86 protein-coding genes (1 of these 86 cut by a window edge) are annotated in these 92,328 nt (G+C 63.4%); 31 read left to right on the top strand and 55 right to left on the bottom strand.

What is annotated here, in order from left to right:
* Positions 1-221: 221 nt before the first annotated feature.
* The 6 genes from prpD to LY622_RS04595 all read right to left on the bottom strand — a co-directional run bounded on the left by prpD (position 222) and on the right by LY622_RS04595 (position 8,764).
* Positions 222-1,706 carry a 2-methylcitrate dehydratase gene (gene prpD, locus LY622_RS04620; protein WP_234289800.1) on the bottom strand — a complete coding sequence of 495 codons (1,485 nt, stop codon included), beginning with the start codon at positions 1,704-1,706 and terminating at the stop codon, positions 222-224.
* Positions 1,707-1,847: 141 nt separating this feature from the next.
* Positions 1,848-3,053, bottom strand: coding sequence for a 2-methylaconitate cis-trans isomerase PrpF (prpF, locus tag LY622_RS04615; RefSeq protein WP_234289799.1), 1,206 nt, complete (start codon positions 3,051-3,053; stop codon positions 1,848-1,850).
* A gap of 92 nt (positions 3,054-3,145) precedes the next feature.
* Entirely contained in the window at positions 3,146-5,761 is a 2,616-nt protein-coding gene (gene acnD / locus LY622_RS04610) for a Fe/S-dependent 2-methylisocitrate dehydratase AcnD (RefSeq protein WP_234289798.1), read from the bottom strand.
* Between the two features lie 99 nt (positions 5,762-5,860).
* Positions 5,861-6,988 (bottom strand): bifunctional 2-methylcitrate synthase/citrate synthase, encoded by a 1,128-nt coding sequence (prpC, locus tag LY622_RS04605; RefSeq protein ID WP_234279369.1) that lies wholly within the window; start codon positions 6,986-6,988, stop codon positions 5,861-5,863.
* Between the two features lie 124 nt (positions 6,989-7,112).
* Positions 7,113-7,997 carry a methylisocitrate lyase gene (gene prpB / locus LY622_RS04600; protein WP_114477429.1) on the bottom strand — a complete coding sequence of 295 codons (885 nt, stop codon included), beginning with the start codon at positions 7,995-7,997 and terminating at the stop codon, positions 7,113-7,115.
* Between the two features lie 56 nt (positions 7,998-8,053).
* Positions 8,054-8,764, bottom strand: a complete 711-nt coding sequence (locus tag LY622_RS04595; protein ID WP_234289797.1) for a GntR family transcriptional regulator — start codon at positions 8,762-8,764, stop codon at positions 8,054-8,056.
* A gap of 237 nt (positions 8,765-9,001) precedes the next feature.
* Between LY622_RS04595 and pabB the strand changes: the two genes are divergently transcribed.
* Complete coding sequence (pabB, locus tag LY622_RS04590; protein WP_234289796.1) at positions 9,002-10,375, top strand: aminodeoxychorismate synthase component I; 1,374 nt, start codon at positions 9,002-9,004, stop codon at positions 10,373-10,375.
* A gap of 115 nt (positions 10,376-10,490) precedes the next feature.
* Positions 10,491-11,111, top strand: a complete 621-nt coding sequence (locus LY622_RS04585) for a phosphoadenosine phosphosulfate reductase domain-containing protein (protein ID WP_234279372.1) — start codon at positions 10,491-10,493, stop codon at positions 11,109-11,111.
* Between the two features lie 22 nt (positions 11,112-11,133).
* On the opposite strand, the gene cysB is transcribed toward LY622_RS04585, so the two are convergent.
* Complete coding sequence (gene cysB / locus LY622_RS04580) at positions 11,134-12,105, bottom strand: HTH-type transcriptional regulator CysB (protein ID WP_234279373.1); 972 nt, start codon at positions 12,103-12,105, stop codon at positions 11,134-11,136.
* A 206-nt stretch (positions 12,106-12,311) separates the two neighbouring features.
* Between cysB and trxA the strand changes: the two genes are divergently transcribed.
* A complete protein-coding gene (gene trxA, locus LY622_RS04575; protein WP_043515801.1) occupies positions 12,312-12,635 on the top strand; it encodes a thioredoxin in 324 nt (107 codons plus the stop codon).
* Positions 12,636-12,765: 130 nt separating this feature from the next.
* On the opposite strand, the gene LY622_RS04570 is transcribed toward trxA, so the two are convergent.
* Positions 12,766-13,878, bottom strand: a complete 1,113-nt coding sequence (locus LY622_RS04570) for an AI-2E family transporter (RefSeq protein ID WP_234289795.1) — start codon at positions 13,876-13,878, stop codon at positions 12,766-12,768.
* A 261-nt stretch (positions 13,879-14,139) separates the two neighbouring features.
* Here LY622_RS04570 and LY622_RS04565 point away from each other — a divergent pair, with 261 nt between their 5' ends.
* On the top strand, positions 14,140-14,916 hold the full coding sequence (locus LY622_RS04565) for an SIMPL domain-containing protein (protein WP_234289794.1): 777 nt from the start codon (positions 14,140-14,142) through the stop codon (positions 14,914-14,916).
* 188 nt (positions 14,917-15,104) lie between these two features.
* Here LY622_RS04565 and serS read toward each other — a convergent pair whose 3' ends face one another.
* Positions 15,105-16,382, bottom strand: coding sequence for a serine--tRNA ligase (gene serS, locus LY622_RS04560; protein ID WP_234289809.1), 1,278 nt, complete (start codon positions 16,380-16,382; stop codon positions 15,105-15,107).
* Between the two features lie 180 nt (positions 16,383-16,562).
* Here serS and LY622_RS04555 point away from each other — a divergent pair, with 180 nt between their 5' ends.
* On the top strand, positions 16,563-19,844 hold the full coding sequence (locus tag LY622_RS04555; protein WP_234289793.1) for an FAD-binding and (Fe-S)-binding domain-containing protein: 3,282 nt from the start codon (positions 16,563-16,565) through the stop codon (positions 19,842-19,844).
* A gap of 210 nt (positions 19,845-20,054) precedes the next feature.
* Here LY622_RS04555 and LY622_RS04550 read toward each other — a convergent pair whose 3' ends face one another.
* The 4 genes from LY622_RS04550 to LY622_RS04535 all read right to left on the bottom strand — a co-directional run bounded on the left by LY622_RS04550 (position 20,055) and on the right by LY622_RS04535 (position 22,503).
* Positions 20,055-20,438, bottom strand: coding sequence for a VOC family protein (locus LY622_RS04550; RefSeq protein WP_234289792.1), 384 nt, complete (start codon positions 20,436-20,438; stop codon positions 20,055-20,057).
* A gap of 107 nt (positions 20,439-20,545) precedes the next feature.
* Complete coding sequence (locus LY622_RS04545; protein ID WP_234289791.1) at positions 20,546-20,923, bottom strand: GNAT family N-acetyltransferase; 378 nt, start codon at positions 20,921-20,923, stop codon at positions 20,546-20,548.
* A gap of 94 nt (positions 20,924-21,017) precedes the next feature.
* Positions 21,018-21,449 (bottom strand): GNAT family N-acetyltransferase, encoded by a 432-nt coding sequence (locus tag LY622_RS04540; protein WP_234289790.1) that lies wholly within the window; start codon positions 21,447-21,449, stop codon positions 21,018-21,020.
* Between the two features lie 484 nt (positions 21,450-21,933).
* Positions 21,934-22,503, bottom strand: coding sequence for a bactofilin family protein (locus LY622_RS04535; protein ID WP_234289789.1), 570 nt, complete (start codon positions 22,501-22,503; stop codon positions 21,934-21,936).
* A 201-nt stretch (positions 22,504-22,704) separates the two neighbouring features.
* Between LY622_RS04535 and LY622_RS04530 the strand changes: the two genes are divergently transcribed.
* On the top strand, positions 22,705-23,235 hold the full coding sequence (locus tag LY622_RS04530; RefSeq protein WP_234289808.1) for a bactofilin family protein: 531 nt from the start codon (positions 22,705-22,707) through the stop codon (positions 23,233-23,235).
* A 119-nt stretch (positions 23,236-23,354) separates the two neighbouring features.
* Here LY622_RS04530 and LY622_RS04525 read toward each other — a convergent pair whose 3' ends face one another.
* The 7 genes from LY622_RS04525 to trpC form a co-directional block, all read right to left on the bottom strand.
* Positions 23,355-23,729, bottom strand: a complete 375-nt coding sequence (locus LY622_RS04525) for a VOC family protein (RefSeq protein ID WP_234289788.1) — start codon at positions 23,727-23,729, stop codon at positions 23,355-23,357.
* A 481-nt stretch (positions 23,730-24,210) separates the two neighbouring features.
* The gene (gene nosP / locus LY622_RS04520; protein WP_234289787.1) at positions 24,211-26,568 is read right to left on the bottom strand and encodes a nitric oxide-sensing protein NosP; all 2,358 of its coding nucleotides are present in this window, start codon (positions 26,566-26,568) and stop codon (positions 24,211-24,213) included.
* A 207-nt stretch (positions 26,569-26,775) separates the two neighbouring features.
* Complete coding sequence (locus tag LY622_RS04515; RefSeq protein WP_234289786.1) at positions 26,776-27,282, bottom strand: GFA family protein; 507 nt, start codon at positions 27,280-27,282, stop codon at positions 26,776-26,778.
* Positions 27,283-27,373: 91 nt separating this feature from the next.
* On the bottom strand, positions 27,374-27,790 hold the full coding sequence (locus tag LY622_RS04510; protein ID WP_234289785.1) for a hypothetical protein: 417 nt from the start codon (positions 27,788-27,790) through the stop codon (positions 27,374-27,376).
* A gap of 82 nt (positions 27,791-27,872) precedes the next feature.
* The gene (locus LY622_RS22630; RefSeq protein WP_369413771.1) at positions 27,873-28,262 is read right to left on the bottom strand and encodes a GNAT family N-acetyltransferase; all 390 of its coding nucleotides are present in this window, start codon (positions 28,260-28,262) and stop codon (positions 27,873-27,875) included.
* A gap of 124 nt (positions 28,263-28,386) precedes the next feature.
* Entirely contained in the window at positions 28,387-28,752 is a 366-nt protein-coding gene (locus tag LY622_RS04505; protein WP_234289784.1) for a cupin domain-containing protein, read from the bottom strand.
* Positions 28,753-29,233: 481 nt separating this feature from the next.
* A complete protein-coding gene (gene trpC / locus LY622_RS04500; protein ID WP_234289783.1) occupies positions 29,234-30,043 on the bottom strand; it encodes an indole-3-glycerol phosphate synthase TrpC in 810 nt (269 codons plus the stop codon).
* Positions 30,044-30,251: 208 nt separating this feature from the next.
* Here trpC and LY622_RS04495 point away from each other — a divergent pair, with 208 nt between their 5' ends.
* A complete protein-coding gene (locus LY622_RS04495) occupies positions 30,252-30,989 on the top strand; it encodes a 4'-phosphopantetheinyl transferase family protein (RefSeq protein ID WP_234289782.1) in 738 nt (245 codons plus the stop codon).
* A gap of 52 nt (positions 30,990-31,041) precedes the next feature.
* Here LY622_RS04495 and trpD read toward each other — a convergent pair whose 3' ends face one another.
* Together trpD and LY622_RS04485 are read right to left on the bottom strand one after the other, a co-directional pair.
* Positions 31,042-32,061 carry an anthranilate phosphoribosyltransferase gene (trpD, locus tag LY622_RS04490; RefSeq protein WP_234279382.1) on the bottom strand — a complete coding sequence of 340 codons (1,020 nt, stop codon included), beginning with the start codon at positions 32,059-32,061 and terminating at the stop codon, positions 31,042-31,044.
* 33 nt (positions 32,062-32,094) lie between these two features.
* Positions 32,095-32,679, bottom strand: coding sequence for an anthranilate synthase component II (locus LY622_RS04485; protein ID WP_234289781.1), 585 nt, complete (start codon positions 32,677-32,679; stop codon positions 32,095-32,097).
* Between the two features lie 368 nt (positions 32,680-33,047).
* Here LY622_RS04485 and LY622_RS04480 point away from each other — a divergent pair, with 368 nt between their 5' ends.
* A complete protein-coding gene (locus LY622_RS04480) occupies positions 33,048-34,037 on the top strand; it encodes a metal ABC transporter solute-binding protein, Zn/Mn family (protein ID WP_234289780.1) in 990 nt (329 codons plus the stop codon).
* 245 nt (positions 34,038-34,282) lie between these two features.
* On the opposite strand, the gene trpE is transcribed toward LY622_RS04480, so the two are convergent.
* From trpE to rpe, 4 genes are read right to left on the bottom strand one after another with little or no spacing between them, the layout of a single operon-like run.
* A complete protein-coding gene (gene trpE / locus LY622_RS04475; protein WP_234289807.1) occupies positions 34,283-35,776 on the bottom strand; it encodes an anthranilate synthase component I in 1,494 nt (497 codons plus the stop codon).
* A gap of 30 nt (positions 35,777-35,806) precedes the next feature.
* Positions 35,807-36,472 (bottom strand): phosphoglycolate phosphatase, encoded by a 666-nt coding sequence (locus LY622_RS04470; RefSeq protein WP_234289779.1) that lies wholly within the window; start codon positions 36,470-36,472, stop codon positions 35,807-35,809.
* Positions 36,457-36,756, bottom strand: coding sequence for a GIY-YIG nuclease family protein (locus LY622_RS04465; RefSeq protein ID WP_369413760.1), 300 nt, complete (start codon positions 36,754-36,756; stop codon positions 36,457-36,459). The genes LY622_RS04470 and LY622_RS04465 overlap by 16 nt, the downstream gene beginning before the upstream one ends.
* Positions 36,753-37,460 (bottom strand): ribulose-phosphate 3-epimerase, encoded by a 708-nt coding sequence (gene rpe, locus LY622_RS04460; protein ID WP_234289778.1) that lies wholly within the window; start codon positions 37,458-37,460, stop codon positions 36,753-36,755. Before rpe ends, LY622_RS04465 begins: the two co-directional genes overlap by 4 nt.
* Before the next feature lie 192 nt (positions 37,461-37,652).
* Here rpe and cysP point away from each other — a divergent pair, with 192 nt between their 5' ends.
* From cysP to LY622_RS04440, 4 genes are read left to right on the top strand one after another with little or no spacing between them, the layout of a single operon-like run.
* Positions 37,653-38,663, top strand: a complete 1,011-nt coding sequence (gene cysP, locus LY622_RS04455; protein ID WP_234289777.1) for a thiosulfate ABC transporter substrate-binding protein CysP — start codon at positions 37,653-37,655, stop codon at positions 38,661-38,663.
* Positions 38,663-39,520 carry a sulfate ABC transporter permease subunit CysT gene (cysT, locus tag LY622_RS04450; protein ID WP_234289776.1) on the top strand — a complete coding sequence of 286 codons (858 nt, stop codon included), beginning with the start codon at positions 38,663-38,665 and terminating at the stop codon, positions 39,518-39,520. Before cysP ends, cysT begins: the two co-directional genes overlap by 1 nt.
* Positions 39,520-40,347 (top strand): sulfate ABC transporter permease subunit CysW, encoded by an 828-nt coding sequence (gene cysW / locus LY622_RS04445; protein ID WP_234279389.1) that lies wholly within the window; start codon positions 39,520-39,522, stop codon positions 40,345-40,347. The genes cysT and cysW overlap by 1 nt, the downstream gene beginning before the upstream one ends.
* Positions 40,344-41,438 (top strand): sulfate/molybdate ABC transporter ATP-binding protein, encoded by a 1,095-nt coding sequence (locus tag LY622_RS04440; protein WP_234289775.1) that lies wholly within the window; start codon positions 40,344-40,346, stop codon positions 41,436-41,438. Before cysW ends, LY622_RS04440 begins: the two co-directional genes overlap by 4 nt.
* Positions 41,439-41,460: 22 nt before the next feature.
* Here LY622_RS04440 and LY622_RS04435 read toward each other — a convergent pair whose 3' ends face one another.
* Positions 41,461-41,901: a GNAT family N-acetyltransferase gene (locus tag LY622_RS04435; RefSeq protein WP_234279391.1), complete on the bottom strand. Its 441-nt coding sequence runs from the start codon at positions 41,899-41,901 to the stop codon at positions 41,461-41,463.
* Positions 41,902-42,073: 172 nt separating this feature from the next.
* On the opposite strand from LY622_RS04435, the gene LY622_RS04430 reads away from it, so the two are divergent.
* A complete protein-coding gene (locus LY622_RS04430) occupies positions 42,074-42,676 on the top strand; it encodes a YajG family lipoprotein (protein ID WP_234279392.1) in 603 nt (200 codons plus the stop codon).
* A gap of 104 nt (positions 42,677-42,780) precedes the next feature.
* On the opposite strand, the gene LY622_RS04425 is transcribed toward LY622_RS04430, so the two are convergent.
* From LY622_RS04425 to LY622_RS04415, 3 genes are all read right to left on the bottom strand, one after another.
* On the bottom strand, positions 42,781-43,422 hold the full coding sequence (locus tag LY622_RS04425; RefSeq protein ID WP_234289774.1) for a thiopurine S-methyltransferase: 642 nt from the start codon (positions 43,420-43,422) through the stop codon (positions 42,781-42,783).
* A 25-nt stretch (positions 43,423-43,447) separates the two neighbouring features.
* Positions 43,448-44,026: a TIGR04211 family SH3 domain-containing protein gene (locus LY622_RS04420; RefSeq protein WP_234289805.1), complete on the bottom strand. Its 579-nt coding sequence runs from the start codon at positions 44,024-44,026 to the stop codon at positions 43,448-43,450.
* A 289-nt stretch (positions 44,027-44,315) separates the two neighbouring features.
* Complete coding sequence (locus LY622_RS04415) at positions 44,316-44,645, bottom strand: DUF1820 family protein (RefSeq protein ID WP_066445539.1); 330 nt, start codon at positions 44,643-44,645, stop codon at positions 44,316-44,318.
* A 245-nt stretch (positions 44,646-44,890) separates the two neighbouring features.
* Between LY622_RS04415 and miaB the strand changes: the two genes are divergently transcribed.
* The 5 genes from miaB (at position 44,891) to lnt (ending at position 50,301) form a co-directional block, all read left to right on the top strand.
* On the top strand, positions 44,891-46,234 hold the full coding sequence (miaB, locus tag LY622_RS04410) for a tRNA (N6-isopentenyl adenosine(37)-C2)-methylthiotransferase MiaB (protein WP_234289773.1): 1,344 nt from the start codon (positions 44,891-44,893) through the stop codon (positions 46,232-46,234).
* A gap of 75 nt (positions 46,235-46,309) precedes the next feature.
* Positions 46,310-47,395 carry a PhoH family protein gene (locus LY622_RS04405; RefSeq protein WP_234289772.1) on the top strand — a complete coding sequence of 362 codons (1,086 nt, stop codon included), beginning with the start codon at positions 46,310-46,312 and terminating at the stop codon, positions 47,393-47,395.
* The gene (ybeY, locus tag LY622_RS04400) at positions 47,392-47,922 is read left to right on the top strand and encodes an rRNA maturation RNase YbeY (protein ID WP_234289771.1); all 531 of its coding nucleotides are present in this window, start codon (positions 47,392-47,394) and stop codon (positions 47,920-47,922) included. The genes LY622_RS04405 and ybeY overlap by 4 nt, the downstream gene beginning before the upstream one ends.
* Positions 47,919-48,791 carry a CorC family transporter gene (locus LY622_RS04395; RefSeq protein WP_234289770.1) on the top strand — a complete coding sequence of 291 codons (873 nt, stop codon included), beginning with the start codon at positions 47,919-47,921 and terminating at the stop codon, positions 48,789-48,791. Before ybeY ends, LY622_RS04395 begins: the two co-directional genes overlap by 4 nt.
* 25 nt (positions 48,792-48,816) lie before the next feature.
* Entirely contained in the window at positions 48,817-50,301 is a 1,485-nt protein-coding gene (lnt, locus tag LY622_RS04390; protein WP_234289769.1) for an apolipoprotein N-acyltransferase, read from the top strand.
* 1,091 nt (positions 50,302-51,392) lie between these two features.
* On the opposite strand, the gene phaC is transcribed toward lnt, so the two are convergent.
* The 5 genes from phaC to prmB form a co-directional block, all read right to left on the bottom strand.
* On the bottom strand, positions 51,393-53,228 hold the full coding sequence (gene phaC, locus LY622_RS04385) for a class I poly(R)-hydroxyalkanoic acid synthase (protein WP_234289768.1): 1,836 nt from the start codon (positions 53,226-53,228) through the stop codon (positions 51,393-51,395).
* A gap of 124 nt (positions 53,229-53,352) precedes the next feature.
* The gene (locus tag LY622_RS04380; RefSeq protein WP_234279401.1) at positions 53,353-53,790 is read right to left on the bottom strand and encodes a phasin family protein; all 438 of its coding nucleotides are present in this window, start codon (positions 53,788-53,790) and stop codon (positions 53,353-53,355) included.
* A gap of 190 nt (positions 53,791-53,980) precedes the next feature.
* Positions 53,981-54,427, bottom strand: coding sequence for a DUF6489 family protein (locus tag LY622_RS04375; protein WP_234289767.1), 447 nt, complete (start codon positions 54,425-54,427; stop codon positions 53,981-53,983).
* Positions 54,428-54,501: 74 nt separating this feature from the next.
* Positions 54,502-55,587 (bottom strand): chorismate synthase, encoded by a 1,086-nt coding sequence (aroC, locus tag LY622_RS04370; RefSeq protein ID WP_234289766.1) that lies wholly within the window; start codon positions 55,585-55,587, stop codon positions 54,502-54,504.
* 44 nt (positions 55,588-55,631) lie between these two features.
* Positions 55,632-56,585, bottom strand: coding sequence for a 50S ribosomal protein L3 N(5)-glutamine methyltransferase (gene prmB / locus LY622_RS04365; RefSeq protein WP_234289765.1), 954 nt, complete (start codon positions 56,583-56,585; stop codon positions 55,632-55,634).
* A gap of 118 nt (positions 56,586-56,703) precedes the next feature.
* Between prmB and LY622_RS04360 the strand changes: the two genes are divergently transcribed.
* On the top strand, positions 56,704-57,279 hold the full coding sequence (locus LY622_RS04360) for a Smr/MutS family protein (RefSeq protein WP_234289764.1): 576 nt from the start codon (positions 56,704-56,706) through the stop codon (positions 57,277-57,279).
* A 5-nt stretch (positions 57,280-57,284) separates the two neighbouring features.
* Here LY622_RS04360 and LY622_RS04355 read toward each other — a convergent pair whose 3' ends face one another.
* Genes LY622_RS04355 through LY622_RS04345 form a run of 3 tightly spaced genes read right to left on the bottom strand, consistent with a single transcriptional unit; the run spans position 57,285 to position 60,036 of the window.
* Complete coding sequence (locus tag LY622_RS04355; RefSeq protein WP_234289763.1) at positions 57,285-58,340, bottom strand: patatin-like phospholipase family protein; 1,056 nt, start codon at positions 58,338-58,340, stop codon at positions 57,285-57,287.
* Positions 58,341-58,351: 11 nt separating this feature from the next.
* Positions 58,352-59,224, bottom strand: a complete 873-nt coding sequence (locus LY622_RS04350; RefSeq protein ID WP_234289762.1) for an alpha/beta fold hydrolase — start codon at positions 59,222-59,224, stop codon at positions 58,352-58,354.
* Positions 59,221-60,036, bottom strand: coding sequence for an alpha/beta fold hydrolase (locus tag LY622_RS04345; RefSeq protein WP_234289761.1), 816 nt, complete (start codon positions 60,034-60,036; stop codon positions 59,221-59,223). The genes LY622_RS04350 and LY622_RS04345 overlap by 4 nt, the downstream gene beginning before the upstream one ends.
* 224 nt (positions 60,037-60,260) lie before the next feature.
* Here LY622_RS04345 and LY622_RS04340 point away from each other — a divergent pair, with 224 nt between their 5' ends.
* On the top strand, positions 60,261-61,208 hold the full coding sequence (locus LY622_RS04340) for an AEC family transporter (protein ID WP_234289760.1): 948 nt from the start codon (positions 60,261-60,263) through the stop codon (positions 61,206-61,208).
* A gap of 16 nt (positions 61,209-61,224) precedes the next feature.
* Here LY622_RS04340 and LY622_RS04335 read toward each other — a convergent pair whose 3' ends face one another.
* The 8 genes from LY622_RS04335 to LY622_RS04300 form a co-directional block, all read right to left on the bottom strand.
* Entirely contained in the window at positions 61,225-61,533 is a 309-nt protein-coding gene (locus LY622_RS04335) for an antibiotic biosynthesis monooxygenase family protein (protein ID WP_234289759.1), read from the bottom strand.
* Positions 61,534-61,550: 17 nt separating this feature from the next.
* Positions 61,551-62,042: a phosphohistidine phosphatase SixA gene (sixA, locus tag LY622_RS04330; protein WP_234289758.1), complete on the bottom strand. Its 492-nt coding sequence runs from the start codon at positions 62,040-62,042 to the stop codon at positions 61,551-61,553.
* Positions 62,039-63,154, bottom strand: a complete 1,116-nt coding sequence (locus LY622_RS04325; RefSeq protein ID WP_234289757.1) for an NAD(P)H-dependent glycerol-3-phosphate dehydrogenase — start codon at positions 63,152-63,154, stop codon at positions 62,039-62,041. The genes sixA and LY622_RS04325 overlap by 4 nt, the downstream gene beginning before the upstream one ends.
* 116 nt (positions 63,155-63,270) lie before the next feature.
* Complete coding sequence (locus LY622_RS04320) at positions 63,271-64,716, bottom strand: NAD(P)(+) transhydrogenase (Re/Si-specific) subunit beta (RefSeq protein WP_234289756.1); 1,446 nt, start codon at positions 64,714-64,716, stop codon at positions 63,271-63,273.
* A gap of 16 nt (positions 64,717-64,732) precedes the next feature.
* A complete protein-coding gene (locus LY622_RS04315; RefSeq protein WP_234289755.1) occupies positions 64,733-66,304 on the bottom strand; it encodes a Re/Si-specific NAD(P)(+) transhydrogenase subunit alpha in 1,572 nt (523 codons plus the stop codon).
* 275 nt (positions 66,305-66,579) lie between these two features.
* Positions 66,580-68,484: a molecular chaperone HtpG gene (htpG, locus tag LY622_RS04310; RefSeq protein WP_234289754.1), complete on the bottom strand. Its 1,905-nt coding sequence runs from the start codon at positions 68,482-68,484 to the stop codon at positions 66,580-66,582.
* 120 nt (positions 68,485-68,604) lie between these two features.
* Positions 68,605-69,063 carry a PaaI family thioesterase gene (locus LY622_RS04305; RefSeq protein WP_234289753.1) on the bottom strand — a complete coding sequence of 153 codons (459 nt, stop codon included), beginning with the start codon at positions 69,061-69,063 and terminating at the stop codon, positions 68,605-68,607.
* Positions 69,056-69,583: a PaaI family thioesterase gene (locus LY622_RS04300; RefSeq protein WP_234289752.1), complete on the bottom strand. Its 528-nt coding sequence runs from the start codon at positions 69,581-69,583 to the stop codon at positions 69,056-69,058. The genes LY622_RS04305 and LY622_RS04300 overlap by 8 nt, the downstream gene beginning before the upstream one ends.
* A 203-nt stretch (positions 69,584-69,786) precedes the next feature.
* Here LY622_RS04300 and LY622_RS04295 point away from each other — a divergent pair, with 203 nt between their 5' ends.
* Positions 69,787-71,739: a transglycosylase SLT domain-containing protein gene (locus LY622_RS04295; protein WP_234289751.1), complete on the top strand. Its 1,953-nt coding sequence runs from the start codon at positions 69,787-69,789 to the stop codon at positions 71,737-71,739.
* Between the two features lie 80 nt (positions 71,740-71,819).
* On the opposite strand, the gene LY622_RS04290 is transcribed toward LY622_RS04295, so the two are convergent.
* Positions 71,820-72,464 carry a LysE family translocator gene (locus LY622_RS04290; RefSeq protein ID WP_234289750.1) on the bottom strand — a complete coding sequence of 215 codons (645 nt, stop codon included), beginning with the start codon at positions 72,462-72,464 and terminating at the stop codon, positions 71,820-71,822.
* A 434-nt stretch (positions 72,465-72,898) separates the two neighbouring features.
* Here LY622_RS04290 and LY622_RS04285 point away from each other — a divergent pair, with 434 nt between their 5' ends.
* Complete coding sequence (locus LY622_RS04285) at positions 72,899-73,105, top strand: cold-shock protein (RefSeq protein ID WP_043515357.1); 207 nt, start codon at positions 72,899-72,901, stop codon at positions 73,103-73,105.
* Between the two features lie 110 nt (positions 73,106-73,215).
* Here the strand turns inward: LY622_RS04285 and LY622_RS04280 are convergent, their stop codons facing one another.
* The 3 genes from LY622_RS04280 to LY622_RS04270 all read right to left on the bottom strand — a co-directional run bounded on the left by LY622_RS04280 (position 73,216) and on the right by LY622_RS04270 (position 76,651).
* Positions 73,216-73,923 carry a hypothetical protein gene (locus LY622_RS04280; RefSeq protein ID WP_234289749.1) on the bottom strand — a complete coding sequence of 236 codons (708 nt, stop codon included), beginning with the start codon at positions 73,921-73,923 and terminating at the stop codon, positions 73,216-73,218.
* Positions 73,924-74,075: 152 nt separating this feature from the next.
* Positions 74,076-76,043, bottom strand: a complete 1,968-nt coding sequence (locus tag LY622_RS04275; RefSeq protein ID WP_234289748.1) for a M48 family metallopeptidase — start codon at positions 76,041-76,043, stop codon at positions 74,076-74,078.
* A gap of 11 nt (positions 76,044-76,054) precedes the next feature.
* Entirely contained in the window at positions 76,055-76,651 is a 597-nt protein-coding gene (locus tag LY622_RS04270; RefSeq protein WP_234289747.1) for a LemA family protein, read from the bottom strand.
* Positions 76,652-76,949: 298 nt separating this feature from the next.
* Here LY622_RS04270 and LY622_RS22625 point away from each other — a divergent pair, with 298 nt between their 5' ends.
* The 4 genes from LY622_RS22625 to LY622_RS04245 are packed head-to-tail and all read left to right on the top strand — an operon-like array spanning position 76,950 to position 79,510.
* The gene (locus tag LY622_RS22625) at positions 76,950-78,446 is read left to right on the top strand and encodes a DUF1538 domain-containing protein (RefSeq protein WP_369413751.1); all 1,497 of its coding nucleotides are present in this window, start codon (positions 76,950-76,952) and stop codon (positions 78,444-78,446) included.
* Positions 78,443-78,793, top strand: a complete 351-nt coding sequence (locus LY622_RS04255; protein ID WP_234289746.1) for a P-II family nitrogen regulator — start codon at positions 78,443-78,445, stop codon at positions 78,791-78,793. Before LY622_RS22625 ends, LY622_RS04255 begins: the two co-directional genes overlap by 4 nt.
* Before the next feature lie 25 nt (positions 78,794-78,818).
* Positions 78,819-79,205: a CBS domain-containing protein gene (locus LY622_RS04250; protein ID WP_043516451.1), complete on the top strand. Its 387-nt coding sequence runs from the start codon at positions 78,819-78,821 to the stop codon at positions 79,203-79,205.
* 17 nt (positions 79,206-79,222) lie between these two features.
* Positions 79,223-79,510 carry a hypothetical protein gene (locus LY622_RS04245; protein WP_234279340.1) on the top strand — a complete coding sequence of 96 codons (288 nt, stop codon included), beginning with the start codon at positions 79,223-79,225 and terminating at the stop codon, positions 79,508-79,510.
* A gap of 154 nt (positions 79,511-79,664) precedes the next feature.
* On the opposite strand, the gene pepN is transcribed toward LY622_RS04245, so the two are convergent.
* The 5 genes from pepN to LY622_RS04220 all read right to left on the bottom strand — a co-directional run bounded on the left by pepN (position 79,665) and on the right by LY622_RS04220 (position 84,725).
* Positions 79,665-82,298: an aminopeptidase N gene (gene pepN, locus LY622_RS04240; protein ID WP_234289745.1), complete on the bottom strand. Its 2,634-nt coding sequence runs from the start codon at positions 82,296-82,298 to the stop codon at positions 79,665-79,667.
* 76 nt (positions 82,299-82,374) lie between these two features.
* Complete coding sequence (locus tag LY622_RS04235; protein WP_234289744.1) at positions 82,375-82,779, bottom strand: YbaN family protein; 405 nt, start codon at positions 82,777-82,779, stop codon at positions 82,375-82,377.
* A gap of 178 nt (positions 82,780-82,957) precedes the next feature.
* The gene (locus tag LY622_RS04230; RefSeq protein ID WP_234289743.1) at positions 82,958-83,491 is read right to left on the bottom strand and encodes an Hsp20/alpha crystallin family protein; all 534 of its coding nucleotides are present in this window, start codon (positions 83,489-83,491) and stop codon (positions 82,958-82,960) included.
* A gap of 218 nt (positions 83,492-83,709) precedes the next feature.
* Positions 83,710-84,195, bottom strand: a complete 486-nt coding sequence (locus LY622_RS04225; protein WP_043512550.1) for a YajQ family cyclic di-GMP-binding protein — start codon at positions 84,193-84,195, stop codon at positions 83,710-83,712.
* Positions 84,196-84,266: 71 nt separating this feature from the next.
* Positions 84,267-84,725, bottom strand: a complete 459-nt coding sequence (locus LY622_RS04220) for a GNAT family N-acetyltransferase (RefSeq protein ID WP_234279336.1) — start codon at positions 84,723-84,725, stop codon at positions 84,267-84,269.
* Between the two features lie 166 nt (positions 84,726-84,891).
* On the opposite strand from LY622_RS04220, the gene LY622_RS04215 reads away from it, so the two are divergent.
* The 5 genes from LY622_RS04215 to LY622_RS04195 form a co-directional block, all read left to right on the top strand.
* Positions 84,892-86,394 carry a RimK family ATP-grasp domain-containing protein gene (locus LY622_RS04215; protein ID WP_234289803.1) on the top strand — a complete coding sequence of 501 codons (1,503 nt, stop codon included), beginning with the start codon at positions 84,892-84,894 and terminating at the stop codon, positions 86,392-86,394.
* A gap of 367 nt (positions 86,395-86,761) precedes the next feature.
* On the top strand, positions 86,762-88,108 hold the full coding sequence (locus LY622_RS04210) for a UDP-glucose dehydrogenase family protein (protein WP_234289742.1): 1,347 nt from the start codon (positions 86,762-86,764) through the stop codon (positions 88,106-88,108).
* A gap of 9 nt (positions 88,109-88,117) precedes the next feature.
* Positions 88,118-90,076: a glycosyltransferase gene (locus LY622_RS04205; protein WP_234289741.1), complete on the top strand. Its 1,959-nt coding sequence runs from the start codon at positions 88,118-88,120 to the stop codon at positions 90,074-90,076.
* Positions 90,069-91,616, top strand: a complete 1,548-nt coding sequence (locus tag LY622_RS04200) for a PilZ domain-containing protein (RefSeq protein ID WP_234289740.1) — start codon at positions 90,069-90,071, stop codon at positions 91,614-91,616. The genes LY622_RS04205 and LY622_RS04200 overlap by 8 nt, the downstream gene beginning before the upstream one ends.
* A gap of 63 nt (positions 91,617-91,679) precedes the next feature.
* On the top strand, positions 91,680-92,328 hold the 5' portion of the coding sequence (locus LY622_RS04195; protein WP_234289739.1) for a polysaccharide lyase. The gene runs 230 nt beyond the window's last position; only the first 649 of its 879 coding nucleotides appear in the window; it begins with the start codon at positions 91,680-91,682; the stop codon falls past the right edge of the window.

Below are 92,328 nucleotides of genomic sequence, written 5' to 3'. Positions count from 1 at the left end.
AGCCGATTCGAAAAAAACCAAACAGAAACAAGCACTTTCTCCACTTCCACCGCCGGTAACGTTTGCCCGTTGCCGGCAGCGGATGCGTACTTTACTCATTACCGGAGCCGCACACAACCCCTGGCCGTCAAAAAACTATAGTCCACTCTGCCGGAGCCTTCCATGACCATCATCAAGTCTTTCGACGGCCCGGCGGAAATATAGCGCAGCAGCATTGTCGGTCAGATCACCCACAGGTCGACGAACTGATTCACCGCGGTCTTTTCGAGCCGAGGCTGGTCGCGACACAGCTCGAATATCCGAGCGGTACGCCCCGGGGGGAACCGCGTGGCCAGATTGCGCTTGAACTTCTCCTCCAGCACGGTGATGCCTTCGGAGCGACGCCGACGGTGCCCGATCGGGTACTCGACCTCGACCTTGTCGGTGGCGCTGCCATCCTTGAAGAAGACCTGGATGGCGTTGGCAATCGAGCGCTTGTCGGGATCGTGGTAGTCGCGTGAATAGCGCGGGTCCTCGATCACCTCCATCTTGTTGCGCAACTCGTCGATGATGGGATGCGCCGCGTGGAAGTCGTCCTCGTAGTGCTCGGCCACCAGACTGCCTAAGGCGAGCGGCACCGCGGTCATGTATTGCAGGCAGTGGTCGCGATCAGCCGGGTTCGCCAGGGCGCCGGACTTGGAGATGATGCGGATCGCCGAATCGTGGGTGGTCAGTACGATCCTGTCGATCTCGCCCAGGCGATCCTTCACCTGAGGATGCAGGGTCACGGCGGCTTCGCAGGCGGTCTGGGCATGGAATTCCGCCGGGAAGGAAATCTTGAACAGCACGTTTTCCATGACATAGCTGCCGAAGTCACGCTGGAAGGAAAACGTACGCTCCCCTTCCGGCTTGGTCGCCAGATCCTTGTTGGTATGGCTGAACAGCACGTCATAGAAACCCCACTGCGGGGCGGACAGCGCTCCCGGCACGCCCATCTCGCCGCGCAGGGCGATATCGGCCAGCCGCACCCCGCGAGACGTGGCGTCGCCGGCAGCCCAGCTTTTTCGCGACCCGGCGTTGGGGGCATGACGATAGGTACGCAGGCTCTGGCCATCGACCCAGGCGTGGGACAGTGCGGAGAGTATCTGCTCCCGATCGGCACCCATCATCCTGGCCGTCACGGCAGTAGAGGCCACCTTCACCAGCACCACATGATCGAGGCCGACGCGATTGAAGGAGTTGTCCAGCGCCAGGACACCCTGGATCTCATGCGCCATGATCATGGCTTCGAGTACGTCGCGCATGGTGAGCGGCGCCTCTCCCATGGAAACGCGTTTCTGGGAGAGATGATCCGCCACCGCCAGGATGCCTCCCAGGTTGTCGGAGGGGTGCCCCCACTCGGCGGCCAGCCAGGTATCGTTATAATCGAGCCAGCGCACGATGCAGCCGATATCCCAGGCCGCCTTGACCGGGTCGAGGCGAAAGGATGTGCCGGGCACCCGAGCGCCGTGGGGCACCATGGTGCCTTCGACGAGCGGACCCAGGTGTTTGGTGCACTCCGGGAAGCGAAGGGCCAACAGGCCGCAGCCCAGCGTATCCATCAGGCAGTTGCGGGCCGTATCCCAGGCTTCGGCGCTATCGACCCGGTAGTCGAGAACATAGTCGGCAATTTTCTGCAGCTCGATGTCGTAGTCCGGGCGCACATTGGCTTCCACGGTGCTGCTCATGATGGTCTCCTGTTTCGACGTTGAACCCATGCCTTCACCAATTCTTGCCTTCACTCTTGTCTTCACTATAGAAAACGCCCCGGGTCCTGCGACCCGGGGGCGTACTTCAATGAAGTCTTTCAGCAATAGGTCCATGCTTTTCTAGAAGCTGTCGCCGGGCACTCGTATATGGCCTTCCATCAGCACCCGTGCACTGCGGCTCATGATCGCCTTGGTCACCGCCCAGTCGCTGCCCACGCGCGTGGCTTCGGCGCCAACCCGAAGGGTGCCCGAGGGGTGGCCGAAGTGCACCGAGCTGCGATCCCCGCCGCCCGCCGCAAGGTTGACCAGCGTTCCCGGTATCGCCGCGGCGGCACCGATGGCAACGGCGGCCGTGCCCATCATGGCGTGGTGCAGCTTGCCCATGGAGAGCGCACGCACCAGCAGATCCACATCGCTGGCCTTGACCGCCTTGCCGCTGGAGGCGATGTAGTCCACCGGCTTGGCGACGAAGGCCACCTTGGGCGTGTGCTGACGACTGACTGCCTCGTCGATATGCTGGATGAGCCCCATGCGCACCGCGCCATGGGCGCGAATCGTCTCGAACATCGCCAGCGCATCGGGATCACCGTTAATGGCGTCCTGTAGCTCATTGCCGGTGTAGCCGATGGCTTCCGCGTTGATGAAGATGGTCGGGATGCCGGCGTTGATCAGGGTCGCCTTCAGTACGCCCCCTTTCACCACATCAGCCGGCACCTCGAGATCGTCCACCAGGTTGCCGGTAGGGAACATCGCGCCTTCACCGTCGGCCGGGTCCATGAACGCCACCGGCACCTCCGCCGCCGGAAAGGTGACGCCGTCGAGCTCGAAGTCACCGGTCTCCTGCACGGCGCCGTCGGTCATCGGTACCTCGGCGATGATGGTCTTGCGAATATTGGCCTGCCAGATGCGCACCGTGGCGATGCCGTTGTGCGGTACGCGTGCCGGGTCCACCAGGCCGTTGCTGATGGCGAAGGGCCCCACCGCCGCCGACAGGTTGCCGCAGTTGCCGCTCCAGTCGACGAAAGCCTTGTCGATGGAGACCTGGCCGAAAAGGTAGTCGACATCGTGGTCCGGCTGGGTGCTCTTCGACAGGATCACCGTCTTGCTGGTACTGGAAGTCGCCGCCCCCATGCCGTCGATCTGCTTCTGGTAGGGGTCGGGGCTGCCGATCACCCGCATCAAGAGCCTGTCCCGCGCCGCGCCGGGGACCTGGGCCGCTTCGGGGAGATCCTGCAGGCGAAAGAACACCCCCTTGCTGGTACCTCCACGCATATAGGTGGCGGGGATTCGGATCTGTGAAACATGAGCCTGGGGAGCATGTGCCATGAACAGCGCTTCCTTGAGAAAGTGAGGGTAGAGACAGATCGACCCGGACCTTGTTTGGGGCCGGGTCGATAGGGTCCGTCAACTGTCAACGCTCAGCCGACCGCTTCGACCTCGGACTCGAGGAAGTCCTTGGCGAAGCGCTGCAGCACGCCGCCGGCCTCGAAGATCGAGAGCTCCTCGGCGGTATCGAGACGGCAGGTCACCGGCACTTCCACGCGCTCGCCGTTCCTGCGGTTGATCACCAGCGCCAGGGTGGCACGGGGCCTCGGTTCGCCCACCACATCGAAGGTCTCGGTGCCGTCGATAGCCAGCGTCTTGCGCGTGGTGCCCGCCTCGAACTGCAGCGGCAGCACCCCCATGCCGATCAGGTTGGTGCGGTGAATACGCTCGAAGCCTTCCGCGGCAATGGCCTCCACCCCGGCCAGACGCACGCCCTTGGCCGCCCAGTCACGGGAAGAGCCCTGGCCGTAGTCGGCACCGGCGATGATGATCAGTGGCTGCTTGCGCTCCATGTAGGTCTCGATCGCCTCCCACATGCGGGTGACCTTGCCTTCCGGCTCGACCCGCGCCAGCGACCCCTGCTTCACCGCACCGTTCTCCTGCACCATCTCGTTGAGCAGCTTGGGATTGGCGAAGGTGGCACGCTGAGCCGTGAGGTGGTCGCCCCGATGGGTGGCGTAGGAGTTGAAGTCCTCCTCCGGCACGCCCATCTTGTGCAGGTACTCACCCGCCGCGCTGTCCATCATGATGGCATTCGATGGTGACAGGTGATCGGTGGTGATGTTGTCGCCGAGTACCGCCAGGGGACGCATGCCCTTGAGCGAAAGCTCGCCGGCCAGGGCACCCTCCCAGTAGGGCGGACGACGGATATAGGTGCTCTGGGGTCGCCAGTCGTAGAGCGGGCTCACCTGGGCCCGCGCGCCCTTGTCCACATCGAACATCGGGATATAGGTTTCGCGGAACTGCTCGGGCTTCACGCTGGCCTTGACGATGGCATCGATCTCTTCGTCGCTGGGCCAGATATCCTTCAGCGTGATGGGCTTGCCATCCTGGTCGAAGCCCAGAGCGTCCTTCTCGATGTCGAAGCGAATGGTGCCTGCAATGGCATAGGCCACCACCAGCGGCGGCGAAGCCAGGAAGGCCTGCTTGGCATAGGGGTGGATCCGGCCGTCGAAGTTTCGGTTACCCGACAGCACCGCCGTGGCATAGAGGTCGCGATCGACGATCTCCTGCTGGATCACCGGATCCAGGGCGCCGCTCATGCCGTTGCAGGTGGTGCAGGCAAAGGCCACCACGCCGAAGCCGAGGTCTTCCAGCTCGGGCAACAGCCGGGCCTCTTCCAGGTACATCTTGACCGTCTTGGAGCCCGGCGCCAGGGAGGACTTCACCCAGGGCTTGCGGGTCAGCCCCAGCTTGTTGGCGTTACGGGCGATCAGGCCCGCGGCCACCATGTTGCGCGGGTTGCTGGTGTTGGTGCAGCTAGTGATGGCAGCGATGATCACCGCCCCATCGGGCATCTTGCCCGCCTCGTTTTCCACCGTGCCGCTGATGCCACGGGACGCCAGTTCCGAGGTGGGCAGCAGGGCATGGGGGTTGGAGGGGCCGGCCAGGGTACGGGGTACCGAGGAGAGGTCGAAGGTCAATACCCGCTCATATTCGGCCTTTTCCAGGTTGTCCGCCCACAGGCCGGTCTCCTTGGCGAAGCGCTCCACCAGGGCGACCTGGTCGTCCTCGCGACCGGTCAGCCTGAGGTAGTCGATGGTCTGCTCATCGATATAGAACATGGCGGCGGTGGCGCCGTATTCCGGTGTCATGTTGGAGATGGTGGCCCGGTCGCCCACGGTCAGGCTCGAGGCCCCTTCACCGTAGAACTCCAGGTAGGCACCCACCACCCGCTCGCGACGCAGGAACTCGGTCAGCGCCAGCACCATGTCGGTACTGGTGATGCCCGGCTGCAGCTTGCCGGTTAGCTCGACACCGATGATATCCGGTAGACGCATGTAGGAGGCACGCCCCAGCATCACGCTCTCGGCTTCCAGGCCACCCACACCGACGGAGATCACGCCCAGGGCATCGACCATTGGCGTGTGGCTGTCGGTACCGACACAGGTATCGACGAAGGCGACACGTCTTCCCTTCTCGTCGGAGCGAACCTGAACCACCGGCGACATCTTCTCCAGGTTGATCTGGTGCATGATGCCGTTGCCGGGGGGGATCACATCCACATTCTCGAATGCGGTCTTGGTCCAGTTGATGAAGTGGAAGCGGTCGTCGTTGCGCCGATCCTCGATGGCGCGGTTCTTCTCGAAGGCATCCTTCTCGAAACCGGCATGCTCCACGGCCAGCGAGTGGTCGACGATCAACTGGGTCGGCACCACCGGGTTGACCTTGGCCGGGTCACCACCCTTGGCGGCAATGGCATCGCGCAGGCCGGCCAGGTCGACGAGCGCCGTCTGGCCGAGGATGTCATGGCACACCACCCGGGCCGGATACCAGGGAAAATCCAGATCGCGCTTGCGCTCGATCAGCTGCTTCAGCGAATCCGTCAGCATCGCGGGGTCGCAGCGGCGCACCAGGTTTTCGGCCAGCACCCGCGAGGTGTAGGGCAGCGTGTCATAGGCACCAGGCTGGATCGCATCGACGGCGGCGCGCACGTCAAAATAATCCAGGTCAGTGCCGGGCAGGGGTTTGCGATAGTCGGTATTCATGGCGTCGGCATCCGTCGAGGGGCACGGGAGGGCGCAGCCACCCTCCCCGGCTTAAGAGGAGAAGGCGGCTGCCAGGCAGCCGCCGCAGGCGATAATGGATCAGTCGCGCTGTTCGATCGGCACCCACTCGCTTTTCTCGGGGCCGACATAGTCCGCGCTGGGACGGATGATCCGGTTGTTGGCCCGCTGTTCGAAGACATGCGCGCACCAGCCGGTCACGCGCGAGCAGACGAAGATCGGCGTGAACAGCTTGGTGGGGATGTCCATGAAGTGGTAGGCGCTGGCATGGAAGAAGTCGGCGTTGCAGAACAGCTTCTTCTCACGCCACATGACTTCCTCGACGCGCACCGATACCGGATAGAGCACGCTGTCACCCACGTCCTGGGCCAGCTTCTCCGACCACTCCTTGATGATGGCATTGCGCGGATCGGACTCGCGGTAGATCGCGTGCCCGAAGCCCATGATCTTCTCCTTGCGCTCGAGCATGCCCATGATCTCGCGCTCGGCCTCTTCCGGCGATTTCCAGTCCTCGATCATGGCCATGGCCGCCTCGTTGGCACCGCCATGCAGCGGACCGCGCAGCGAACCGATGGCGCCGGTCACACAGGAGTGCATGTCGGAGAGGGTCGAGGCGCAGACGCGGGCGGTGAAGGTCGAGGCGTTGAACTCATGCTCGGCATAGAGGATCAGCGAGACGTTCATCACCCGGGCGTGCAGTTCGGAAGGCGCTTCGCCACGCAGCAGGTGGAGGAAGTGGGCGCCCACCGACTCGTCGTCGGTCTCGGTCTCGATGCGCACCCCATCGTGGGAGTAGCGATACCAGTAGCAGATGATCGAGGGCAGCACCGCCAGCAGGCGATCGGAGACATCCTGCTGCTCGTCGAAGCTCTCTTCGGTCTCGAGGTTGCCCAGCATGGAGGCACCGGTACGCATCACATCCATGGGATGCGCATTGGCCGGAATCTGCTCGAGCACGGCCTTGAGCGCCTGAGGCAGGCCACGTAGGCCCTTGAGCTTGGTGATATAGGCATCGAGTTCGGCTTGGTTCGGCAGCTTGCCCTTGAGCAGCAGGTAGGCCACTTCCTCGAAGCGCGCCTTCTCGGCCAGTTCCTTGACGTCAAAGCCACGGTAGGTCAGGCCCGAGCCGGTCTTGCCGACGGTGCACAGTGCCGTGGTGCCGGCGCTCTGGCCGCGCAGGCCGGTACTGCTGACGGGTTTATCTGACATGTCGCGTCTCCTGTATTAGTCGGTCTTGCTCTTTTATATGTGATGGGCGCCACGCCACCAGGCCGGGAACCGAGCCTCCGTGCGACGCCACCGGGATGCTTCGCCTTGCGTTATGGCGCTCCCTTCACTCGCCGCCCTTCTCGAACAGCGCGTCCAGCTTCTGCTCGAAGCTGTGATAATTGAGGAAGTCGTAGAGTTCGTCACGGGTCTGCATCAGCTCGACCACATCGCGCTGATGACCGTTGTCGTGGATGCTCTGGTAGACCTTCAGCGCAGCGGCGTTCATGGCGCGGAACGCCGACAGCGGATAGAGCACCATGCGACAGCCCACCTCGCCGAGCTCCTGCTGGCTGAACAGCGGCGTGGCGCCGAATTCGGTGATGTTGGCCAGGATCGGCGCATCGACCCGCTCGCAGAAGGCACGGTAGTCATCCAGGGTGTGCACCGCTTCGGCGAAGATGGCATCGGCACCGGCTTCGATACAGGCGCTGGCCCGCTCGATGGCCGCATCCAGGCCATCCTTCTGGAAGGCGTCGGTGCGGGCGATCAGGTAGAAATCCGGATCGACCTTCGCGTCGGCGGCCGCCTTGACGCGGTCCACCATCTCCTCCTGAGAGACGATCGCCTTGTTGGGACGGTGGCCGCAGCGTTTCTGGGCTACCTGGTCCTCGATATGCACGGCGGCGACACCGGCACGCTGCATCTCCTTGACGGTACGGGCGATGTTGAAGGCGCCCCCCCAGCCGGTATCGATATCCACCAGCAGCGGCAGGTCCGTGGCCCCGCAGATGCGGTGGGCATCCGCCACCACATCGTTCATGGTGGTCATGCCCAGGTCGGGCAGACCGAAGGAGGCATTCGCCACGCCACCGCCGGAGAGGTAGATGGCCTGATGACCCACCCGCTCGGCCATCATGGCGGTATAGGCATTGATGGTGCCGACGATCGGCAACGGCCGGCTGGCTTCCAGGGCGGCACGGAAACGCGCACCGGGAGTGGATCGGGTCATGGCATGGCTCCTCTATGTTTCTTGATCGGTCGATGTCGGAATATGTCCAGCAAACCTCAGGTGGCCTCCTCGGTCTGCTGCGTGAGAACCTCGGCGTAACGGTCGACCACGTTGGCCCGCGAGGCGCTGACATGGCGGCGCATCAGCAGTTCGGCCAGCTCGGCGTCCCCGGCCTCGATGGCATCGACGATTCTGTGGTGTTCGACGAAGGCGCGATGAGGGCGCGTCCCACTGGCGCTGAACTGGGTGCGGTAGAGCCTCACCAGGTAATAGAGGTCATCGCACAGCATCGTCATCAACATGCGATTGTGGCTGCCAAGGACGATACGGTAATGAAAGTCCAGGTCGCCTTCGCGCTGATAGTAGGCCTCCCCGCTCTTGAGGTCGGCCTGACGCTCATGCAGCGCCAGCACCTCGCGCAGGCCCGCAATCTCCTCGGCGCTCATGTGTTCCGCGGCCAGGCGCGCCGCCATGCTCTCGAGCGCCTCGCGCACGTCGAACAGCTCAAGCAGCTCCTTCATCGACAGCTTGACCACCCGGGCGCCGACATGGGGCACACGCTCGATGAGACGGTGCGCCTCCAGCCGTCGCATGGCCTCGCGCAGCGGCCCGCGGGAGATACCGTAGGTCTTGGACAGGCCCGGCTCGGTGATCTTGCTGCCCGGGGCCAGCTCGCCACGCACGATGGCATCCTGCAGCTCATGAAAGACCCGTTCGGCCAGGGTGCGAACCTCGGGTGCAGTCTGTTCCGGTACGATTGAGTTCATGGCAATTGTCGACAATTAAATGATGAAGAGACTTTAGACATTGCCTGCGCCCCGGTCAACCACGCGATAAGCCCAACATGCTACGTCTTTGGTTGTAGACAAACTGGGCCAACCCCGCCGAACTGTCGACAATCCATGCCAGCGTTGATGGCAATACCCAAGGGCATTGCATCACGCCATGGGACAAAACGCCGCCTGAACCCTAGAATGGGTCGCCTGTTCCGAAAGGCGCCGGCAATGACCATACGACTCGAGATCACTCCGCTCCCCTACCGCGACGATCCGCTGGCTTACTTCTCCGCCCTGCGCCAGCGTCCGGGAGCCGTACTGCTGGACAGTGGGCGCCCCATCGCCCCCGGCGGGCGCTATGACATCATGAGCAGCGACCCGCTGACAGTGCTGTCGGTCGACGACCGGGGGCGCCTGAGCGGCGGCGTCGAAGGCATGGAAGAGGAAGACCCGTTCTTCGCCCAGCAGGCCCTGCTGGACAGCCTCGCGCTCGAGCTTCCCGACAGCGACCTGCCCTTTCTCGGGGGATTGATAGGCTACTGGGGCTATGACCTGGGCCGCTGCCTGGAGCCCGTCGGGGGCCGTTCACAGCAGGTAGTGGAACTGCCGGCCAGCCGCGTCGGCCTCTATGACTGGGCGCTCATCCAGGATCATGACGCCGGCGAAACCTGGCTGGTCGCCAGTGCGCAGCGCCGGGCCCTGGTCATGGAGTGGCTCGATGCGCTGCCGGTACCGGGAGGCCAGTTCCGGCTACTGGCACCCTTCGAAGGCGAACTCGACCGCGAAGGCTATGCACGGCGATTTGCCGCCGTTCAGGACTATATTCGCGCCGGTGACTGTTATCAGATCAACCTGGCCCAGCGCTTCAGCGCCCCCTTCGCCGGCGACCTGTGGGAGGCCTACCAGCGCCTTCGACGTGCCACACCGACCCCCTTTTCCGGCTATCTGGCCTGGGATGAGCAGGCCATCCTGTCGCTCTCGCCCGAGCGCTTCCTGCTGTGCGATGAAGAGGGCCTCGTCGAGACCCGCCCGATCAAGGGCACCCGCCCACGCGGAGCGACGCCGGAGGAGGACCGCCGCCTGGCCGAGGCACTCTCCATCAGCCTCAAGGACCGCGCCGAGAACGTGATGATCGTCGACCTGCTGCGCAACGACCTGGGCCGGGTATGCCGCCCGGGCAGCGTCAGGGTCCCCCAGCTCTGCGGGCTGGAGAGCTACGCCAACGTTCACCACCTGGTCAGCATCGTGTGTGGCGAGCTGGCCGCCGGAAAGCGCCCGCTCGACCTGCTGGCAGCGGCTTTTCCCGGCGGCTCGATTACCGGGGCACCCAAGGTCCGCGCCATGCAGATCATCGATGAACTGGAACCCAGCAGGCGCAGTGTCTACTGCGGCAGCCTGGGCTATGTGGATGTTCGCGGGCGCATGGACACGTCCATCGCCATTCGCACCGCGGTGGCCGATGCCGGCAGGCTGCATCTATGGGGCGGTGGCGGGCTGGTGGCGGACTCCGACGTGAATGATGAGTACACCGAGACGCTGGACAAGATTCGGCACCTGATGACAGCGCTGACTGCCACCGAGCCTCAGCACGACTTGGAATAACAGGCGCGTCTTTTTGATCTTTTGGATATATCCATCCAATGAAATGGTATTGGGGACGAATCTGCAGGCTTTGGTAGGGTGTGGCCAACGACACTCAAAGACATTGGAGTCTCCCATGGCCTCACCTCTCGACGTGATCAATGCCGAACTCGGCAATGAGCCCGATGCTCTCATTCGCTGGGCTCTGGAACAGGGCAAGCGGCCCATCTGCACCACCAACTTTCGCCCCTTCGAAGCCGTCATCCTGCATATGGTGACGCGCCACATGCCATCGATTCCCATCGTCTGGATGGATAACGGCTACAACACAGAGGCGACCTATCGCTTTGCCGACGAACTGGTCAAGCGCCTCGACCTCAATCTGGTCAGCTACCTGCCGCGACGCTCCCGGGCACACCGCGAAGCCGTGGAAGGCCCGATGCCGGGCATCGAAGACCCGCGCCACGAAGCCTTCACCCGGGAGGTGAAGCTGGAGCCCTTCGAGCGCGCATTGAGTGAAATGGCCCCGGATGTCTGGTTCACGGCACTGCGTGCCGAGGACACCCCCGAACGGGCTCTCATGGCCCCGGTCAGTCGCAACGCAGATGGCCTGCTGAAGGTATCCCCGTTGCTGCACTGGAGCGCCAAGGATATGTACAACTATCTACTGGACCATGACCTGCCCGACAACTTCGACTATTTCGACCCCACCAAGGTGGATGAGAAACGCGAATGCGGCCTGCACCTGCAGCATTGAGTGGTGCGCTGACGCATCGGGGCTAGCGTACTGGTAGCTCGATATCCTTGAACAGGCCATCCTCGTGGCGGGGCCCCGCGGCCAGCGCGGCATCGACCAGGTCCCGCTCGAGATGATCGGCAAAGCCCTTCACGAAGTCATACATGTAGCCGCGCATGAAGGTGCCGCGACGAATACCGATCTTGGTGACGGAACTCTCGAACAGGTGCCTCGCCTCGAGTGCGATCAGGTCGTCGTCCAGCTCGGGGTCGACCGCCATGTGCGCCACGATGCCGACACCCAGGCCCAGGCGGACATAGGTCTTGATCACGTCGGCATCGGCCGCCGTCAGTACCACATTGGGGGAGAGCCCCTTGGCCCGGAAGGCATCGTCCAGCTGGGAACGTCCGGTGAAGCCGAAGACGTAGGTCACCAACGGCTGCTCGGCCAGGCGCTCCAGGGTCAGCTCACCGGACTCTGCCAGCGGATGGCCACGCGGAACCAGCACACAGCGGTTCCAGCGATAGCAAGGCAGCAGCACCAGGTCATTGAACAGTTCCAGCGCCTCGGTACAGATGGCGAAGTCCGCCTGACCATCGCTGACCATCTGGGCAATCTGCTTGGGCGTGCCCTGCTGCATATGCAGCGCCACGTCGGGATACTTGCGAGTGAACTCGCCGATGACCGGTGGCAGCGCATAGCGGGCCTGGGTGTGAGTCGTGGCGATGGAGAGGCTCCCGCGCCGCTCATCGCTGTGCTCCTGGGCCACCTGCTTGATGTTCTCGGCCAGCCGCAACACCTGGCCCGCCAGCTCGACAATGGCCTCTCCCGCCGGGGTGACTCGGGTCAGGTGCTTGCCGCTGCGGGCGAATATCTCGACACCCAGCTCATCCTCCAGCAGACGGATCTGCTTGGAGATGCCCGGCTGTGAGGTATAGAGGCTCTGGGCCGTAGCCGAGACATTGAGATTGTGGCGGGTCACTTCCCATACATAGCGCAGCTGCTGAAGTTTCATCTTGTGCCTCCCCCTCTACCGCCCAGCGGGCCATTTCACAGCCGAGAATAAAACAGCACCATGTAAGCACTAAATGGCATAAAAGAAAACCGCCACTGATCCCATTTGCCAGCGACCCGGTCGACCGCTAACATCAGCCGACCGGACACGCCCCTGGCGTGTCATTTCGACCCGCTCGATGCAGCGCAACGTAACTGGAGAATCACATGGCCAACAACGTCGATGTCACCAATGCCAACTTCGAGCAGGAAGTCCTGAAGGCAGACCAACCCGTGCTGCTGAAGTTCTGGGCCCCCTGGTGCGGCCCCTGCAAGGTCATGGCACCGGTGATCGACGAGGTTGCCGAGGAGCGTTCCGGCAATCTCAAGGTAGTCAGCATCAATGTCGATGACGCTCCGGAAATCGCCGCCGAACAGGGCGTTCGTGGCGTTCCCACCGTGATGCTGTTCAAGTCGGGCTCCAAGGTCGCCTCGCTGGTCGGTGCCCAGTCCAAGTCACAGCTGGCACAGTTCATCGATCAGAACGCCTGACTCCAGGCGGAGACCCGTTCCCCTTCGCCCCGGCCCTGGCCGGGGCGAATCGTGTCCGGCGCAGATAACGTCGATCAGATAGCTTCGAGCAAATAGCTTCAAACAAATAACTTCAAACAAATAACTTCGGTCAGGTGATCTCATCGCGCTCGGAAACGCTCTGATCCACGCCCTTGAGGCCCCTCGTGCCGACAACTGGCTCCTTGCCCGGCCCCAGCAGGTAAGCGATCCAGCGCGTCTGGGGGTGGCTGTCCAGGGCTATCTTCAACGTCATGGTCAGCACCACCGACAGCAGCATGCCCACCACCCCCAGCATCCAGCCCCACACCACCAGCGACAGGAAGGCCACCAGGGTTGACAACCCCAATGCCCGCCCCATCATTCGCGGCTCCACCAGGTTGCCGAGTGTGAAGTTGATCACCAGATAGGCCAGGGCCAGCATGAAGGCATCCGCCACCCCACCGTGCTGTGACACCAGCAGCAGCAGAACGGGCGGGAAGGCGGCTAGAGCCGAGCCGATGTTGGGGATGTAGTTGAGGGCAAATGCCAAGACCCCCCATAGCAACGGGAAGTCCACTCCCATTATCACGCAGGCCAGCCACGCCAGCACACCGGTTACCAGGCTGATGACCGTCTTGACGGCCAGGTAGCGCTTGAGCGTCTGGCTGAACTCCTCGAAACGCTGCAGGCTAGGCGCCGGATCATCCAGCGCCAGGGAAACCTTGGCACGAAAATTGAGCGTCTCGTACAACATGAAGATCACCAGCAGCGCTATCAGGACACTCTGCACGAACAGGTTCCCCAGCCCACCCAGCAGGGTCGGCAGCCACGCGCTGCCGTCCTCGACTTCCACCAGCCCCGCCAACAGGTCGGGGTCGATGGCCAGACCCATCGAAGCCATGCTGTCGAGAAGATCCAGATAGCGCTCGTAGAGTCGCGACTCGATGCCGGGCAGCGCCTGAATGAAAGTGCCGAATGAATTGACCACCAGCAGCCCGACCAGGGAGAGGAAGCCACCGATCACCAGCAGCGTGATCAGGACCGCCAGGCGCAGACTCACTCCCCACCGATGCAGCCAGTTCACCGGAGAGGTGCAGATCACCGCGATGAACAGGGCCAAGAGCAACGGCACAATCAGGCTGGCCCCGGCCCGGATACCGGCAATGATGACCACCAGTGCGGCCAATGCCAGCGTCAGCTTGAGAGGATAGCTGTAATGCGCGTCACTGTTGTGGCGAAACATGCCCTGTCCCTGTCTGGCGTGTGATACTCATCATGGCGCCTGTCGGGCGGCGACACAAATTCCCCTTCACCTTCCACTTCCCCCCCTAGCCCTTCACCCCTAGCCCTTCACCCCTCGCCAATGCCGGGTATCCGATGCAAACCGGCATTGGATAAAAACCGGGCGGTAACGGAACCTTACTCAGCATTGCGTCTCGAATCGAACAGCGTCACCCAACACCCTGGCACACATCCCTGACACGCACCGCAGCAAGGAGGCTTCATGCCCCGTTCACTTCTCTCCACCTGCCTGTTGGCAGGTGCACTGGTCGCCACTATTCCGTTCACCGCCATGGCTGCACAAGCCGATGACATTCGCTCGCGGCTCGATGTCCAGGCCGAGGCGCAATTGGACGTGGTGCCCGACCGCGCCACGCTCAATGCCAGGCTATGGGAGCGAACCCCAGCTGTTGCCCGGGATGAGGAATCCACCTCTGATCCCGCCGCATTGCGAGAGGCACGCGACCGACTCGAAGAGCGCGCCGCCGTGCTGATTCGTACCCTGGAGGAGGCCGGCGTCGAGCGTGATGCGATCAGTGCCGGTTCGCTGAACGTCCAGCCCGAATACCTCCCCGGCGCCCGAACCAGTGAGGGCGAGCGTGAAACCCTGGTGCGGACGCGCCTCGAACGCCCCTTCCAGGTGAAGGTGGCCGACCTGGAGCGCCTGCCCCTGCTCCTCGATGCGCTGACCGAAGCCGGGGTCAATGCCCTGGACGGCGTGATGTACGACCTCGCCGACCGCGACGCCGCCACGGATGAGGCGCTGGTAATGGCGCTGGAGAAGGCACGCCACAAGGCCGAGCTGATGGCCTCCACCCTGGGCGTGACGCTGGGGCCGGTGATCACGGTGAGCGAGACCCAGTCGCCGATCTACGCCCCGCGCATGATGGCCATGAGTGCCGATATGCGTGAAAGTGCGCCCCAGGCGGAGTATCGCCCCGGTACCGTCACCATCGACGCCGGGGTCAGCGTCAGCTGGACGATCGAACCGGAGTCATAAGCCCTGGTCATAACGCTAGTCATAAACCCTGTGTCGTAAGCCCAAACGAAAACACCCCACCGACGCCAATCGGTGGGGTGTTTCGCTTTCCAGCTGAGGCGTACCGCCAATCGCTCGCACCTAACGGTCTTAGGAGCCTGTCGGATTTGACCGATCGTCAGTAGATCAGCGTTAAGTCCGACAGGCTCCTAGATGTTGATGGTCTCGACGCCGCCCATGAAGGGCCGCAACGCCTCGGGCACAGTGATCGAGCCGTCAGCGTTCTGGTGGTTCTCCATCACCGCGATCAGGCAGCGCCCCACCGCCAGGCCGGAACCGTTGAGGGTATGCAGCAGCTGCGGCTTCTTCTGTTCGGGGTGGCGGAAGCGCGCCTGCATGCGACGCGCCTGGAAGTCCTCGCAGTTGGAGACCGAGGAGATCTCGCGATAGGTCTCCTGGCTGGGCAGCCACACTTCCAGGTCATAGGTCTTGGCCGCACCGAAGCCCATGTCCCCGGTGCACAGGGTCACCACCCGGTAGGGCAGCTCGAGTGCCTGCAGGATCGCTTCGGCATGGCCGCGCATCTCCTCCAGCGCCGCATAGCTCTGCTCGGGCTCGACCATCTGCACCATCTCGACCTTGTCGAACTGGTGCTGGCGAATCATGCCCCGGGTGTCGCGGCCATGGGAGCCCGCCTCGCTGCGGAAGCATGGCGTATGGGCGGTGAGCTTCACCGGCAGCGCCTTGTGAGGCAGGATCTCGTCGCGGGCAAAGTTGGTCAGCGGTACTTCCGCGGTGGGGATCAGGTGATAGCCCCGCTCGTCGTCCAGCCGGAAGAGATCCTCGCCGAACTTGGGCAGCTGGCCGGTGCCGTACAGCGACGCCTCGTTGACCATGAAGGGGACGTAGCACTCCTCGTAGCCGTGCTCCAGGGTCTGCTTGTCGAGCATGAACTGGGTCAGGGCGCGATGCAGGCGGGCGATGGGGCCGCGCATCACCGCGAAGCGGGCGCCGGTCAGCTTGGTCGCCAGCTCGAAGTCGAGGTTGCCCAGGAGGCCGCCAAGGTCCACGTGATCCCGCACCGTGAAGTCGAAGGTCTTGGGCGTGCCCCAGCGATGCAGTTCGACGTTTTCCTCTTCGCTCTCACCTTCCGGCACGCTCTCGTGGGGCAGATTGGGCAGGCCGCTGATCAGCTCGTCCCATTCCGCCTGCACCTCGGCAAGCCGAACCTTGGCCGCATCGAGCCGGTCGCCCAGGTCGCTGACCTCGGCCAGCAGCGGCTGGATGTCCTCGCCCTGGGCCTTGGCCTGGCCGATCGACTTGGAGCGAGTATTGCGCTCGTTCTGCAGGGTCTCGGTCTCGGTCTGGATCTCACGGCGCCGGGACTCCAGCGCCTCGAGTCGCGCGGTGTCGAGCGTGAAGCCACGCTTGGCCAGTCGTTGTGCGACCATCTCGAGGTCGCTGCGCAGCAGTTTGGGATCGAGCATGGAATCCAGTCCGTCGCATTGGGTGAAATCGGGGCGCCCATTGTAGGCAAAAGGGTGGCCAAGTGCCATGTGACAGCCGTGGGCCGGGATGCGCTCCACCGCCCTCTCGGGGTAAAGTAGCGGCATCCCTTCTGCCTGTCCGGCCATGCCACGACAGCGACAACGACTGAATACGACACCATGATCGCACGACTGGACACCGCTCAATCGAGCACCCTTGCCGGCCTCGCCGCGCCCTATCTTCGCTTTCTCGACATCCTGAAGGCCAATGGCTTCGCGGGAGAGATTGCGCCGGACTACGCCAACCGCACGGTGCTGGCCACCGACAACTCGATCTACCAGCGCCTGCCCCAGGCGGTGCTGTACCCGCGCCACGCCGAGGATCTCGAGCGCATCGCCCGCCTGGCCGCGCGCAGCGAGCACCGCCAGGTCGTGCTGACGCCCCGGGGCGGCGGCACCGGCACCAACGGCCAGTCGCTCACCGACGGCCTGGTGGTGGATGTCTCGCGGCACATGAACCGCATCCTGGATATCGACGTCGCCAATCGCCGCGTGCGGGTCCAGGCCGGGGTGGTCAAGGACCAGCTCAACGCCGCGCTCAAGCCCCATGGGCTGTTCTTCGCCCCGGACCTCTCCACCTCCAACCGCGCCACCATCGGCGGCATGATCTCCACCGACGCCAGCGGCCAGGGCAGCTGCGAATACGGCAAGACCCGCGACCACGTGCTCGAGCTCGACACCGTACTGCTCGGCGGCAAGCGCCTGGTCAGTCGCCCGGCCGAGGAAGCCGAACTGGAGACGCTGTGCGCCCGGGACGACATCATCGGTACGGCCTACCGTACCGCCCGGGAGATCATCGACGACCAGGGCGAGCTGATCGCCGCCAAGTTCCCGCCGCTCAACCGCTGCCTGACGGGCTATGACCTCGCACACTTGAGAGATGCGGAAGGTCGCCTCGACATGAACAGCCTGCTGTGCGGCTCGGAAGGCTCGCTGGGTTTCCTCAACGAGGCGGTGCTCAACGTACTGCCGATTCCGAAGCACTCGACCTTGGTCAACGTGCGCTACGCCGGTTTCATGGACGCCCTGCGCGACGCCAAGGCCCTCATGGGCTCTTCACAGAATCAGCCACAGGAGAGCGACGCCCGCCCGACTTCCATCGAGACGGTGGACGACAAGGTGCTGATGCTGGCCATGGAGGACTTCGTCTGGGACAGCGTGGCCGAGTTCTTTCCCAGCGCGGATAGCGCCGAGGACGGCGACACCGCCACCGCAACGCAGCAGGCCGCAGCCATCCGCGGCATCAACCTGGTGGAGTTCAACGACGACGACCCCGGCCGCCTGGCCCAGCGAGTCACCGCCTTCTGCCGCCACCTGGAGACGGACGCAAGCGTGCCCCGCCTGGGCTACACCCTGGCCGATGGGCGTGGCGCCATCCAGCGCGTCTACGGCATGCGCAAGCGCGCCGTGGGCCTGCTGGGCAATGCCAGGGTCGATGAAAAGGGCGAGAAGCGCCCGATCCCCTTCGTCGAGGATACCGCGGTACCGCCGGAGCAGCTGGCGGACTATATCGCCGAGTTTCGCGCCCTGCTCGATGCCCGCGGCCTGGACTATGGCATGTTCGGTCACGTGGATGCCGGCGTGCTGCACGTGCGCCCGGCCATCGACATGAAGGACCCCACCCAGGAACGGCTGATTCGTGACATTTCCGACGAGGTTGCCGAGCTGACCCACAAGTATGGCGGGCTACTGTGGGGCGAGCACGGCAAGGGCGTGCGCTCGGAGTACGCACCGAAGTTCTTCGGCGAGCTCTACCCCAGCCTGCAGCGGGTCAAGGCCGCCTTCGACCCGCACAATCAGCTCAATCCCGGCAAGATCGCCACGCCTATGTTTATCCCGCCCGAACCCGCGGGAAAGGCGCTTGATACCCCGGCCGAGCCCGCTGGGGAGGCGCTTGATCCCTCGCCCGAAGCGGTCGAGGCGCAGCCGGTCAATCTGGTCGACCCGGGCCTGTTGACCATCGATGGCGTGCCCACCCGCGGCCAGCTCGACCGCCAGATCGACGAGAGGGTGTGGCAGTCCCATGCCGCCACGGTGTACTGCAACGGCAACGGCGCCTGCTACAACTACGACCCCGACGACGCCATGTGCCCGTCGTGGAAGGCCACCCGCGACCGGGTGCACTCACCCAAGGGACGCGCCAGCCTGATCCGCGAGTGGCTGCGCCTGCAGGGCAACGCCGGCATCGACCTGGTGGAACAGACACGACAGCAGCGTGCCGAAGGCGCCCTCGGGTTCCTCAAGCGCCTGCCGGTCCGGATCCGCAACACCGTCAAGCGCCGTGACGAGGCCGACTTTTCCCATGAGGTCTACGACGCCATGGCCGGGTGCCTGGCGTGCAAGTCCTGCGCCGGCCAGTGCCCGGTGAAGGTCAACGTGCCCGAATCGCGCTCGCTCTTCCTCGAGGCCTACCACGGCCGCTACCTGCGCCCCCTGCGTGACTATCTGATCGGCGGCCTGGAGTTCTTCGTGCCGGCGCTGGCCACGGCGGCACCGCTCTATAACGCCGCACTGAACAACCGCCTGGTCGACCGGCTGCTGGCCGGCCCCATCGGCATGGTCGACAGCCCGCAGCTCTCCCGCGCGCGACTGGCCAAGCTGCTCAGGGCCTGGGGGGTGGCCGAGGCCACGCCCACGTCGCTGGGGCTGCTGACCGAAGCGCAGAAGGCCCGCAGCGTGGTCATCGTGCAGGACGCCTTTACCAGCTTCTTCGAGGCCGAGGTGGTAATGGATATCGTCGAGCTGCTCTCACGCCTCGACATCCGGGTGTTCGTGGCGCCCTACTCGCCCAACGGCAAGCCGCTACAGGTGCAGGGCTTCCTCGGCGCCTTCGAGCGCACCGCCGAGAAACAGGCACGGCGCCTGCGCACCCTGGCCGAATTCGGCGTGCCGCTGGTGGGCATCGACCCGGCCATGACCCTGACCTACCGCCAGGAGTACGTGAAGGCGCTCACGCCCGACAGCGTGCCCGAGGTGCTGATGCTGCAGGAGTGGCTGGTGACCCTGGGCCAGCGCCTGGTCCCGCCGGGGCTGAGCCAGCAGTTGGAGGGCCTAGCCGATCCCGGCTACCGCCTGCTCTCCCACTGCACCGAGAAGACCAACGCCCCGGGCAGCCCCAAGGCGTGGCAGCAGGTGTTCGCCGCCTTCGGCTTCGAGCTGGAACTCGTCGCCACCGGTTGCTGCGGCATGTCCGGCACCTACGGCCACGAGGCGCGCAACCGCGAGACCTCGGCGACCATCTACGCCCAGTCGTGGCAGCCAGTGGTGGAAGGCGAGGCCAACCCCGGCAGGCTGCTGGCTACCGGCTATTCCTGTCGCAGCCAGGCGAAGCGCCTCTCGGACACCGGCTTACTCCACCCGCTACAGGGGCTGCTGGCCCATCTGCGCCAGCTGAGTTGGTAAATGAGTTGATAAATGGGTTGGTAAAACAGAGATGAAATAGAAAGGCCGGCAGGGATGCAGTTCACACCCCACCGGCCTTCGAGTCGAGCTGACCTTCCCCCTGCAACGCCTTGAGCGGCCGTGGCAGGCAACTTCTGGATGAATCTAAGATCAATTAGCAAATTCTGCTTGGTAATTCACATTCAGCAGCGACTTGTTAGGCGATCGATATCACAGCGCCTGATTCCGAGAATCTGGAGCCGGACTACACATCTGCAGTCGATTTCCGAAAGGGTCGTAGAAGCTGCAGAAGGTCACGTATCCTGGAAATGTCTCGGGGTCATCACACCTAATTCCGCGGCTCTTCAGTTCGGCCCACGAGGCGTGACAGTCGGCTACGTCCAGAACAACTGTCGTTCCTGTGCTTGGCTGCCAGTCATCCTCTGCTTTTATCACGGCAATATTTCCGGACGACGCCCCAGTGCCGAACTCGATCCAACCCGCATCGGGCAGATCATAGATCGGATCACCAAGCCCGAGCAGATCGCGGTAGAACCGCCGCGCCTCATCAAGGTCGGACACTGATATGGAGACAACATTAATGCCTCTGAACATGGTCACCTCTATTCATTTTCTGCCGCCCAACGCCTCACATAAATCGCAAGCGGAACGCCGTCGGGCGAGCGAAGTTCAAGTCCGAAAACATACGGTTGTTAACCAATTCATAGCTGAAAAACTGAGCCAATTCGCTTATATCCGAGTTTTTCATAATAGAGGTCTTCATCTGACAACACATAAACATCCTGATTCGGATGTTCCTGCTTAATTTTACCTAGAAGCTCTGCTCCAAAACCGTTTCCTCGGTACTGTGGGGCGACATACAATTCACTAATATAGATTCCAAAGCCATCGACCAAGGCTCGGAGATATCCGCAGATATTACCCCGACTCTCGCATAGAAAAGTTTCACCTTCAAGCAATGCTTCCTTGAACGTACCAATTGAATCGTCGCTCAAAAACGCGCTCCAATCGGGTTCCTCTCCCAAGAGGGCTAACAACTCAAGCTCATGCTTTTTTTGGTATTTCAGAATATTGCTCATAGAGTGATCTTCGTTTGGCTAACGCCGCCAACACGCGCAGCTTTGTAGTGGAGGCGAAGCCGCAACGGAAAAACTGTCGCAGTGCTTGGCCTTGTTATCTGTCATTCGCGATTCGCTTGAAATAGAACAGCTCCGGGTCTCCCTCATCCAAGTTGTAGACTGTTCCACTTGGCGAATACCCAACAGCATCCATAAGTTTTTGCATTGGCTCGTTGGAATTATTGGTGGAGGTGAACAACTTGTCAGTTCGGCACGCGCTTTCCAAGTACGTCAGCAGCTGCCTTGCGACACCTTGGCGGCGATGCGCTTCAGCGACCTGCAACATCGTGATAAATCCCTGGCCAAAGAATGTGTATTCAATAACTGCGTAACCCACTACGGCTCCATTGGCTTCGGCTACTACCGCATTCCCAGCGGCCACCCACGACCGGATATGTTCCTGTCGTTCACCATCGTTGAGCCCAATCGTGTCCAGCCGGATCATTGCTTCGACGTCGGAGCTTGTCGCGTCACGGGTTGAAATCATGTATTCACAGTTAACAGGTATTAGACCGCGAGCTCGTTTAATAACTTGAACGCTCTCGCACATTCCCCCTTATTATGACGCACACGCACTCCATCCTAACCTTTTGATTTTAGTGTAAATGAAGTGCGGCTCGGCCATATATGCAGAATTCGCGTGCTTGCTGCTTTTGCCGGGTTCAGTCACCCTTTTGGCGTCGCCACAAAGGACAAGACATCTCAGGCACGCTACCGCCAAGGCCACTGCATCTGATGTTATGCGGTAGTCCCTTGCATACAGGATTATTTTGGCGAAACGTCTCAGCGGCCTTAAGACCTAATGCTAGGCGGGCTTAGCCCTATCCGCAAAGGGAATAAGGTGCAGCTTATCAACACTGCTCAGGCGTTATAGCGGGGACGCCTTGAGGCGTAAGTGACGGCTCACTTACCAAAACGGGCAGCCTTGGCTGCCCGTTGTCGATGGTGCTAGCTGTAATGATCCCAAACGCTCAGGGGCTTTCTTCGAAGTGTACGCCTCCATCCGCGCGCTGGGCGGCATCGGCGTCATTGGAATCAGCCGGCTCGCTACCCTGGGTCTTGGTGTGAGGTGCGGTTTTTTGATCGCTGCCTTCAAATGCGGAGAGCAGGACGTCGTTCTCGGCGTCCATATCGATGTTGCCCCGGAAGACCGCCCCATCCTCCAGTACCAGACAGGGCGTGATGATGGTACCGACGATGTGCGCGGTATGATGGACGGTGATCTTGTGTGAGGCGATCAGGCGGCCTTCAACGCTCCCTGCCACGTGCAGCGTCTGTGCGTAGATATCCCCTTCCACACGGCCGGCGCTACCGATGCTGACCGTGTTGCGCTTGAACGCCACGGTGCCGACCACCTGACCATCGATAATCAGCTCCTCCTCACCGATGACGTTTCCTTCAATGCGGGTATGCGCACCGATGGTGGCGGATCGTCCAACACGGCCGAGTGGCTCGTCCGCGCTGGTGGCACTTTGTGGCAAAGCGGGAGGCGGCTCCGTATGGTCGGCAGGAACACTGGCGGACTTGTGCTTGCTGAACATAGGGGAAAGGCTCCGGGCAGCGTAAGAAAAAATACGATACCAGGAATATTGCCCCGTCGGCTGGAGATCAAAGGCAAGAGTAGCCAGTGAAAAGGCCTCCTAGTCGTGTTATCTCCGTCTCTAGAGACACACCTATACTGGCGACGGGCATCCCACATCGATCAAGGGGCTACTATGGGGGGCGGGGACGTATTGTTCATCATGAGCGTTGTGGCGCTCATCCTCATCATGCTGGACGGCAAGCGGCGCATCAAGCGTGCCGTCGCAGCCCAGGTGCCCGCCAGGAGCAAGACGCAGCATCTCTTGGCCTCGCCCTCAAGAGCCGCCCAACTGCAGATCCAGATCACAGAGCCGACCCAGGCAAGTCAACCAGCACTCCCGGCTGAGGCGTTCATCCAAAGCTTGCCCGCGCCTGGCGGAAGCCTGATCGGCTCGACCCTGCGCATCGAAGGCAATGTAGACGCTCAGGAAGCCCTGGTCATCCGTGGCACCATCCAAGGCGACGTCACGGCCATGGAGCATCCTGTCACCATCACCGAGTCGGGCGGCGTATCTCGACATATCCAGGCTCGTGCCATTTGTGTCGCTGGCAGTGTCGCAGGTCGGCTGGTGGCCACGGATCAAGCGATCTTGCTTGCGAGTGCGCGCGTGAGCGGCAGCATTGAGGCAAAGCGCCTGAAATGTGAGGCCGGCGCCTGGCTACAAGCGGCCGTTAGCATTACCTCGCGTTGAGCCATCACCCCGGCAAAGACTAAGCCGTTTAAAGTTACATCGCCTTCCTCTCCCCCCTCTCGCTCCAGCCATGGCCCAACCCGTAGCGTGGATGAATCGCGCATCATCAATGCTGCGGGCTAGGCCTCAGGTTCGTGACAAACCACCTCGATGTTATGCCCGTCCGGACAGAGAACGAAAGCGGCGTAATAGCTGGCGTGATAGCGGGGACGCAGACCCAGTGCACCATTGTCTTTTCCACCTGCGCTCAGAGCCGCGCGATAGAAGTCGTCGACCTGCTGACGACTTCTGGCGGCAAACGCCAATTGAAGATGCGCTGGCTTCTCCTCGGTTTGGTATAGACACAATGACGCCTTACTGTCATCGCAAATCTCGATACCATACGTCGGCGGGCCTTCATCAACGACAGCCACACCGATCGGGTCGAGCGCCGCAAGGAAGAACGCCTTGCTGGCAGCATAGTCGCTGACTCCGAACTTGACGTGATCAAACATGAGCTTTCCTCGATGCGTGGACCGGCGCATGGTTTAACGTGGAACTGAGCTGTGCGCCTTAGCGCGTCTGCTCCGGTATCTGATTGGAGAAGCTTGGGAAGATAAAATCCAATATCGCTGATTTATTGCTAAATAACGGCCATGTTACATCGCACGCATTGATGGACCAACCACAAAAACCATGACAGCCAACCATGCAACAAATAAAACCACAACCCCAGCCAAGGTCGAAAAAATTATTCTTTGCCGTATGCCCAACCCCTTTTGCCTGGAGCCTCGCAAAAGAATCACCCCGCTGGCAACTAAAAGGGTAACTATCACGATTAACCCCATGCTTGTTGTCATCAAAAGCTCCAGGATGCTACCCAATGCGGAAGGGCGGCCAGCGTCCAGTTACAAGCGAGAACAGCATTCGCCGCAAGTACGACTCGTCGACTTCCCGATTACCACCATGGTCCGGCTGAGCCTGCTCATCGGCGGATTATTGTGGCTGTGCAACCGCTGAGGCGCTTTCGGCTGAGGTACGCCTAGCTGGCAGCCGGATGGTAAAGGTCGTACCCGCTCCGGGTCGGCTATCGACCTCGATGCGACCGCCGTGCTTTTGCACGATGCCATAGGACAGCGACAGGCCGAGACCGGTCCCCTCTCCTACCGGCTTGGTGGTAAAGAAGGGATCGAAGATCCGCGACTGCAGCTCGGCCGGGATTCCCCTGCCATCGTCAACAAAGGCGAGCCAGACCTGATCGTCCTCGCAGCCGGTTCGAACGGTAATCGTACCGCGCTCCTGAATCGCCTGTGCCGCGTTGACCAGCAGGTTGAGGAAAACCTGATTGAGCTGTGCCGGCACGCACTCGACCGCGGGCAGTTGACCATACTCGCGCACTACCGTGGCCTTGTACTTGATCTCGTTGGCCGCCACGTTGAGAGTGCTCTCGAGCCCCTGATGCAGGTCGGCGAACTGCCAGTCGGTGGCGCCGGTGCGCGAAAAGTCCCGCAGATCCTGAACGATGCGGCGCACCCGGGCGGTACCATCGATGGACTCGGCGAGCAATGAACCGACGTCCTCGCGCAGGTAGTCCAGATCGAGTTCCGTCTTGAGGGCTGCGAGTTGCCCTGCGACCTCGTCCGTCAACGTCGGCTCCAGCGTCTCGTAGGCATCGATCAAGCGCAGCAGATCATCGATGTACTGGCGCAGCGTGTTGAGGTTGGAATTGACGAAGCCGATGGGGTTGTTGATTTCATGAGCGATACCTGCGGCGAGCTGGCCGATGGAAGCGAGTTTCTCCGATTGCAGCAACTGGTTATGCGCCTCCTCGAGCTTGCGGATGAGAACCTGTTGCTCCTCCTTCTCCCGTTCAAGGGCCTCGAGGGCCTCCCGCCGCTCGTGTATCTCTCTCGCCATGCCCTCCTGAGCCAGCTGAAGGGCCCGATTGATCTGCTCGTTCTCACTCAGTGCCACCTCCAATTCCCTGGTTCTCGCTCTGACCTGATCCTCCAGCATCACCGCGGTCTGGAACAGGCTGAAGTCCGAGCCCCGCACGCTGGTGTTGCGCTCGGCACGGTCCATCAGCGCCTGCACCATTATGTGCAGCCGTTCGACCTCGATCTGCCGCAGCGGCACCGACTGGGGCCCGGCGGCTCGCGAGACCTGCTGCCGGAGAGTGTGGGACGAACTCAGGCAGTTCGACGGTGCGCTCGTTGCGCTGCGAAGAGAACTGCCGATGGCGATACCGGTCAGCGTCTGGTTCATGTGAACTCCGCCATACTGTTCACCATAGGTGCTGAAGCCAACCGCACGGTGGCGCTTGAAAACCGCCTCCACTGCCGTCTTGCTCTCCTTCTGAGTGACCTCCAGATTGCGCAGGATGCAGTCGCAGGCGAGCACCAGCTGCGGTGGACCGAGCTCCTCGCACAGCTGCGCCATCGTCGCCTCCAGGTCCGAGACCAGGTCCATTCCCTGGGCCACCCGCAGGACCAGCCCCTCGTCGATGGCGCTGTAGAAGGTAAGGCTGCCGTCCGGCTCGGCCTTCTGAATCGAGCGCACGTAATCGGTGCCGTCGATCAGCACCACCACCGGTGCGGCGGCAAAATGCCCGGGTTCGAGCGTCTCCATCGTGACGCCGATCAGCTCGGCATAGGCCTGGGCGGCAGGCATGCCGTTGATCTCATGGACGATCCGTTGTTCCGCATCGGCCCGGGTGACGACAAGGCGCTCTTCCAACGAAAGGAAGTGCTGGGTCTTGAACAGGCGGAACGCAAAGTCCGTCTTCAGCAGAAGCAGTATGGCACTGTCGCGGTGGAAGGCACCGTCATGGTAGACCCAGGTTCGGCCGAAGCGCAGGTCATCCCCCGCCGAACCACCCACCAGCACGATATCGCCCAGCGCCGTCTGAAGCGTTCGTGCCACCTGCTCTTCGCGCACGGACAGGCCGTCGATGAGGAGGAAACCGAAGCTGTTGCCCCCGCTCGGCCTTGTCGTTCGCGCCTCAAGACGCTGCAGGAGCGACTGGCTGAATGCCTGTCCGCGGCCGATACTGAACTGCTGCAGGGAATCCAGCCGCCCCGTCACCGCCGTACAGCTGCCGGCCGGGAAGCTGACGCCACTGAGCGTGTGGTCCCGATAACCCAGGGGGCCGATTTCACCCGCCGTAGTGCAGCCCACTACCGGTATGTCACCGAACAGGCCTCTCATCTCGTCGGCCAGCGCCGCCAAGTCGTAGTGGCTGGAACAGAAGAACATCACCAGCTCGGTATCGGGCCGAATGACACCCTGGTAGAACTCGCGAACGGCGCTGCGGGCATCGCCTGCGCATGTTTGCATGCTCAAGATCTGGCTCATGGCGCCTCCGTTGTGACCGTTATCGAACCGGCAAGGTCAGGTTATCACCTAACTTCGGTCACACGACTGCGCGCGCCGGCGATTCACTCAACGCTAGCAGCCTGAATGCTCGCCAGGCCGGCTCGCCCCGCAGCGCGGAGTCGATTCTCCTCGTTCGGTACGATACATGGCGGGGAAGGACAAATGCGCTTCCTAGATTCCTACGTTTCATCGGCCGACCAGCATTGCAACTCTGGAAGCCATGAGCTTCGCTACGAACTTGAATGGATATGTCGCATAGCTGGGCATGTCGTTCGGAATGTCGCAGTTCTCGGGCTTGAACTTGGTTTGGATACGCATCTGCAACGGTGGGGCATTGCCACCGAATCTTGCTCGGTACACCGAGAACCAGTGCCCCTTCTGAAAATCGAGAAACATGGCTGAATTACAGCATGTCGCGACGACCCTTCTCGTAGGAGAATCAGTCGTTATCTTGTTGTCACGCATGAGATCGCCTCCTTTTGAGCATCTCATGCGGTCCTTCCGGTAGAGCAGATACTCCGTCCCGCCATCCGGCCCCATAACCGGGCATGCATGCGGCAGAGCTTCAATCTGACGTGCGCCTTCCTGGCAATCGTCGCAATAACAAGCCGCGCCCAAAATCGGTGAGCCGAGCACTTCGAGTTCAACGCCTCCACAAGCGCATCGGGCAATCGATTGATTCGTGGTCCTCATCCGCTACTCCTCTGTGGTGACGTATAATTTCCGCCATAAACGGCGAGGAACGAGCGTCCGGCAACCGTAGGGAGCGAATGTGGTGGGCTGATTATGCATTCTTGACCTCGATGAACCACTTGGGCTGCATTTCATTGAAGTCCGTTCGAATATTGGATGGAAGATAACTTGCTGAATCCAGGACAAAAGCCTGACCACCTACACGCTTGAAAACAACCCAGTGCCAGAAGTTTCTGCCCTCTTCCTGATGATGCTTGATAGACAGTAATGCCGAGTCGGGCAGCGTACTCCATGATTCAAAAGGAATCTCATCGGCAGACGTCTCGGCCCCGGCATGAGACAACATCCTCCTCACATACTGGGTATCAGACCAAAGCGATTTATCTTCAGCATGGATACCCATAGCGTTTGCTGTGTCCTTCATTTCCGAATAGGTCTTTCCCAGAATGTTGGCAACAGACGCAATACCGCACCCTGTAGGCTCTTCCTGTATTACAGGCTTCAACATCGTTCATTCCTTACTTCGTAACGCCTTGCACAGCGGCCGAGCGCAGCTAGGACCGTGCCATAGAAAGAACTGTTTGCGATTGCTAGAGCTGCTTCTCATAAAGCAACAACAGCTTGCCTTCAAGATCACGCTCACTGTACCGTCTATAACCGAGCTTCTCATAGATATGGCGCCCCCGTGCATTATGCGCGAAGACGTCTAGCCATATTCGAGTTCGTCGGAGCTGGCTAGCGCAGTAATCCTCCATCGCCGGAATGGCACTCTGACCGACCCCGCGCCCCTTTGATTTGACTACGACTCTCCTAAATTCGACACTATGGCCATCTGGGTCAATGGCCAATATGAAGAAGCCAGCCAGTTCTCGATCATTCACTATTCGAAGATATACAATGTCGGGATCGACAAATCGCTCCTGATGGAGCTCTGGTTCATAGGGCACAATGAATTCGCGCGTACCAGCCTCTCGCTCCATACTAGCGAACCGCGACATGTCCCCTTTCTCAGCTCTTTCCACTCGCACCGTCATGGGATCACCCCGGCGCTAACGTGCCAGCTCAGCCGCGGCGGAGCCGTCGGCTGCAGCGACTGGTTATGCATCAAATCCACTCTTGCTCATCGACGGCAACAGTGACTTCCGCTTGGTGTGATCCCGTATGTTGTGTACTGGCGGGTTCAATCATCATGAAATGCGTATCTGGTTCCGCAAAGGGACAATGTTCTACGCCTTTCGGAACGACGAACATTTCTCCAGGACCAAGTACGATATCTCGGTCTTGCAGCTTGATCGTAAGCTGGCCTTTGAATACTAGAAACAACTCATCCTCGTTCTCGTGAGAGTGCCAAACGAGTTCGCCACGGCCTTTCGCCAGCTTCACCAATTGGCCATTGGATTCCGCGATGACTTTCGGAGTCCATTCATCGTCAAATAGCGCGAATTTGTCAGCAACCGTAATCTTATTCAAAACGATCTCCTTGGTGCATAACAGGTATTAGACTGAACGCTCTATTATTAAATACCCGAGCTTGCTCATTCATTCCTTGTTATACCGCACGCACGACACAGGATAACCCCTTGGAAAAATCGACACTAAGTATAACTCGGCAGCCTATATAGAATTCGCGTGTGTGCAGCCTTTGCCATTTCAATCATCCTTTCGGCCTTGCCGTCGTCGCGGGTGTCATACGTGGGGGCACGCTACCGCCAGGGAAATCGGCACACGACTTTCCAGTGGGCGTCCCTTTCGTCCTTTGCGCTATCTCAGCAGCCTGGCTTTCATATTATCCGCAGGGAGAGATGCCCGCAAAATTGTCGAGCATTGGCTCATCAACGCTATTGGGGGCATGGCGGAAGTGGCGTTATTGGGGGATCGGGGAGTGAGTGATAGCTCACCAACCAAAAGGGCAGCCGCGGTGGCTGCCCTCTTTCGTGGGAATAAAAGTGGCTTAGAAGAAGAGTCGCCGCAGCGCTTCGCCGGGGTCTTCCTCGCGCATGAAGGCCTCGCCGACGAGGAAGCCATTCACGTCGTGTTCGCGCATGCGAAGCATGTCACTGCGAGTATTGATGCCGGACTCGGTCACTACGGTGATGCCCGCCGGGATATGCGCCAGCATGTCCAGCGTGGTTTCCAGGCGAGTCTCGAAGGTGTGCAGGTTGCGATTATTGATGCCCACCAGGTCGATTCCCAGCTTCAGCGCGCGCTCGAGCTCATGGACGTCGTGCACTTCCACCAGCACATCCATGCCCAGCAGCACCGCCTGCTGGTATAGATCGGCCATGCGGGCGTCATCCAGGGCGGCGGCGATCAGCAGGATGCAGTCGGCACCGATGGCACGCGCCTCGCTGACCTGGTAGCCGTGGGTGATGAAGTCCTTGCGAATCACTGGCAGGTCGCAGGCCTCACGGGCTTCGATCAGGAAGTCTTCATGGCCCTGGAAGAAGTCGGCATCGGTCAGTACCGAGAGGCAGGAGGCGCCACCGGCGGCATAGCTCCTGGCGATCTCGCCGGGCTGGAAATCTTCGCGCATGACACCCCGTGAGGGCGAGGCCTTCTTGATCTCGGCGATCACCGCCGGGTCGCCCTCATCGATGCTCCGCTTCAGCGCTGCAATGAAGCCGCGAGGCGACTCCTGTCGCTCGGCCAGCGCCAATAGCTCTGTCTCCGGTACGGCGCGCTGCCGCTCGGCGACTTCCTCATCCTTGCGGGCCAGGATGCGGGTCAGAATGGTAGGAGGTGCGTCCTGCGTCGGGCTCATGATGATGTCTCGGTACGGGCGGCACTGGCCGCGGATAAAGCCGGTAAGCGAACCATCTTACCTATCACCCGCGCGACATTGAAAGAGCGACTGCCCAAGTTGGCTGCCTGCGCGCACTCCCGGCACCCTCTCCACCCCCACTCCCGGCGCCCAGGCACCGTCATGGGAAGGCTGGCAGCAGCAGGCGGGCACGTGCCAGAATTCACCAATGGAAACCACGCCGACATTTCATGAGCCATTCACCAGCGTCTGGCCCTGGGCCTTGCCGCTGACGGGCGCCCGCCTGGTCGCGACGCGCTTCGACGCTACGCTGTTCGGCGAGCTGACAGACGACCACGATGCCTCCCTCTCCGGCTATCAGGGCATTGCCCTGCCCCAACGCCTGCACAGCGCCGTCGCCAAGCGACGTGCCGAGTTCATCGCCGGACGCCTGTGTGCAAGGCGCGGCCTATGGCTGCTGGACGGCAGGGACGCGACGCCAGGCATGAACGATGACCGCTCCCCCTGCTGGCCCGGTGACTGCGTGGGCGCCATTACCCATAACGATGGCTGGGCCGCCGCGCTGGTTGCCCCCAGGCAGGCCTACCTGGGGCTCGGCCTGGACGCCGAGCGGCTGCTGGATGCCGCCCAGGCGCTTCGCCTGGCCAGAAGAGTGCTCACGCCCTTGGAAACCGCTCGCCTCGAGCGGTTGCCTGAGCCAGAGATCGGCCTGATGGTAACCGCGGCCTTTTCCCTCAAGGAGAGCCTGTTCAAGGCGCTCTATCCGGTGGTAGGCCAGATGTTCCATTTTCAGGCTGCCGAGCTGGTGGCCTGGCACGGCATCGGCACGGTGCGTCTGCGCCTGCTCAGTGACCTGGGGCTCGGCTGGCCGGCCGGCCGCGAAGTCGCGGGCGAAGTCTGTCTGCACGAGGGCCGCCTTCTCAGCCTGGTGGCGCTGCCCGCCTGAAAAGCTACCTGGGGCGGCCAGGAATTTTCGGTCAGGAAGTTTAGCCAGGTAATCAGGGAATCAGCACCCGGGTGAAATCGGCCAGTTCCTTCATTTTTTCCAGGGGCAACTTGGAGGCCTGGGCATCCTGGGCCATCATCACGCCCTCTTTCAGCGTGTCGGCAATATCCGCGCAGTAGAGCGCAGCGCCGGCATTGAGTGCGACGATGTCCGCCGCCAGCCCCTCACCCACCAGGGCCTCGCGCACCAGGCGCAGGCTGTCTTCGGCGCTGACCACCTTGAGCGACGCCATGTCGTGACGCTCGATACCCAGTTCCTCGGGAGTGATCGTGTAGCGGCGAATCGCGCCGTCCTTCAGCTCGGCCACCTGGGTCGGTGCGGCCAGCGAGATTTCGTCCAGCCCATCCTCGGCGTGCACCACCATGACATGGCGACTGCCGAGATACTGCAGCACTTCGGCCATCAGCGGAACCAGCTCCGGCGAGTAGACGCCCAGCAGCTGATTGGGGGCGCCGGCAGGGTTGGTGAGGGGCCCGAGGATGTTGAACAGGGTGCGCACGCCCATTTCCCGACGCGGCCCGACGGCAAAGCGCATGGCCGGGTGATGGTTGGGGGCAAACATGAAACCGACACCCACCTGCTCGATACAGCGCCCTACCTGGTCCGGCTTCAGGTCCAGGTGGATACCCGCCACGTCGAAGAGGTCGGCGCTGCCGGAGGAGGAGGAGACGCTGCGGTTGCCATGCTTGGCCACATGGGCGCCACCGGCGGCGGCCACGAAGCTGGCGGCGGTCGAGACGTTGAACAGGTTGGCACCGTCCCCGCCGGTACCGACGATATCGACCACGTTCTCGGCCGAGACGCTGACCCGCTTCATGAGCTCGCGCATGACCTGGGCCGCCGCGCTGATCTCCTCGGCGGTCTCGCCCTTCATGGCCAGGCCAACCAGCAGGCCGCCTATCTGGGCATCGGTGGCCTCGCCGGTCATGATCTGCTGCATCACCGCGTGGGTCTCATCGAAGCTCAGGTTATCGCGACGCATCACTGCGGCAATGGCCTCTCGCATCTGCATGGCAGGAACTCCTTTGTCTCTGTCGGGCGCGAATCAGCGACGCTTCAGGAAATTGGCCAGCAACTCATGCCCCTGGCGTGTCAGGATCGACTCCGGGTGGAACTGGACCCCTTCGATATCCAGTTCACGATGACGCAGCCCCATGATCAAACCCGGCGTCACGTCGTCCTCGTCGGTCCAGGCGGTTACCTCGATACACTCGGGCAGGCTGTCGGCCGCCACCACGAGGGAGTGATAGCGGGTCACCTCCAGCGGATCCTCCAGCCCTTCGAAGACACCCTGGCCATGGTGACGGATCCGGGAGGTCTTGCCGTGCATCACCTGGGGTGCCCGCACGACCTCGCCGCCATAGACCTGGCCGATCGCCTGATGGCCCAGGCAGATACCGAGAATCGGCAGGCGACCGGCGAAGTGGCGAATCGCCGCCATGGAGATGCCTGCCTCGTTGGGCGTACAGGGTCCGGGGGAAATGACCAGATGGCTCGGTGCCAGCGCCTCGATCTCTTCCAGGGTGATGGTATCGTTGCGATGGGTGACCACGTTGGCCCCCAGTTCACCCAGATATTGCACCACATTGAAGGTGAAGCTGTCATAGTTGTCGATCATCAGCACGGACATGGCTGTATAAAGTCCTGTTCTGTTGCAGCTGGCCAGCGGCCAGGCAGGGGTTACCCAGATCGAGCGCGTCGGTCATGCCAGCCGTGCAGGGTCACCAGGCACAAAAATGCCGCCCCGACGGCGGCATGGTCATTCAAGACACAGGAATGCCGCCCCGCTTCAGGAGCGCCACCACGTCCGGCTCGAATGCATGTGATCTGGTGATGTCATACCACAATAGTGCCGTTGTGCCGGGCTGGCTGTCAATCCGCCGGTTGGTCTTGCCTTCATCGACGTGAACCTACTTCCCGTAACGTGGCACGGCTAGCCAGGCCAGACGACAGCCTCTATCATCGTGCCGACGCGCTACCGCAAAAAGGAGATTGACGATGCGCCCATCCCGCCATGCTCTGCTCTGGCTGGCTCTGCCCCTGGCTGCCATGGCCGGCACCACTCAGGCAGCAGCATCACCCAAGGTGGTAGCCACCTTTTCGATTCTCGGCGATCTCGTGGCCCAGGTCGGTGGCGATGACATTCGCCTGGAGACGCTCACCCCGCCAGGGGCCGAAGTCCACGAATGGGAACTGACCCCCAATAATTTCATCGCCCTGGAAGACGCCGACATCGTGTTCTACAACGGCTATGAGCTGGAGCAGTGGATGCGCCAGGTGCATGCCACCATGGGCAACGAGGCCCCGCTGATACCGCTGGCGGAAGCGTCGGAGTATCCCACCCTGCCCATCGTCACCGGCGAATACAGTGGCGAACCGGACCCTCACCTGTGGATGGACCCCCGTGCGGCCGCGGCCTATGTTCAGGTCATTGCAGAAACACTGGCCGACCTGCATCCGGAGGCCGCCGACAACTTCCATTCCCGCGCAGACAAGGCGCGCGAAACCCTCGCGTCGCTGCACAAGGAGATCAGGGCAACCCTCGCCGACATTCCCGAAGGGGAGCGTCTGCTGATCACCAGCGAGGCCGCCTTCGTGTATTTTGCCGATGCCTATGAGTTCCGTCATGACGGCATCTGGGGTACCAATGCCGAGACCGAAGGCTCACCCCAGCAGGTGATGCGAATCATCGACCTGATCAACGAAGTGCAGCCGGCCGCCCTGTTCTGGGAAAGCACCATTTCCGACCGCTATGTCAGCAGTATCGCCTCCGACACCGGCCTTGCCGTGGCCGGCCCGCTCTACGTCGACTCACTGAGTGAGCCGGACGGAGACGCCGCCAACTACGTCTCGCTGATGCGTCACAACGCCTCGCTGATCCGCGCAGCTCTGCTCGGAGAGGAGGAGCCAGCGGACGAAGACGACGAAGACACGTCAGAAGAGAGAAGCGAAGAGAAGACCGAGGAGAAGCAGGCCGAGGACGCATGAGCCCGGGTCGCTGAGAGCGGCGGCCCCAGGGGCCGCCGTCGGCTCAGGTGCGCGTGGTCGGCACCTGCGTCCCGTCAGGTTCTAGGAGCCTGTCGGGTTTGACCGATCGTCACGAGAGATTTGGATTTCGAGACAAGTTTATCGATCTGATGAGGCGAATAGCCCGCTATTTAACGAATCAGATCGAATGAAATTGGCCGAAAGACCGGATCTCGCAGTAGATCAGCGTTAAGTCCGACAGGCTCCTAGAGATTATCCAGCCCCTTCTCGGCCATGGCCACGGCGCGGAAGATCGCCCGCCCCTTGTTGAGGGTTTCCTGCCACTCCATCTCGGGCACCGAGTCGGCGACGATGCCGGCCCCGGCCTGCACGTGCAGCATCCCGTCCTTGATCACCGCCGTGCGGATGGCGATGGCAGTGTCCATGTTGCCGTGCCAGGAGAGATAGCCCACCGCCCCGGAGTAGATGCCGCGCTTCACCGGTTCCAGCTCGTCGATGATCTCCATGGCGCGAATCTTGGGCGCACCGGAAAGCGTGCCCGCCGGGAAGGTGGCACGCAGCACATCCATGGCGGAGAGCCCCGGCCGCAGCTTTCCGGTGACATTGGAGACGATGTGCATTACGTGGGAGTAGCGCTCCACGGCCATCTGGTCGGTCACCACCACCGAGCCGGTCTCGCTGATGCGCCCCACGTCGTTGCGCCCCAGGTCGATCAACATCAGATGCTCGGCGATCTCCTTGGGATCGCCCAGCAGGTCGGCCTCCAGCGCCCTGTCCTCCTCCTCGGTCTTGCCCCGAACCCGGGTGCCGGCAATCGGACGTACCGTCACTTCGCCATCCTCCAGGCGGGTGAGGATCTCCGGCGAGGAGCCCACCACGTGGTGGTCGTCGAGGTTGAAAAAGAACATGTAGGGCGAGGGGTTGAGGCTTCGCAGGGCGCGATAGAGGTCCAGCGGCGAGGCCTGGTAGGGAATCGACATGCGCTGGGAAGGCACGCACTGCATGACGTCGCCGGCCAGCACGTACTCCTTGATCGTCTCCACGGCGGCCTTGAAGCCCGCCTCGGTGAAGCCGGAGGTGAAGTGCCCCTCCTCCACCGCGCTGCGGCCGGTGCCGGGGCTGATGGTGTTGAGCGTGGCACTGCGCAGCCGCACCTCGAGCCGCTGCAGCCGGTCCACCGCCGCCTCATAGGCGTCCGGGTGGGCAGGGTCGGCATGGGTCCAGAGTGTCAGCCGGCCCGAGAGATTGTCGAACACCACCAGGTCATCGCAGACCATCAGCAGGATGTCAGGGACGCCCAGCGGATCGGCCTTGGCAGCCACATGGGGCCCACGCAGCCGCGGTTCGATATAGCGGATGGTGTCGTAGCCGAAGTAGCCCACCAGGCCACCATCGAAGCGGGGCTGATCATCCAGCCGAGGCACCTTGAAGCCGGCATGAAACTGCTCGATCCAGTCGAGCGGATCCTCCACCTCGGTCATGCCCTGCTGCTCACCGTTGATGATATGGCTGACGGTAAATCCGTGAACCTCGATTCGCTCCTGACAAGGCAGCCCGATAATGGAGTAGCGGCCCCACTTCTCACCGCCCTGCACCGACTCCAGCAGGAAGGTCCAGGGCTCGTCGGCGAGCTTCAAATAGGTGGAGAGCGGCGTGTCGAGATCCGCCAGCACCTCGCGGGTGACCGGAATGCGGTTGTAGCCGGCCTCGGCCAGGTCACGGAAACGTTCGGGAGTCATCATGCCCGGGTCCTTGATGGTGATAATTGGCTAAACGAGTTCTGCCAGTGAAACAACCAGGCCGTCGGGACGGCTGTCCTGCACCGGTTCGCCATGATTGTAGCCATAGGGAACCGCCAGGGTGCGAAAACCGGCCGCGCGACCGGCAGCGATGTCATGGCGAGAGTCACCTACCATCAGGCAGGTCGATGGCGACAGGTCGAAGTGAGCGGCCACGTGAAGCAGCGGGGCCGGATCGGGCTTCTTCTGCGGCAGGCTGTCGCCGCCAAGGCAGAGCGCAAAATGCCGCTCGAGGCCGAACTGCGCCAGGATCGGCTCGATAAAGGCGTAGGGCTTGTTGGTGACCAGCGTCAGGATCCAGTCGCCTGCCTGCAGGGCGTCCAGCGTTTCGCGCACCCCGGGGTAGAGCCGAGTACGCGAGCCGGGATCGCGGCCGTAGCATCTGAGGAAGGCCTCATGGGAACGGGCCAGGGCCTCCTCGCCGGGCAAGTGCCCCTGAGCAAAGGTCAGCGCCCGCTCGACAAGCGTCCACGAGCCGTTGCCGACCCAGTCGCGCACCCGCGCCTCGCCTGCCACTGGCAAGCCGAGCTCGCCCAGGCTGGCATCCACTGCCGCCGCCAGGTCAGGCACCGAATCGATCAGGGTGCCATCCAGATCGAAGCTGATCAGCCGGATATCTTTCAGAATGGGGTGCATGGCGCTTCCTCGCTGACCTGCCGGTTCTTGATCCAGCTGCGCTTGCCCACCGCCGAGAGCCGCTTGACCTCCGCCTCGAGCCGCAGCGCATCTCCGTGGCTGCCCACCGGCTCCTGATGCACCAGCGTAAGCGGCCCACGCCCGCGCAGGGCCTTGGCACCCCGCCCCGCCTCATGTTGAGCCATGCGCCGGGCGACGTCGGTGGTGATCCCGGTATAGAGCGCGCCTTGAGGTGTCTCGAGCATGTAGAGGTACCACAGCGGGGCCTGGGCACCTCCGTTCACCGGGGAGCGACTCCGGCCAGCTGCTCGCGGAAGTCGCGGAGCACGCTGTCGTAGCGATGCGGGTCGGCAGCGTTGGCGGCCTTGAAGATCGCGGAGCCGGCCACGAAGGTGTCGGCACCGGCCGCAGCGATCTCGGCAATGTTGTCGACCTTGACCCCACCGTCGATCTCGAGGCGAATCGCCCGCCCCGAGGCGTCGATGCGTTGGCGCGCCGCGCGCAGCTTGTCCAGGGTGCCCGGCAGGAAGGCCTGGCCGCCGAAGCCGGGATTGACGCTCATCAGCAGGATCATGTCGACCTTGTCCATCACGTGGTCGAGGAAGGAGAGCGGCGTCGCCGGGTTGAACACCAGCCCCGCCTTGCAGCCGCCATCGCGAATCAGCTGCAGCGAGCGGTCGATATGGTCCGAGGCCTCCGGGTGGAAGGTGATGTAGGTGGCGCCGGCATCGATGAAGTCGCCGATCAGCCGATCCACCGGCTTGACCATCAGGTGAGCGTCGATGGGGGCCGTCACGCCATGCTTGCGCAGCGCCTCGCAGACCATGGGCCCGATGGTCAGGTTGGGTACGTAGTGGTTGTCCATGACGTCGAAATGGACGATGTCGGCCCCGGAGGCCAGCACGTTGTCCACTTCTTCGCCCAGGCGGGCGAAGTCGGCGGAGAGTATGGAGGGGGCAATGAGAAAATCGCGGGTCGCGTCGGTCATGTCATGTCCAGGCTATCGCTCGGAAAGAGTGGCCCGCATTCTAGCAGGAACCGCCAGGGACGGGGGAATGGGGCGCAGCGGGCGAAGAAAACCGCCACAGTCATATTTCAAAAACGAATAAAAAACACGATTGTAATTCCTCATTGTCAGATTTAACCTTGTCATCACTGTTTCCTTATTGGAGTGTCTCGCATGCCACTGCTGTCGACCGTTCGCCGCACCGCGCTTGCCGTTGCCCTGGGGGTCAGCCTGGCCACCCCGGCCCTGGCCGCCGAGCGCGAGATTCTCAACTCCTCCTATGACATCGCCCGCGAGCTCTTCTCCGCCATCAATCCGGAATTCCGCGACTGGTGGCAGGCCGAGCAGGGAGAGGAGATCGCCATTCAGCAGTCCCACGGTGGCTCCTCCGCCCAGGCCCGCGCCATCCTTCAGGGGCTGCGCGCCGACGTGGTGACCTACAATCAGGTGACCGACGTCCAGGTGCTCGCCGATGCCGGGCTGGTGGCCGAGGACTGGCAGGAACTGCTGCCCAACAATGCCTCGCCCTACTACTCCACCACGGCCTTCCTGGTACGCAAGGACAACCCCAAGGGCATCGAGAGCTGGGACGATCTGGTGCGTGAAGACGTCAAGGTGGTCTTCCCCAACCCCAAGACCTCCGGTAACGGCCGCTACACCTACCTGGCCGCCTGGGGCTTTGCCCAGCAGCACTTCGATGGCGACGAGGAGCAGATCCACGACTTCATGCGCACCTTCCTGCGCAACGTGGCAGTGTTCGACACCGGCGGCCGCGGCGCCACCACCAGCTTCATCGAGCGCGGCATCGGCGACGTGCTGATCAGCTTCGAATCCGAGGTGAACAACATCCGCGGCGAGTACGGTCGTGACGACTACGAGGTGATCGTGCCGCCGGTCAGCATCCTGGCCGAATTCCCGGTGGCGGTAGTCGAGCCCAATGCCGAGCGCAACGGCACCCAGGACCTGGCCCAGGCCTATGTCGAGTACCTCTACAGCGAAGAGGCCCAGCGCATGCTGGCCGGCTTCAACTATCGCGTCCATCACGAAGCGGTCGTGGAGGAGTTCGCCGATCAGTTCCCCGAGACCGATCTGCTGCGGGTCGAGGATATCGTCGGTAGCTGGGAGCAGGCCATGGACGAGCACTTCGCCGGCGGCGCCCTGCTGGATCAGCTACAGCGCCGCTGATGATCACACTCGCGACTCGCGCCGGCAGTACCCCCAAGCGGGTGCTGCCGGGCTTCGGCCTTTCGCTCGGTATCAGCCTGATGTTCATCTCGCTGGTGCTGCTGCTGCCGCTGACCGGGCTGTTCGGTCAGCTGGCGGGGCTCAGCCTGGCCGAGTACTGGGCGATCGTCACCGAAGGCCGGGTGGTGGCCAGTTACATGGTCACCATCGGTGCGGCCGCGGTGGCCGCCCTGGTCAACGGCGCCTTCGGGCTGCTGCTCGCCTGGGTGCTGGTGCGCTACGAATTCCCCGGCAAGCGCCTGCTCGACGCGCTGATGGACCTGCCCTTCGCCCTGCCCACCGCCGTCGCCGGCATCACCCTGGCAACGCTCTACTCCAGCAACGGCTGGATGGGGCGGCTGCTGGAGCCGCTGGGCTTCCAGGTCGCCTACACCTGGGTGGGTATCGCCCTGGCCATGGCCTTCACCAGCATTCCCTTCGTGGTGCGCACGGTACAGCCGGTGCTGGAGGACCTGCCCCACGAGGTGGATGAGGCCGCCCTGACCCTCGGCGCCTCGGACGGCACGGCCTTTCGCCGCGTGATCCTGCCGCACCTGTGGCCGGCCCTGGTTACCGGCACCGGGCTCGCCTTCGTGCGCTCGCTGGGTGAATTCGGCGCCATCATCTTCATCGCCGGCAACATGCCCTACGAGACCGAGATCACCGCGCTGATGATCTTCGTCAAGCTGCAGGAGTACGACTATGTCGGCGCCTCGGCCATCGCCTCGGTGGTGCTGTTCGTCTCGCTGGCCCTGCTGCTGGTGATCAATATCTGGCAGGGCCGCTTCATCAAGCGACTGCATGGGGGGGCGGGCTGATGCAACGGATCGGTGATGCGCCCCGGGTTCGGCGCCTGCTCGTCTTCCTGGCCGTGGCCCTTTCGGGGCTCTTCCTGCTGCTGCCGCTGGTGGCGATCTTCGCCCAGGCCTTCGCCCAGGGGGTAGGGGTATTCTGGAGCAACGTCAGCAACGAATACACCGTGGCGGCCATCGGGCTGACCCTGTTCATCGCCCTGCTGACGATCCCCGTCTGCCTGGTGTTCGGCGTGGCGCTGGCATGGCTGGTTACCCGCTTTCGCTTTCCCGGCCGGCGGATCCTGCAGACCCTCATCGATATCCCCTTTGCGGTCTCGCCGGTGGTCGCCGGCCTGATCTACCTGCTGCTCTATGGCCGTACCGGCTGGCTCGGCAGCTGGCTCGACGGCTACGACATCCAGCTGATGTTTGCCTGGCCCGGCATATTGATGGTGACCATCTTCGTCACCTGCCCCTTCGTGGCTCGTGAGCTGATACCGCTGATGCAGGCCCAGGGCTCCCGGGAAGAGGAAGCCGCCGTGACCCTCGGGGCACCGGGCTGGACCGTCTTTCGCCGGGTGACGCTGCCCAATATCCGCTGGGCACTGCTCTACGGCGTGATACTGACCAATGCACGTGCGGTGGGGGAATTCGGCGCCGTCTCGGTGGTCTCCGGCGCCATCCGCGGCCAGACCAACACCCTGCCGCTGCACCTGGAGCAGCTGTACCAGGATTACAATACCGTGGGCGCCTTCGCCAGCGCATCGCTGCTGGCCTTCATCGCCCTGCTCACGCTGGTTGCCAAGGCCAGCCTGGAATGGCGCGCCGCGCGCCGGGAGGTTCACGCATGAGCATCCGCCTTCAGAATATCGCCAAGCACTTCGGCACGAGCCGCGCCCTGGAGCCAGTGAACCTGGACATACGCGACGGTGAGCTGATCGGCCTGCTGGGGCCCTCCGGCTCCGGCAAGACCACCCTGCTGCGTATCATTGCCGGCCTGGAGACCGCCGATCGCGAACCCGCCGGCCGCATCCTGTTCGGCAATCGCGATGTCACCAACCTGCACGTGCGGGACCGCCGCATCGGCTTCGTCTTTCAGCACTATGCGCTGTTTCGCCACATGACCGTGTTCGACAACGTGGCGTTCGGTCTTACCGTGATGCCGCGCAAGAGCCGGCCCACCAGCGGCGAGATCCGCGCCCGGGTGCATCGACTGCTGGAAATGGTCAAGCTCGAGGAGCTGGCGAGCCGTTACCCTGCACAGCTCTCCGGCGGCCAGCAGCAGCGCGTCTCGCTGGCCAGGGCGCTGGCCTTGCGCCCCGAGGTGCTGCTGCTCGACGAGCCCTTCGGTGCGCTGGATGCCAAGGTGCGTCAGGAGCTGCGCCGGTGGCTGCGCCACCTGCACGATGAACTCAACTTCACCAGCGTCTTCGTTACCCACGATCAGGAAGAGGCGCTGGAACTATCCGACCGTGTGGTGGTGATGAGCAATGGCCGTATCGAGCAGATCGATACCCCGGATACCCTCTACCGGACGCCGACCAACCGCTTCGTATTCGAGTTCCTGGGTGATGTGAACCACCTGGAAGGCTCGGTACGGGATGGCGTCCTGACCTGTGGCGATGCCCGACTTGCAGTGGACCTGCCCGACGGCGCGGAAGAGTTGCTGCTGCGTCCCCACGAGGTGGAGCTGGTGGAAACCGCAACGGCCAACGCGCACCTGCCGGTCACCGTGACGGCGATCTCGCCGGTGGGTGCCGAGGTCAGGGTGGAGCTGGAGGCCGATTGGCTGGGAGAGCCCTGGCTGGCGACCGTGCGCCATGCCGATTACGAGCGCCTGCGGCTGACCCGCGGCATGCGACTGTTCGCGGTGCCGCGGCGCTGGCACCGATTTCCCGACGAGCGCAGCACGCCTGAACGCAAGCGACTAGAGGCCGCCTGAACCGGCCGATGGCCCGACAGGATCACTCGACGTTGGGCTGGCGGGACCAGGCCATCAGGGTTTCGCTCTCGCCGCTCAGCGGTTCGAGACGATCCTCCACCGATTGAAAGCCGAGCCTGCGGTAGAACGAGACGGCACGCACGTTGCGCGAATAGACGCACAGGGTGATTCGCTCACGGCACGTCATGGCATGGGCCATCAAGTGCGTGCCGTGGCCGAAGCGCTGGAAGTCCGGGTCGATGAACAGCGCCTCGAGGTGGTCGCCGTTGAGGGCCGCGAAGCCGATGATGCTGCCACCCAGCTCCAGTACGTGCGTTTCGGCGCCAGGCAGATAGCGCGTGGCCATGTCGTGGGCGCGACGCTGCCAGAACTCGGCGGGAATGAAATCGTGGGCCAGCTGCGAGGCGCGCAACCAGATATCGACGAGGTGCGGCATGTCCTCCTTGGCTGCGAGTCGAATCATGAGCGTTCTCCTGAGTGGAACCCCATTGTAACCGCTCTGCCGCCGACGTACTCAACGCTGTTACGCTTGGCCTCGTCGCGGCTATACTCGCCATCTGTGCCAGCTCAAGGCCTTGCACCGTGATCGCCCACCTCCCGTCGCCACCCTCCATTCTCACTCAGGAGAGTCCCAGATGATTCGACGCCCCTTTCGCCTTACGACGTTGCGTGCAGCCGCCTTGCTGCTGGCTAGCGCCCTGCTGGCAGGCTGTGCCAGCCCACACTATCTGCAGTTGAATCCACAGCGTACCGCCGACGTCCCGACAACCGGGGGTGGCCAGGCCATCACGGTCATGGCGGTGGATGACCGCGACGGCGAGGTGATCGGCACGCGTAGCGGCAGCGCCATGGCGACATCCACCATCACCGTCAGCGCCCACGAGCTGGTGCCACGGCTGCAGCGCGAAGCCGAGCGCGCCGTGCGGGAGATGGGCTTCTCCCCCACCACGGAGCCGGCTGAGGGGCGGCCAAGCCTGACCCTCACCCTGCTCCACCTGGGGTATGAGCGCGGCGAGAGTCGGCCGGTCATCGACGAGGCCCGCCTGGAGGCAGTCTTCGAAGCCAGGGCGGTCAACGGTGGCAACACCTATACCGGCACCTACACCTCGCGCCGCACTCAGAGCTATGCGCTTCGTCCGGATCGCGACACCAACGCGCGCATGCTCAACGACCTGCTGAGCGACGGCCTCGATCGCGCCTTCCGCGACCCGGAACTGGGCCAGCTGCTGGCACGCTGAGCGAGCCACTGTATCTCCCTCGCATCTCTTCCTGCCAAACCAGAAGCGGGCGCCCAAATGGGCGCCCGCCTGGTTTGTCCTGCTCTCTAGGGTCCCCGCTCCCGCTAGACGGCGGGCCCGCGGCGCACCATGGCCCAGACACTTTCACGAAAACCGCTGCCCTCTTCGGGCTCCCCATCCTCCAGGTGAGTGACCAGGAAGTTGGGCTCGAAGAGTTCGCGCACCTCGTCGGCAGTGACGCTGAACGGTGGACCGCCGCCCTCGTCGCTCGGGGCGCGCATCAGGCTGATCAACAACCCACGCGCGCCGGGCGGGATCAGCTGGGCGAGGTGAAAGGCATAGCGCTGGCGGGTCGCCGGCGGCAATGCGATCAGCGCCGCCCGGTCATAGAAGGCGTCGATCTCGGCCGCCTGCTCGATATGGAAATGAAAGAAATCGCCACACCACAGCTCGACGCTGCCCTGGCGGCAAATCGCGAAGGGCTCCTGCCGATAGCGGGATATCTCCCCGGCCCCCTCGGCGACGAACTGCTCGATTGCCTCCTCGGCCAGTTCAATGCCCAGCACCGGATGATCGTGCTGGGCGAGCCAGCGCATGTCGAGACTCTTGCCACAGAGCGGCACCAGCACCTTGGTGCCTGGTCTCGCCCCGAGCAGTGGCCAGTGCTGAATCAGCGCAGGATGCACCTGTGGACGGTGAAACCCGATGCGTCCTTCCCGCCAGCGATTTAGCCATTCCCCGGGCATAGCCTCTCCTTCAGAACCAGCGGTATCAGAACCAGCGGTCGCGCTTGCGTTTCTTGCGCGGAAGATGGGGGATGATCAGCCCCACCAGGAGGCCGGCACCGGCGACCCCGCCGCCATACATGAAATAGCGAATCAGCAGGTCTTCTTCCTGGGTGTCCAGTCGAGCCTGCAGCTGACGTATGGTCTGGCGTGACCGGTCGGCTTCACTGTCGAGCTGGCGATTGCTCGCCTCCAGCTCGGCAATGCGCTGCTCGCGGACCTCCAGGGTCTCGGTCATCGCCGAGACCCGCTCCTCCCAGGTCTCGTTGATGCCGCCAAGCTCCTCTTCCAGCTCGGCCACCTGTCTTTCAAGCACCGGCAACTGCTGGCGCGCACTCGGCTCCTCCTGCAATTCCCCACTGAGTACCCAGACGGTATTGCCCTCGGTGTTGCGCACCCGGCTGTAGTCGCCGCTGGTTTCAAGCACGCTTACCGGTTCACCGGAGGTCAGGGTGCCGACAATGCGGTAGCCATCGGTCGGTCCGCTGCGAACATAGGTGGTGAGTTCGTCGGATACCCAATGGGTAGCGTTCGTATTCTGCTGGGCGTGCAGCGGCAGGGCCATCAGCCCCAGTGTGACGCCCGCCATGAGGGTCTTGAATCTATGCATTGTCATGCCGTTGTCCTGCTATCGAAGGCTCCTGCGGCAGCTGCTGCGCCGCGACCTGTATGCCGCCGTCGAACCTCCCGTTCGCACTGCGGCCGATGAGACCATTGTCGAAGAGGGCTATCCACAGCTTCTGTGGATAAGTCCCGGGAAAACCGCTGGAAAGACCCTGCCACCTGTTGCCCCATATGGCCCCGGGTCGAACTGGTCACTTCATGACCAGCGCCCCGAAGCCGCTAGCCCCCTTCTAACTCTCCCCCCTGGGCGGCGGCATCGGCGCCCGGGGAAACTCGGCGATCCGTCCTTCGCTCTTGACTGCCCGAGCCGGCCCCTCACGCTCCACTTCGTCGATACGGACGATGGAGTTGATCGGCAGATAGCTGCGGGTCACACCGTCGAAGGTGTGGCGCAGCTTGTCGGCCGAGGGATCCACCACCAGCTTCGAGCGGTCCTGGAAGACGAATTCCTCGATCTCGATGAATCCCCAGAGGTCGCTTTGGAATATCTCGCGGGCGTAGAGTTCCCACACTTCACCTTGTTGGTGAAAAACCACCCGATAGATCGGCTTGGCCGCCATAAGGCCGTCATTCCTTCCCGTTCGATTGACCGTTGTGTGCCCGAGTATCGAGGCACACGCCTGCAGACTCGCAAGCGTAACACAGTCGATGGACGACGAGACCACCACGCTGGCCCCGCTGCCCCTGGTTCCGTATAATGTTTCCATCTTCGAGAACGGCCCGGCAGGCTGGCCGAGCCGCATTCCCGCGACACTCCACTCACCGGTGACGCAAGCGTCGGGCAACCGATCGCGACCCTATTCTTATGGCGAAGAAACTCTTCATCAAGACCCACGGCTGCCAGATGAACGAGTACGACTCCGCTCGCATGGCGGATCTGCTCGGCGAATCCCATCAGTTGGAACTGACCGACGACGAAGGCGACGCCGACGTCATCCTTCTCAATACCTGCTCGATTCGCGAGAAGGCCCAGGAGAAGGTCTTCCACCAGCTCGGTCGCTGGAAGAAACTCAAGGAGGCCAATCCCGACCTGGTGATCGGCGTGGGAGGCTGCGTGGCCAGTCAGGAAGGGGAGGCTCTGCGCAAGCGCGCCCCCCATGTCGACATGGTCTTCGGCCCCCAGACCCTGCACCGTGTCCCGGCTATGCTCGACTCCCGGCGCAACGATCAGATTTCCGTGGTCGACGTCACCTTCCCGGAGATCGAGAAGTTCGATCACCTGCCCAGCCCCAGCTCGGACGGGGCCACCGCCTTCGTCTCGGTCATGGAAGGCTGCTCCAAGTACTGCACCTTCTGTGTCGTGCCCTATACCCGCGGCGAGGAAGTCTCACGCCCCTTCGAGTCGGTCATGGACGAAGTCATCCACCTGGCCGATCAGGGGGTACGCGAGATCAACCTGCTGGGACAGAACGTCAATGCCTACCGCGGGGAGAACCAGCTCGGTGACGAGATCGACCTGGCCGAGCTGATCGCCTGCGTGGCGGCGGTGGAAGGCATCGATCGCGTCCGCTTCACCACGTCTCACCCGGTGGAGTTCACCGACAGCCTGATCGAGGCCTATGGCGAGGTACCGGAACTGGTCAGCCACCTGCACCTGCCGGTACAGGCCGGCTCCGACCGTATTCTGGCAGCGATGAAGCGCGGCCACACCGTCGAGGAGTACGTGGAGAAGCTGGAGCGCATCCGCAAGCTGCGCCCCGACATCAGCTTCTCGTCGGACTTCATCATCGGCTTCCCCGGCGAGACCGAAGCGGATTTCGAAGCGACCATGGACCTGATCCATCGCATCGGCTTCGACCACTCCTTCAGCTTCGTCTATTCGGCCCGCCCCGGCACGCCGGCGGCAAGCCTCGCCGACGATACTCCCGAGAGCGTCAAGAAGCAGCGCCTGGCGATTCTTCAGGAGCGTATCATCCAGCAGGCCATGCAGATCAGCCGCCGGATGGTAGGGTCGACCCAGCGCATTCTGGTCACCGGCTTCTCGCCGAGGGATCCAGGCCAGCTCTCGGGGCGTACCGAGAACAACCGGGTGGTCAATTTCCGTGCCGCCAACCCCACCGAGCTGATCGGCCACTTCGTCGACGTGACCATCACCGAAGCGCTACCCAACTCGTTACGTGGCGAGCTGCACTCACCGGCACTACACTGAGCATTCTGTCATTGCCCCGGCCTTCGCCGGGGCAGTAAGCTGAGCCCACATTCGCAACGCATGGATCCCCTTGTCTTGAGCCAGCCAACTTCTCAGGCGAACCGCATCATCACATTGAGCCTCGAACCCAATGACCCCCAGCGTCTGGCCAATCTCTGCGGTCAGCGCGATGAGCACCTCAAACTGGTCGAGGAACGACTCGGCGTCACCCTTCGCAATCGCGGCAACGTGTTCCAGCTGGCAGGCCCCGGGCATCGGGTGAAGGCGGCCGCCAATGTGCTGGAGCACCTCTATCGCGAAGCCGAAACCGGTGATCTATCGCCGGATACGGTGCACCTGTTCCTGCAGGAATCCGGTCTCGAGGCGCTGGAAGAGGAAGAGGGGCACGAAGACGGCGACGTCCTGCTGCGCACGCCCAAGGTATTGATCAAGCCCCGCGGCCAGAACCAGCAGAGCTATGTCACCAGCATTCGCGCCCATGACATCAACTTCGGCATCGGCCCGGCCGGTACCGGCAAGACCTACCTGGCCGTAGCCGCAGCGGTGGAGGCGCTCAACCACCAGGAAGTTCGTCGCATCCTGCTGGTGCGTCCGGCCGTGGAGGCAGGTGAAAAACTTGGTTTCCTGCCCGGCGACCTGGCCCAGAAGATCGACCCCTACCTGCGCCCGCTCTATGACGCCCTCTACGAGATGCTGGGCTTCGAGCAGGTCGGCAAGCTGATCGAACGGCAGGTGATCGAGATCGCCCCGCTGGCCTACATGCGTGGGCGCACCCTGAACAATGCCTTCATCATTCTCGACGAGAGCCAGAACACCACTCGCGAGCAGATGAAGATGTTCCTGACTCGTATCGGCTTCGGCTCAACCGCCGTGATCACCGGCGACGTCACCCAGGTCGACCTGCCCCGTGGGGCGAGTTCCGGCCTGATCCAGGTGCTGGAGGTGCTGCGAGGCACCCCCGGCATCGGCGTCACGCACTTCGCCGCCAAGGATGTGGTACGCCACCCTCTGGTACAGCGCATCATCGAGGCCTACGAGAGCTTCGAGGCCGAGCAGGAGGTCCAGGACCGCGCCAGGGTCGAGGCCCGCACCCGCGAGCGCGAGTCGCTGCGCCAGGAGCGCGAGCGCCAAAGGGGCAGCAAGGACTACGGCGAGACATGAGCCCGCCAGCGATAGTCGACCGTCAGATCGCCTCCACGGGCAGCCCCCTGCCGAAGCAGCCGGTGCTCGCATCCTGGGTCGACGCCGTACTGGCTCACTTCCCGGAAGAGCGCCGCACCGAGGTCACTATCCGCATTGTCGATGCCGACGAGAGCCAGTCCCTCAACCGGGACTATCGCGGCCGCGACCGGCCCACCAACGTGCTCTCCTTCCCTTTTGAAGCGCCCCCCGGCATCGAGCTGCCGCTGCTCGGCGACCTGGTGATCTGTCACCCCGTGGTGCTGCAGGAAGCCCTCGAGCAGAACAAGCGACTCGAAGACCACTACGCTCACCTGGTGGTACATGGCACACTGCATCTGCTCGGGCATGATCATGTCGACGAGACAGACGCCGACATCATGGAGCAGCTGGAGCGCGATATCCTGGCGACCTTTTCCATTGCCGACCCGTATCTGCCGGTTCGGGACATGAGTGGCGGCAGTGGCGAGCGACACTTCGATAGCGAGGACGAGAGACTCGACCCATGAGTGAAGACCGATCGACCGGCCAGGGTGGAAAGTCCTGGCTAGAGAAACTACTCGGCGCCCTCTCGGGTGACAATGATGGTCCCAGTTCACGGGAAGAGCTGATGGAGTTCCTGCGCCAGGCCGGCACTCGTCTGAAGCTGGAGCAGGACGCGATGATGATCATCGAGGGGGCCCTGAACATCAGCGACCAGCAGGTGCGCGAAGTACTGATACCCCGCTCCCAGGTCGCGGCCATTGCCGCCGACCAGCCGCCGGACGAATACCTGGCGCTGATCGACGAGACGGGACACTCCCGTTACCCGGTCATCGGAGAGAACCTCGACGAGATCAAGGGGCTGCTGCTGGTCAAGGACCTGCTGCGCTTGCTCAACTGCCCGGACGAGGAGCGCGATAACTTCCGTATCGAGGATATCCTGCGTCCCGCCATGTTCGTACCGGAGTCCAAGCGACTCAACAGCCTGCTCAAGGAGTTTCGCGACACCCACAACCACATGGCGGTGGTGGTCGACGAATATGGCGGTACCGCCGGCATCGTGACCATCGAGGATATTCTCGAACAGATCGTCGGCGATATCGAAGACGAGCACGATACCGACGAGGAAGACGATATCCGCGAGCTGGGCGAAGGTCGCTATGCCATCCGCGCCCTGACGCCGATCGAGGACTTCAACGAACGCTTCGGTACCGGCTTCTCCGACGATGAATTCGATACGGTCGGCGGCCTGGTCATGCAGCGCTTCGGCCACCTGCCCGGCCGCGGTGAACATGCCGAGCTGGGCGGCTGGCGCTTCACCGTGCTCAACGCCGACAATCGCCGCATCCGCCTGCTGGAAGCAGCCCCAAGCAGCAACGCGCTCACGGACGAATAGTTACGCCAGGAAGCCACGACGACCCATGACGGAAATCCGCCTCTCCCCCGCAGTGGCCTATCTCCTGGCCCTGCTCGCCGGCGTGCTCACCACGCTGACCGCCTCCCCTTTCGAGCTCTGGTGGCTCGGCCCCATCGCCGCCGGGCTGATGGTCCTGGGCATCCACTACCTGTCGCCCCTCCAGGCCGCGCTGAAGGGCTGGTGCTATGGGGTCGGGCTGTTCGGCTCCGGCGCTTCCTGGGTCTATGTGTCGATTCACGACTACGGCTACACCGGGGTGCCGCTGGCACTGTTCCTGACCACCCTGTTCGTCTGCTCCATGGCGCTGTTCTACGCCGCGACACTCTGGCTCTATCGCCGGCTGACAGGCCCTCGCCTCGCTTTCCTCACCTTTGCCGGTGCCTGGGTGCTCGGCGAGTGGCTGCGCACCTGGCTGTTCACCGGCTTCCCCTGGCTGCTGCTCGGCAGCGCCCATGTGGACTCCCCGCTGGCAGCATGGGCACCGGTCGGCGGCGTCTACCTGCTCTCCCTGCTGACCGTGCTTACCGGAACGCTCGGCGTCGAGTTCCTGCGTCGCCGCTGGTGGGCCGCAGCACCCGTGGCTGCATTCTGGCTGGCCCCGCTGGTCCTGCCGACCCAGTGGACCTCGCCCGCCGGCGAGCCCCTGCGCGTCGCCCTGCTGCAGGGCAATCTGCCGCAGCTGATCAAGTGGACGCCGGAAGGCCGTCGAATGGCGGCCAATACCTATCTGGAGATGACCCGGGAACAGGCCGACGATATCGACCTGATCATCTGGCCGGAAGCGGCGTTGCCGATGTTCGAGGATGAAGCCACGGCGATTCTGGAGCGTGCCCAGTCCACCATGCCGCCAGGCAGCGCCCTGCTCACCGGCATACTGCAGCGCGAAGATCGCGGGCTCTACTACAACAGCGTGATCGGCGTCGGCAATACGGAAGGCGAGTACCGCAAGGCGCACCTGGTGCCCTTCGGCGAGTATCTGCCGCTGGAGCGCTGGCTGCGCGGCACCATCGCCTTCTTCGACCTGCCGATGCCGGCCATGACCCCGGGGCCGGAGGGACAACCGCCGATCCAGGCCCTGGGCACCACCATCGGCAACGCCATCTGCTACGAGATCATCTACGCCGACCTGGTGGCCGATCGAGCGCGCAACTCCGAGCTGCTGCTGACGGTATCCAATGACACCTGGTTCGGCGAGTCGATCGGTCCGCTACAGCATCTGCAGATGGCTCGCCTGCGCGCCCTCGAGAATGGCCGCTATGTGGTGCGCGCCACCAGCAATGGCGTCACCGTGATCATCGACCCCCAGGGCCGCATCACCGCCCGAGCCCCCCAGTTCGAGACCACCTACCTCACCGGGGAAGCCACGCCGATGCAGGGCCTCACGCCATTCACCCGCACCGGCAGCTGGCCAGTCTGGCTGCTCGCCGTGCTGCTGGTGCTGCCGGGGCTTTGGCTGAAACGTCGTGCCTATGTGACTGCCAAAGCCTGAGGCTGGTATTTCGGGCGATGGCGGCCTCCGCCAAGGCGCCTGTCGGCGCCAGTCGCGATGCGGAGTCGGAGCGCCGAACCGAGCGCTCCAACAGCGATCCTTTCCGCCAACGGCGCCACTCCGTTGTGGGAGCAGCTTCAGCTCGCGACCGCGGTGTTGCCAACGCGGGCGATAACCACTGACCTTGCAGCCTCCGCCGGGCGCCTGTCGGCGCCAGTCGCGATGGGGACCAGCGCTCCAACAGCGATCCTTTCCACCAACGCCGCCACTCCGTTGTAGGAGCAGCTTTAGCTCGCGACTGGAGGCTGAAAGCCTCCCGGCGGTGTTGCCAACGCTGGCGATAGCCACTGCCCTCGCAGCCTCCGCCAAGGCGCCTGCCGGCGCCAGTCGCGATGGAAACCAGCGCTCCAACAGCATCTCTTCCGCCAACGGCGCTACTCCGTTGTGGGAGCAGCTTCAGCTCGCGACTGGAGGCTGCAAGCCTCCCGGCGGTGTTGCCCAGCATTCGCGATAGCCTCTAACGTGCCAGCCTCCGCCGAGGCGCCTATCGGCGCCAGTCGCGATGCGGAGCAGCGCTCCGACAGCGATCCTTTCCGCCAACGCCGCCACTCCGTTGTGGGAGCAGCTTCAGCTCGCGACCGCGGTGTTGCCAACGCGGGCGATAACCACTGACCTTGCGGCCTCCGCCGAGGCGCCTATCGGCGCCAGTCGCGATGCGGAGCAGCGCTCCAACAGCGGTCTTATCCTCCAAAGGAGAGAGAAAAAACTGTTGGAGCAGCTTTAGCTCGCGACTGGAGGCCGAAGGACTCCCGGCGGTGTTTCCCTGCGCTTGCGATAGCCACTGCCCTTGCGACCTCCGCCAAGGCGCCTGCCGGCGCCAGTCGCGATGGGGACCAGCGCTCCAACAGCGATCCTCTCCGCCAGGGAGAGATAAGTAACTGTCGGAGGTAGCTTTAGCTCGCGACTGGAGGCCGAAGGACTCCCGGCGGTGTTGCCCTGCGCTTGCTATAATCACGGACCTTGCATCGCCAAAAAAAACGTGGCCCGCTCAAGGCGGGCCACGTTGATTCCTTCTCGTCGATGCCTGCCGATTACTCCTTCGGCGGCACTTCTCCCAGCACCTCGGGGATAGTGGTACGCACGTAGCGCCCCGGCGCTTCCTCGAGCAGCGGCAGTTCGCCCTCGCCCGGCTGGCGCGCCGGCACCATCTTTTCCGGGTCGGCGTAGCCGCCCTCGGTCATCCACTGCTGCCAGTGCGGCCACCAGGAACCCTCGTGGCCCTCGGCGCCGGCCAGCCACTCTTCATGGCTGTCGGGCAACTCGCTGTTGGTCCAGTAGCCGTACTTGTTCCTTTGCGGAGGGTTCACGATACCGGCGATATGACCGGAGCCACCCAGTACGAAGGTCGTCGGCCCCTTGGGCAACAGGGCGCCGTAATAGGTGCTGTTCCACTTGGCGATATGGTCGTCGCGGGTCGAGATAAAATAGCTCGGCGTGGAAACCTTGCGCAGGTCGATCTTGACCCCGTCCAGCTCGATGCCGCCGGGCTGCACCAGGCGATTCTCAAGATACATGCTGCGCAGGTACCAGCCGTGCGTCGCCGCCGGCAGGTTGGTGCCGTCGGTGTTCCAGTAGAGCAGATCGAATGGCGCCGGGTTCTCACCCTTCAGGTAGTTGCTGATATAGAACGACCAGAAGAGATCGTTCTCGCGCAGCAGGTTGAAGGTATAGGCCATGGAGCGACCGTCGAGATAGCCATCCTTCTCGAGTCGTGCCTCGATCCCGGCCAGGACCGGCTCGCTGAGGAGCACCCCGATCTCGCCCGGGTCGCGGAAATCCTGCAGGGTGGCCATGTAGGTCACGGACCTGACCTTGCGGCCGCGGCGGGTGCTGGTGAGATAGGCCACGGTGGATGCCGTCAGGGTTCCGCCGACGCAGTAGCTGAGCAGATTGACCGACTTCTCGCCACAGGCCTGCTCGATGGCCTCCATGGCGGTGATCGGCCCCATCTGCATGTAGTCGGCCCAGGTCAGGTCCCGCTGCTCGGGCCCCGGGTTGCGCCAGGAGATCAGGAAGACGGTATGGCCCTGATCCACCAGCCACTTGACCATGGAGTTGTCCGGACGCAGGTCGAGGATATAGTACTTGTTGATCCAGGGGGGCACGACCAGCAGCGGTGTCTTGAACACCGTCTCGGTCGTGGGGGTGTACTGGATCAACTGGATCAGTTCATTCTCGAACACCACATGACCGGGCGTCACGGCGATGTTCTCACCCACCTCGAAGGCGCTGCGATCGGTCATGCTCACATTCAGACCATCGGCGGAATTGGCCAGGTCCTCGCGCAGCCGAGTCAGGCCATCGACCAGGTTCTGGCCGCGGGTCTCCATGGTACGCCGCATCACTTCGGGGTTGGTGGAGATGAAATTGGTGGGCGCCATGGCGTTGACCAGTTGGCGAGCATAGAAGGCCAGGTTGCGCTTCTGCTGCTCGGGCAGCCCCTCCAGGCGCTCTATCAGCTCTTCGACCAGACGCGAGAAAAGCAGGTACTGCTGCATGATCGCCTGATAGTAGGGATCGTTGCTCCAGGCCTCGTCGTTGAAGCGTCGGTCGCCGCGCAGCGGCGTCACCAGGGGCTCTACCGGCTCGCCGTTGGCGGACCGCAGGGCGTTCTGCCACAGCTGCCATTGATCCTGCAGCAGGCGGGCCTGGGTCTGCCACACCAGCTGGGGATTACTCATAAGGGACTCGGCGCCAGCCTGGAAGGCTTCCCGCATATCGCTCTGGATGGTATCGGCCGCCGCATCGGGCGCCATTTTTGCGAGGAGGTCCTGCATCAACGCCTGATACTGCTGCCCCATTTCCTGCAGCTGCGCATTCCACTCTTCCCACTCGACTTGTGATGGACCTTCCAACCCTGACAGCATTGCCCACTCCTGATCATCGACTCACGGCGTGACTTTCAACGAACCGCCTCCACAGGACCCTGCGGAAGGGCGCTGTGGAGGCGATGACACCGCCCGGAGATACCGGGCGGCGCCTAGACTTTTTTCAGCTCTTGCGCGAAGACTGACTGGTTGCCTTGGCCGGTGTATCGGACTTGCCCGAACTGGCCGGCTTGGCACTCGCCCCGCTCTCGCTTGCCTGGTCGGCCAGCTGCTGGCCGGCCTCACCGAGCAGTTTCTCCAGCTCGGAGCGGAACTCCTGGCTCATCTCGCTCAAGGCCTGGGCATCCTCCATCATCTGCTTGGAGAGCTCGTTCATCATTTCGGCCTGCTGAGCGCCGAACTGCTGGAGATCTTCGGCGTCACTGATTTCCGAGGCACTGCGCATACGCTCGGTACCCAGCTGACTATAGCGCTTCATGGCTTCCAGCTGGTACTCGGTCATCTTTTCCATATTGCCGAGCATCAGCGAGTTGAGCTTGCGCATGGGCTCGAAGAAGCGGCGCGTCTGCTGATTGAAGTTGTCGATCATCTTGTCCTGCATGGCGGTAACCTCCTGTGGACCTAAAAGTCATGCGGGGCGCAGCGCCGATCATCCATCAGTCAAGCTGCACGGCATGAATGCTGCACTGCACAAAGCGTAGTCTGCCACGCCCTCGGTTGCAACTTAATGTTGCTCAATCCAAGGTGGCACACTCGCCGATTTCGCACCTGAAGCCATTGTCCTGGCCGGGTCACTCACTGCGTCGCGACCGCGAGCGAGCACTTGCCGTGCCTGCCCGCTTGCTGCTCTTCTTTGCCTCGGCCGGCTCTGGCTTCTGCTCGCCCTTGGCCTCTGCCTTTTCCTTTCTTGCTCCGGCTCTTTCCTCTTCGGGCTCTGCTTGGTCCGCCTTGCCGCTACTGGCCTTGCGCAGCATATCCAGCATCATCTGCTGGTAGGTACCAAAGCTGGCGAGCCCCTGGGACAACCCCTGGGTCATGCCCTGAGAAAGCCCCTGGGAGAGCCCCTGTTGCTGCAGGAAAGGCTGCATAAGGCTCATGGGGTCGTAGCCCTCGACCCCGGACTCCATCTGCTTGTGAATGCGGTTCAGCAAGTCCTGCTGGAAAGCCTCGACATCGGGCAGGCCCAGGGAGCGGCGGAACTCGTCAGGGGTCAGGTCGAACTCGACGTTGATCTTCATGGCGGTACTCGGCTCAAGTGGTCTGTTGAGTGTAGCAGCCAGCCAGGCCCAGCGGGCCTGGCCCGGAATCCGATTCAGCGCAGCACCGGCGTGGTGACGCGCACGTCGGCATTCTGCGCCCGGTGACGCAGCAGGTGGTCCATCAGGGTCAGCGCCATCATGGCTTCGGCGATCGGCGTGGCACGGATCCCCACGCAGGGGTCGTGGCGCCCCTTGGTGATCACTTCGACCGGCTGGCCATGTACGTCGATGGAGCGCCCCGGCGTAGTGATGCTCGAGGTCGGCTTGAGCGCCAGATGCGCGACCAGCTGCTGTCCCGAGGAGATGCCGCCGAGCACGCCGCCGGCATGATTGGAGAGAAACCCCTCCGGCGTCATTTCGTCGCGGTGCTCACTGCCCCGCTGCGACACGGCGGCGAAGCCGTCGCCGATCTCCACGCCCTTGACGGCATTGATGCTCATCAAGCCATGCGCCAGCTCGGCATCGAGCCGGTCGAAAACGGGCTCACCGAGCCCCGGGGGCAGGCCATCGGCCACCACGGTGATCTTCGCACCCACCGAATCCTGGGCCCGGCGCAGTTCATCCATGAAGGCCTCGAGCTCGGCCACCCTGTCCGGGTCGGGACAAAAGAAGGGGTTGTCGTGTACCGCCTCCCAGCTCTTGAAGGCGATCTCGATGGGGCCGAGCTGGCTCATGTAGCCGCGCACCTCGATGCCCCGGGTAGCCAGGTACTTCTTGGCGATCCCCCCCGCCGCCACCCGCATCGCGGTTTCCCGGGCGCTGGAACGGCCACCGCCCCGGTAGTCACGAACACCGTACTTGTGATGGTAGCTGTAGTCGGCGTGGGCGGGGCGGAACTGGTCCTTGATGTTCGAGTAGTCCTTGGAACGCTGGTCGGTGTTCTCGATCAGCAGCCCGATGGAGGTACCCGTGGTCACCCCCTCGAACACGCCGGAGAGGATCTTCACCTGGTCGGGCTCGCGGCGCTGCGTGGTGTGACGTGACGTGCCGGGGCGCCGACGGTCCAGGTCCTGCTGCAGGTCGGCCTCGGTCAACGGCAGGCCCGGCGGGCACCCGTCGACGATGGCGCCAAGGGCCGGACCATGGCTCTCGCCGAAGGTGGTGACGGTGAACAGCTTGCCGAATGTGTTGCCGGACATGGACGTGCCTCCTGAATGATGCTGTCGATGATCGCTGCCAGCGATCAGGCGAAGGACGCCGCATGGGCGTCGAGTTCCGCGGCGGAGAGGGCGAAGACTCCCTGACCGCCGCGCTCGAAGTCGAGCCACAGGAAAGGCACCTCGGGGAAGGCGGCCTCCAGGTGGCGGTCCGAATTGCCCACTTCGACGATCAGCACCCCGTCCTCGGTGAGATGCTCACGGGCCTGGCGCAGGATACGCCGGACGATATCGAGCCCGTCATGTCCCGCCTCCAGCGCCAGGTTCGGCTCATGGCGAAACTCGGAGGGCATGGTGGCCAGGTCACGGGCATCCACGTAGGGAGGGTTGGAGACGATCAGGTCGTAGCGCTGGCCGCCGAGGCCGTCGAATACATCCGACAGCACGGCCCGCACCCTGGCACCCACCTCATGACGCTGGATGTTCTGCTTGGCCACCGCCAGCGCTTCCGGACTGATATCGGCCAGGTCGACGTCGCAGGTGGGCAGGTGCAGCGCCGTGGCGATACCGATGCAGCCCGATCCGGTACAGAGGTCGAGCACCCGGGTCGGCGGTTGCTCCGGAAACCACGCCTCGAACCCCGATTCGATGAGCTCGGCAATCGGCGAACGGGGAATCAACACTCTTTCGTCCACGTGGAAGGGGAAGCCGGCGAAGAAGGCTTCGCCCAGCAGGTAAGGCAGCGGGCGCCGGGTGGTGATGCGTTCGCGTACCAGGGCCACGACACGCAGGCGCTCCATGGGCAGCAGCCGCGCATCCAGCACCGCAGGATCGACGTTCCAGGGCAGGTGCAGCGAACCCAGCACCAGGGCGACCGCCTCGTCCCAGGGCGAATCGGTGCCGTGCCCATGGAACAGGCCGGCCAGATGAAACTCGCTGGCACTCCAGCGCAGGTAGTCGCGTAGCGTGACGAGGTCGGCGCAGAGGGCCGCATCGCCCAGACTGAGCGTCGAACGGGAAACGGGAGAGGATTCGGCCACGTGGGTTCCTGTGGGATCGGTTGCTGACAGGGGTCGATTGTACCCGCGGTGGCCAACGGTTCACAGTCGCGCTCAGGCCGCTATACTGTGCGCCTCGAACCCTCCCCATGAGTAGCACATGAGCCGACGCCGCCGCCCACCGGATGAAGACGATGTCAGCGCCTTTCGCCAGGCACTGCATGAAGCCGGCGTGAGGCGTATCGTCAGCGAACGTGCCGATCCCGGGCGACCACGCCGCAAGGATCCGTCGGCGGCCGAGCGGCGCGCCGCGGCGGTTGCCGCGGGGAACAGCGACACCACCAGCCGCACCAGCGATGGCCGCGTGGAGCCCGTGCGCCCATCGGAGCCGCTCGATTTTGCCCTGCCCGACCTGCCCCACCGCACCCGCACCCAGCTCAAGCGAGGGCGCATTGCCTGGGAGGCGGGGCTCGACCTGCACGGCCTTACGCTGGACGAGGCACGCAGCGAGCTGGAGGGGTTTCTGCGTGACGCTACCGCCGGTCGCATGCGCTGCGTGCTGATCGTGCACGGCAAGGCATGGGGCAGCACCGCCAACTACCCCGTGATCAAGAGCCATGTGAACGCCTGGCTGCGCGAATGGCCCGCGGTACTCGCCTTCTGCTCGGCCCTGGATGCCGATGGGGGCACCGGCGCGGTCTATGTCCTGCTACGCCGCCGTGGCCAGGATGCCTAGCAAACTCACACGCCGCCTCCCGATTCACGGTCTGCCGGCATCTGGGGCGGCTGAACGACCATTCCTGGGCTCCCCCCATGGAAGCGCCCTTCGTATTGGTCCAGCGCCTGCAAGGTGAGGTGGCGCCCCAGCCGTATCAGGGCATCGGCCCGGTGGAACTCGAACGCACCGCAGACCGTCTTGGGGACTTCGATCAGGATATCGGGGGGGTAGCCTGCCACCTTGTATTTCGCCAGTGCCGCCTGGGTAATGTCGAAGGACGCCAGGATCATGTCCATCCGCCCCCAGGCGCGACGCCCAGTGGAGGCCTTCCCCGTCGCGGCATCACTCTCGTCGTCGCCCTCCCCGCCGTTGCCGAACCCATCCAGAAAACGCCGGGTCGCGCCGCGCACATCCATCCAGCCGCTCACCGACGAGTCATTCTCTGGTACCTCTTCGTCGACGCCCGGCTCTGACGGCAGGAGGTCCTCCAGGGTCACCGGCTGCGGGCTATGCGCAGTGACATTCACCGCCAGAATGAGGTCGGCATGGGCCGATACGGTCGGGATGATCGGCAAGGGGTTGAGCAGGCCGCCATCTACCAGCGTCTGGGCACCGATATGCACCGGGGTGATCACGCCCGGGATGGCGATGGAGGCGCGCATGGCACGCAACAGAGAGCCCGACTGGAACCACACCTCACGCTGACGTGCCAGGTCGGTGGCCACCGCGGTGAAGGGAATCGGCAGATCCTCGATCTGGATGTCGCCCATCAGGCCCTGCAGCTTGCTCATCACCTTGCTGGCCCGCATGGCTCCCATGGGGCTCCAGGTGACATCCACCAGCTTGAGCACATCGAAATAGTCGAGCTGGCAGACCCATTCGCGATAGGCATCGAGCTCTCCCGCCGCATAGACCCCACCGATGACCGCCCCCATGGAGCAGCCGGAAATCGCCACGACTTCGTACCCGCGGGCCTCCAGCACGTCGATCACCCCGATATGGGCGTACCCCCTCGCCCCACCGCTGCCCAGGGTCAGGGCGACGCGCTTGCCCGTCGGCGCTGCCATCGAACCGTTCATGAGGCCGCTCCCTATAACACTTTCGCTTCCATTGCCTGCCAGTCGACGATGGTCTCCGCCACCGCTGCTACTGCGCCGGGCTCCAGGTGCAGGTGGTGCCCGCCGGGCAACACCCGTCGGGTGAGTGTCGAGACCGCCGATCGTGCGGCTGCCGCCGACTCCCGCCCGCCGAGTATGCCGCCCTCGCCTTCGATCAGCAGCACCGGTGCCTGGATGGACCCGAGCAGGGCCAGGGCCTGTTCCGGCGTCAGACGCACCGGTGATGGCCAGAGCAGGCGACCGTCGGTACGCAGGCGCACGTGACCATCGTCTTCATGGCACAGGTTGCGCTCCACCACCGGGGTGGCGGTAACGGCATCGATGGGCGTCACTCCACCCGCTACCCGGGCCGCCACGGCGGTTTCAATATCAGGATAGCGCGGCGCGGCCGATAAGGAACGTCGAGCCGAACGCAGGCCCTTGCGCAGTTGCTGAGCCGAGTCCCCTGCCGGGGTGGTGAGCGCCCCCAGTCCATCGATCAGTACCAGGCGGCCGATGCGCTCCGGGAAGGCAGCAGCGGCCAGGCAGGACACCCCCGCACCCATGGAATGGGCCAGCAGCGTGGCCCGCTCCAGGCCCAGGTCATCGGCGGCATCCAGCAGGTCGTGGCAGTAGTCCCACAGCGCATAGTCGCCGGCGACATGTTGCGAATGACCGTGTCCGCTGAAGTCGATGGCAACGATACGGATCCCCATCTGGCGTACCAGAAGGGGCGCCAGGCGCGTGAAGCTCGCCGCGTTGTCCAGCCAGCCGTGCAGCGCCAGCCAGGTCGGTGCCGCTTCATCACCCCAGCTGAGTCCGGCCAGACGCCCGCCGGCCAGCCGGATGGCTCGTGGACCGCTCATGTCGAAGCCTCCAGCAGCTCATCGAGCATCGCCAACAGGGCCTGGCGTGTCTCCTCGGGATGCTCCATCGGGAACATGTGCGTCCCCGGCACCAGCGACAGCTTGATCCGGCGACGCTCGAGGCGTCGACGGCGGGCCGGCGTGATCAGATCGGAGTCGCGGCCGGCGATCAGGCCGAAGGGCACCTGCAGGCGGCGCGGCAAGCTGGTCAGGTGGTCGGGTAGCTGACGAAAGATCTCGGTCTCGATGGCGGGGTCATACACCAGCTCGGCCGAGCCATCGTCACCCAGCCGGGTCCCCCCCTCGACATAGTCGTGCAGCGCATCGGGCGTGAAACGCCGGAACAAGCCCCGACGACGCAGATGATTGGCCATGGCGTCACGATCCGGCCACGCCGACCGCCGCCCCCTGGACTTTCCCGCCGGCGTGACCCGGTCGATGAAGCCGAAACGCTTGGCCATCTTCATCCCCCAGGCGTCCAATCCCAGCATCAGCGGTGGATCGAGCATGACGACGCAGCGAAAGCGTTCGGGGGCACGCTCGGCGGCCATGGCCATCAATACGCCGCCCATGGAGTGCCCCACGCCGATGGCGGGTTCCTCGCTGTGGGTGAGATGATCGAGCAGCTCATCGCGCAGCGCCAGCCAGTTGTGGCCGACCGGGTAGTCGGGGTGATGACCCAGGCGATCGACCGGATGAACGTCGAAGCGCTCGTGCAGCGGTGCAAGCAGGCTGCGGTAGCTCATGCCGGGAAAGCCGTTGGCATGGGCGAAGATCAATCGCGGTCGTTGGCTAGCGGGAGAAGCGGTCATGGTGGAATCCAGTGTCAAGCAAGACGTAAAGTCTGTGGCGATAGCAGGCTAACGGGTTTACCCTGTTTCGCCAAGTCGAACCCATCGGCTCCCCGACACCCAAGCTCAATCGGAGTCTCCCCATGTCAGCGCCGCGTCCCCCGCGTGATACCCGAATCCGTAACCGTCTCTTCTGGATCACCGTGATCGCCGCCGTGACGATCGGCCTGTGGCTGGCTCGCTGAATGGAGCTCGTCGATGTCTTCTTCGGCACCCTGGAAGTCACGCTGCCGGTCTTCGTCATGGTCTTCATCGGCCTGGGCCTGAAGCGTGCCGGCTGGATCGATCAGCCCTTCATCAATACCGCTTCGCTACTGGTGTTCAAGGGCACCATGCCGATGCTGATCTTTCTCAGCATCATCAAGGCCGACCTGGACGCCACCCTGAACCCGCTGCTGCTCGGCTTCTTCGCCCTGGCCACCCTGGGCAATTTCCTGTTCAGCTGGGGCTGGGCGATCCTGCGGGTGCCTCATGCCGACCGTGGCGTCTATGTCCAGGGCGCCTTCCGCGGCAACTGCGGCATCGTCGGGCTGGCCCTTGCCGCGGGCATGTACGGTGACTATGGCCTGTCTGCCGGAGGCCTGTTGCTCGGCGTGGTGATTCTCACCTACAACGCCTTTTCGGTGATTGCCCTGGCCGCCTACCAGCCCCATCAGCGCACCAACTGGCGCAGTATCGCCTCGCACATCGCACACAATCCGCTGATTCTGGCCGTGGTAGTGGCGGTGCCGGTGGCCGCCCTAGAACTGCGCCTTCCCGGCTGGCTGATGACCTCAGGGGAGTATTTTGCCTCGTTGACCCTGCCCCTGGCGCTGATCTGTATCGGCGCCACCCTCTCCCTGGGCTCGATCCGGGCATCGGGGCGCCTGGCCACCGGCGCCAGCCTGATGAAGATGATCACGATACCGATACTGGCCACCAGTGCCGCCTGGCTGGTCGGCTTCCAGGGGCGCGAGCTCGGTGTGCTCTTCCTGTTCTTCGCCAGCCCCACGGCGGCGGCCGCCTTCGTGATGGCCAAGGCGATGGGCGGCAACGCCGTGCTGACCGCCAACATCATCGCCCTCACTACGCTGATGGCGAGCGTGACCATCACGCTGGGGGTGTTTGGCCTGCGTCTCGCCGGGCTGATCTAAGCGTTGCCGTCATCGTCTAGCCACCGCTGCGGATCACCACCTCGAACTGCTCGAGCCCGCCGCCCTCGCCGACGGCGTCCCTGGGCATGGGGTTGGCGTGGGCGCGCTTGAAGTCATCGCCGCCGACCCAGGCGTGAAAGGCTTCCTGGCTCTCCCACTCGGTCTCCACCACATAGGGGGCCTGATTGCCCAATGGCCGAAGCACACGCATGGCCAGAAAGCCTGGCTGCTTGTCGATTTCGCCGGCCCGGGCGCGAAAGCGCGCTTCGAATGCCCCCTCATGGCCGGGGTTGACGAAGACGCGATTGTTGACGACGAAAGTCATGGCAGTTCTCCATTGATTCAGGGCCGCTCATCTGGCCAGGTAACGTCGTTCGGCGCCATGAAGCGCAGCAGCCTGGCGCAGCCCGCCGCCCACACCTCGGCCTCGAGCTCGGCCACGGCCGCCGTGGGAAAGCCCAGACCGCGGTCACTTCGCCCCTCGACCAGAAGCCCTGTCAAGGCGCCCACCAGCGGCATATGGCTGACCAGCACCAACGGCCCTCGGTCGGTCTGCTCCAGCAGCCAGTCACTCACGGCCTCGGGAGGGTCGTCCGGCGTGGCGATGGCCAGGGTCTCGACCTCGCGCTCCAGGCTGGCCGCCACATGCTCTGCCGTCTGCCGGGCACGCACATAGGGACTGGCGAGGATTCGCGCCTCATCCAGTTCCTGATACTGCAGCCAGTCGGCCATGCGCGCGGCTTCGGCATGGCCGCGAGCGGTGAGCGTGCGCTCGGCATCGACGCTGCCCGGGCCGGCCTCACCATGGCGCATGATCAGCAAGCGCTTACTCATTGCCCACTCCCATGTTGCCCGCTCCCATGCCTGCTGGCGTCCGGCTGGTCGTCGGCGGCCTCGACCCGCCGGTGGGCCCGCTGCACGTCTTCCCGTGAGAGCAGGAATTCCACATCGCTGCTCTGCTCCCCCCGCATCAGCATGCGCGCCATTTCCCGTGCCGGCACGCCCTGGAACAGCACCTGGTAGAGCCCTTCGGCCAGCGGCATGTAGACACCGGCCTCACGGGCCTTGTCGCGCACCAGGCGCACCGTGTTGACCCCCTCGGCCACCTGGCCCAGGGCCGCCACTGCGTCATCGAGGGTTTTGCCCTGGCCCAGCGCATAGCCGACTCGGTAGTTGCGCGACAGGTCCGACGAGCAGGTGACGATCAGGTCGCCGACGCCGGCAAGCCCGAGAAACGTCATGGGGTTGGCCCCCTGGTCCACCGCAAAGCGCCCCATCTCGGCCAGCGCCCGGGTCATCAGCATGCTGCGAGTGTTCTCGCCCATGCCCAGCGCGGCGGCCATGCCGGCGGCGATCGCATAGATGTTCTTGAGCGCCCCGCCCAGCTCAACGCCGTAGCGGTCGTTGCTGGCATAGACCCGGAAGTAGTCACAGCTCAGCGCCTGCTGCACCCGAGTGCGAGTCAGCGGGTCGTCGCTGGCCACTACCGTGGCGGTGAGCTGTTTCTGGGCGATTTCAGAGGCCAGGTTGGGGCCCGAAATCACGCCGATATGGGTGAAGCCCGTCTCCTCCTGGAGGATCTGGCTCATCAGCTTGAAGCCCTCCTCCTGAATACCCTTGGTAGTACTCACCAGGATCTGGTCGGAGCGAAGCCAGGGGCGTGCCTGTCGCACGACGTCACGAAAGGCCTTGGAGGGAATCGCCACCAGCACCAGTTCCGCCCGCTCGAGCACTGCCTGCATATCACTCGATGCCTTGACCGCCGGGTTGATGGCAAAGTCGGGCAGGTAGCGGCCGTTTCGGTGTTCACGGTTGATCTGTTCCACCAGATCGACGTCGCGTAGCCACTGACACACTTCTGCCCCGTTGTCGGCAGCAATGCTGGCAAGCGCAGTACCGAAACTGCCCCCGCCCAACACCGCCACCCGCATGGGATCATCGGACATGTTCACCCCTGAAAAGGTCGGGTAGAGAGAAGAGTGTAACGAAAAGCGCCCCCTTCGGGGGCGCCTGATGCCTAGCATAGCACCGGGCCGGCGATGCCGGCCCGGGCGATATCGCCTCAGTCGATCAAGGACAGCAGCGAATCGATGCTCTCTCGCGCATCGCCATAGAACATCCGCGTGTTCTCCTTGTAGAAGAGCGGGTTCTCGATGCCCGAATAGCCCGTGCCCTGGCCACGCTTGCAGACGAAGACGACCGAGGACTTCCAGACCTCAAGCACCGGCATGCCGGCGATGGGGCTGTTGGGGTCGTCCTGGGCGGCAGGGTTGACGATATCGTTGGAGCCAATGACGATCGCCACGTCGGTCTTGGGGAAATCGTCGTTGATCTCGTCCATTTCCAGCACGATATCGTAGGGCACCCTGGCCTCGGCCAGCAGCACGTTCATGTGTCCCGGCAGGCGCCCGGCCACCGGGTGGATGGCGAAACGCACCTCCTTGCCTGCCGAGCGCAGCTTGCGTACCAGTTCGCTCACCGCGTTCTGGGCCTGGGCCACCGCCATGCCGTAGCCCGGCACGATGACCACGCTGTTGGCGTTGTTCAGCGCGCTGGCCACGCCGCCGGCATCGATGGCCACCTGCTCGCCCTCGATCTCGGCCGCAACGCCGCTCTGGACGCCACCGAAGCCACCCAGGATGACGCTGACGAAGTTGCGATTCATCGCCTTGCACATGATGTAGGAGAGGATGGCACCGGAGGAGCCCACCAGCGCACCCGTCACGATCAGCAGATCGTTGGAGAGCGTGAAGCCGATCGCCGCCGCTGCCCAGCCCGAGTAGCTGTTGAGCATCGACACCACCACCGGCATGTCGGCGCCGCCGATGCCCATGATCAGGTGCCAGCCGATGAAGAAGGCGAGCAACGCCAGAATGATCAGCGTCCAGAAGCCGGCCCCGCTGATATAGGCGATCGCCAGCACCAGGCTCAGCGCTACCGCCCCGGCGTTGAGCATGTGCCCACCGGGAAGCTGGTTGGGCTTGCCGTCCACCTTGCCGGCCAGCTTGCCGAAGGCGATGACCGAACCGGTAAAGGTGACGGCCCCGATGAAGATGGCGAATACCACTTCGATCTGCAGGAACATCAGCTCGTCGGGGGCCTTGGTGGCCACCAGTGCGGCAAAGGCCGAGAACTCCTGCTGTCCCGCGCCCAGAGCCTGGGCGGCCAACACGCGACGGCGCTCGAGGTCGGCATTCCAGGCAACGAACACCGCAGCCAGGCCGACGAAGGAGTGCAGCGCCGCCACCAGCTGGGGCATCTCGGTCATGGCCACCCGACTGGCCACGTACCAGCCGATCACCGAGCCGATGATGATCATCGGGATCATCCACCAGTAACCACCGATCCCGGGGCCGAAAGCGGTGAAGAACACCGCCACGGCCATGCCCACGATGCCGTACCAGACCGCGCGCTTGGCCTTTTCCTGATTGCTCAACCCCCCCAGGGAGAGGATAAAGAGCACGCTTGCCGCAATGGCTGCGGCAGAAACAAAACCTTGACCCAACATGTCGTTACTCCGCCGCTCAGGATTTCTGGAACATGGCCAGCATCCGGCGTGTCACCAGGAAGCCACCCACGATGTTGATGGTCGCGATCAGTACCGAGATCGCCGCAAGCAATACCACCACCCAGTTGCCCGATCCGATCTGCAGGACCGCCCCGAGAATGATGATCCCGGAAATGGCATTGGTCACCGCCATCAGCGGCGTATGCAGCGAATGACTGACGTTCCAGATCACCTGGAAACCGACGAAGCAGGCCAGCACGAAAACGATGAAGTGTTGCATGAAGGAGACCGGCGCCACCTGGCCCAGCACCAGCATCAGTGCACCCCCGACGCCCAGCAGCGTCAGCTGACGCTTGGTCTGGGCCTTGAAGGTGGCAAGCTCCGCGGCCTTCTTCTCCTCCGGAGTCGGCGCCTTCTCCTTGGGCTTGGGCTTGGCGGCGGCAATCGCCTTGACCTTGGGCGGCGGCGGCGGGAAGGTGACCTCGCCCTGATGGGTGACCGTCGCGCCGCGGATCACGTCGTCTTCCATGTCATGCACGATCACGCCATCCTTCCCCGGCGTCAGGTCGGTGAGCATGTGACGAATATTGGTGGCGTAGAGCAGCGACGACTGGGTCGCCATGCGCGAGGGGAAGTCGGTATAGCCGACGATGGTCACGCCGTTGTCGCTGACCACCTTCTCGTCCGGGCGGGTCAGATCGCAGTTGCCGCCCTTCTCGGCGGCCAGGTCGACGATGACCGACCCCGGCTTCATGGCCTTGACCATGTCCTCCAGCCACAGCTTGGGAGCGGGCTTGCCGGGGATCAACGCCGTGGTGATGACGATGTCGACGTCCGGCGCCTGCTCACGGAACAGCGCCAGCTGCTTCTCACGGAACTCGGGACTCGATGGCGCGGCATAGCCGCCGGTACCGGAGCCATCCTGGGAATCCTCGAAGTCCAGGAACAGGAACTCGGCGCCCATGGACTCGATCTGCTCGGCCACTTCGGGACGCACGTCGAAGGAGCGTACCACCGCACCGAGGCTCGCCGCGGTACCAATGGCGGCGAGACCCGCCACCCCGGCACCGATGACCAGCACCTTGGCCGGCGGCACCTTGCCGGCGGCGGTCACCTGGCCGGTGAAGAAGCGTCCGAAATTGTTGCCCGCCTCGATCACCGCCCGATAGCCGGCGATATTGGCCATGGACGACAGGGCATCCATCTTCTGGGCCCGGGAGATTCGCGGCACCATGTCCATGGCGACCACGGTGGCGCCCCTGGCCTTGCAGCGCTCCAGCAGCGCCTCGTTCTGCGCCGGCCAGAAGAAGGCGATCAGCGTCTGGCCTTCCCGCAGCAGGTCGGCTTCTGCGTCGCTGGGTTCGCGCACCTTGATGACCACCTCGGCCTCGCGCCAGAGCGCCTCGGCGCTCTCCACCACGGTGACGCCGGCGGCGCGGTAAGCATCGTCATCGAAGCCGGCGGCGGCGCCGGCTCCGGATTCGATCAGGCATTCGTGTCCAAGCTTATGGATGAGCTGCGCACTGTCAGGGGTCAGCGCGACGCGTGCCTCCCCCTTGGCGAGCTCCTTGGGTGCACCAATCTTCACGTTGGATCTCCCTTATGGTTGTCGAAGTTTCAGTTTCAGGTAGGTCAATTCAGATAGGCCAAACCCACTATTCATACCTGACCATGCCGCAATGCACAACCGCCGTGATGTCGATCGACAGCAACTGAATGTAGCACTATCCGGCTGAAATAATGGTAAAAAACAGGGTGTGACGTTGACGTAAAGGGCCGGTCTGGCCGTAATCACAAACACGCACAGGCCGCCCGAAGGCGGCCTGTGGCGTGGACCATCGATGGGGTATTGCCCCCGCGGAATCAGGCTGTCAGCAGCGCATTGAGCCGCTTGACGTAGGCCGCCGGGTCGTCGAGATGACCGCCCTCGGCGATGATCGCCTGGTCGAGCAGGATGCGCGCCAGGTCAGCGAAACGATCACCCTCTGCCGCTTCGAGCCGGTCGACCAGGGCATGCTCCGGATTGAGCTCGAGGATCGGCTTGACCTCCGGCACTTTCTGCCCGGCGGCTTCCATGATGCGACGCATCTGAAAGCCCATCTCGTGCTCAGGCAGCACCACGCAGGCCGGGGAGTCGATCAGGCGATGGGTCACCTTCACTTCCTGGACTTCCTCGCCCAGCGCCTCCTTGACCCGCTTGACCAGCGCCTCCTTGGCCTTGGCGGTTTCCTCCTGGGCCTGTTTCTCCTGCTCGTCCTCGATCTCACCGAGATCGAGATCGCCCTTGGCCACGTCGACCAGGGTCTTGCTGTCGAAGTCGGTGAGGTGGCTCATCAGCCACTCGTCGATGCGATCGGAGAGCAGCAGTACCTCGATTCCCTTCTTGCGGAAGATCTCCAGATGCGGGCTCGACTTGGCCGCATTGAAGCTGTCGGCCACGATGTAGAAGATCTTGGACTGCCCTTCCTTCATGCGCTCGACGTAGTCGGCCAGCGACTGGTCCTGGGTGGCACTGTCGGTATGGGTGGTCGAGAAGCGCAGTAGCCCGGCGATCTTCTCGCGGTTGGCATAGTCCTCCGCAGGCCCTTCCTTGAGCACCGTGCCGAAGGTGTTCCAGAAGGTCTGGTAGCCCTCCTTGTCCTTGGCCAGCTTCTTGAGCATGTCCAGCGCCCGCTTGGTCAGCGCACTCTTGATCTTCTCGACCTTGGGGTCCTGCTGCAGCAGTTCGCGGGAGACATTGAGAGAGAGCTCCCGGGTATCGAGCACCCCCTTGATGAAGCGCAGGTAGAGCGGCAGGAACTGCTCGGCGTCGTCCATGATGAAGACGCGCTGCACGTAGAGCTTCACGCCACGGGAGCCATCGCGATCAAAGAGGTCGAATGGGGCGCGCCCCGGCACGTAGAGCAGGCTGGTATATTCGAGCTTGCCCTCGACCTTGTTGTGGCTCCAGGTCAGTGGATCGCTGAAGTCATGGGCCACGTGCTTGTAGAACGCCTTGTACTCGTCGTCGGAGATCTCGCCCTTGGGGCGGGACCAGAGCGCGGTGGCCTCGTTGACGGTCTCCCAGGTGGTGACCTCGCTGCCCTCGATTTCCTTGCCATCGTCGTCCTTGGCGGTCTCGACCCTGGGCATGCGCACCGGCACCTCGATATGGTCGGAGTACTTGCGCACCAGGCTCTTGAGGCGGAAGTCGTCGGCAAACTCCTTGGCATCGGACTTGAGGTGCAGCACGATCTCGGTACCGTGACGTTCGCTCTCGACATCGGCCACGGTGAACTCGCCCTCGCCCCTGGAGCGCCACTCGACGCCCTCGGCCTTGTCCGAGCCGGCCTTGCGGGTACGGACCGTGACTTCGTCGGCGACGATGAAGCTGGAGTAGAAGCCCACCCCGAACTGACCGATCAGCCTGGCATCCTTCTGCTGCTCGCCGGAGAGCTGCTTGAGGAATTCGGCGGTGCCGCTACGCGCGATGGTGCCCAGGTTCTGTATCACCTCGTCACGGTTCATGCCGATGCCGTTGTCGCGCAGCGTGACCGTGCCGGCCTCTTGATCGTGCTCGATCTCGATGCGCAGTTCACTGTCGCCCTCATAGAGGGCATCGTTATCCAACGCCGCATAGCGCAGCTTGTCGCAGGCGTCGGCAGCGTTGGAGATCAGCTCGCGTAGAAAAATCTCCCGGTTGGAATAGAGGGAGTGGATCATCAGGTGCAGCAGCTGCTTGACCTCGGTCTGGAAGCCGAGCGTTTCCTCGTGAGCGATGGTGGACATGGATCGGTTACCTCATGGCTTGAACCAGCGGCGACGCCGCCATGGCGCCGCGCGTGTAGAACTGTTCAGCGATATGGGGCCCGGGGCGGAAATTTCAAGCGCTGCTCTCTATCGCGATGCTCAAGACGAAGCGCTCAAGACGAAGTGCAGGCGTGCCGTGGCGATTGGCTCCTCCTCGCGCGCCTGCCAGGCCGTGACCTGAACGTTGGCCATGCGCCGGCCTTCTCGCAGCAGGCTACAGCGGGCGTGGGTGGGTATCGCACGGGCAGCGCGGAGGTAGTCGATGGAGAAATCGACGATGCGTGGCAACCGGGGAGCACGGGCAGCAAGCATCAGGTCGAGGGTGCCTGCCGTCTCCATGAAGGCGGCCACCACCCCGCCGTGAATCGCCGGCAGCAGAATATTGCCGATGTTGTGCGCCTGCGGTTCGAGATGGAAGACCATGCCGTCGCCCTCGGTGTCGGGCGATGCGGAGACATCAATGAAGCGGGCGTAGGGCACCCGCGCCAACCAGGCGGCCACGTCGCCCTCGGCCCGGGTCTTCTCCAGCCATGCGGCATCGTGAAAGTCGTCAACCATGGCCGTTCGCTCCGTCATTTGTTCCACTGAACAGCGCCTCGCTGAATCCTGGCGGCGTGTTGCGCGGCCCAAGACGCATGAAATTGGCGATTCCACGGGCGACGGGGCGCTCGGGGTCCTGCCATAGGGTGCCTTCGGTGAAGACCACCGACTCGGTCACGGAGAGCACACGGGCACTGGCCATGATGGGGAGACCGGCCACCGCCGGCCGGTAATGGTCGACGCGCAGGTCCAGCGTCGGGCAGACCTCCGGCGAGGGCAGCCCGCAGAGCACCGCCGAGCCGCACACGGTATCCAGCAGCATGGTGAGGACGCCGCCATGCACCAGCCCCCGGCTGGTATCGCCGAGCAGTTCGTCACGCCAGGGAAGCCGCATCGTCACTTCCGGAGGAACCACGCCGATCACCTCGAGTCCCAACTCCCGGGTATGCGGGATGAATGTGACGAATCGGGTCAGGGCGGTTCGCCAGGCCTCTGGGCCAGGGCCGATGGCCTCGGCACTTTGTTGATCTTGGGTCACATCCTAACTCCTCGAGACAGCCCAACAAGCGTTTGATCGAAGCCCGTTCAGCCTAGCTCTCGCACGGTGTCTGCACAAGCGTCCAACCGTTGAACGAAGCCCAGCCACACCCACCTGGAAATCGTCACCCAACCCCTACTCAAATATGCTCCAATGGGCGACGATACAGAGGTTCTGACTCACGCCTTCCGGAGGCCGTCACCATGCGCCATCGCCACCTGCTAAACAGCGCCGCCGCCTGGCTCGCCGCGGCAGCCATCAGCCTGCCGCTCATCGCTCATGCCCAGCCCAGCGACAGTGCCATGCGCGAGGCGCTGGAGGCGGCACGCAACCAGCAGTGGAGCAGAATCAACAGCAGCGCCATCAATGATCATGTGCTCTACGGCTACGTGGAGTATCACCGCCTGCGCGATCAACTGCCCCAGGCCGAGCCAGGTCAGGTGCTGGCTTTCATCGAGCGCTACAAGGATGCCCCCCTCGCCGAGTGGATGCGCGGCCAGGCCATCAGCCGCTACGGCAGCGCCGGTCGCTACGGTGCCGTCCTCGCCGTTGCCGATGGCGAGCCCACGGGGGCCGAACGCCAATGCCATTACTACACGGCGCTGCTGGGCAGCGATCCGCAGGCTGCCGCGGCAGGTGGGCGGAAACTCTGGCACGTGGGCAGCTCGCAACCGTCGGCCTGCAATACCCTGTTCCGCCACCTGCAGGAAAAGGGGGAGATCAGCGAACTCGATATCTGGGAGCGCAAGATGCTCGCCTGGCAACAGGGTGAAAGCGGTCTTGTCAGCTACCTGGGGCGCCAGCTAGGCAGCCGCTGGCAGGGAGCGCGCGATGCCAAGGCTCGTCTGCAAGGGGATTACTCCGCCATCACACGGATACCCAACTGTATCGGCCCCGAATGCCGCGGCAGCGGGGCGCTGTTTGCCGCCGCCATGCACGGCTTCACCCGTGCCGATACCGAGGCCGCCATGGAGGCATGGCGCAAGGTCGCCCCTTATCTGACCTTCGAGGGCGAGCATCGCCACGCCATCGAGGAGGACCTGGCCTTCTACTCTCTGGTACGCAACATCGACAACAACCGGGGCTGGGTGGACGATATCCTGCCGCGAGTCGGCACCGCTCGGGTACTTGAGCTGCGTGTGCGCCATGCGCTGACCAGCCGGGACTGGGCCGGTGCGCTGCGCTGGATCGAGGCAATGCCCGACGAGACCCGCGAGGATAGCCGCTGGCAGTACTGGAAGGCACGCGCCCATGAACAGCTGGGCGATACGGAACGGGCGCAGGTCGCCTATGCTCGCGCCGCCGACGGCCGCAGCTTCTTCGCCTTCGCCGCTGCGGATCGCATAGGCCGCCCCTATGCCCTGAATCTGGAGCGCAATGGCTTCGACGAGGCATTTCGTCAGGAGGTCGCCCAGTGGCCTGCCGTACAGCGCACGGAGGCCCTGCTGCGCATCGGCGAGGACGGCCTGGCCAACAGCGAATGGCTGAATGCGGTGGCCATCGGAACGCCCCGGGAGGCGCGGGCGCTTGCCGACTATGCGGCCCGCCGTGGCTGGCACGCCCGCCTGGTGCAGACCACCATCACCGGCCGGATGTGGGACGCGCTCGACTGGCGCTTTCCGGAAGCCTATCGCGAGCACTTCCTGCGCTGGGGCAACAACACCGGCGTGGACCCCTACCTGCTGATGGGCATTGCGCGACGCGAAAGCGCCTACAATCCGACGGCGCTCTCCCCCGCCGGTGCCCGCGGGCTGATGCAGATCATGCCCGGCACCGCCACCCAGCTCAGTCGCCAGCTCGGCATCAACGACCCCGGGCCTTACGGCGTACTCGACCCGGAGCTCAATATCCGCCTGGGCAGCACCTATATTCGCGACATGACCAACCGCTATCGGGGCAATCGCCTGGCCGCCGCCGCGGCCTATAATGCCGGCCCCGGCCGGGTCGACCGCTGGCTGCGCGACTCGCCGGAGGAGTTCGATCTCTTCGTGGAGAGCATTCCCTTCCGCGAGACACGCGACTATGTCCAGGCGGTGCTCGCCTACCGGGTCATCTTCGAAAGCCTGGCCAACGGGGGCAGCACCGAGGGCGTTTCGATGCTCAGCTCGGCGGAAACCACGGTGCGCTACGACGGTTCGCTGCTGGCACGCAACTAGGCCGACACCCGCCATGAATGAGGGAAAAGATCACCCAGGGCCCCGGATCGATGCCGGGGCCCTGGCGTTTCCGGTCGGGCTCAGGCGGGGTGACGCTCCAGCGCCAGCTTGATGCCGAATCCGATCAGTACCGCACCGGTCGCTCCATTCAAGACGCGGGAAAAGAGGCGGCTTCCCAGCCAGCGTCCCGCACTGCCCACCGTCAAGACGATACCGATCTGCCACAGGTTGGCGATGATGAAATGCACCCCTGCCAACCACAGCGACTTGATCAGGGCGGGGTCCGTCGGGGCGATGAACTGGGGCAGAAATGCCATGTAGAAGACAAAGGTCTTGGGGTTGAGCACGTTGGACAGCAGCCCTTCCCGCAGCGGCCGCCACACCGACCGCGCCTCGCGCGCCCCCATCACGCCTTCAATTGGCAGGCCCTGGCCGCGTCGTGCCGCCAGCAGGCTGGCGACTCCCAGCCAGATCAGGTAGCCGGCACCCGCCAGCTTGAGCAAACCGAAGGCCCATGCCGACTGCAACAGGATCAGGGAAATCCCCAGCGCCGATATGGTGGCATGCACGAACAGGCCACAGCAGATCGCCACGCTGGTCAGCACACCATCGCGCACGCCCCCGCGAGCCGTGTTGCGGATCACCAGCAGCGTATCCACGCCAGGGCTGATCGTCAGCAGGGTAATGGCCACCAGAAACGGCCAGAACTGGGCATCCAACAGCATGTTTCGAACGCTCCCTGCGATGAATTGGCCCGTCATGGGCCGAGGGGGCATTCTACGACAGAGTGATGAGGCTCTCACACTCACGGCGCACGGAATACGGCATGAAGCCTCCTTGCGAGCTACCGCAGAGCGCCGGGAAGGCGGCCATGGATCGCCTCAAGGACATACTCGGTATGGCATATTTCATGCGCGTGATTCGCTGGACGCTCCGAATTTTTCTATCTAAAGTTGTCTGGGCGGGCATGGTGGTTCGCCACTCATGCACTATCCGTTGCGTCGGACAGCAAGTGGAAAGTCGTTAGTGGAAAGTCGTTAGCAGTATGTTGAACTGTCGATAGACCCGAAGCGCACTTTTCTCGCCTTGCCCACGCACTTCGGGCCTCCGGCACTGCCGAGTGCCCAGCACGATCCATCAGTAAGTAAGGAAATCGACAATGGCAACTGGCACTGTCAAGTGGTTCAACGATACCAAGGGCTATGGCTTCATCTCTCCGGACGACGGCGGTGACGACCTGTTCGCTCACTTCTCCGAGATTCAGGCTGACGGCTTCAAGACCCTGCAGGATGGCCAAAAGGTCACTTTCGAAGTCACTCAGGGCAAGAAGGGCCTTCAGGCCTCCAATATCAAGCTCGCCGACTGAGGTACTGCTTCGGCAGGCGTATAGGCCTGGCTTCTGCTTGAAGACTGGCCCCCAGACGAAAGGCCCGCCTGACGGCGGGCCTTTTTCATGGCATGGCGCAGCACGAGTCCTCAATCCTCGATGTCGAACTGGGGCGCTTCACTCTGTGGATCGCGCCGCTCGGCCTCTTCGAACTGCTCGTCTAGCTGACGCCGCGCTTCCTCGAAGCGCCGCTCGGTTTCCTCCAGCATGGCGTCGATATCCGACTGTGTCGTCTCGCCACGCCGCTCCGCTTCCTCGTCGATGGCCGAAGGCGTGTCGCCGGTATCATCGTCCTGCATGGGTTCGATGGTCGAGCGAAAGTCCGTTGTGTCGTCCATGGGCTCCAACACCGGCGAATCGCGCTCGACCTCTTCGTACTGTTCATCGATACGACGCTGCGCCTCCTCGAAGCGCCGCTCGGTATCCTCCAGGATCGCATCGATATCCGAACGGGTAGGCTCACCCGGCAAGGCGCCACCTTCGTCGAGGGTCGCGGCCGGCGACTCCCCCAGCGTCTCGGCATCCGCTTCGATATCGTCGCCCGGCTCCATGGGACCACCTTCTTCGGGTACGGCTTCCGGTGCGGCCTCCTCCTCCATGACAGGAGGGGTATCGGACGCTTCCTCGGCAAGCGCGTCCGGGTCGTCGGTCATCGTCTCTTCCGGTACTTCGCCCGCGGGAATTTCCGTCTCCTCGACTTCGGGAGCCCCGGCCTCGTCTTCCGTATCGCCACAGCCAGCCAGGCCCAGCGCAAGGGTCAGCCCAACCGCGGCAAGTTTCCAGGGGGTCTTCGCCATTCAAGTATCTCCAGTCAATGTGAGGCCGTCAGGAAAAGAGGCTCATTGCAGCAAAGCCCCGACGTACCTGCAAGTCGACAGCAACTGCTGTGTGTTAAGGAATTGGACAGCACATCGGCAAAACGATCCCTGGGCGCGGGAAGACCCTGGCATCAATCGGCGGCCGTTGCCGGCAGGGGGCAGCCCAGGGACCAGGCAACGGCTCTTAACATTTCGGCTTCGCCCGGAGCAATGTGGCCGTCATGGAAGACACAGCGCGCCATGGCATCCAGCAGCAGCACCTTGTCGTCGTCCGTCAATTGCAGCAGCGATTCCACTGCCTGATCCAGCTCCTCCGGGCTCGCCAGCCGGGACATGAAGGCTGGCGCGATCGGCAATGCCTGCAGGGCGGACTGGAAGGCATCGCGGGCCTCCGCCTCCTCGACCTCCCCTGCCCTGGCCAGGCTCGACAACAGCCGCGCGACAGGAGCCTCCAACTGAGACAGGTGGTAACGACGATGGCGACGGTGGCGAGGCCCTTCGACCCCCACGAGCACGATACGATGCAGCCCCCACTGCAGGGCGCCGGGCTGCGCCTCCTCGGCCATCAAACGGCTCAGGCAGGCCCGAAAGCCGGCAAATTGGGCGGTGGTGAGCTGGCGCAGCATCGGCATGGCCAGTTCGATCAGCGCCAGGCGCTGCCCAGGCTCCATCGCTGCCAGCGGTGGCGCAAGACGGTCCAGCTCCACCAGGACCTCGGGCAGCGCCTGGTCCACCAGCGCCTGACGCTGGCGCTCGCGGCTGGAAGGGTCGACGCCCATCAGGATGCCGTAGACTAGCGCACGGGCGGCATACGGCTCATGGGCCGCCTCCAGCAGGCGGTCGTCGAGCCCAGCCAGCGTCTGCCGCGCACGAACGATATCCGCGGGGCCGGGCTGCCCGACCCGTCGCGAGAGGCCCTGGGCGCTACCGCTGGTGATACTGGCGGAATGCGCGGCCGTGGTTGGCGCCGCAGAGGGAGGAGACGACAGGCCAGAGACGGCGGCCTGACCGGTAAGCCCGGCAGCCGACGGCACATCGCCGGGCCGTCGACGTTCGGCTGCCGGGTCATCGGCAACCGGGCGTGGCTCTGGCAGGCTGCCATCCCAATCGGGCTGCAGCCGCTCGATGCGCGTAGTCAGCGGCGGGTGGGTGGCGGTAAGCCCGCTCAGGCCGCGCAGGCCGCGACCGAAATAGAGATGGCTGAACTCGGCCGCCTGGGTGGCGCGCAGCTCGGAACCATGGGAGTGGGCCGCCAGGCGCTTCAGTGCCCGCGCCAGGCCTTCCGGATTACGGGTGTACTGCACCGCACTGGCATCGGCCAGGAACTCGCGCTGCCGGCTGACCGCAGCCTTGATGAGGTTGCCGCACAGCGTGCCCACATAGCCCACCACCATCAGGGCGATGCCGGCACCCAGCATCACGGCGTGGCCGTTGCCGCGACGCGAGCTACGCACCGCGCGCCGGCCGGCCATGCCGTGCAGCAGCATTCGGCCGACCAGGCCGATCACCAGAATACCGTAGAGCAGCGCGACCAGGCGCATGTTGAGGCGCATGTCGCCGTGCAGAATATGGCTGAACTCATGAGCGACAACGCCCTGGAGCTCGTCGCGATCGAGTGTCTGGATAGCCCCACGGGTGACCCCGATGGCGGCATCGTGGGGAGCATGCCCCGCGGCGAAGGCGTTGATGGACGGCTCTTCCAGTACATAGACCGCCGGTACGGGCATGCCCGAGGCGATGGCCATCTCTTCGACCACGTTGAGCAGCCGCTGCTCGTCGGCGTCATGGGTACTGCCATTGATCAGGCGTCCGCCCAGGGCCTCGGCCACCGCTGAGCCCCCGCCTCGCAGCTGCAGGTGGCGCATCAGGCTACCCAGCCCCACCACTGCGACCACCCCGAGGGCGACACTCCCCAGCAACACCGGGTCGAACGCACGCGCCAGGGGATCGGCACCGGCCTGCCCGCCGTCGAGCAGTGCCATGGCCACCGCCACGATCAGCACCGCCGCGGCCACCATGCCGGCCACCGCCACGAGCAGCAGGAGTACCAGCCGTGCCGTCAGCCGCCGCGCCTGATCCTGGGCTCCGAAAAAATCCATTCCTCCCCCCGTCAGAAGCTGACCTTGGGTGCCGCCTGAATCTCGGCGCTGTCCTCGAATTCGAGCAGGGCCGCATCCACACGATGCCCCAGGGGGCCAGCGAGCAGGATCGGGGGGAAGCTCTGCTTGTAGGTGTTGTACTGCATGACCGCGTCGTTGAAGGCCTGGCGAGCGAAGGCGACCCGGTTCTCGGTGCTGGTGAGCGTCTCGGAGAGCTGGCGCATGTTCTCGGATGCCTTGAGATCCGGGTACGCCTCCATGACCATGTTGAAGCGTCCGAGTGCCGCCCCCAGCGCCCCTTCGGCCCCGGCCAGTTCGGCCATGGCACCGGGCTCGCCGGGCTGTGCCGCGGCATGCTTGAGACCCGCCAGGGCCGTGTTGCGCGCCTCGGTGACGGCCTGCAGGGTCTCCCGCTCGTGGGCCATGTAACCCTTGGCCGTCTCCACCAGGTTGGGAATGAGGTCGTAACGACGCTTGAGCTGCACCTCGATCTGGGCGAAGGCATTCTGGTAGCGATTCTTCAGTGCCACTAACCGGTTGTAGATACTGGCTCCGTAGACAAGCACCAGGCCCAGTACCACCAGCACTATGATCAGCGAAACGTTCATGGCCGCTCCTCTCCGTTTGGCGCAATGCGCATGATCCCGTTCGGGTCGATATACATAGTCTTGATCGTGATCAATGAATGGCCAACCGCCCTCGCCTGCTCAAGGCCATGCACAATGATATAGTGTGGCGACAGCCAGGTCATGCCGGCAAGGCCTGCGCCAGGTCGCCCCTCGTCATCCGTCGTTCATCGAGTCAGGCTAATGTTACTATCCAGGCTGACAGGCTAGCCTGTCCTCGCCCCGCATAACAGCGACAAGAGCGATTGTCGTCAACGGAACCTGCCTCAGGGAGCCGGTCTTGGCAGAGCAACTCCGGGATTTTCTCAATGCGCTGGCCCATGCCGTGCGCAACCTGCTGCCGATAATCGTGGTGGTGGTGGCCTTTCAGGCACTGCTGCTGCGGGAGTGGCCCGATGGCGGGCTGAGCATGGCGATCGGCCTTATGATCGTGGCCCTGGGCGTCGCCCTGTTCCTGCAGGGGCTTGAGTTGAGCATCTTTCCGGTGGGCAAGCGCCTGGCCAACCAGTTCGCCCGCCGCGGTTCGATGCCGATTCTCATGCTGTTCGGCTTCTCCATCGGCTTTTCTGCCGTGGTGGCCGAACCGGCGTTGATCGCCGTGGCCGATCAGGCTGCCCAGATCAGCGAAGGGCGAATCGACGCCTTGACGCTACGCCTGATCGTGGCCGGTTCGGTGGGGTTGGTGATGGCACTCGGCGTATTCCGGGTCATCCTGGGCCACCCCCTGCACTGGTACATGATCGTGGGCTACCTGCTGGTCGTGCTGGTGACCTTCTTTGCCCCCGCGGAGATCGTCGGCCTGGCCTACGACTCCGGCGGCGTCACCACCAACATCGTCACGGTTCCGCTGATCGCCGCCCTGGGCATTGGACTTGCCGCGTCCATCCGCGGCCGCAGTTCGCTGATCGACGGCTTCGGCCTGGTGGCACTCGCCGTGATGGTGCCGATGATCAGCGTGCAGCTCTACGGCATCCTGGTCTACGCCGATCCGGGCAGCATCCCGACCGGAGCCGAGCTCATGACCGGCCAGGACGACGTCACCCCTCCCGCCGGTCCGCTGCAGATGCTGCTCGATCTCTTCAGCATGTTGCGTGACGTGCTGCCGATCATTCTGGTGATCCTGTTCTTCCAGTATGCCGTCCTCAAGCGCTCACTGGCCGACCCACTCAGGGTCGGTATCGGCTTCGCCCTGGTCATCATCGGCCTCTACGCCTTCGTGGTGGGCCTCAAGCTCGGGCTCTTCCCCATCGGCCAGAGCATGGCCTACCAATTGGTCACCCTCGATACCTGGCTTTGGGTCTACCTCTTCGCCTTCTGCATCGGGTTCGCCACCACCATGGCCGAGCCGGCATTGATCGCCATTGGCCAGCAGGCCGAAGAGGCAGCGGCGGGAAAGATCCAGGGCAACGTGATCCGCCTGCTGGTGGCACTCGGCGTGGCCATCGGCATCACCATCGGCGTACACCGCATCATCACCGGCGACTCCATCCATCACTACATTATCGGTGGCTATACGCTGGTCATCCTGCTGACCGCCCTGGCGCCCCGCTATATCGTGGCACTGGCCTTCGACCTGGGTGGCGTGACGACCTCCGAGGTGACGGTACCCCTGGTCACGGCGCTCGGCATTGGCCTGGCCGGCCAGATCGAGGGCCGCAACGTACTGATCGACGGCTTCGGGCTGATCGCCTTCGCCTCGATCTTTCCTATCGTGACCGTTATGAGCTATGCCATTCTCATGAATTGGGTGGCGAAGCGTGGAGGAGAGAGGACATGAAGTTTTCGCTGTTGGTCGCCATCGCGCCGGAGGAGCTCGAGCAGGAGTGCATCGATGCCGCCACCGAGGCGGGCGCGGTGGGCATGACCCTGATGTCGGGCCGGGGCATCGGCGGTGAGCGCAAGAAGACCTTCTTCGGCCTGACCTTCGAAGGCAGTCAGAGCATCATGCTGATGACACTGGAAAAGAGCCTGTCGCTCCGGGTGCTCAAGGCGATACGCCAGGTACTCAACCCTTCCGGCGATGACTCCAAGGGGCTGGTCATGACGCTGCCCGTGGAGCATCTCGGTGGAATCGACATGTCGCAGGTCAAGCGCTTCGAGGAGCGGCTCAGGCACGACCACTGAATTCAACAACAGACGGAGTGACAAGATGCTGGTCAAGGACATCATGATGCGCGACGTGGTGACGGTGTCGCCCTTCGCCACGCTTCGCGACGCCCTGGGGTTGATGAAGCGCCACAACCTCAAGTGCCTGGTCGTCGAGCAGCAGGACCCCCACGATGCCTGGGGCCTGATCACCTACACCAATATCCTCAAGACCATCGTCGCCGAGAACGGCGACATCGACCTGATCAATGTCTATGACGTCTGCGCCAAGCCGGCCATCGGCGTCGGCGAGTCGCTGGATGTTCGACATGTCGCTAGCCTGATGACCGACAGCGTGGTCAAGCGGATCCTGGTACTCGATGACAACAAGTTGGTGGGCCTGGTCACCATGGATGATATCGTAGGGACCGTTCTCGACATGATCGAGTAAGGCTACCGGAACGACGCATGCAAGATTTCTTTACCTGGCTGGGCACGACACTCGGCGACATCATCCGTTTCGTGGTGGATCTGCTGATTCACTTCTTCCAGAACCTCGGCGACGCCGCCCGTGGATTTTTCCACGGCCTCTCCGCTTCGCTAGGCGTCCCGACTACCCTGGTGAGCCTGCTGATCTTGGTTCTCGGCCTTTGGCTACTCTATCTGGGCCTGCGCGCCCTGCTGCGCCGGCGCCTGGTGGCGACCCTGATCTGGGGGCTGCTCGGCGTCACGGTTTTAAGCTGGCTGATCAATTGATTGGACGGAGGCTTTGCTGCTGCGCTCGATACCCTGGCCGCCGGCGGTGCTCGCTCTCCTCATGTAGCAGGCTACATTCCGGGAGCTGCGCTCCGGCGGCGACCAGCCTATCATCGCTCGCGACGCAAATCGCTCTCGCCCAATAACCCTCACATCAAGCGAGGGCCTTTTCGATCACCTCATAAACATTCGGCGAGAGCTCCTCGGCACGAATACGCTCGAGCTCACCCTTCATCAACTCCTGGCGGGTCTCGTCGAAGCGCTGCCAGCGGGTCAGCGGCGCAATCAGCCGCGCGGCGATTTCGGGGTTGAGGCGGTTGAGCTCGATCACCACATCGGCCAGCAGTCGGTAGCCTTCTCCATCGATACGATGGAAGTTGACCCGGTTCTGGCTGGCGAAAGTGCCGATCAGGGCCCGCACCCTGTTGGGATTCTTCAACGAGAAGGCCGGATGGGCCATCAGGTACCTGACCCGGTCCAGCGCATCCGACTGGGGGCGTGTGACCTGGATGCTGAACCACTGGTCCATGACCAGGGCGTCATGAGCCCACTTCTCGCCGAAGGCCCTCAGCGCCGGGTCGGCCAGATCGTTGCGGCTGCTGTGGGTGAGCAGGGTCAGGGCGTGGCGCACGTCGGTCATGTTGTGGTCGGCATGGAACTGCGCCTGAGCCGATTCGATGCCCTGCTCGTCCTCTATTGCCATCAGGTAGGAGAGTGCCACGTTCTTGAGGCTACGCTGGCCGATCTGCTCGGACTCCGGCGCATAGGGAGCCTCCGACCGGTTGGCTTCGAAGAGGTCGATGAACGCGTCACGCAGGGTGATGGCCAGGGACTGCTCGACGAAGGTGCGAGCCGCGTGGATGGCATCCACATCCACCAGCGGCTGCTGCTCGGCAATATAGGCTTCGGAGGGAAGGGTCAGCATCTCGGCCAGCACCGCCTTGTCGTCGCCTCCACGCTCGAGCAGGGCACGGAAGGCCTCGACCAACCGTGAGTCCATCACCTTCTCGACACCGTTGCGGTGAGCGGCGATCAGGTCGTCCAGCGCCAGCATGGCCAGTCGCTGCCCGGCATCCCAGCGGTTGAAGCCATCCGAGTCGTTGGCCATCAGGAAGGCCAACTCCTCGCGACTGTAGTGGAAACGGACCTGGACCGGCGCCGAGAAGCCACGCAGCAGCGAAGCTACCGGCGCTTCCCTGACATCGGTGAAGACGAAGGACTGCTCCGGCTCACGCAGGTGGATCACCGCGTCGCTGCCCAGGCTCTCGCCATCCAGCGTCAGCCCCAGATCCCGTCCCGACTTGGTTCCCACCAGCCCCAGCCGCACCGGTATATGCAAGGGCTGCTTGTCGGGCTGCCCCGGGGTGGCCGGGGTACGCTGACGCAGGGTCAGGTGGTATTCGGCATTGGCATAGTCGTACTCGCCATGGGCATCGATCTCCGGCGTCCCGGCCTGGGAGTACCAGCGCATGAACTGGGAAAGGTCGAGACCCGAGGCTTCGGCCATGCAGCCGACGAAGTCCTCGATGGTCACTGCCTGGCCGTCGAAGCGCTCGAAGTAGTCATCGCTGCCGCGACGGAAGGCTTCCCAGCCCACCAGATTACGCAGCATACGCACCACCTCAGCCCCCTTCTCGTAGATGGTCAGGGTGTAGAAATTGGTGATCTCGATATAGTGGTCGGGACGTATCGGATGCGCCGTGGGCCCGGCATCCTCGGCGAACTGGGCGGTGCGGAAGAAGGAGACGTCCTCGATGCGCTTGACCGCGGCCGAGTTGGTATCGGCGGAGAAGCACTGGTCGCGGAAGACGGTGAAGCCCTCCTTGAGCGAGAGCTGGAACCAGTCGCGACAGGTCACCCGGTTACCCGACCAGTTGTGGAAGTATTCGTGGGCCACGATCCCCTCGACCCGCTGGAAGGCGGCATCGGTGGCGGTATGCGGATGGGTCAGCACCGCCGCCGAGTTGAAGATGTTGAGCCCCTTGTTCTCCATGGCGCCCATGTTGAAGTCGTTGACCGCCACGATCATGAACAGGTCCAGGTCGTACTCGCGCCCGTAGGTCTCCTCGTCCCACGTCATGGCCCGCTTCAGTGACGCCATGGCATGATCGGTCTTGTCGAGGTTCTCCTCCTCGACCCAGATCTGCAGCGCCACCTCGCGCCCGCTCATGGTGGTAAAGCGGTCTTCCACCTTCTGGAGATCCCCGGCAACCAGGGCGAACAGGTAGCAGGGCTTGGGGTGTGGATCCTCCCAGGTCACGAAATGGCGTCCACCCGGCAGATCGCCACGCTCCACCGGATTGCCGTTCGAAAGCAGTACCGGCTCACGGGTCGCGTCGCCGATGACCGTGGTGGCAAAGGTCGCCATGACATCGGGCCGGTCGGGATAATAGGTGATGCGACGGAAGCCCTCTGCCTCGCACTGGGTGCAGTACATGCCGTTGGAGAGGTAGAGCCCCTCGAGCGCCGTATTCTCCTGCGGGGCGATTTCCACCTCGGTATCCAGCAGGAAGCGCTCCGGCACCCGATGTACGATCAGACCGGTTGCCGTGAGCGCATACTCATCCTGTTCCAGTGGCTGGCCGTCGATGGCGATGGACTTGAGCATGAGCTGCTCGCCATCGAGCTCGAGGGCGGCGCCGGCTTCTCGCTCCGGGTGGCGCTCCAGGTGCAGGCGAGCCTTGACCCGGGTGGCATCGGGCTTGAGATCGAAGGTCAATTCGGTGTGGGTGACACGGTAGGCAGGCGGCCGATAGTCGCTGAGATAGGTCGGCTTGGGTTCAGACATCGCGGAAAGGCTCCTGACGGGAATCGACGGCCATTGTACGGGGGCCGGCTCCCGAACCTCAAAGGCAGCCGTCGATTCAGCGGCGAACAAGTTGCGCGGGGGGAGCGGCAAGCCCCCGAGGCTCGGGGCGGCTGGCGATCCACAGGCCCAACAGGACCAGCCCGGTGACCAGAATCGCTTTCAGCCAGACCACGCTGAGGGTGAGCAACAATACCAGGATCGAGAAGCTCAACATGGCCCCGGCCAGCCATTTGGCGTGGCGGGGAATGGCTCTCTCGCCCTCCCAGGCCACCACGGCCGGGCCGAAGCGTGGATGCTCACGAATCCACAGCGCAAAACGCGGCGAACCGCGGGAAGCCGCCCAGACCGCCAGCAGCATGAAGCAGGTTGTCGGCATCAGCGGTACGAAGACACCGATGACACCGAGGCAGAAGCTGACCCAGGCCAGGGCAATGTATGCGGCACGGCGAAGCGAGTGCATGCGCTTCCTCCGGAAGTGAGGCGATCCTGTTGCTGACCATTGAAGCCCATCACTGCCGCTGTGGCCAATCGCCTCTGCCTATGGCGAAAAAAACTATGGCGAAAAAAAGAGCCCGCCACTGGGCGAGCCCGATACTGTCATCAGCGACCGGCATTAACCACCGGCTGATTAGCCGCTTTCACTGGATGGGGATTTCACGGCGGGCCGGCTTGGCTTGTTCGCTGCGCGGCACCCGCACCGTCAGCACCCCCTTGTCGAAGGAGGCCTGGATCTCCTCGTCCCTGGCATCCGCCGGCAGGTCCAGTACGCGCCGGAAGCGGCCATAGGAGCGCTCGACACGATGGAACTGGTCCTCTTCCGTACGGCTCTCATGGCGCTTCTCGCCTTCAATGACCAGGCGATGGTCGTCCAGGGAGAGCGTGATGTCCTTCTCCTCTACCCCCGGCACCTCGACGCTGATCACGTATTCGCTGCCACGCTCGGCGATATCGAGCCGTGGCTGCAGCAGGCCCGGCATGTCCCCAAGGCGGCTTTCCAGGGACGGCATGCCGAACTGGCGCATCACGCTGTCCATCCAGCGATCCAACTCCTGATGCATGCCCAGCAACGGCGTGAGCTCACCCCGCCGAGGCTCAACCGTGGTTGGCGGAGCCGGGGTATCGGCGTTCTCGCTCTTGAACCAGTTCCAGGGAGAGAGCTTCTGCAGATTCATACGCCACCTCCTGTTTGCTCACTTCATATGTGACACAAATCGGAATACCCAATGCCGTCGGGTTGCCCCTTGGCATAAGCAGAATTGGTGGCGGATGGCGTGATTTCAAGATCGCTTTCACCTCGACTTGACCTGTATCAGATCACACCGCAATACGGTTGAGGATCCAGCATCGAACGCCGTGATGCGGCAAGGCAGCACGACACCAAGGCACTCGCTCAGTCGCGGAAGTTGTCGAACTGCAGCGCCAGGTCGGGGCCGCCCTCGCCCCGCAACAGGGCCATGACCTGCTGCAGGTCGTCGCGCTTCTTGCCGGTCACGCGGACCTTGTCGCCCTGGATCTGGGCCTGGACCTTGAGCTTGCTATCCTTGATGCGCTTGACGATATCCTTGGCTTCCTTCTGCTCGAGACCCTGCTTCAGGACGATCTGCTGGCGGGCCCGGACGCCGGAAAGCTCGGGGTCCTGGGGGTCCATGCAGCGGGCATCGATACCCCGGGCGATGAGCCGGTTGCGCAGCACGTCGAGCATCTGCGTCAGTTGGAAATCGACCTCGGCCTCGAGCTGAACGGTGTCACCATTGAGCTCGAGGCTCGCCGTCACACCCTTGAAGTCGAAACGGCCCTGGATCTCGCGATTGGCCTGGTCAACGGCATTGCTGGCTTCGTGCTTGTCGAATTCGGAAACGATATCGAAGGATGGCATGATCAAGTTCCACTGGCCGGTTATAAGGAGGGTGGAAGCGCATTCTAGCAGCCGCTGGATATATTCACCTATCACGCCTTCGTCAGCGACTTTTCCATCTGCCAGCCGGCGCACCCATCCTCATAGTAGTCTTCCAGCCAGCGCTGCAGGCTGAAGCCCATGCGGCGATACAGCGCCAGCGCAGCCCGGTTGTCGGCCCGCACCTCAAGACCCAGCCGCTCACCGCCACGCCGCCGGGCCTCCTGCTCCAGGGCCCCGAGCAATTGACGACCGATTCCCAATCCGCGCGCTTCAGGGTGTACGCAGAAGGAGTAGAGACGCACACGCTGGCTGCTTCGACGAAACAACAGGATGCCATGGCCCAGGAGGCGGCCTTCGGCGTTCTCGGCGAGCAGGATATGGGCATTGGCACGGTTGAGCAGGTGCCAGAGTTGCCGACGGCTGAAACGGTCGCCCTCGAAGGCGATCTGCTCGAGACGCACGAGGGCATCGAGATCCTTGGCCTGCGCCTCGCGCAATGTAACGGTCATGTCATGGATTCCAGTATGGCAGCAACGGATTGTCGCTACGCGTCACACTCTTGTCAGTGCCACGCTGCATGAAATCTTTTCAGGCTGCCAGCATCTTGTCCATAACCACACGCAGGGGCATGCTGAACACCCTTCCATGCCGCTCTCCTATCTCGCCAGGAACCCCATGTGCCCGCTGCGTATCGTCGTTGACCGCCTGAATGACTGGCGGCCCTATTACCCCACCGAGGACCTGGTCAGTGCCGACGACTTCCTGTCACTGGACCGACGACATCGTTCCAGCCGCGACGAGCAGGACCGGGCCACCCATGTCATCAACCTGTGCAGCGACCTGGACTACCTGGGCAGCGGCTACTACGTCTCGCTTCTCGCCCAGGCCCGGGGGCAGCGCGTCCTGCCCACCGTGGAGACGCTCAACGCCCTGGCACGCAAGTCACTGACCGACTTGCAGCTGGACTCACTGGCACCGCTGCTTGGTGAGCTGTCGCGGGAGGGCCAGCTTCCCGGCGACCAGGTCACGCTACGCCTGCTGTTCGGCGAATGTCGCGAGCCGGGGCTCACCCGGCTGGCACGGCGCCTGTTCGAACGCTTGCCCTGCCCGCTGCTGGAAGCCCGCCTGGTTCGCCGACACGATCTCTGGCGCCTGGCGCGGCTCAAGCCATTGCGCCTGCGCGACCTGACCGTCGATGAACAGGACCTGTTCGCCACAGCCCTCAATCGACACTCGCTCAGGGTCTGGCGCACGCCCAAGGCCCGCCGGCGCTACCGCTTCGACCTGGCGATCCTCGTCGACCCCCAGGAAGCCCTCCCCCCCAGCAACCGCGGCGCGCTTCGCGCCTTTATCCGCGCGGGTCGCCGCCTGGGAGTCGACGTGTCACTCATCACCCGTCGCGACATGGGCCGGCTGGCCGAATTCGACGGCCTCTTCATCCGCGAAACCACGGCGCTTGATCACCACACTTACCGTATGGCCCGGCTGGCGGAGCACGAAGGCCTGGTGGTGATCGATACGCCCCAGGACATCCTGCGCTGCACCAACAAGGTGTATCTCCATGCCCTGCTGCGAGCCCGGGGAGTGCCGGCACCGGAAGGCCGTCTGCTCAAGCGCGGGGACCGGGGTCGCCTGGTCGAATCGCTTCAGGGGATGACATTTCCCCTGGTGCTGAAAGTGCCCGATGGCGCCTTCTCCCGCGGCGTGGTGAAGGTATCGGACCCCGACCAGTTGGAACGCGAGGCGGCCAAGCTGTTCGAGACTTCCGCGCTGCTGCTGCTCCAGGAGTGGCTACCTACCGACTACGACTGGCGCATCGGCGTGCTCGACGGCCAGGTTCTCTTCGCCAGCTGTTACTACATGGCGCGTGGCCATTGGCAGATCTATGACCACTCCGGCAGCCGAGTGAAAAGCGGCGGCTTCACCACCCATGACCCTGAGGAGGCCCCACCCGCCGTGTTGCAGGCTGCCCTCAAGGCCACCCGCCTGATCGGCAACGGCTTCTATGGTGTGGACATCAAGCAGGCCGGCGAGCGAGTCGTGGTCATAGAGGTCAACGACAACCCCAATGTCGATGCCGGCATAGAGGATGCCGTGCTGGGAAAGGCACTCTATGAACGCATCATGCGCGTCTTCCTGACACGCATGGAAGCACGCCGGCATCAGGTGGGGGAGTGAGCGCTTCGTCCTGAGACCGTGGACCACCGGAAATAATTACTTATTTAAACACTACGAATCAGTTGATTGTACAAAACCGCTTAAAAGCGTCTCCATTTTGAGACACTCCAAACCGTTGATCTGCAAGCTTACCCCTGTGACAGGAAATAAGCGTCGCTTAATCGAGACGCTCGAGACGTCCACTCTATGCGCCTTGGTGATTGGAAATCGCCAGACCCTTTGTTTCTACAATATTTTTCGGAACCGGCATGGTTGCTGCATATTACTTGAGCTCGAACTAACTTTCTGGCCCTGCGTCGTCATCGGGAATTTCCGATGGTTGGCGTTGATTTCACGGAAGGGCCTATCAGCAAGGAGCAAGACGATCATGAAGATTTCTATCTTCGGTTCCGGCTACGTGGGACTCGTGACAGGTGCTTGTCTGGCCGATGTGGGTCATGACGTGATCTGCATCGATGTGGACGAGCAGAAGGTTGCCCGCCTGAATGCAGGCGAGATACCGATCTACGAACCTGGCCTGGAGAACCTGATCGGCAAGAATATGGCCGCTGGCCGACTGCGCTTCACCACCGACGCGGCAGAGGGAGTCGCTTTCGGGTTGCTCCAGTTCATTGCCGTCGGTACGCCCTCCGATGAGGATGGTAGCGCCGATCTGAAATATGTTCTGAAGGTGGCCGAAACCATCGGCCAGCATATGGAGAGCCACAGGATCATCGTCAACAAGTCGACGGTACCCGTCGGCACTGCCAGCAAGGTCGAGCAGGCCATTGCCAAAATCCTGGAACAACGTGGGCTGTCCACGGAGTTCGATGTCTGCTCCAACCCGGAGTTTCTCAAGGAAGGGGCGGCGATCGAGGACTTCTCCCGTGGTTCTCGCATCGTGGTGGGTACCGACTCGGAGCGCGTCAAGAGCGCCATGCAGGAGTGTTACGGGCCCTACAACCGTCAACGCGACAAGATGCTTTTCATGGGCGTACGCAGTGCCGAGCTGACCAAGTATGCCGCCAACGCCATGCTCGCCACCAAGATCAGCTTCATCAACGAAGTCGCCAATCTGGCCGAGCGCCTGGGTGCCGATATTGAAGAGGTGCGCCATGGCATCGGCTCAGACCCACGCATCGGCTACAGCTTCATCTACCCCGGATGCGGCTACGGTGGTTCCTGCTTTCCCAAGGATGTCAAGGCATTGGCGCATATCGCCGAAGCGGCGGGCTATCCAGCCGATATGGTCAATGCCGTGGAGCGGGTCAATAGTCGCCAGAAGAACAAACTGTTCGAGAAGCTCTGCCAGGCCTTCGATGGCCAACTGGCCGGCAAGACCATTGCGGTCTGGGGCCTGGCCTTCAAACCCAACACCGACGATATGCGCGAGGCTCCAAGCCGGGCGCTGATGGAGTCGCTCTGGGAAGCTGGCGCCCGCGTCCAGGCGTACGACCCCGAGGCCACGGACGAGTGTCGTCGACTCTATGGGGAGCGCGACGATCTCGTGCTTGCCGACAAGCGGGACGAGGCCCTCGAGGGTGCCCATGCCCTGGTCATCTGCACCGAATGGAAGGCTTTCCGGACCATTGATTTCGAATGGCTGCGCAAGACATTGCTCGAGCCGGTGGTCATCGATGGGCGCAATCTCTTCTCACCCAACACTGTCAAGGCGGCCGGACTCAGCTACTACGCCATTGGTCGAGGCGATTCCGTGCGGCCCGTGCTGGCCTGAGGAGTCGACATGTCCCATATGCCTCGAGATCACATCGGGGCCAGCCGGGTATCGGAGCTGATTACTCTGGTACTCGGCCTGGCCCTGCTGATCGTCATCTTCAGCGAGCTGCCGTCGGAAGTCTTCTCGCCCGAGTCGCAGAGCTTCTTCTTCGTCATCGGGGGTATCGCCATCTGGCGCTACTCCTGGTGGCTGGTACAGGCTGTACGCTCGACGTGGTACAACCGCCGCATCTTCCCCCGCCTACGGGCAGCGGCCGATGCGGCAGACGAAGTCGTACGTGCGCCGGAACTCTTCGTGCTCTGTACCTCCTATCGCATCGAGGCCGAGATCAACTTTCAGGTCTACGATGCCATGGTGCGCGAGGTTGCCGAATATGGCGTGCCCACCACCATCTTCGCCTCGATCTCGGACCGCACCGACGTGGATGTGATCACCCACGTCATGGATGAGCACTGCTGGCCCGAGAACATTGAAATCCGGTACATGTTCCAGAAGGGGGACGGCAAGCGCTCGGCCATGGCCGAGGTTCTGCGGGCCATCTCCCGGCGCCTGCCGGCACCTGGCTCGCTGCTGATCTCCATGGATGGCGACATCCGCCTGGAGCCCGGCACCCTCAGGCGGTCGCTCTCCTTCTTCCAGTCCCAGGAGGACCTGGGTGCGCTGACGACCAACAACCGTGCCGAGGTGACCGGCAACGACGCCACCCGCGAGTGGTATGACCTGCGTTACGCCCAGCGCCACCTGATGATGAGTTCGATGTCGGTATCCAGGCGATTGCTGGTACTCACCGGGCGCTACAGCGTCTTTCGCGCAGACCTCGCGACCCAGCCGGGTTTCATCGAACTGATCGAGAGCGATCATGTCGACCACTGGCGATTCGGCAACTTCAAGTTTCTTTCCGGAGACGACAAGTCTTCATGGTATTGGCTGCTGAAGCACGGCTGGCGAATGATGTACCTGCCCGATGTGTACGTCACCGGGTTCGAGGAGCTTCCGGATAGACGGCGTTTCTTCGCCTCGACCACCGACCTGATGCGTCGCTGGTACGGCAACATGCTGCGCACCAGCAACCGGGCCATCGCGTTGGGGCCCCGTCCCATGGGCATGTTCACCTGGTGGAGCCTGGTGGACCAGCGCATCTCCATGTGGACGACTCTGGTCGGGCCCACTGTCGTCACACTGGTAACGCTGTTCGTCCGTCCCTCCTTCTTCTTCGCCTATATCCTGTGGATCCTGTTCACCCGTGGTATCGCCACCATGATCCTGGCCTGGCAGCGGGGACGGTTCAGCCTGCTGTGGATCCCGCTGATCTACTACAATCAGGTATGGGGCGCGATGCTGAAGACCTATGTCAGCTTTCGCTTCAATCGCCAGAAGTGGTCGCGACAGGGTATTTCTGCCGGTGAGCCCGGCGACCCGGTTGCCGTACGCCGCCAGCGGCGCATGGGTAACGTGCTGCACGGCTTCACCTATGGGCTTCTGCTGTTTGCCCTGATGCTGACTACCGGAGTGGTGCAACCTCTGGACCGAACGACGCTGTCGATCCTCCGTGACCAGGGCTGGCAGCGTTCGCAACAACCCGAACGTGTCGACAGATGGCTCTCTGCGTCGATTGCCGACGCCCCCGAAGGCGGCACCGTGCAGCTCCCTGCCGGGCGCTACCACCTGGATGGCACCCTTTTCGACAGCCTGCATGAAGAGACCCGTGTCATGGCCGGGCAAATCAGCGGCGTGGACGGAAGCACGACCCTGGCGCTCTCCCCCGACCTGGCCGATCACATGCAGGGGCCGGGTGGAGAGCCGCTGAACGGCTCTGTGCATTGCACGCTTGAATCCAGCTGTTACCTGACGCTTAACGAAAAGAGCCTGACGCTCGTCAATATACATCTCATGGTCGAGCCATCAGTCATGACTGAACTGGCGGCGGCCGAGCCCTCAAGCAAGGAGCAATCTAAGGATGGCTGATCACTTTCCCCGCGACGACCAAGAACGTCAGGAGCCGACCCTTGGGGGAAGCAAACCCGAAGGCGGCTCATCGATACCGCAACCCGCTGATCAGGATTCCGTTCGCCTGACGAAAGGCGATCGCGTCCAGCATGAGCGCCGTGATGAAAGAGGCTATATCCGTGTCGCCATTCCCTTCCGGGTCAGCCTGTCGGACGACAACACCCTGAGCGGTAACGACGTTTCCCTCGGGGGCTTCTCTGCGCAAGGCAACCGCGCCTTCCAGCCGGGCGACAAGATATCGGCGTCATTGCTGATGATGGCAGGCCCGACCGAACTGATCGTGCCACTGCGCGCCGAATGCCTGCGTGCCGGCCCCGCCCCCGACGGCAAGGGCTACCAGGTCAGTTTCGAGATCACCGAGATAGAGCCGCCTCATCGCGAGCTGCTACGCCAGGTGATTCGCAGTGCACTCAGCGGTCGCTCGCCCAACATCGAAGGGTTGATGGCAGGGGAAGACCCCCAGACCCCGCGCAAGCGGCAGGCAGGGGGGGTAAAGCCGACCCCGCCAATGCGTCAGCCCAAGCCGATGGGGCGTTATATCCTGCTGTTCCTGGCAATCGGTCTACTGGTTCTGGTCGGTGCAGCGACTGCCTATCGCAACTTCATGCTCATCGAGCCGAGCTTCGCCGCCGTCACCGCACCACGCATCGACATTCGGGCACCTGGGCCGGGTATTCTTGCCGGGCATGAGCTCCAGGCCGGCGACCGGGTCGAGTTGGACCAGCTCCTGACCAATGTGATCAATAGCGACCTGGAGTCGGACCTGATCCTGGCCGATGCCGCAAGGCAGTTCAATAATCAACTGATCGAGAACCTGCGCGAACACCTGGAGGGCGGCAACCAGGAAGTCAGCCTCGCCAACTCTGCCCAACCGGCAAGCGGCGATACGATGACTTTCGAGTCGGTGTCACCGGAGATCGCCCGGGCACGCATCGAGCAGTTCGAAACCGCCAGGGATTACGAAAATTCCCGTATTGCGGCCCTGGAAGCACGCCAGGCCAGCAACGATATCTATAGCCCCTGCGACTGCCTGGTGGCGTGGGCCCTGAGCAGTGCCGATGGCACCTATATAAACGAAAGCGAACAGATCATGACCCTGATCCGCACCCAGGAGGACGATGTCCTGGTCGAGGCGCTGGTGCACATGAACGACATCAGCCGCATCGAACCCAACCAGCAGGCCTACGTCACCTTGGCCAACACGACGGAACCGATTCGCGCCCGGGTCCGCAACGTCGCCCTGGATGTGGAACGCCAGCCTCGTGCCGGTTTCCCCAGTTGGGTGCGTCAACAGCAAAACGTAGCCAGCGTCCTGCTGGTGCCCGAAGAGCCGCTGCCCGCCGAAAGCGTGGGCCAGCCGGTCGATGTACGTTTCACCGAAGCACCGCTGATCGGCGCTGCCTCCGAGCGGATCTGGCAAGGAGTACGTACGGTGATCCGGTTTGGCGACAACATCTATCGCGCCGCCATCGACGAGGATGACGACACCGGCGGATGACAGGCTGACATTCTCTACATGCCTGCGGCGGACAGCGCCGCGGCCAAACGACAAGGTGACAGTATGCCTCCGACGAGACGACTCACGAACCGGCGCCATGCCGGCCCCCTGCTGGCCACCCTGATCGCCCTGCCCGCATCGCCGGCGTTTTCTGAAGAGGTCGATGAAGCCTCTGTGGGCGTACCCCAGGTCGAGGCTTGCTCCCAGCGCTACCCGCAGATCGACTCTCCCCGGCCCAGCCACGCGGCCAATGGCCACGAAGCCATCCGCGAAGGCTTCGACACCCACCGACACTGGGGCACCGAGGAGAACGTCGAACGACTCGGTGCCGGGCACACTGACCTGGGCGAACCCGGCTTGCGAGTGCATTACCCGGCCGGCACCTCCTCGCCTGGGGAAGACCCTCTCGGCGGCGCGGGCTTCTACAGCGAGCCGCCGGCTCTCGCTGGCGCCGAACAGGCCTGCATGAGTTATCAGGTGCGCTTCGCGCCAGATTTCGATTTCGTTCAAGGGGGCAAGCTGCCCGGCCTGTTCGGCGGCGAGGCGCCCTCGGGTGGCGAGAGCGCGGATGGAGAAAACGGGTTCTCACTGCGCCTGATGTGGCGCGAGCATGGCCAGGGTGAGCTCTATCCCTATGTGGTCGGCCACGAGGGAGCGTCAGTCGGTCGCGGCTCCTGGCACTTCCCGGTGGGGCAATGGGTGACGATAGAAC

This window comes from Halomonas alkalisoli, assembly GCF_021412585.1.
GTDB classification, from domain to species: Bacteria; Pseudomonadota; Gammaproteobacteria; order Pseudomonadales; family Halomonadaceae; genus Halomonas; species Halomonas alkalisoli.
This window is presented reverse-complemented; position numbering and strand designations above follow the sequence as displayed.

Bases quoted from the DNA above. Each gene is read 5' to 3' on its own strand.
- LY622_RS04595 (WP_234289797.1), bottom strand. From the start codon at position 8,764: ATGAACTCAATCGTACCGGAACAGACTGCACCCGAGGTTCGCACCCTG.
- LY622_RS04510 (WP_234289785.1), bottom strand. From the start codon at position 27,790: ATGTTGAAGCCTGTAATACAGGAAGAGCCTACAGGGTGCGGTATTGCG.
- LY622_RS04200 (WP_234289740.1), top strand. From the start codon at position 90,069: ATGGCTGATCACTTTCCCCGCGACGACCAAGAACGTCAGGAGCCGACC.
- LY622_RS04425 (WP_234289774.1), bottom strand. From the start codon at position 43,422: ATGCCCGGGGAATGGCTAAATCGCTGGCGGGAAGGACGCATCGGGTTT.
- LY622_RS04230 (WP_234289743.1), bottom strand. From the start codon at position 83,491: ATGAATCTGCAGAAGCTCTCTCCCTGGAACTGGTTCAAGAGCGAGAAC.
- aroC (WP_234289766.1), bottom strand. From the start codon at position 55,587: ATGTCCGGCAACACATTCGGCAAGCTGTTCACCGTCACCACCTTCGGC.
- LY622_RS04485 (WP_234289781.1), bottom strand. From the start codon at position 32,679: ATGTCCGTGCTGATGATCGACAACTATGACAGCTTCACCTTCAATGTG.
- LY622_RS04205 (WP_234289741.1), top strand. From the start codon at position 88,118: ATGTCCCATATGCCTCGAGATCACATCGGGGCCAGCCGGGTATCGGAG.
- serS (WP_234289809.1), bottom strand. From the start codon at position 16,382: ATGCTCGATCCCAAACTGCTGCGCAGCGACCTCGAGATGGTCGCACAA.
- LY622_RS04245 (WP_234279340.1), top strand. From the start codon at position 79,223: ATGCAAGATTTCTTTACCTGGCTGGGCACGACACTCGGCGACATCATC.
- LY622_RS04545 (WP_234289791.1), bottom strand. From the start codon at position 20,923: ATGAGCAATATTCTGAAATACCAAAAAAAGCATGAGCTTGAGTTGTTA.
- htpG (WP_234289754.1), bottom strand. From the start codon at position 68,484: ATGTCCACCATCGCTCACGAGGAAACGCTCGGCTTCCAGACCGAGGTC.
- LY622_RS04340 (WP_234289760.1), top strand. From the start codon at position 60,261: ATGGAGCTCGTCGATGTCTTCTTCGGCACCCTGGAAGTCACGCTGCCG.
- cysW (WP_234279389.1), top strand. From the start codon at position 39,520: ATGCAACGGATCGGTGATGCGCCCCGGGTTCGGCGCCTGCTCGTCTTC.
- LY622_RS04270 (WP_234289747.1), bottom strand. From the start codon at position 76,651: ATGAACGTTTCGCTGATCATAGTGCTGGTGGTACTGGGCCTGGTGCTT.
- trpD (WP_234279382.1), bottom strand. From the start codon at position 32,061: ATGCAGATGCGAGAGGCCATTGCCGCAGTGATGCGTCGCGATAACCTG.
- LY622_RS04515 (WP_234289786.1), bottom strand. From the start codon at position 27,282: ATGAGGACCACGAATCAATCGATTGCCCGATGCGCTTGTGGAGGCGTT.
- pepN (WP_234289745.1), bottom strand. From the start codon at position 82,298: ATGTCTGAACCCAAGCCGACCTATCTCAGCGACTATCGGCCGCCTGCC.
- rpe (WP_234289778.1), bottom strand. From the start codon at position 37,460: ATGACCGACGCGACCCGCGATTTTCTCATTGCCCCCTCCATACTCTCC.
- LY622_RS04395 (WP_234289770.1), top strand. From the start codon at position 47,919: ATGAGTGAAGACCGATCGACCGGCCAGGGTGGAAAGTCCTGGCTAGAG.
- LY622_RS04565 (WP_234289794.1), top strand. From the start codon at position 14,140: ATGCCCCGTTCACTTCTCTCCACCTGCCTGTTGGCAGGTGCACTGGTC.
- phaC (WP_234289768.1), bottom strand. From the start codon at position 53,228: ATGCTGTCAGGGTTGGAAGGTCCATCACAAGTCGAGTGGGAAGAGTGG.
- LY622_RS04210 (WP_234289742.1), top strand. From the start codon at position 86,762: ATGAAGATTTCTATCTTCGGTTCCGGCTACGTGGGACTCGTGACAGGT.
- trxA (WP_043515801.1), top strand. From the start codon at position 12,312: ATGGCCAACAACGTCGATGTCACCAATGCCAACTTCGAGCAGGAAGTC.
- LY622_RS04525 (WP_234289788.1), bottom strand. From the start codon at position 23,729: ATGTTTGATCACGTCAAGTTCGGAGTCAGCGACTATGCTGCCAGCAAG.
- LY622_RS04295 (WP_234289751.1), top strand. From the start codon at position 69,787: ATGCGCCATCGCCACCTGCTAAACAGCGCCGCCGCCTGGCTCGCCGCG.
- LY622_RS04495 (WP_234289782.1), top strand. From the start codon at position 30,252: ATGGAAACCACGCCGACATTTCATGAGCCATTCACCAGCGTCTGGCCC.
- cysT (WP_234289776.1), top strand. From the start codon at position 38,663: ATGATCACACTCGCGACTCGCGCCGGCAGTACCCCCAAGCGGGTGCTG.
- prpC (WP_234279369.1), bottom strand. From the start codon at position 6,988: ATGTCAGATAAACCCGTCAGCAGTACCGGCCTGCGCGGCCAGAGCGCC.
- LY622_RS04375 (WP_234289767.1), bottom strand. From the start codon at position 54,427: ATGAAGATCAACGTCGAGTTCGACCTGACCCCTGACGAGTTCCGCCGC.
- LY622_RS04420 (WP_234289805.1), bottom strand. From the start codon at position 44,026: ATGGCCCTGCCGCTGCACGCCCAGCAGAATACGAACGCTACCCATTGG.
- cysP (WP_234289777.1), top strand. From the start codon at position 37,653: ATGCCACTGCTGTCGACCGTTCGCCGCACCGCGCTTGCCGTTGCCCTG.
- prpD (WP_234289800.1), bottom strand. From the start codon at position 1,706: ATGAGCAGCACCGTGGAAGCCAATGTGCGCCCGGACTACGACATCGAG.
- LY622_RS04275 (WP_234289748.1), bottom strand. From the start codon at position 76,043: ATGGATTTTTTCGGAGCCCAGGATCAGGCGCGGCGGCTGACGGCACGG.
- LY622_RS04540 (WP_234289790.1), bottom strand. From the start codon at position 21,449: ATGATTTCAACCCGTGACGCGACAAGCTCCGACGTCGAAGCAATGATC.
- LY622_RS04325 (WP_234289757.1), bottom strand. From the start codon at position 63,154: ATGTCCGATGATCCCATGCGGGTGGCGGTGTTGGGCGGGGGCAGTTTC.
- LY622_RS04430 (WP_234279392.1), top strand. From the start codon at position 42,074: ATGATTCGACGCCCCTTTCGCCTTACGACGTTGCGTGCAGCCGCCTTG.
- LY622_RS04290 (WP_234289750.1), bottom strand. From the start codon at position 72,464: ATGCTGTTGGATGCCCAGTTCTGGCCGTTTCTGGTGGCCATTACCCTG.
- LY622_RS04305 (WP_234289753.1), bottom strand. From the start codon at position 69,063: ATGGTTGACGACTTTCACGATGCCGCATGGCTGGAGAAGACCCGGGCC.
- miaB (WP_234289773.1), top strand. From the start codon at position 44,891: ATGGCGAAGAAACTCTTCATCAAGACCCACGGCTGCCAGATGAACGAG.
- LY622_RS04470 (WP_234289779.1), bottom strand. From the start codon at position 36,472: ATGCACCCCATTCTGAAAGATATCCGGCTGATCAGCTTCGATCTGGAT.
- LY622_RS04480 (WP_234289780.1), top strand. From the start codon at position 33,048: ATGCGCCCATCCCGCCATGCTCTGCTCTGGCTGGCTCTGCCCCTGGCT.
- LY622_RS04530 (WP_234289808.1), top strand. From the start codon at position 22,705: ATGAGCGTTGTGGCGCTCATCCTCATCATGCTGGACGGCAAGCGGCGC.
- LY622_RS04280 (WP_234289749.1), bottom strand. From the start codon at position 73,923: ATGGCGAAGACCCCCTGGAAACTTGCCGCGGTTGGGCTGACCCTTGCG.
- acnD (WP_234289798.1), bottom strand. From the start codon at position 5,761: ATGAATACCGACTATCGCAAACCCCTGCCCGGCACTGACCTGGATTAT.
- LY622_RS04415 (WP_066445539.1), bottom strand. From the start codon at position 44,645: ATGGCGGCCAAGCCGATCTATCGGGTGGTTTTTCACCAACAAGGTGAA.
- LY622_RS04235 (WP_234289744.1), bottom strand. From the start codon at position 82,779: ATGCACTCGCTTCGCCGTGCCGCATACATTGCCCTGGCCTGGGTCAGC.
- LY622_RS04535 (WP_234289789.1), bottom strand. From the start codon at position 22,503: ATGTTCAGCAAGCACAAGTCCGCCAGTGTTCCTGCCGACCATACGGAG.
- LY622_RS04255 (WP_234289746.1), top strand. From the start codon at position 78,443: ATGAAGTTTTCGCTGTTGGTCGCCATCGCGCCGGAGGAGCTCGAGCAG.
- cysB (WP_234279373.1), bottom strand. From the start codon at position 12,105: ATGAAACTTCAGCAGCTGCGCTATGTATGGGAAGTGACCCGCCACAAT.
- nosP (WP_234289787.1), bottom strand. From the start codon at position 26,568: ATGAGCCAGATCTTGAGCATGCAAACATGCGCAGGCGATGCCCGCAGC.
- prpB (WP_114477429.1), bottom strand. From the start codon at position 7,997: ATGACCCGATCCACTCCCGGTGCGCGTTTCCGTGCCGCCCTGGAAGCC.
- LY622_RS04335 (WP_234289759.1), bottom strand. From the start codon at position 61,533: ATGACTTTCGTCGTCAACAATCGCGTCTTCGTCAACCCCGGCCATGAG.
- LY622_RS04380 (WP_234279401.1), bottom strand. From the start codon at position 53,790: ATGCAGGACAAGATGATCGACAACTTCAATCAGCAGACGCGCCGCTTC.
- LY622_RS04320 (WP_234289756.1), bottom strand. From the start codon at position 64,716: ATGTTGGGTCAAGGTTTTGTTTCTGCCGCAGCCATTGCGGCAAGCGTG.
- LY622_RS04345 (WP_234289761.1), bottom strand. From the start codon at position 60,036: ATGACCGCTTCTCCCGCTAGCCAACGACCGCGATTGATCTTCGCCCAT.
- trpE (WP_234289807.1), bottom strand. From the start codon at position 35,776: ATGACTCCCGAACGTTTCCGTGACCTGGCCGAGGCCGGCTACAACCGC.
- LY622_RS04225 (WP_043512550.1), bottom strand. From the start codon at position 84,195: ATGCCATCCTTCGATATCGTTTCCGAATTCGACAAGCACGAAGCCAGC.
- LY622_RS04215 (WP_234289803.1), top strand. From the start codon at position 84,892: ATGTGCCCGCTGCGTATCGTCGTTGACCGCCTGAATGACTGGCGGCCC.
- LY622_RS04435 (WP_234279391.1), bottom strand. From the start codon at position 41,901: ATGATTCGACTCGCAGCCAAGGAGGACATGCCGCACCTCGTCGATATC.
- LY622_RS04585 (WP_234279372.1), top strand. From the start codon at position 10,491: ATGGCCTCACCTCTCGACGTGATCAATGCCGAACTCGGCAATGAGCCC.
- prpF (WP_234289799.1), bottom strand. From the start codon at position 3,053: ATGGCACATGCTCCCCAGGCTCATGTTTCACAGATCCGAATCCCCGCC.
- ybeY (WP_234289771.1), top strand. From the start codon at position 47,392: ATGAGCCCGCCAGCGATAGTCGACCGTCAGATCGCCTCCACGGGCAGC.
- LY622_RS04350 (WP_234289762.1), bottom strand. From the start codon at position 59,224: ATGAGCGGTCCACGAGCCATCCGGCTGGCCGGCGGGCGTCTGGCCGGA.
- LY622_RS04355 (WP_234289763.1), bottom strand. From the start codon at position 58,340: ATGAACGGTTCGATGGCAGCGCCGACGGGCAAGCGCGTCGCCCTGACC.
- LY622_RS04220 (WP_234279336.1), bottom strand. From the start codon at position 84,725: ATGACCGTTACATTGCGCGAGGCGCAGGCCAAGGATCTCGATGCCCTC.
- pabB (WP_234289796.1), top strand. From the start codon at position 9,002: ATGACCATACGACTCGAGATCACTCCGCTCCCCTACCGCGACGATCCG.
- LY622_RS04440 (WP_234289775.1), top strand. From the start codon at position 40,344: ATGAGCATCCGCCTTCAGAATATCGCCAAGCACTTCGGCACGAGCCGC.
- lnt (WP_234289769.1), top strand. From the start codon at position 48,817: ATGACGGAAATCCGCCTCTCCCCCGCAGTGGCCTATCTCCTGGCCCTG.
- LY622_RS04550 (WP_234289792.1), bottom strand. From the start codon at position 20,438: ATGTTCAGAGGCATTAATGTTGTCTCCATATCAGTGTCCGACCTTGAT.
- LY622_RS04285 (WP_043515357.1), top strand. From the start codon at position 72,899: ATGGCAACTGGCACTGTCAAGTGGTTCAACGATACCAAGGGCTATGGC.
- LY622_RS04555 (WP_234289793.1), top strand. From the start codon at position 16,563: ATGATCGCACGACTGGACACCGCTCAATCGAGCACCCTTGCCGGCCTC.
- sixA (WP_234289758.1), bottom strand. From the start codon at position 62,042: ATGAGTAAGCGCTTGCTGATCATGCGCCATGGTGAGGCCGGCCCGGGC.
- LY622_RS04360 (WP_234289764.1), top strand. From the start codon at position 56,704: ATGAGCCGACGCCGCCGCCCACCGGATGAAGACGATGTCAGCGCCTTT.
- LY622_RS04250 (WP_043516451.1), top strand. From the start codon at position 78,819: ATGCTGGTCAAGGACATCATGATGCGCGACGTGGTGACGGTGTCGCCC.
- LY622_RS22630 (WP_369413771.1), bottom strand. From the start codon at position 28,262: ATGGAGCGAGAGGCTGGTACGCGCGAATTCATTGTGCCCTATGAACCA.
- LY622_RS04570 (WP_234289795.1), bottom strand. From the start codon at position 13,878: ATGTTTCGCCACAACAGTGACGCGCATTACAGCTATCCTCTCAAGCTG.
- trpC (WP_234289783.1), bottom strand. From the start codon at position 30,043: ATGAGCCCGACGCAGGACGCACCTCCTACCATTCTGACCCGCATCCTG.